This window comes from Brevibacillus sp. WF146, assembly GCF_001673705.2.
Classification (GTDB): domain Bacteria; phylum Bacillota; class Bacilli; order Brevibacillales; family Brevibacillaceae; genus Brevibacillus; species Brevibacillus thermoruber.
The window spans coordinates 2,210,881-2,326,223 of the sequence record NZ_CP109943.1 but is presented as its reverse complement, the minus strand read 5'-3'; the positions used below and the strand labels follow the sequence as shown (position 1 = coordinate 2,326,223).

At 59.2% G+C, this 115,343-nt stretch carries 113 protein-coding genes and 1 tRNA gene (2 of these 114 only partly in view); 22 read left to right on the top strand and 92 right to left on the bottom strand.

Annotated features, from left to right (window positions below; all coding sequences use genetic code 11):
* The 3 genes from A6764_RS11540 to A6764_RS11530 form a co-directional block, all read right to left on the bottom strand.
* Positions 1–477: the start of a PD40 domain-containing protein gene (locus tag A6764_RS11540; protein ID WP_065066465.1), read on the bottom strand. It extends 597 nt beyond the left edge of the window; 477 of the gene's 1,074 nt are visible here — the first part of the coding sequence; the start codon lies at positions 475–477; its stop codon lies off the left edge, out of view.
* Complete coding sequence (locus A6764_RS11535) at positions 474–1,037, bottom strand: RNA polymerase sigma factor (RefSeq protein ID WP_029099092.1); 564 nt, start codon at positions 1,035–1,037, stop codon at positions 474–476. The genes A6764_RS11540 and A6764_RS11535 overlap by 4 nt, the downstream gene beginning before the upstream one ends.
* 292 nt (positions 1,038–1,329) lie before the next feature.
* On the bottom strand, positions 1,330–2,478 hold the full coding sequence (locus A6764_RS11530) for a trans-sulfuration enzyme family protein (protein ID WP_255309602.1): 1,149 nt from the start codon (positions 2,476–2,478) through the stop codon (positions 1,330–1,332).
* Between the two features lie 143 nt (positions 2,479–2,621).
* On the opposite strand from A6764_RS11530, the gene A6764_RS11525 reads away from it, so the two are divergent.
* The 4 genes from A6764_RS11525 to A6764_RS11510 all read left to right on the top strand — a co-directional run bounded on the left by A6764_RS11525 (position 2,622) and on the right by A6764_RS11510 (position 5,639).
* On the top strand, positions 2,622–3,314 hold the full coding sequence (locus A6764_RS11525) for a peptidylprolyl isomerase (protein ID WP_029099090.1): 693 nt from the start codon (positions 2,622–2,624) through the stop codon (positions 3,312–3,314).
* Between the two features lie 235 nt (positions 3,315–3,549).
* Positions 3,550–4,176 carry a cell wall hydrolase gene (locus tag A6764_RS11520; protein ID WP_029099089.1) on the top strand — a complete coding sequence of 209 codons (627 nt, stop codon included), beginning with the start codon at positions 3,550–3,552 and terminating at the stop codon, positions 4,174–4,176.
* Between the two features lie 472 nt (positions 4,177–4,648).
* Complete coding sequence (locus A6764_RS11515) at positions 4,649–4,957, top strand: YfhH family protein (protein ID WP_029099088.1); 309 nt, start codon at positions 4,649–4,651, stop codon at positions 4,955–4,957.
* Positions 4,958–5,189: 232 nt separating this feature from the next.
* Positions 5,190–5,639: a DUF441 domain-containing protein gene (locus A6764_RS11510; RefSeq protein WP_035297457.1), complete on the top strand. Its 450-nt coding sequence runs from the start codon at positions 5,190–5,192 to the stop codon at positions 5,637–5,639.
* A 9-nt stretch (positions 5,640–5,648) separates the two neighbouring features.
* On the opposite strand, the gene A6764_RS11505 is transcribed toward A6764_RS11510, so the two are convergent.
* On the bottom strand, positions 5,649–5,969 hold the full coding sequence (locus A6764_RS11505) for an iron-sulfur cluster biosynthesis family protein (protein WP_035297455.1): 321 nt from the start codon (positions 5,967–5,969) through the stop codon (positions 5,649–5,651).
* A 103-nt stretch (positions 5,970–6,072) separates the two neighbouring features.
* On the opposite strand from A6764_RS11505, the gene A6764_RS11500 reads away from it, so the two are divergent.
* The 3 genes from A6764_RS11500 to A6764_RS11490 all read left to right on the top strand — a co-directional run bounded on the left by A6764_RS11500 (position 6,073) and on the right by A6764_RS11490 (position 8,300).
* A complete protein-coding gene (locus tag A6764_RS11500; protein ID WP_162836727.1) occupies positions 6,073–6,213 on the top strand; it encodes a hypothetical protein in 141 nt (46 codons plus the stop codon).
* Between the two features lie 75 nt (positions 6,214–6,288).
* On the top strand, positions 6,289–7,335 hold the full coding sequence (locus A6764_RS11495; protein WP_065066469.1) for a DUF2515 family protein: 1,047 nt from the start codon (positions 6,289–6,291) through the stop codon (positions 7,333–7,335).
* Between the two features lie 23 nt (positions 7,336–7,358).
* Complete coding sequence (locus tag A6764_RS11490) at positions 7,359–8,300, top strand: hypothetical protein (protein ID WP_176703220.1); 942 nt, start codon at positions 7,359–7,361, stop codon at positions 8,298–8,300.
* Here the strand turns inward: A6764_RS11490 and A6764_RS11485 are convergent.
* Positions 8,297–9,145: a DUF1444 family protein gene (locus A6764_RS11485; RefSeq protein WP_083989729.1), complete on the bottom strand. Its 849-nt coding sequence runs from the start codon at positions 9,143–9,145 to the stop codon at positions 8,297–8,299. The two genes, A6764_RS11490 and A6764_RS11485, sit on opposite strands and share 4 nt — an antisense overlap.
* Positions 9,146–9,171: 26 nt before the next feature.
* Entirely contained in the window at positions 9,172–10,284 is a 1,113-nt protein-coding gene (locus A6764_RS11480; RefSeq protein WP_065066471.1) for a DUF3900 domain-containing protein, read from the bottom strand.
* Positions 10,285–10,393: 109 nt separating this feature from the next.
* Here A6764_RS11480 and A6764_RS11475 point away from each other — a divergent pair, with 109 nt between their 5' ends.
* Positions 10,394–11,038, top strand: coding sequence for a serine/threonine protein kinase (locus A6764_RS11475; RefSeq protein ID WP_065066472.1), 645 nt, complete (start codon positions 10,394–10,396; stop codon positions 11,036–11,038).
* Between the two features lie 29 nt (positions 11,039–11,067).
* On the opposite strand, the gene A6764_RS11470 is transcribed toward A6764_RS11475, so the two are convergent.
* From A6764_RS11470 to A6764_RS11460, 3 genes are all read right to left on the bottom strand, one after another.
* Positions 11,068–11,223: a hypothetical protein gene (locus A6764_RS11470; RefSeq protein ID WP_162836726.1), complete on the bottom strand. Its 156-nt coding sequence runs from the start codon at positions 11,221–11,223 to the stop codon at positions 11,068–11,070.
* 38 nt (positions 11,224–11,261) lie between these two features.
* A complete protein-coding gene (locus tag A6764_RS11465) occupies positions 11,262–12,455 on the bottom strand; it encodes a DEAD/DEAH box helicase (RefSeq protein WP_065066473.1) in 1,194 nt (397 codons plus the stop codon).
* A gap of 146 nt (positions 12,456–12,601) precedes the next feature.
* Positions 12,602–12,745: a hypothetical protein gene (locus tag A6764_RS11460; RefSeq protein WP_162836725.1), complete on the bottom strand. Its 144-nt coding sequence runs from the start codon at positions 12,743–12,745 to the stop codon at positions 12,602–12,604.
* Positions 12,746–12,866: 121 nt separating this feature from the next.
* On the opposite strand from A6764_RS11460, the gene A6764_RS11455 reads away from it, so the two are divergent.
* Together A6764_RS11455 and A6764_RS11450 are read left to right on the top strand one after the other, a co-directional pair.
* Entirely contained in the window at positions 12,867–13,922 is a 1,056-nt protein-coding gene (locus A6764_RS11455; RefSeq protein WP_065066474.1) for a phosphodiester glycosidase family protein, read from the top strand.
* 24 nt (positions 13,923–13,946) lie between these two features.
* Complete coding sequence (locus A6764_RS11450) at positions 13,947–14,453, top strand: DUF6886 family protein (RefSeq protein WP_065066475.1); 507 nt, start codon at positions 13,947–13,949, stop codon at positions 14,451–14,453.
* Positions 14,454–14,529: 76 nt separating this feature from the next.
* Here the strand turns inward: A6764_RS11450 and A6764_RS11445 are convergent, their stop codons facing one another.
* Positions 14,530–16,101 (bottom strand): ABC-F family ATP-binding cassette domain-containing protein, encoded by a 1,572-nt coding sequence (locus A6764_RS11445; protein ID WP_065066476.1) that lies wholly within the window; start codon positions 16,099–16,101, stop codon positions 14,530–14,532.
* The gene (locus tag A6764_RS11440; RefSeq protein WP_065066477.1) at positions 16,098–16,985 is read right to left on the bottom strand and encodes a HEPN domain-containing protein; all 888 of its coding nucleotides are present in this window, start codon (positions 16,983–16,985) and stop codon (positions 16,098–16,100) included. Before A6764_RS11440 ends, A6764_RS11445 begins: the two co-directional genes overlap by 4 nt.
* A gap of 192 nt (positions 16,986–17,177) precedes the next feature.
* Between A6764_RS11440 and A6764_RS11435 the strand changes: the two genes are divergently transcribed.
* Both A6764_RS11435 and A6764_RS11430 read left to right on the top strand, forming a co-directional pair.
* Entirely contained in the window at positions 17,178–17,327 is a 150-nt protein-coding gene (locus tag A6764_RS11435; RefSeq protein ID WP_029099077.1) for a small acid-soluble spore protein P, read from the top strand.
* 98 nt (positions 17,328–17,425) lie between these two features.
* Entirely contained in the window at positions 17,426–18,169 is a 744-nt protein-coding gene (locus tag A6764_RS11430) for a DUF5937 family protein (RefSeq protein ID WP_065066478.1), read from the top strand.
* Here the strand turns inward: A6764_RS11430 and A6764_RS11425 are convergent.
* From A6764_RS11425 to pdhA, 5 genes are all read right to left on the bottom strand, one after another.
* Positions 18,166–18,327 carry an aspartyl-phosphate phosphatase Spo0E family protein gene (locus A6764_RS11425; RefSeq protein WP_029099075.1) on the bottom strand — a complete coding sequence of 54 codons (162 nt, stop codon included), beginning with the start codon at positions 18,325–18,327 and terminating at the stop codon, positions 18,166–18,168. The two genes, A6764_RS11430 and A6764_RS11425, sit on opposite strands and share 4 nt — an antisense overlap.
* 147 nt (positions 18,328–18,474) lie before the next feature.
* The gene (lpdA, locus tag A6764_RS11420) at positions 18,475–19,887 is read right to left on the bottom strand and encodes a dihydrolipoyl dehydrogenase (RefSeq protein ID WP_065066479.1); all 1,413 of its coding nucleotides are present in this window, start codon (positions 19,885–19,887) and stop codon (positions 18,475–18,477) included.
* A gap of 5 nt (positions 19,888–19,892) precedes the next feature.
* Entirely contained in the window at positions 19,893–21,272 is a 1,380-nt protein-coding gene (locus A6764_RS11415) for a dihydrolipoamide acetyltransferase family protein (RefSeq protein ID WP_065066480.1), read from the bottom strand.
* Between the two features lie 99 nt (positions 21,273–21,371).
* Complete coding sequence (locus tag A6764_RS11410) at positions 21,372–22,352, bottom strand: alpha-ketoacid dehydrogenase subunit beta (protein WP_065066481.1); 981 nt, start codon at positions 22,350–22,352, stop codon at positions 21,372–21,374.
* A gap of 3 nt (positions 22,353–22,355) precedes the next feature.
* Positions 22,356–23,441 (bottom strand): pyruvate dehydrogenase (acetyl-transferring) E1 component subunit alpha, encoded by a 1,086-nt coding sequence (pdhA, locus tag A6764_RS11405; RefSeq protein WP_029099071.1) that lies wholly within the window; start codon positions 23,439–23,441, stop codon positions 22,356–22,358.
* 307 nt (positions 23,442–23,748) lie between these two features.
* On the opposite strand from pdhA, the gene A6764_RS11400 reads away from it, so the two are divergent.
* The gene (locus A6764_RS11400) at positions 23,749–24,483 is read left to right on the top strand and encodes an alpha/beta hydrolase (protein WP_029099070.1); all 735 of its coding nucleotides are present in this window, start codon (positions 23,749–23,751) and stop codon (positions 24,481–24,483) included.
* A gap of 19 nt (positions 24,484–24,502) precedes the next feature.
* Here A6764_RS11400 and A6764_RS11395 read toward each other — a convergent pair whose 3' ends face one another.
* Complete coding sequence (locus A6764_RS11395; protein WP_029099069.1) at positions 24,503–24,697, bottom strand: hypothetical protein; 195 nt, start codon at positions 24,695–24,697, stop codon at positions 24,503–24,505.
* A 323-nt stretch (positions 24,698–25,020) separates the two neighbouring features.
* Between A6764_RS11395 and A6764_RS11390 the strand changes: the two genes are divergently transcribed.
* On the top strand, positions 25,021–26,454 hold the full coding sequence (locus A6764_RS11390; RefSeq protein ID WP_264622231.1) for an amino acid permease: 1,434 nt from the start codon (positions 25,021–25,023) through the stop codon (positions 26,452–26,454).
* 119 nt (positions 26,455–26,573) lie between these two features.
* Positions 26,574–27,724 (top strand): IS3 family transposase gene (locus tag A6764_RS11385; protein ID WP_413541954.1). Its coding sequence is split into 2 segments (ribosomal slippage): positions 26,574–26,835 and positions 26,835–27,724, totalling 1,152 coding nucleotides; the frame shifts between segments, so codons are not numbered across the junction.
* A gap of 173 nt (positions 27,725–27,897) precedes the next feature.
* On the opposite strand, the gene A6764_RS11380 is transcribed toward A6764_RS11385, so the two are convergent.
* Both A6764_RS11380 and ltaE read right to left on the bottom strand, forming a co-directional pair.
* Positions 27,898–27,990 (bottom strand) — tRNA-Ser (locus A6764_RS11380).
* A 115-nt stretch (positions 27,991–28,105) separates the two neighbouring features.
* Positions 28,106–29,128 carry a low-specificity L-threonine aldolase gene (gene ltaE, locus A6764_RS11375; protein ID WP_065066483.1) on the bottom strand — a complete coding sequence of 341 codons (1,023 nt, stop codon included), beginning with the start codon at positions 29,126–29,128 and terminating at the stop codon, positions 28,106–28,108.
* Positions 29,129–29,241: 113 nt separating this feature from the next.
* On the opposite strand from ltaE, the gene A6764_RS11370 reads away from it, so the two are divergent.
* A complete protein-coding gene (locus tag A6764_RS11370; RefSeq protein ID WP_029099067.1) occupies positions 29,242–29,544 on the top strand; it encodes a HesB/IscA family protein in 303 nt (100 codons plus the stop codon).
* A 71-nt stretch (positions 29,545–29,615) separates the two neighbouring features.
* Here the strand turns inward: A6764_RS11370 and A6764_RS11365 are convergent, their stop codons facing one another.
* The 4 genes from A6764_RS11365 to A6764_RS11350 form a co-directional block, all read right to left on the bottom strand.
* Positions 29,616–31,859 carry a HelD family protein gene (locus A6764_RS11365; RefSeq protein ID WP_065066492.1) on the bottom strand — a complete coding sequence of 748 codons (2,244 nt, stop codon included), beginning with the start codon at positions 31,857–31,859 and terminating at the stop codon, positions 29,616–29,618.
* A gap of 33 nt (positions 31,860–31,892) precedes the next feature.
* Positions 31,893–32,258, bottom strand: a complete 366-nt coding sequence (crcB, locus tag A6764_RS11360; RefSeq protein ID WP_065066484.1) for a fluoride efflux transporter CrcB — start codon at positions 32,256–32,258, stop codon at positions 31,893–31,895.
* Positions 32,259–32,348: 90 nt separating this feature from the next.
* Positions 32,349–32,546 carry a DUF896 domain-containing protein gene (locus A6764_RS11355; RefSeq protein ID WP_044898250.1) on the bottom strand — a complete coding sequence of 66 codons (198 nt, stop codon included), beginning with the start codon at positions 32,544–32,546 and terminating at the stop codon, positions 32,349–32,351.
* A 104-nt stretch (positions 32,547–32,650) separates the two neighbouring features.
* Complete coding sequence (locus A6764_RS11350) at positions 32,651–32,989, bottom strand: cell division suppressor protein YneA (protein WP_029099063.1); 339 nt, start codon at positions 32,987–32,989, stop codon at positions 32,651–32,653.
* Positions 32,990–33,146: 157 nt separating this feature from the next.
* Between A6764_RS11350 and lexA the strand changes: the two genes are divergently transcribed.
* Complete coding sequence (lexA, locus tag A6764_RS11345) at positions 33,147–33,770, top strand: transcriptional repressor LexA (protein WP_029099062.1); 624 nt, start codon at positions 33,147–33,149, stop codon at positions 33,768–33,770.
* A gap of 129 nt (positions 33,771–33,899) precedes the next feature.
* On the opposite strand, the gene A6764_RS11340 is transcribed toward lexA, so the two are convergent.
* Positions 33,900–34,388, bottom strand: coding sequence for a DUF456 domain-containing protein (locus A6764_RS11340; RefSeq protein ID WP_035297425.1), 489 nt, complete (start codon positions 34,386–34,388; stop codon positions 33,900–33,902).
* A gap of 208 nt (positions 34,389–34,596) precedes the next feature.
* Here A6764_RS11340 and A6764_RS11335 point away from each other — a divergent pair, with 208 nt between their 5' ends.
* On the top strand, positions 34,597–35,166 hold the full coding sequence (locus A6764_RS11335; RefSeq protein WP_065066485.1) for a DUF4269 domain-containing protein: 570 nt from the start codon (positions 34,597–34,599) through the stop codon (positions 35,164–35,166).
* 42 nt (positions 35,167–35,208) lie between these two features.
* Here the strand turns inward: A6764_RS11335 and glnA are convergent, their stop codons facing one another.
* The 15 genes from glnA to miaB all read right to left on the bottom strand — a co-directional run bounded on the left by glnA (position 35,209) and on the right by miaB (position 52,721).
* Positions 35,209–36,543, bottom strand: coding sequence for a type I glutamate--ammonia ligase (gene glnA, locus A6764_RS11330; protein ID WP_029099058.1), 1,335 nt, complete (start codon positions 36,541–36,543; stop codon positions 35,209–35,211).
* A 33-nt stretch (positions 36,544–36,576) separates the two neighbouring features.
* Positions 36,577–36,987, bottom strand: coding sequence for a MerR family transcriptional regulator (locus A6764_RS11325; RefSeq protein ID WP_044898247.1), 411 nt, complete (start codon positions 36,985–36,987; stop codon positions 36,577–36,579).
* A 201-nt stretch (positions 36,988–37,188) separates the two neighbouring features.
* Positions 37,189–38,466, bottom strand: coding sequence for a methionine gamma-lyase family protein (locus A6764_RS11320; protein WP_065066486.1), 1,278 nt, complete (start codon positions 38,464–38,466; stop codon positions 37,189–37,191).
* 8 nt (positions 38,467–38,474) lie between these two features.
* A complete protein-coding gene (gene hflX, locus A6764_RS11315) occupies positions 38,475–39,767 on the bottom strand; it encodes a GTPase HflX (protein WP_065066487.1) in 1,293 nt (430 codons plus the stop codon).
* 48 nt (positions 39,768–39,815) lie between these two features.
* A complete protein-coding gene (locus A6764_RS11310; RefSeq protein WP_029099054.1) occupies positions 39,816–40,772 on the bottom strand; it encodes an AAA family ATPase in 957 nt (318 codons plus the stop codon).
* 68 nt (positions 40,773–40,840) lie between these two features.
* Entirely contained in the window at positions 40,841–41,632 is a 792-nt protein-coding gene (locus A6764_RS11305) for a DUF4184 family protein (RefSeq protein ID WP_065066488.1), read from the bottom strand.
* Between the two features lie 156 nt (positions 41,633–41,788).
* Positions 41,789–42,031, bottom strand: a complete 243-nt coding sequence (hfq, locus tag A6764_RS11300; protein WP_029099053.1) for an RNA chaperone Hfq — start codon at positions 42,029–42,031, stop codon at positions 41,789–41,791.
* A 29-nt stretch (positions 42,032–42,060) separates the two neighbouring features.
* Complete coding sequence (gene miaA, locus A6764_RS11295) at positions 42,061–43,020, bottom strand: tRNA (adenosine(37)-N6)-dimethylallyltransferase MiaA (RefSeq protein WP_065066489.1); 960 nt, start codon at positions 43,018–43,020, stop codon at positions 42,061–42,063.
* Positions 43,017–43,802 (bottom strand): class I SAM-dependent methyltransferase, encoded by a 786-nt coding sequence (locus A6764_RS11290; RefSeq protein WP_065066490.1) that lies wholly within the window; start codon positions 43,800–43,802, stop codon positions 43,017–43,019. Before A6764_RS11290 ends, miaA begins: the two co-directional genes overlap by 4 nt.
* Positions 43,803–45,935 carry a DNA mismatch repair endonuclease MutL gene (gene mutL / locus A6764_RS11285; protein ID WP_065066491.1) on the bottom strand — a complete coding sequence of 711 codons (2,133 nt, stop codon included), beginning with the start codon at positions 45,933–45,935 and terminating at the stop codon, positions 43,803–43,805.
* 24 nt (positions 45,936–45,959) lie between these two features.
* Positions 45,960–48,539: a DNA mismatch repair protein MutS gene (mutS, locus tag A6764_RS11280; RefSeq protein WP_264622229.1), complete on the bottom strand. Its 2,580-nt coding sequence runs from the start codon at positions 48,537–48,539 to the stop codon at positions 45,960–45,962.
* A 117-nt stretch (positions 48,540–48,656) separates the two neighbouring features.
* Complete coding sequence (locus A6764_RS11275) at positions 48,657–49,949, bottom strand: putative amidoligase domain-containing protein (protein WP_065066494.1); 1,293 nt, start codon at positions 49,947–49,949, stop codon at positions 48,657–48,659.
* A gap of 118 nt (positions 49,950–50,067) precedes the next feature.
* Positions 50,068–50,628 (bottom strand): outer spore coat protein CotE, encoded by a 561-nt coding sequence (gene cotE, locus A6764_RS11270; protein ID WP_029099047.1) that lies wholly within the window; start codon positions 50,626–50,628, stop codon positions 50,068–50,070.
* A 130-nt stretch (positions 50,629–50,758) separates the two neighbouring features.
* Entirely contained in the window at positions 50,759–51,202 is a 444-nt protein-coding gene (locus A6764_RS11265) for a YlbF/YmcA family competence regulator (RefSeq protein WP_029099046.1), read from the bottom strand.
* Between the two features lie 7 nt (positions 51,203–51,209).
* Positions 51,210–52,721 (bottom strand): tRNA (N6-isopentenyl adenosine(37)-C2)-methylthiotransferase MiaB, encoded by a 1,512-nt coding sequence (gene miaB / locus A6764_RS11260; protein WP_029099045.1) that lies wholly within the window; start codon positions 52,719–52,721, stop codon positions 51,210–51,212.
* A 232-nt stretch (positions 52,722–52,953) separates the two neighbouring features.
* Here miaB and A6764_RS11255 point away from each other — a divergent pair, with 232 nt between their 5' ends.
* Positions 52,954–54,177, top strand: a complete 1,224-nt coding sequence (locus A6764_RS11255; RefSeq protein ID WP_065066495.1) for an S-layer homology domain-containing protein — start codon at positions 52,954–52,956, stop codon at positions 54,175–54,177.
* A 164-nt stretch (positions 54,178–54,341) separates the two neighbouring features.
* The gene (locus A6764_RS11250; RefSeq protein WP_029099044.1) at positions 54,342–55,184 is read left to right on the top strand and encodes a lipoate--protein ligase family protein; all 843 of its coding nucleotides are present in this window, start codon (positions 54,342–54,344) and stop codon (positions 55,182–55,184) included.
* Between the two features lie 63 nt (positions 55,185–55,247).
* Here A6764_RS11250 and A6764_RS11245 read toward each other — a convergent pair whose 3' ends face one another.
* On the bottom strand, positions 55,248–55,931 hold the full coding sequence (locus tag A6764_RS11245) for a hypothetical protein (RefSeq protein ID WP_264622228.1): 684 nt from the start codon (positions 55,929–55,931) through the stop codon (positions 55,248–55,250).
* A gap of 280 nt (positions 55,932–56,211) precedes the next feature.
* On the opposite strand from A6764_RS11245, the gene cbpB reads away from it, so the two are divergent.
* A complete protein-coding gene (gene cbpB / locus A6764_RS11240) occupies positions 56,212–56,682 on the top strand; it encodes a cyclic-di-AMP-binding protein CbpB (protein ID WP_065066497.1) in 471 nt (156 codons plus the stop codon).
* 46 nt (positions 56,683–56,728) lie between these two features.
* On the opposite strand, the gene A6764_RS11235 is transcribed toward cbpB, so the two are convergent.
* From A6764_RS11235 to A6764_RS11225, 3 genes are all read right to left on the bottom strand, one after another.
* On the bottom strand, positions 56,729–57,838 hold the full coding sequence (locus A6764_RS11235; protein WP_065066498.1) for a YheC/YheD family endospore coat-associated protein: 1,110 nt from the start codon (positions 57,836–57,838) through the stop codon (positions 56,729–56,731).
* 204 nt (positions 57,839–58,042) lie between these two features.
* Positions 58,043–58,606 (bottom strand): tRNA 5-(aminomethyl)-2-thiouridylate-methyltransferase MnmM, encoded by a 564-nt coding sequence (locus A6764_RS11230; protein ID WP_035289418.1) that lies wholly within the window; start codon positions 58,604–58,606, stop codon positions 58,043–58,045.
* A gap of 25 nt (positions 58,607–58,631) precedes the next feature.
* Positions 58,632–59,381, bottom strand: coding sequence for an MBL fold metallo-hydrolase (locus tag A6764_RS11225; protein ID WP_044898232.1), 750 nt, complete (start codon positions 59,379–59,381; stop codon positions 58,632–58,634).
* 52 nt (positions 59,382–59,433) lie between these two features.
* Here A6764_RS11225 and A6764_RS11220 point away from each other — a divergent pair, with 52 nt between their 5' ends.
* Positions 59,434–60,471 (top strand): YkvI family membrane protein, encoded by a 1,038-nt coding sequence (locus A6764_RS11220; protein WP_035297398.1) that lies wholly within the window; start codon positions 59,434–59,436, stop codon positions 60,469–60,471.
* A gap of 84 nt (positions 60,472–60,555) precedes the next feature.
* Here the strand turns inward: A6764_RS11220 and A6764_RS11215 are convergent, their stop codons facing one another.
* The 49 genes from A6764_RS11215 to A6764_RS10975 form a co-directional block, all read right to left on the bottom strand.
* Positions 60,556–61,422, bottom strand: a complete 867-nt coding sequence (locus tag A6764_RS11215; RefSeq protein ID WP_029099038.1) for a 2-oxoacid:ferredoxin oxidoreductase subunit beta — start codon at positions 61,420–61,422, stop codon at positions 60,556–60,558.
* Complete coding sequence (locus tag A6764_RS11210; protein WP_035297396.1) at positions 61,394–63,172, bottom strand: 2-oxoacid:acceptor oxidoreductase subunit alpha; 1,779 nt, start codon at positions 63,170–63,172, stop codon at positions 61,394–61,396. The genes A6764_RS11215 and A6764_RS11210 overlap by 29 nt, the downstream gene beginning before the upstream one ends.
* Before the next feature lie 194 nt (positions 63,173–63,366).
* Positions 63,367–64,308: a dipeptidase gene (locus tag A6764_RS11205; RefSeq protein ID WP_065066499.1), complete on the bottom strand. Its 942-nt coding sequence runs from the start codon at positions 64,306–64,308 to the stop codon at positions 63,367–63,369.
* 148 nt (positions 64,309–64,456) lie between these two features.
* Positions 64,457–64,717, bottom strand: a complete 261-nt coding sequence (gene spoVS, locus A6764_RS11200; RefSeq protein ID WP_003385776.1) for a stage V sporulation protein SpoVS — start codon at positions 64,715–64,717, stop codon at positions 64,457–64,459.
* 117 nt (positions 64,718–64,834) lie between these two features.
* On the bottom strand, positions 64,835–65,629 hold the full coding sequence (locus tag A6764_RS11195) for a TIGR00282 family metallophosphoesterase (RefSeq protein ID WP_029099035.1): 795 nt from the start codon (positions 65,627–65,629) through the stop codon (positions 64,835–64,837).
* A 176-nt stretch (positions 65,630–65,805) separates the two neighbouring features.
* A complete protein-coding gene (rny, locus tag A6764_RS11190) occupies positions 65,806–67,344 on the bottom strand; it encodes a ribonuclease Y (protein WP_029099034.1) in 1,539 nt (512 codons plus the stop codon).
* A 276-nt stretch (positions 67,345–67,620) separates the two neighbouring features.
* Complete coding sequence (locus A6764_RS11185; RefSeq protein WP_065066500.1) at positions 67,621–68,262, bottom strand: regulatory protein RecX; 642 nt, start codon at positions 68,260–68,262, stop codon at positions 67,621–67,623.
* Between the two features lie 108 nt (positions 68,263–68,370).
* Complete coding sequence (recA, locus tag A6764_RS11180) at positions 68,371–69,429, bottom strand: recombinase RecA (RefSeq protein WP_029099032.1); 1,059 nt, start codon at positions 69,427–69,429, stop codon at positions 68,371–68,373.
* Positions 69,430–69,589: 160 nt separating this feature from the next.
* On the bottom strand, positions 69,590–71,176 hold the full coding sequence (locus tag A6764_RS11175; RefSeq protein WP_029099031.1) for a DEAD/DEAH box helicase: 1,587 nt from the start codon (positions 71,174–71,176) through the stop codon (positions 69,590–69,592).
* A gap of 6 nt (positions 71,177–71,182) precedes the next feature.
* Positions 71,183–72,424, bottom strand: coding sequence for a competence/damage-inducible protein A (locus A6764_RS11170; RefSeq protein WP_264622227.1), 1,242 nt, complete (start codon positions 72,422–72,424; stop codon positions 71,183–71,185).
* Positions 72,425–72,567: 143 nt separating this feature from the next.
* Positions 72,568–73,143, bottom strand: coding sequence for a CDP-diacylglycerol--glycerol-3-phosphate 3-phosphatidyltransferase (gene pgsA / locus A6764_RS11165; protein WP_029099029.1), 576 nt, complete (start codon positions 73,141–73,143; stop codon positions 72,568–72,570).
* Complete coding sequence (gene rimO / locus A6764_RS11160) at positions 73,144–74,490, bottom strand: 30S ribosomal protein S12 methylthiotransferase RimO (RefSeq protein ID WP_065066501.1); 1,347 nt, start codon at positions 74,488–74,490, stop codon at positions 73,144–73,146.
* 112 nt (positions 74,491–74,602) lie between these two features.
* On the bottom strand, positions 74,603–75,508 hold the full coding sequence (locus tag A6764_RS11155; RefSeq protein WP_044898227.1) for a helix-turn-helix domain-containing protein: 906 nt from the start codon (positions 75,506–75,508) through the stop codon (positions 74,603–74,605).
* Positions 75,509–75,520: 12 nt separating this feature from the next.
* Positions 75,521–76,300 carry a DUF3388 domain-containing protein gene (locus A6764_RS11150; RefSeq protein ID WP_029099026.1) on the bottom strand — a complete coding sequence of 260 codons (780 nt, stop codon included), beginning with the start codon at positions 76,298–76,300 and terminating at the stop codon, positions 75,521–75,523.
* Between the two features lie 122 nt (positions 76,301–76,422).
* Positions 76,423–76,692, bottom strand: a complete 270-nt coding sequence (locus A6764_RS11145; RefSeq protein ID WP_029099025.1) for a DUF3243 domain-containing protein — start codon at positions 76,690–76,692, stop codon at positions 76,423–76,425.
* Between the two features lie 90 nt (positions 76,693–76,782).
* Positions 76,783–77,517, bottom strand: a complete 735-nt coding sequence (ymfI, locus tag A6764_RS11140) for an elongation factor P 5-aminopentanone reductase (RefSeq protein WP_065066502.1) — start codon at positions 77,515–77,517, stop codon at positions 76,783–76,785.
* Between the two features lie 9 nt (positions 77,518–77,526).
* Positions 77,527–78,819, bottom strand: a complete 1,293-nt coding sequence (gene yfmH / locus A6764_RS11135; protein WP_065066503.1) for an EF-P 5-aminopentanol modification-associated protein YfmH — start codon at positions 78,817–78,819, stop codon at positions 77,527–77,529.
* Position 78,820: 1 nt separating this feature from the next.
* Positions 78,821–80,116: an EF-P 5-aminopentanol modification-associated protein YfmF gene (gene yfmF, locus A6764_RS11130; protein ID WP_065066504.1), complete on the bottom strand. Its 1,296-nt coding sequence runs from the start codon at positions 80,114–80,116 to the stop codon at positions 78,821–78,823.
* Between the two features lie 193 nt (positions 80,117–80,309).
* A complete protein-coding gene (locus tag A6764_RS11125) occupies positions 80,310–80,465 on the bottom strand; it encodes a CpXC domain-containing protein (RefSeq protein ID WP_162836724.1) in 156 nt (51 codons plus the stop codon).
* Between the two features lie 239 nt (positions 80,466–80,704).
* Complete coding sequence (locus tag A6764_RS11120) at positions 80,705–81,664, bottom strand: ABC transporter permease (RefSeq protein ID WP_065066505.1); 960 nt, start codon at positions 81,662–81,664, stop codon at positions 80,705–80,707.
* The gene (locus tag A6764_RS11115) at positions 81,664–82,734 is read right to left on the bottom strand and encodes an ABC transporter permease (protein ID WP_065066506.1); all 1,071 of its coding nucleotides are present in this window, start codon (positions 82,732–82,734) and stop codon (positions 81,664–81,666) included. The genes A6764_RS11120 and A6764_RS11115 overlap by 1 nt, the downstream gene beginning before the upstream one ends.
* Positions 82,727–84,241 (bottom strand): ABC transporter ATP-binding protein, encoded by a 1,515-nt coding sequence (locus tag A6764_RS11110; protein WP_176703223.1) that lies wholly within the window; start codon positions 84,239–84,241, stop codon positions 82,727–82,729. Before A6764_RS11110 ends, A6764_RS11115 begins: the two co-directional genes overlap by 8 nt.
* Before the next feature lie 121 nt (positions 84,242–84,362).
* Positions 84,363–85,415, bottom strand: coding sequence for a BMP family lipoprotein (locus A6764_RS11105; protein WP_029099018.1), 1,053 nt, complete (start codon positions 85,413–85,415; stop codon positions 84,363–84,365).
* Positions 85,416–85,475: 60 nt separating this feature from the next.
* Positions 85,476–86,201, bottom strand: coding sequence for a GntR family transcriptional regulator (locus tag A6764_RS11100; RefSeq protein ID WP_044898221.1), 726 nt, complete (start codon positions 86,199–86,201; stop codon positions 85,476–85,478).
* 236 nt (positions 86,202–86,437) lie between these two features.
* A complete protein-coding gene (locus A6764_RS11095; protein WP_197058213.1) occupies positions 86,438–88,819 on the bottom strand; it encodes an FtsK/SpoIIIE family DNA translocase in 2,382 nt (793 codons plus the stop codon).
* Between the two features lie 106 nt (positions 88,820–88,925).
* On the bottom strand, positions 88,926–89,156 hold the full coding sequence (locus tag A6764_RS11090) for a YlzJ-like family protein (protein WP_029099015.1): 231 nt from the start codon (positions 89,154–89,156) through the stop codon (positions 88,926–88,928).
* Entirely contained in the window at positions 89,153–89,965 is an 813-nt protein-coding gene (locus A6764_RS11085; protein ID WP_065066509.1) for a ClpP family protease, read from the bottom strand. The genes A6764_RS11090 and A6764_RS11085 overlap by 4 nt, the downstream gene beginning before the upstream one ends.
* A 314-nt stretch (positions 89,966–90,279) precedes the next feature.
* Positions 90,280–91,956 (bottom strand): ribonuclease J, encoded by a 1,677-nt coding sequence (locus A6764_RS11080; protein ID WP_044898034.1) that lies wholly within the window; start codon positions 91,954–91,956, stop codon positions 90,280–90,282.
* 200 nt (positions 91,957–92,156) lie between these two features.
* Positions 92,157–93,023, bottom strand: a complete 867-nt coding sequence (dapA, locus tag A6764_RS11075; protein ID WP_065066522.1) for a 4-hydroxy-tetrahydrodipicolinate synthase — start codon at positions 93,021–93,023, stop codon at positions 92,157–92,159.
* Positions 93,024–93,075: 52 nt separating this feature from the next.
* On the bottom strand, positions 93,076–94,302 hold the full coding sequence (gene dapG / locus A6764_RS11070; protein ID WP_029099011.1) for an aspartate kinase: 1,227 nt from the start codon (positions 94,300–94,302) through the stop codon (positions 93,076–93,078).
* An 11-nt stretch (positions 94,303–94,313) separates the two neighbouring features.
* Positions 94,314–95,354, bottom strand: coding sequence for an aspartate-semialdehyde dehydrogenase (locus tag A6764_RS11065; RefSeq protein WP_029099010.1), 1,041 nt, complete (start codon positions 95,352–95,354; stop codon positions 94,314–94,316).
* A gap of 32 nt (positions 95,355–95,386) precedes the next feature.
* On the bottom strand, positions 95,387–95,986 hold the full coding sequence (locus A6764_RS11060; RefSeq protein ID WP_044898032.1) for a dipicolinate synthase subunit B: 600 nt from the start codon (positions 95,984–95,986) through the stop codon (positions 95,387–95,389).
* Entirely contained in the window at positions 95,979–96,881 is a 903-nt protein-coding gene (gene dpsA / locus A6764_RS11055) for a dipicolinate synthase subunit DpsA (protein ID WP_029099008.1), read from the bottom strand. Before dpsA ends, A6764_RS11060 begins: the two co-directional genes overlap by 8 nt.
* A 136-nt stretch (positions 96,882–97,017) precedes the next feature.
* Positions 97,018–97,278 (bottom strand): YlmC/YmxH family sporulation protein, encoded by a 261-nt coding sequence (locus tag A6764_RS11050; protein WP_029099007.1) that lies wholly within the window; start codon positions 97,276–97,278, stop codon positions 97,018–97,020.
* 131 nt (positions 97,279–97,409) lie between these two features.
* Positions 97,410–98,663, bottom strand: coding sequence for a M16 family metallopeptidase (locus A6764_RS11045; RefSeq protein ID WP_029099006.1), 1,254 nt, complete (start codon positions 98,661–98,663; stop codon positions 97,410–97,412).
* Positions 98,664–98,781: 118 nt separating this feature from the next.
* Positions 98,782–99,750: a polysaccharide deacetylase family protein gene (locus A6764_RS11040; protein ID WP_065066510.1), complete on the bottom strand. Its 969-nt coding sequence runs from the start codon at positions 99,748–99,750 to the stop codon at positions 98,782–98,784.
* Positions 99,751–99,883: 133 nt separating this feature from the next.
* Positions 99,884–101,923: a S9 family peptidase gene (locus A6764_RS11035; protein ID WP_065066523.1), complete on the bottom strand. Its 2,040-nt coding sequence runs from the start codon at positions 101,921–101,923 to the stop codon at positions 99,884–99,886.
* Between the two features lie 24 nt (positions 101,924–101,947).
* On the bottom strand, positions 101,948–103,759 hold the full coding sequence (locus A6764_RS11030) for a S9 family peptidase (protein WP_065066511.1): 1,812 nt from the start codon (positions 103,757–103,759) through the stop codon (positions 101,948–101,950).
* A 66-nt stretch (positions 103,760–103,825) separates the two neighbouring features.
* Positions 103,826–105,460, bottom strand: a complete 1,635-nt coding sequence (locus A6764_RS11025) for a peptide ABC transporter substrate-binding protein (RefSeq protein ID WP_065066512.1) — start codon at positions 105,458–105,460, stop codon at positions 103,826–103,828.
* A gap of 120 nt (positions 105,461–105,580) precedes the next feature.
* On the bottom strand, positions 105,581–106,021 hold the full coding sequence (locus tag A6764_RS11020) for an Lrp/AsnC family transcriptional regulator (protein ID WP_044898046.1): 441 nt from the start codon (positions 106,019–106,021) through the stop codon (positions 105,581–105,583).
* A gap of 265 nt (positions 106,022–106,286) precedes the next feature.
* On the bottom strand, positions 106,287–108,422 hold the full coding sequence (pnp, locus tag A6764_RS11015) for a polyribonucleotide nucleotidyltransferase (RefSeq protein ID WP_065066513.1): 2,136 nt from the start codon (positions 108,420–108,422) through the stop codon (positions 106,287–106,289).
* A 261-nt stretch (positions 108,423–108,683) separates the two neighbouring features.
* The gene (gene rpsO / locus A6764_RS11010) at positions 108,684–108,953 is read right to left on the bottom strand and encodes a 30S ribosomal protein S15 (protein ID WP_029098999.1); all 270 of its coding nucleotides are present in this window, start codon (positions 108,951–108,953) and stop codon (positions 108,684–108,686) included.
* Positions 108,954–109,087: 134 nt separating this feature from the next.
* Positions 109,088–110,029: a bifunctional riboflavin kinase/FAD synthetase gene (locus A6764_RS11005; protein ID WP_065066514.1), complete on the bottom strand. Its 942-nt coding sequence runs from the start codon at positions 110,027–110,029 to the stop codon at positions 109,088–109,090.
* A 2-nt stretch (positions 110,030–110,031) separates the two neighbouring features.
* Positions 110,032–110,961, bottom strand: a complete 930-nt coding sequence (gene truB, locus A6764_RS11000) for a tRNA pseudouridine(55) synthase TruB (protein ID WP_065066515.1) — start codon at positions 110,959–110,961, stop codon at positions 110,032–110,034.
* Entirely contained in the window at positions 110,954–111,949 is a 996-nt protein-coding gene (locus tag A6764_RS10995) for a DHH family phosphoesterase (RefSeq protein ID WP_065066516.1), read from the bottom strand. The genes truB and A6764_RS10995 overlap by 8 nt, the downstream gene beginning before the upstream one ends.
* Positions 111,942–112,313, bottom strand: a complete 372-nt coding sequence (gene rbfA, locus A6764_RS10990; protein WP_029098995.1) for a 30S ribosome-binding factor RbfA — start codon at positions 112,311–112,313, stop codon at positions 111,942–111,944. Before rbfA ends, A6764_RS10995 begins: the two co-directional genes overlap by 8 nt.
* 20 nt (positions 112,314–112,333) lie before the next feature.
* Complete coding sequence (locus tag A6764_RS10985; RefSeq protein WP_035297353.1) at positions 112,334–112,615, bottom strand: DUF503 domain-containing protein; 282 nt, start codon at positions 112,613–112,615, stop codon at positions 112,334–112,336.
* Positions 112,615–115,059: a translation initiation factor IF-2 gene (infB, locus tag A6764_RS10980; RefSeq protein WP_065066517.1), complete on the bottom strand. Its 2,445-nt coding sequence runs from the start codon at positions 115,057–115,059 to the stop codon at positions 112,615–112,617. The genes A6764_RS10985 and infB overlap by 1 nt, the downstream gene beginning before the upstream one ends.
* A 21-nt stretch (positions 115,060–115,080) precedes the next feature.
* Positions 115,081–115,343 carry the 3' portion of a YlxQ family RNA-binding protein gene (locus tag A6764_RS10975; protein WP_029098992.1) on the bottom strand. Its footprint extends 37 nt past the window's final position, so 263 of the gene's 300 nt are visible here — the last part of the coding sequence; its start codon lies beyond the right edge, outside the window; the stop codon is at positions 115,081–115,083.

Here is a 115,343-nt window from a genome sequence, read left to right as displayed (position 1 = left end):
GGACAGTGACGTGAAATCGCCGTGATCGACCGGCAGTGACACGTCCGCTTTGGCTGCCGGCTCGTCCAGATCAAACGTGCGGATGGTCGAACCGTCCGTCACGTACGCGATCCGCGAACCGCCGGCATCCAGATCGACCCGTTCGGGGTTGGCCGCTCCTTCCATGGCAAGCAGCGACGGCTGCCGAACCGTCAAGACACCATGCGGCCAGACGCCGTACCAGACGGCGATCGCAAGCAGGACGACTCCGCCCGTAAGGCTCCAGACGCGGCGGAGTTTGCCTGTTCGCGGTCCCAGCAGGCTTTGCTGCCGGTCCTTGTCCAGCTCCTTGATCCGCTGCAGAAGCTGTTTTTTCAGCTCCGCTTTCAGGTGGTAGTTCACCGGCACGGACCGGCGAAGCTGCTGCAGATGGGCCAGCAGTTGGGCTACGGAATGCTCTTCGGAACAGCCGGTGGGGATGCGCTTCTCGTCTCTCATTCGCCCTCTCCCCCTTCGTACATCTTCTGTAGCTGATGCAAAGCGCGATAGGAGATCATTTTTACGCTCGATTCCGTTTTGCCCAGCACTTCCGCCACCTGGCTGATTTTCAGATCGGCAAAATAACGCAGGGTCAAGACGTCACGCTGATCCTGCGTCAACTTCTCCAGCCGGTCTCGGAGCAGGCGAATCTCTTCGTTGGTCAGCGCCTGCCGTTCCGGCTGCCATGTATCGTCCGGTTCGCCGCCGAGCAGATTGTCCTGATCGACCGGAAACTCCCGGTTTTTCCGCATGAAATCGACGTACGTGTTGTGGGCGATGCGGAAGATCCAGGAAGCAAACGGACTGGTTCTGCTGTATTGGTCAAATTTTTCAAGCGCCTTTAAAAACACCGTCGTCGTCAAATCGTCGGCATCCCACGGATTCTGCACGCGGCAGCGCAAATAGCGGTTGACGCGGTCGAAGTACTCGTCGTACAACTCGGTAAAATCGCGGGATTCGTAATACTCAGCCGAAGAGTCTGACGACGGGCGCGCCGAACGCTTCATCGCCATTGCCATCGTGATTTCCTCCACCCCGCCGCATCCGCCGGCAGCCCCTCGCCGCTGTGAGAACGGCACGAGCGCACCCGACGCGGGCAGGCCTTCCCCTTTTCTGACGTGAAAGCAAGCGCCCCCTTCCCGGTCAGCGCTTGCGGATGCGGAAAAAAGCATCTGTAAAAGCGGCCGTTCCCGTGAACGGACCTCATTCAGATGCTTTTTAACTCCGAATAAGTATTACGTATGGAGGCGGAAAAAAGTCACAAGACTGGCAAAAAAATTTTTCGAGTTACGCAAGGCTGCGACTGTCGTCTCAGGACCGAAGCGCCCGGTCCAGTTCCGCGATGATGTCCTCCACCGCCTCAATGCCGACGGAGAGGCGAATCAGCCCCTGGGTAATCCCGGCTTCCCGCCGCTGTTCCTCCGTCAATGCGCGGTGTGAGGTGGTGACGGGATGGGACACGCTGGTCTCCACACCCGCCAGGGACGGGGCCAGTTTGATCCAGTCGAGGGCGCGGAAGAAGTCGTACACCTTTTCTTCGTCCGCCAGGCAGAACGAGATCATCGCCCCTTGCTTGCCGCGGTGAAAAAACGAAGTGGAATCCGGGTCCGGGTAATAGGTGCGCTTGACGGCGGAATGGTTCCGCAAGAACCGGGCCACTTCGCTCGCGTTGTCGCACTGCCGCTCCATGCGCAGGGCCAACGTCTTCAGCCCGCGGGCGGTCAGCCACGCTTCAAACGGGCTGAGGGACGCGCCGTAGTTGACCACGATTTCCGAGGCCCTGCCGACCAGGTCCCGCCGGCCGACCAGGACGCCCGCCGTGACGTCGCTGTGGCCGCCGATGTACTTCGTCGCGCTGTGCACCACCAGATCGGCCCCCAGTTGGATCGGCCGGACCAGGTACGGGGTGGCAAACGTGTTGTCCACCATGACGGCGAGGCCGTACTGTTTTGCTTCGCCGATCCAGTACGGCAGATCCGGCACCGACAGCAGCGGGTTGGTAATCGTCTCCATGAAAAGGAGCTTTGTCTGCGGCCGGACATGGGGCGCAAGCGAAGAACGCTGGCGCAGGTCAACGCACTCCAGTTCGATCCCGAACCGGGACAGTTCCTTGTGCAGAAGCGCATAGGTTCCGCCGTACAGTTCATGGGAGGCGAGCACGTGGTCCCCCGGGCCCAATACGGCGAGCAGGCCGGCCATGATCGCTCCCATGCCGGACGCGGCGCTGACGCCGGCCTCCGCCTGTTCCAGCCGGGCAACAGCCAGCGCCAGTTCCGCTTGATTCGGGTTGCCGTTGCGGGTGTACAGGTACTCTCCTTCCCCTGCGTAGTATCGTTCCACATCCTCCAGCCCGGAAAAGGCAAACACGGACGTTTGATAGATGGGGGTAGACTTGCTGGCCACCTGCCGAAGCGGCTTGTGGCCGATATGTACTGTTCTCGTCTCGAAGCGCTCGCCCACCAGAAATCCCTCCAGCGTCAACTTTTCTAACATTCTATCACGGGTTGGCCGTTCCGACCACCCTATTGGCGTTCTCCTGCATGTTTGTGCTATAATCCTGTGCGTCCTCTTATCAGGACAAGCAGGAAAGGAAGGTGCACAACATGAAACGACTGTTTACCACCCTCTTCGCATGTCTGACAGCAGCCGCATTGATTGCGGGATGTTCCGGCGGAAGCAGTGAAACGGCGCCCCCTCAACCGAAGCCGCCTGCCAAGGAAGTATCGAAGGAACCGGCGCAGCCGCCGGGGCCGACGGGCGAGAAAAAGTACGCCAAACCTCCGGCCATGCAGATTGACAAAAACAAGAAATACCAGGCGATCATCTCCACGACGATGGGCGACATCACGGTGGAGCTGTTTGCCAAAGACGCGCCTGTAACGGTGAACAATTTCGTCTTTTTGGCAAAGGACAAGTTTTATGACGGCTTGACGTTCCACCGCGTGATCAAGAATTTCATGATCCAGACAGGCGATCCGCTGGGCAACGGAACCGGCGGCCCGGGCTACAACTTTGAAGACGAGCTGAACAACGGCCACACCTACGAACCGGGCGTCGTCGCCATGGCCAACGCCGGTGCCAACACCAACGGCAGCCAGTTCTTTATCGGTTCCGGCGATGATGTGAAGAACCTGAAAAACTACCCGAACTTCACCATCTTCGGCAAGGTGGTCGCCGGCATGGACGTCGTGCAAAAAATCGCCGCCGTCAAGGTCAAAAACAACCCGCTTACGGGCGAAGCGAGCATGCCGGTCGAGCCGATCAAAATCAAAACCATCACCATTCAGGAAAAATAAGCGGAGCAAACGGCGCCAGTCTCTCGAGCGGCGCCGTTTTCTCTTGACCGGAACCCGTCTTCGCTCCGGTTCCGCCCGCTCATATTTACCCCATGCGCGCGGCGGTCCGGCTGCGCGGTCACGTAGGCATGGAATCCATTCCCTCTTGAACCGCTCCTGTTTCACCGATAGACTTGCAAATGACCCCGATTCGCTTCCGCGACCGCAAGCAAAGAGCGAAAGGAGTGGTGTCTTCGTGGTGAAACGAGAGGCGCGAACGCGCTTTTTCTTCTTTTCCGGCAGCTTTCTGCTGCTGCTGGTGTGCCTGCTGGTGACGCCGACAAGCGCAACGGCACCGCAGGCGAAAAAAACCGTGCCCGCCCAGAACGAGCCTCGACAGCAGGGGCCTGTGGCACGGGCGGCGGACGTTCCCCAAACCCTTGAACCCCGACAACAGGATCGGCGCCCCGCCATCCGGGCGAGCCGTGACGAGCGGCGCACGGCCGCCAGAGGCGGGCGCATCAGACTGACCGAGCGCGAGATGGAATTGCTGGCCCGGCTCGTTTACGCGGAAGGCCGGGGAGAACCCTACGAAGGCCAAGTGGCCATCGCGGCGGTCGTGTTGAATCGAGTGGAATCGCCCCAATTTCCCAACACGGTACGGGAGGTCATCTTTACACCCAACGCCTTTTCACCGGTAAAAGACGGCCATCTTTCGCAGAAGACGAACGACACGGCGCGCAAGGCCGTCCGGGACGCCGTTAACGGGATGGATCCATCCCGCGGGTCCCTCTACTTTTACAATCCGAAAACGGCGACGTCCGAGTGGATTCGAACGAGACCGCAAACGGTGCGGATCGCCAACCACGTTTTTGCGCGCTGATCGCAGGCGATGCCTGTTTTTGCATCACTTTTAACATAACTTTATTTTTTGTTTATCTTGAGTTTACTTTTTTCCTCTATCCTGTACCTGTAAGCACTTTTTCAACGCATTGAGAAAAGCTCCGATTCTTTTTTCGGCATGCATGTCTCGCCGTACGCATGAATAGGTCGTGAACCCATCTCGTCATGCTTACTGCGACGTACCTTGACCGTTTGGCGGCGCCGTTTGAAGTGAGAGCAAACGACTTCCGCCCGGCCAATCGGTTTTTTTCTCAATCGCCCCCAACCCTTGGGCACTCCTGCAGCGGGAGTGCCGTTTTTTTATGCGCCCCGGCCAACTGCGCTTGGTGGCGCTTCGGACATCCCCTGGCCGCCTTGCCTCCTCTGGCCGCACCCTGTCGGACCCCCGCTGCCGCATGGCCGATTCCCCTGTTTCCTGTTACAATGGAAGGGATGGAAAGGAGGGGGCCACCGTGCGCTTGTACAGTCAAATGACCCTTGCCGAACTGCAGGAAGAGATGGAACGGCTGCGCCTCGCGGCAGAAGAAAAGAAGCAGGCCGGTGACGAGTCGCAGTACGCCGTCCTGCAGCAAAAATTTTTCCTGGCCAAATCGTATTACATCGGAACCGGAGAGTTCCGCATCGGCGGTACCTATCGGGTCTTCGGCCACGACGAGCCGTTTACGATCGAATACTTTAACGGCGTGTTTGCCTGGGGCAAATTTCCCGGTTCGCCGGAGCCTACGGGCTTTCCCGTCGGCATGCTGGAGCCGTGGGTGTAGGCTGCGGCAGCAGAGGGGAACATCGCGGCCGTTGTCCTTGTCATTGGTACAAACACCAAAAAGCCGGCGCTTCTCTGCAGCCGGCTTTTTCACTGCACACCGTTTCAGAAGAGCAGCCCGTTCCTTCAACGGGTCTGCCCGGCGCGCGGTGTTCGTCTGTGAAAAAATCTTCCACACGCTGCCCCCACTTTGGATATAATAGGGGCAAAAAAGAAAGTGAGTCTGGCTCAATATGGATGTCATCAATCTTGTCCTGCTCGCGCTTCTGGCGCTGGGCATCATCGGCAACAATCCGGCCGTCTCCATCGCGGTGGCGATTTTGCTGCTCATCCGCCTGCTCCACCTGGAGCGGACGTTCCCCTTTTTGGAACAGTACGGCCTGCAGATCGGCATTGTCGTGTTAACCATCGGGGTGCTTTCGCCCCTGGCCAGCGGCAAGATCCGCCCCGACACGATTCTTTCCATCTTTACCCACTGGCAGTCCGTTCTCGCCGTCCTGATCGGCATTTTTGTCGCCTATCTGGGCGGGAAAGGGGCCGGCTTGATGACGCAAAATCCGCTGGTCGTCACCGGCATTTTGCTCGGCACGATCATCGGCGTCACCTTTTTCCGCGGCGTTCCGGTCGGACCGCTCATCGCGGCCGGCATGCTCGCCTTTCTCCTGCAATTTCTCCCCAAATGAGCGGCGGCGTCAGCCCCACCGCTCCTTGACCTGCAGGCCGTAGGCGAGAATTTCCTGCGGCGTCACCAGCCGAAAGCCCTGTTGCTCCCGGTAATCGATGACCAGTTCCTCCGCTCCGACATAGGTCTCGGTTTCCTTGTCCACCAACAGGGTCATCCCCTCTTCCTCCAGCACCCGATCGCCGCTCATCGGTTCGTCCCAAAACAGTCCGTATTCCACCGTCATGCCGCAGCCTCCCACCAGTTCCCCGTTGATTCGCAGCGCCTGCCGGCGTTCGTTGGCCAGCGCGGCGAGGACGGAGCGGGCCGCATCCGTCAAAGTCACTCGCATGCATGGTCCTCCATTTCTTGTCCGCCTTGTCCTTTTTGGATGCATCATCTCTCCCATCATAGCATACAATGGTTGAAAGGCAGCAAGGAAAGGACGATCAAACATGCGCATTTACGAACGAGACGGCATCTTCGTCGCAGAAGCGGAATACCAATCGGAACTGGTCATCATTTGCGGAAACACGTGGGAAGAAGCCCAGGAGAGGCTGCAGATGAGGCTTCTCGTTCTTGAAATGATTGGATGAAGCGAGAAGCGGGTCGCCAGAGACCTGCTTTTTTCACGCACAAGCCGAAAACCACTGCACAAGGAGCGCGACGCCATGTCTTCCCTCATCACGCACGACATGTCGCTGGTCGCCGACATCCGTCGGCGGACGGCGGCAGCCAACCGCAACAACGTGAGCCGCACGGCCGCCTACCTCGCATTTTACCGCGAGCACCCGGAAGTGCACTGGGCACTGCTTGCCCACCTGGTCTCCCGCAACGGCGGCTGGAGCATGACCGACCTTCGCGGCGAATGGCTCCCCCGCCTGATGGACGAGCAGGACATCCGCGCGTTTTTCTGGTTTTTGGAGCGAAGCAACTGGCTGATTTTTCACGACGCCTACGCCCAACTGCTGCTCTTCGCGGAGATGAAGCGGACCGGAACGGATTTGACCCCCCTCCTGCCCCGCCTCGGCGTCTCCCGCTTCATGCAGCCGGTGTGGCGCGAGTTTCTGGCGGAGCAGGACAGCGTACGGCTGACCCGCGCCCTGATCGTCAACGAACAGCAGTACATCGAACAGCGCGTGGTGCGCAAGCCGTTTGCCCGGGAGCAGGTTTTCGCCAATCTCGCGTTTTTGGCGCAATCCGTGCTCTCGCTCAACCAGGTGCTGCTTCCCTACAAGGCCCATCCCGCCGACCGGCGGCTCAGCGTTGTCGGCATCGCGGTGCACAACTTTCCCTCCGTCCGGCAGCGCATCTCCGTGGGCAAGACGCTGTACCGGCTCCTTTTCGCCGATGCCCGGCGGCACGAAGCGATTGTCAGGTGGGCGACCCGCATTCCGCATACGGGATCGCGCTCCGATTACTGGCCCCACCTGTTTTCGCCCAAACCTCACGGAGAAGCCGCGGAAAACGTCTACCGGCCGCGCATCGACGGCGCCGACCTGCAGCCGGGCCGCCCCAAGCTGTACAGCCCTGCGCTGAGCGCCGTCTGGCCGGATGTGGAGCATGCCCCGGCTGACGGCGTGGACTGGTACCGGGACGAGAAGTGGCAGGAGGCGTTGGAAGACGAGGAGGACTTGCCGACGCTGGACAGCGAGGCGTATCTGCGCTCGCTGCGCCTGGTCGAGGAAGGATTGGAGTGGATCACGGCGTTGACGTGACCCGATGTGGAGGTGTTGGAAGCGTGAATGCATTGGTGGAAAACCAGAAGGCTTATCTGCTGAGCTGCCAACTGCCCAGCGGCGCGTTTCGGCTGGCGCCCAGGCGCGACCAGATCAATCCGTACTTCACCAACCTGGCGCTCATCTCCCTGGTCCGGCTGGGCGAAGGGGAGGCGGTGCGAAAGCACGTGGATTGGTATCTTCACCACGTCAACGAACGCGGCTACGTCAACGACTACCGGCTGGACGGCGAGCGGGAGGTGGACACCGGCAATGCCGACAGCGAAGACAGCTACCACGCCACCCTGTTCAGCCTGCTTGTGGAGTGGCTGCAGCTCACCGGCGACACCGACTGGCTGCGGCAGCGGCGGGACGAGCTGGCCATACTGGTTCAGGCAGTGGGGCGGCTGCAGCAAAAGGACGGGCTGACCTGGGCGAAGCATTCGTATCGCGTCAAATATTTGATGGACAATTGTGAAGTGGCCGTTGGACTGGAAGATGCCGCCACCCTGTTCGCGGCATTGGGCGACGACGAGTTGTCGCGGGAAGCCAGATGCCGGGCGGAAGGCTGCCGCAGGGGAATCGCGGCGATGTACAGCCCGGCGCGGGCAGCCTACGCGATGTACGACCGCACCTATCCCGCCTGGCGCAAGTGGTACCCGGACGTGACCTCCCAGGCGTTTCCGATCGTGTACGGACTGGCCGGCCCCGATGCAGCCTATGGCCTGTACGAGCGCATCACGGCCGCCTTTCCCCACTACGACAGCTTTCAGACGGGCGACCTGTACCCCTGGATGGTCATGGGAGAATGCGCCAGACGGATGGGAGACGTGCGCAGGGTGGAGCGCATGCTGCAGACAGCGGCTGATCTGTACATACGAGGACCGCGCCGGCCCTACTGGCTCATTCACGAAACGGGCCGTTTTCTCGAGCTGATGCTGGCCGCCGGTTCATCCGCCGCCTAGTCACGCCTGTTTTTCTTCCGCCTGACGCGGGGCTGGGTACCGTGCTGCACCACCAGGAACGGCACCAATTCGCCCCGCTCCCAGAAAAAGGGGAGCGGAGAGATGGGCACGGGCCCTTTGGACGCGAAGTCATGCGCGAGCCGTGCCAGCAGTTGGGCGCCGGTCTCGCCGTGCAGATCGGCCACGATCAACACGTCCTGATGGGGAACAGCCACGCCGAGGGCATCCCCTGTCCTGCTGCGCTCCATCTCCTCCAGCATGGATGTGAGCAGCACGCGGCTGGCGGCGTACCCGTCGCGCGGACTGATGAAATGAATGCGGTTGGGTCCCACCTGCTCCGTCTTGATGGGAACGGGCAGTCCCTCCAGATTGGCCATCGCGCGGCGGTGCAGCATCTCCTCCGACCAGCCCGCTTCCGCCAATGCCTCCCGTTCAATCAGGGTATACCCCTCGCCGTGGTCTAAGGCGTACAGGATCGCCGTCTCCTCCGTATGCGAACGAAACACCCACCGGTCGGGGTTCTCCCGAAGCAGCGAGGCATGCCGCAGCACGGGATAAATCCGGCTTTCCCGTCCCGCCAAGGAACGGTCCGCCGTCTGCCCGCGAACGGCGGCGAGCACCCGGGAGACAAACGCGTAAAGAGCCGTCCGCCGCTCGTCCGGCTTCTCCTCCACGCGGCGATAGAGCGGTTCCAACGGGATGTCGGGCACGACGGGCGTGCCGTCCGCTCGCCGTTTGACCCGCAGGCCGTCCTCCTCCGCTTCGCAGTACAGCTCGTCCGGCAGTTCCCTGCCGATCAGTTCGACGACCCGCCGCTTCAGCGATTGGCGCACGGTGTTTGACATGAAGATTCCCCCTCTTTTGTCGTTTCTCACTCCCACGGCGGCCGGTCGTCCGGATCGGAGACGGTCGGAGCTGCCTCGCAGGAACGGCTGCGTTCCTCGATCTCGCTTACGATCTCGTGCAGACTCTTGGGCTTGGCGAATTCCACCGGCGAGACGCCCCGCTCAAACTGCAGCGCGTCTCCTTCCAGCAGCACCACGTACCGGCCGTTAGCCTTGGCGATGTGCAGGTTGATCCCGTAGTCGGCCAAAAGCGCCCGCACCTGCATGTGGTCCAGCTTGAATTTCAGCTCCGCTTCCGGCTGCCGTTCGGTAATGATCTGTGTAGCTTCCATCACCGTGTCGTGCTCCCATTTCTCGGCCAGCTCCCGCTTGGGGCTGGCGGCAATCAGTTCGATCTCCTCTTCCGCCCGCAGCCGCTCTTCCGTCGCCTCGGGGTAGACGTATTCGATGTGCTGGCGGGCCAGCGACAGCACTTCTTCGGAGACGAGCTGGGTCAGCGTTTGCGGATATTCGATGAAACGCATAAATTCTTCAAAGTACCGGGCGTGGGAAAATTGATGGATCTTCACGTGGTACGGATCGTTCATCCCCTGCTCGACCATGTGCGGGTACATCAGCGACTTCATGTTTTTCGCGCTGATCGCCATGTTGACGTTGGCGATCAGGCTGTGCTCGTCGGTGATGATGGCCGTTTTCTGTTCAAAGTCGCATTTGAGTATGAACACGTACCGATCGTCCAGCGGTTCCAGCCGTGTGCGGACGACCAGAAGAACCCCGCCCCGCACCTGGGAAGTGCGCAGATACGACTGAACCAGCTCCTGACAAGGCTCCCTGCTCTCCCCCGGCGTCTCCGCGGCCAAGAGCCGCTGCAGCAGCGCGTAATTGGGGTTGGACTCCAGCGGATGCCCCTCCTCCAGCACAAACCGGCCCAGCTTGGTCGGGCTGGCGTCGCTCTTCGGGTTCGGCTCCGCCTTGCGCTTGGCGATCCGGGCAAACTCCCCGTCCAAAAAGGGGCGCAGCTCGCTTTTCTGATATTCATCCCCGGACAAGAACCGGCTCATCCGGACGTGTTTGGCGCTTCCCTCTCCTTCCGGTTGTTCGATCAAAAAAAACGACAGCCAATCGATGACAAAATTCATCCGTTCCTCGCTCCTGTCCCATATCTGAACGACATGATTATAGCAAAGCCGGAAAAAACGGTCAGGCGTTTTTCCGAAAATGGTATCATGGAGACAGGAGGGACACTTCATGTGGAAACAGCTATGCGCATGGTGGAACCGCGCCGTGCGCGACAGACCGTACAAGCCCGGCGCTCTGGTCGGCGGCTACCGGATCGAAGAGGTGCTGGGCATGGGCAGCTACGGAATCGCCTACCGGGCCGTCCATATCCCGTCCGGCCGGGTTGTGGTGCTCAAACAGGTGAAGCCCAGTCTGCGCCGCTCCCCCAAAGGGGAAGCGATGCAGCACTACGAACAGCGGGTGCTGGCCGCCCTCTCCCATCCGCAGATGCCGCGCTGGCTGGAGTCGTTTCGGCACCGGAACGATTCGTTCCTGGTGATGACATACATCGCCGGGCCGACGCTGGAAGACCTGCTGTTCGAGGAGGGGGCCGCGCTCGGCGAGTTGGAGGCGGCCCGGTTGATACGGCAGGTGGAGCCGGCCAGCGACCTGTATGCCCTCGGCCATTTTTTCCTGTTTCTGCTTTACTCCGGGTACGAAGCAGACGAGAACCAGCCGGAGCGCAGTTGGGAAGAAGAGCTGTTGCTCTCACCGGAGATACGGGGGATGATCCGCCGCCTGCTGCAGATCGACCCGGCATACGGCAGCGTCGAGGAGTGGCTCGCCGATCTGAATGCGTACCTGAACGCGAAAAAAGAGCAGTCCAATCGATGATGTACACCGATTGCGCCTGCTCTTTTCGCTTACTCCCGAATCGGCTCCTCGTTGGCCGCTTCCATCTGCCGTTTCAGTTCCCCCGCTTCCCGGCGCAGCGTTTGTCGCTCGCTTTTGGAGAGGCGCTCGCCGCCGACGGGGCCGTTTACCAGCAGGTCTTCTTCATCCAATCGATCGTTGCGCATGGGAACCTCCTGTGGACATCAGTAGGGTGATTCTTCTCCTACTTTGTTCCAAAGCGTCCTTTCTTATGTACCCGGCCGCCGTTCTTCGGCCGGCGCAGATCGGCGGGATCGACCAGCGCGCCGTACGACATCGCTTTTTCCGCGATGGACAAACCGGTCTGCTTGGCAAACTTGCGGACGATAAACAATTCCTGCGGCGTGACAATGGAAAAGACCAGACCCGCCCGGCCCATCCGGCCGGTGCGGCCGCTTCGATGGATGTAGGTATCGACGTCGGAAGCGGGATCGTAATGAACGATGCATTCCACGCCCGGGATATCAAGGCCGCGAGCGGCCACGTCCGTAGTGATCAGGACGGGAAAAGCACCGTCGCGGAACTGCTGCAGGGTGTGGGCCCGCTCTTCCTTGCTGGCGTCGCGGTGCAGCAAACGGCACGGCAGGTGGTGATACGCGAGCTTGGCGGTGATCTCCTCCACCTTGTCGATCTGATTGACAAACACGATCGACGCGCGGGCGTTGACGAGACGCAGCAGCCGGCGCAGCGTGTCCGCCTTTTTGCGGGGATCGCTGACCAGGTACATGTGCGCCACACCTGCCGCGTTCTCCGGCGCCGCCGATCGGATCACGACCGGATCGGCAGCCAGCGCCGAGGCAAGCTGCACCACGCTTTCCGGCAAGGTCGCGGAGAAAAACAGCCGCTGCGTGTCCCGCAACGTCCGTTTCAACACTTCCTGAACCGGCCGCAAAAAGCCTTCGTCCAGAAGGCGGTCGGCTTCGTCCACCACCGCGGCCTTTACGGTGTGCACCTTTACTTTCCGCTGCTCGATCAGCTCCAGCAGACGTCCCGGTGTGGCGGCAATCAGCGCCGGCCGCTTTTTCAGCCGCTCCACCTGCCGCTTCACGTCGACGCCGCCGATAATCGGCACCACGGCTGCCCCTTTTTTCGCGAGCAGCGGCTCCGCCTCTCTGGCAATCTGCATCACCAATTCGTGAGTCGGAGCCAGAACCAGCACCTGCAGCTCCTTGCTGTCCGCTTCCACCCGGTCGATCAGCGGCAGCAGGTAGGCCAGCGTTTTCCCCGTTCCCGTCGGCGATTCCACCAGGGCGTTTCGGCCGCTTTGGACGACGGGGATCGCATCCTGCTGCACGGGCGTGGGCCGCTTCATATTCCGTTCTTCAAGCGCCTCCAACAGCGGTGCGCTCAGCTTGAAATCAGCAAACGTGGTACTCACAACAATCCTCCTGGCAAGACATGATCATGGGTAAGCTTACCACAAATGGCTGCCAAGTGAAACCGCCAAACGGAATGCCTCAACGCGCGGGTCCCGAACAAGCGTACATCCATCTGATCCATCCGGCAGGAAGCCGCCTCCTGCCGTCAGCGGTTGTTGGAATCGAGCCGGGTTTCCCGTTTTTCCATTTTGTCGTGCCGGTCTTTCTCGCTGTGCTGGTTGTGCGTCCCGGGCGGATGATCCATGTACGCTTCCACCTGTTTTTGAAATTCCTTGTCATATCCGCGCATGCGGCTCACCTCCTGCAGATAGTCTGTCCGCGAACGTTCCCGCTGTCCCCTGAAACTTTTTTCCCGTCCAATCGTCAAACTTATACGACAAATATAAACATGGATGTGGGGAAGAGCACTTATGACCACCTTGTCACGTACCTTGACGCAGAAGCGAAGGCAGCGGCGCAGCCGACGGTGGAGCTGGTTCAGGCGGTTGGCGGCTGCCTGCGCGTTCACGTTTGCCACCCTTGCCCTGGGCGGCTTCCTCTTTCTCTTCGGCACGGAGACGGGCGAAGAGCTGCGGGAATGGGCAGCCGGCACGCTGCTGACGACGCAGCACGACTACTGGGCGCCGTACACGTTTTTGCCCGACGACAAACTGGAAGAGCTGAAAAGACAGATTCGCAATCCCGTCGTCATCAACTCGGAAGCGGACACGGCGAAGCAGCCGGACGCCCGGCCGGTCGACGTCTCCGCGCCGGAAAAGCCGAGGGACCTGATCGAGATCGAGGAGATCGACGAAACGCGCGGCAGTTATTACTTCAAAGGCAAACTGATGTACATCAGCGATCCCAACCGCGTCCATCTGGTCGTCACCACGCGCAAAGACCGGGGCGATCTCCTCGACGAGTTCGCCAAGAAGTACAACGCCATTGGGATCGTCAACGCCAGCGGGTTTTCCGACCCGGACGGCTACGGCAGGGGAACCAAAGCGTACGGCGTGGTGATCAAGGACGGCAGGATCCTGCAGGGATACAACCCCAAGAGCGGGGAAACGGCCCTAGGCATCACCTATGACGGCAGGCTGGTGACCGGCAATTACTCCGCCCAGGAGTTGGTGAACATGGGCGTTCGGGATGCGATGAGTTTCCGGCCGCAGCTCATCGTCAACGGCAAAAACCTGTTTGCGGACAAGCCCGCCAAAAGCTGGGGGATTCAACCGCGCACCGCCGTCGGTCAAAAAGCGGACGGCACCATCGCGTTCCTGGTCATCGACGGACGGCAGCCCGGCCACTCCATCGGCGCCAGCATGAACGACGTGGCGGAAATCCTGGCATCTCGGGGCGTCGTCAACGCGATGGCGATGGACGGCGGTTCCAGTTCGATGATGCTGTACAACGGGGAAGCCATCACCAGGACGTCCTGCCCGTACGAACGCGGCCGCTATTTGCCCAATGCATGGGCCGTCTACTAACGAATATCGCCAAGGAGGGGAAACATGCTGTACCATTTCAGCGAGGATCCGACCATTGCCCGGTTTGACCCCCGCCCCCATCCGTCGCATCCCGCCCTGCCGCCGGCGGTCTGGGCCATCGACCGGGAGCGGGCGCCGATGTACTTCTTCCCGCGCGACTGTCCGCGCATTGCGTTCTACCGGCTCCCCGAGACCACGTCCGAAGACGCGGACCGTTTTCTCGGACACACCACGGCCCGAATGGTGATCGCCACCGAGAACGGCTGGTACGGACGGATCAGGCAGGCCAAGCTCTACGTCTACCACCTGCCGCCTGAGCCGTTCACTTGTTGGGAGCCGGGAGCCGGCTACTACATCGCCCACGAATCGATTGAACCGCTGAAGGTGGAGCCGATGGGCGACCTGATCGAGCGCCTGACCGCAGAAGACGTGGAGCTCAGACTAATGCCCTCGCTTTGGCCGCTGCACGATGCGCTGCTCGCCTCCTCGCTTCACTTTTCGATGATCCGGATGCGCAATGCATCCCGGTAGGCTCCGACGGCCTCGCTCAATCAAAAACAGGCAGCCCGCTCACCAAAGTGTCGGGCTGCCTGTTTGTTTGCCTTTCTTACCATTTTATCGCGGTCCTGGCCTGCACCTGGCTCCACTCTTCCACGTTCCACACCTGGGTCACCCAGTCTTCGTAAAAGTCCGGTTCGTGGCAGACCAGCAGCACGGTTCCCTTGAAGGCCTGCAAGGCGCGTTTCAGTTCGTCCTTGGCCGCCACGTCGAGGTGGTTGGTCGGCTCGTCAAAGACCAGCCAGTTGCTTTCCCGCTGGAGCAGCTTGCAGAGCCGTACCTTGGCCTGTTCACCCCCGGAGAGAGCCGTCATGGGGCGGTTGATGTGCTCGTTTTTCAAACCGCAGCGGGCCAGAGCACCCCGCACTTCATGGTTGTTGAGATGAGGGAACTCGTTCCACACCTCGTCCAAGGCGGTGACCGGCTTCGGCTTTACTTCCTGCTCGAAGTAGGCCGGCTGCAGGAAGTCACCCTGCTCCAGTTTGCCCCCGAGCGGCGGGATCAGGCCGAGCACCGTTTTCAGCAGGGTGGATTTCCCCACCCCGTTCATGCCGACGACCGCCACCTTTTCCCCTCGTTCCAGGGCGACCGTCAGCTTGGGCAGCAGCGGACGGGTGTAGCCGATCTCCAGTTCTTCCGCCGTGAAGACGAAGCGGCTGCTCGCCCGCGCTTCCTTGAAAACAAACGTCGGCTTGGCCGCCGTCTCCGGCTTCTCGATGCGCTCGATCTTGTCCAACTGCTTCTGCCTGCTCTTCGCCCGGCCGGAGGTGGAGGCGCGCGCCTTGTTGCGGGCGATGAAGTCCTCCATCTTCGCAATTTCCTCCTGCTGCTTCTCGTAGGCGTCCAGGTGCTGGCTGCGCTTCATCTCCGCCTGGGCGAGGAACGACTCGTAGTTGCCCGTGTAGCGGGTGAGCTTCGCAAACTCCAGGTGGTAAATCACGTTGACGACGTCGTTCATGAACCCGGTGTCGTGCGAGATCAGGATAAACGCGTAAGGATACGCTTTCAGGTAGCCTTTCAGCCAGGTGATGTGCTCATCGTCCAGATAGTTGGTCGGCTCGTCCAGAAGCAGCACGGTCGGCTGTTCCAGGAGCAGCTTCGCCAGGAGCACCTTGGTCCGCTGACCGCCGGACAGAGCGGCGACGTCCCGATCCAGACCAATCGCGGACAAACCCAGGGCGTTGGCGATTTCCTCCACTTTGGCGTCAATCAGGTAAAATCCGCTCGACTCCAGCCGATCCTGAATCTCGCCCATGCGCTCCAGCAGCTCTTCCAGCTCCTCCGGTGAAGCCTCCGCCATCCGCTCCCCGATCGCCACCAGTTCCGCCTCTTCCTGAAGCAGCGGCAAAAAGGCTTCCTTGAGCACGTCCCGAATGGTCTTGCCCGGTGTCAGCTTGGTATGCTGGTCGAGGTACCCGTAGCGGACCCTGGGCATCCACTCGATCCGTCCGGCGTCCGGAATCAATTGGCCGGTCAGCAGGGCCATCATCGTGGACTTCCCCGTTCCGTTCGCGCCTACCAGGCCCACCCGTTCTCCCGGCTGCAGCCGAAACGACACGTCGCGAAACAGCGTGCGTTCGGCGAAGCCGTGGCTCACATTTTCTACGATTAAAACGCTCATGATTTCCTCCTGTTTGTCGACTCCATTCGTACCTGTTCAAAAAAGGCGGGCTTGTACCGGCTGGCGTAACTCTCTCCGGCCATGATCAGCTCGTCCAGCCGCAGGCGCAGATCCTGCAGCGTGATGCCCTCCATCGCCGTGTTCAGAATAACCGCGCGCGCCATTTGACGCAGGCGGTTCACATCGTCTTCCAGCGCTTTGCCCAGCACCTTGCCGCTGTGGACGATCTCCGAGCGGTGGTTGTAGGACCGTTTCACAAACTGGGCCACCCGCTCCCGTTCGGCAAACGTGTCCCCGAAGTAATAGGCCATGCGCAGACGCAGCTTGTACGTGATCTCTCCCTTTTTGCCGTCGGGCACAAACAGCGACTCCAGCGCAATCCACAAGTCCAGCAGTTGGTCCTCCAGACTCTTTTTCTCCAGGGAGAGGGCGTAGCGGCGAACGGCGAGCTGAGGCAGGGCCGGCTTGTCCCAGATGAGGGACAGAAAGATTTCCTCGGTCCGCTCGTCAAAGCGAAACTTCTTCCCGTCAATGGAACGCTTCAGATAGGTGATCCCGAACACCGGCGGCTGGGCCGTGATGACGTACGGGATGGAGCAGATGCCGTCCAGCGTCGCCAGGTTCAGCTTTTGTTCGATTTCTTCGATCCAGGCCTGATCCTGCCTTACTTTCAAATCGGGGTACTCGGCGAACAAAAACAGGCTGTCCACCCCTACTTTGCGGTCAAACAGCAGACGGCTCTCGTCCATTTGATTTTTAAGAAAACGGGAGGCCAGCTTGTACAGTTTTTCCTCTCCCGACAACAGCACAAACGACTGGGGCAGATCAATGCGCACCGGTCTGGACGTCGTCGAGTTAAAGACCGGCGCAATCAGATACGGCATGGGCATGTCTCCTTTCCGGCTCTGGACAGGTGCGTCCGGCTGACGGGCAGTCCGGCTCCGACCCAAAGATTACATAATACTTATTATGTCATTCATTTGCTGTCTCCGACATGCTTCCTTCTAGAATACCAGCAATTCCTATGGTTCGTCATCCTTCGTTTCCGGCATGCTATACGGGAAGGAGATGATACCATGGAAAAGGATCGCGTGCGCGACGAAAATCCCCACCAAACGTACAACAACACCTACGAACCCATGGAACAGACCGGCGAGCCGCTGCCCGGCTCCAAACAGGTAAAGCAGGCGAATCACTCGCGCCAGGTCAAAACGAGGGAAGGCTGATCCGCTGCGCCTTCCTGTTTTTTACAACCAAATGATTGAATTGTCCCACAAGGATGAACTATGATGATTACAGTATCCTTGATGGAGGTCAACCAATCATGATTCTGATTCCGCTTTCGGGCCACAGCCCTCTTCCGCACAAAATCAGCTACAGTGTTTCTCCCTTGTACGAGTTGGCGGCAAGCCTCCACGCACTGGCTCAGGAAACGCCCGACCCGCGTCTGGCCGACTGGGCCGCAGACATACTGGCCGGCTTTCGTGCCGCCCGGATCCAATCAGACTGGGAATACTTTCGTCCGATGTTTACCCTCGCCATCCCCGACGCGTTCGATCCGCTGCAAACCAGAGGCGTGATGGCCGTTGACGATCAATACGACTACTTCTTCACGCTGTCCGAGGAAGCGTTTGCGAACAGCCTGCGGCCGATGCTGGACGCGTGGGAGAAAACCGGTGAGGATGTTCCGCTCGCGGCCGACCTGCAGGAGGACCCCGCGTTTGTCAAAGGGCGCTTCAACCTGTTTATCTCCACGTACTGGCAGCTTTTTTTCGCCCCGCAGTGGGAGGCGTTGGCGCCCCGGTTTGTACGGGAGGCGGAACGGATCCATCTGTCGCTGCGCTCGCTGGATGAGATCACGGCCTATTTGCGGACGATCGCTCCCCGCTTCCGCTACGATGCCGAGCAGGAGCAGCTCGTCTGGGAAAACGGCGCTCCCGACGCTCAACATGTTCAGCAGTTGGTCCTCTACCCCAGCCATTTTTACAACGGCGCTGCGTCCCTCGCCAAAAAAGGGGCCAGCGCTCACCTGCTCTATCATTTCGAACAATGCAAAACGCCCTGTTAAGGGCGTTTTGCGTATTGCAGCATGTGCGCAACGATTAACCGATCCAGTTGTTGACTCATCTTTACAATCTCAGGGTCGTTAAAATTGTAACCGGCATCCTTGGCTGCGCGTTCCAGTTGCTGCCGCAGATCATCAATCATCTTCTGCGTAATGTTCATGCTGCCAGACCCCCACCCGACTCGATCAACCACTATTTTACATTATTTGATAATGCGTGGAAAGAGGAGAATGTCCGCGGGAGCGGTCGCGCCAAAAAAAGGAAGCCCTGCATCCGCTGGAGATGCAGGGCTTTCGCTTTCGTGCGTTTACTTGTTCAGCACGTGAATCGGATGGCCCAGGGCCAGTTCCGCAGCTTCCATCGTCACTTCGCCCAGGGTCGGGTGAGCGTGAATGGTGAGCTCGATGTCTTCCAGCGTCGCTCCCATCTCGATGGCGAGGCCGATTTCGGCGATGATGTTGGACGCTTCCGGTCCGACAATCTGGGCGCCCAGCACCAGATTGGTGCCTTTTTCGGCGATCAGTTTCACGAAGCCTTCACCGGCATTGACAGACAGCGCGCGGCCGTTCGCGGCAAACGGGAAGCGGCCCGCCACGTAGTCGATGCCCTGTTCCTTGGCTTCTCTTTCGCTGATCCCGACGCTGGCGATCTCCGGATCGGAGAAGACGACAGCGGGGATGGCCTTGTAGTCCACTTCAGACGGACGGCCGGCAATCGCTTCCGCAGCCACTTTGCCTTCGTAGGAAGCCTTGTGGGCCAGAGCCGGACCGGCGACGATGTCCCCGATCGCGTAGACGTTGGGGATATTGGTGCGGCCCTGTTTGTCCACCACGATGTAGCCGCGGTCGGTCAGGTTCATGCCGATATCGCGTACGCCCAGTTCGTCCGTGTTGGGACGGCGGCCGACGGTTACCAGCACGTATTCTGCATCAAACTGCTTCTGCTCCCCTTTTACTTCCGCTGTGACGATCACGCCGTCTTCTTTTTCCTCCATGCCTTGAGCGAGCGCTTTGACATTGATGTCCACGCCCAGCTTTTTCAGCTTGCGTTCTACCAGGCGGGTCATCTCCGGCTCGAATCCCGGCAGGATCTGGTCAGAGCCTTCCAAAATGGTTACCTTGGTACCAAACTTGGCAAAGACAGTACCCAGCTCAATCCCGATGTAGCCCCCGCCGATCACGACCAGGCTCTTCGGAATTTCCGTCAGGGACAGGGCTTCCGTCGAGGAGAGCACGCGCTTGCCAAACGGGAACGCCGGCAGTTCGATCGGACGGGAACCCGTGGCGATGATGCAGTGGTTAAAGCGGTAGCGGTTCACGTCGTAGCCGTGGAAGACCCGCACTTCGTTTTCGCTGACAAACAGCGCTTCGCCGGGGATTACCTGAATCTTGTTGCCCTTGAACAGCGAGGCGACGCCGCCGGTCAACTGCTTGACGATGCCGTTTTTCCACTCTTGGACTTTGGCGAAGTCCACTTTTACGTTTTCCATGGTGATGCCCATGTTCGCCGTGTGCTGGGCCTGCTCATACGTGTGAGCCGCGTGAATCATCGCTTTGGACGGAATGCAGCCGACGTTGAGGCACACGCCGCCCAGGTCGGCTTTCTCCACCACGGCGACGGATTTGCCCAGTTGGGCAGCGCGAATGGCCGCCACATAGCCGCCGGGACCGGCGCCGATGACGAGAACGTCCACTTCTGTGGTAAATTCACCTACTACCATCGTTCTTATCCCTCCATGACGAGCAGCGTCGGGTTTTCCAGGAGCTGCTTCACGTAGTTGACGAAACGCTGCGCCGGTTCGCCGTCAATCAGGCGGTGGTCAAAGCTGAGCGACAGGGACAGCACTTGGCCGACCACGATTTCGCCGTTTTTCACTACCGGTTTTTCGCTGATGCGGCCTACGCCGAGAATGGCGACTTCCGGGTAGTTGATGATCGGCGTGAAGAACATGCCGCCCGCGGAACCGATGTTGGTGATGCTGAAGGTGGAGCCTTTCAGCTCGTCTGCCGTCGCCTTGCGTTCGCGCGCCTTCTTCGCCAGTTCGCCGATCTCGCCGGCGATTTCAAAGATGGATTTGCGGTCTGCCGCTTTGACAACCGGCACCACCAGACCGTCATCGGTGGAAGTGGCAATGCCGATGTTATAGTACTTTTTGTAGACGATCTCTTGTTTTTCGTCGTCGATGGAGGCGTTCAGTTCCGGGAACTTTTTCAGTCCGGCCACGACCGCCTTGACGATGAACGGCAGATAGGTCAGCTTTACGCCGCGCTCTTCCGCCAGCGGTTTTGCTTCCTTGCGCATTGCCACCAGGTCGGTGACGTCCACTTCGTCGAAAATGGTAACGTGCGGAGCCGTGTACGCCGATTTGACCATCGCTTTGGCAATGGCTTTACGGATGCCTTTGAGCGGAACGCGCTCCTCCACTTCGCCCGCTTGTGCGGTGTAGTGTACGGTCGGTGCCGCAGCCGCCTGCTGTACGCCGGTCGGCGCTTGCGCTGCAGGTGCAGCCGCTTCGGCCTGTGCTTGGGCAGCTTGAGCTTGTGCCGGTGCTGCCGCGCCGCCTGCGAGGAAGCGGTCTACGTCTTCGCGCGTGATGCGGCCCAATTTGCCGGTACCCGGCACCAGCGCGAGCTGAACGCCTTTTTCACGCGCGTATTTGCGCACGGACGGAGTCGCCAGCACGTGCTTGCGGTCTACAGGTGCCGCTGTTGCCGTCGCCTGCGCCAGCGGCGTGTCCAGCGGCTGGTTGGCGTTGGCGCTCACTTGGGAGCCGATGTCGCAGCCCGGCTCCATTTTGTCTTCTTTCCCCGTCTCAGCAGCCGGGGCTTCTCCATAACCGTGATCCGGCAGGTTGGGCAGTTCGCCTTCCACCTCAAATTCGATCAGCGGATCGCCGACGACGGAAACGGTGCCCTCGGTCACTTTCAGTTCCAGCACTTTTCCTTTCACCGGAGACGGCACTTCCACGACCGCCTTGTCATTTTGCACTTCCATGATCACTTGGTCTTCTTCAACGGTATCCCCCGGCTTCACGTGCCATTTGACGATTTCGCCTTCATGGATGCCCTCGCCAAGCTCCGGGAGTCTGAATGTAAAACGACTCACGTTATCTCCTCCTTAAATAAACGCTCCGACGTAATGGCGCACAGATGTGCCTAAAGAAGGCGGAAAGCTGATCTTTCCGCCACATGTGCAGTTCAATCGTTAAAAGTCGAGAACTTGCGTCAGGCCGTCCACGACGCGTTTTACATCAGGCAGCCAGATGTCTTCTGCCTGCGCGAACGGGTACACCGTATCCGGGGCAGCCACGCGAAGCACCGGCGCTTCCAGGTGCAGGATGGCGCGTTCGTTGATTTGAGCGATGATTTCGGCAGCCACGCCGGAGGTTTTTTGCGCTTCCTGCACGACGATGGCCCGGTTGGTCTTCTTCACGGATTCCACAATGGTGTCGATGTCGATCGGATTGATGGTGCGCAGGTCGATCACTTCCACTTTCGCGCCGCGCGCCTTCTCGATCTCTTCCGCCGCTTTCAGGCTGGTATGAACCATGGCGCCATAGGTGATGATGGTAACGTCGCTGCCTTCCTTCACCACGTTGGCCTTGCCCAGCGGGATGGTGTACTCGCCCTCCGGCACCTCCTGACGGAAAGAGCGGTACAGTTTCATGTGCTCCAGGAACACGACCGGGTCGTTGTCGCGGATCGCGGAGATCAACAGCCCTTTTGCATCGTACGGGTTGGACGGGATGACCACTTTCACGCCGGGCGTCTGCAGAATCAGGCCTTCCAGCGAGTCAGCGTGCAGCTCCGGAGTTTTCACGCCGCCGCCAAACGGGGAGCGGAACGTCACCGGGCTGTGGTAGCGCCCGCCAGAACGGTAGCGCATCCGGGAAGCCTGGGACGCGATCGCGTCAAAGGTTTCAAACACAAAGCCAAAGAACTGGATTTCCGCAACCGGACGGAAGCCGTTGACGGCCAGACCCACGGCCAGACCGCCGATACCGGACTCCGCCAGCGGCGTGTCAAACACGCGATGTTCGCCGAACTCGGCTTGCAGACCTTCCGTCGCGCGGAAGACCCCACCGTTTTTCCCCACGTCTTCCCCGAAGACGAGAACGGTTTCGTCGCGCTTCAATTCACAGCGCAATGCATCCGTGATGGCTTGAATCATAGTCATTTGTGCCATGGCTTACTTCGACTCCTTCGCCAGATATTCTGCCTTTTGCTCTTCCAGCGCCGGCGGCAGTGTTTCAAACATGACGTCGATCAGTTCGCTCACTTTCATCTTCGGCGTTTCGTCCGCTTTCTTGATGGCGTCGGCAACCGCCTGCTTCGCTTCTTCAATGACTGCTTCTTCGTCTTTTTCGCTCCACAGCCCTTTGCTTTCCAGGAACTTGCGGAAGCGGATCAGCGGGTCTTTTTGCTCCCATTCGTTTTGCTCTTCGCCGGTGCGGTAACGGGTCGGGTCGTCGCCGGCCATGGTGTGCGGACCGTAGCGGTAGGTGAGCGCCTCGATCAGGGTAGCGCCCTCCCCGTTGATACCGCGCTGTTTCGCTTCCTGCACCACGTGGTACACGGCCAGAACGTCCATGCCGTCTACACGCGCGCTGGCGATGCCGGCCGCTTTCGCTTTGATCGCGATGTTCTCGGCTGCGGTTTGTTTCTCAAACGGAACGGAGATGGCGTAGCCGTTGTTTTGCGAGAAGAAGATCACCGGCAGTTTGTAGACGCCGGCAAAGTTCATGCCTTCGTAGAAGTCGCCCTGGGAGGTGGCGCCGTCACCGAAGTAGGTGATGGCCACGCGCTTTTCGCCGCGCAGCTTGTAGCCCATGGCGACGCCGGCAGCCTGGGTACATTGGGCCGCGATGATGATCTGCGGCATCAGCACATTGACGCCTTCCGGAATGCGGCCGCCCTCAATGTGGCCGCGGGAGTACAGGAACGCCTTGTGCAGCGGGTAGCCGTGCCACACCATTTGCGGGATGTCGCGGTAGCTCGGCAGGATGAAGTCTTCTTTGGACAGTGCCGCTTCCGAACCGATCATGGACGCTTCCTGACCGGCCACCGGAGCGTAGAAGCCGAGACGGCCCTGACGGTTGAGGCTGATGGCGCGCTGGTCCCACACGCGGGTAAAGACCATTTTGCGCATCAGTTCGCGCAGTTCATCGTCGGAGAGCTTGGGCATCAGGTCAGGACGAACAACCGTACCGTCCGGAGCAAGGATTTGCAGCGGGGTGTTGTTGCCTGTTTGTTCAACAGCAGTGTTTACACTCATCACTTTCACCTCGTCACTGGTATCGTGGAAAATTAGACAGCCCTCGCTGGCAGCGGCGGAACCGGAGCCGCGCTCGTGCAGAGAGGGAAAACTGCCTAAAAAACAATGAGGAAATTTCACTTGTGCTGAAAGTGCTTACAAACACGTTCGCACACCCTGTTATATCTCAGTTCAAATATCTGTTCAACGTGTTATAGTATTGATATTACAGGGTTTATTTCCTTGCTGTTATCATTTACTATAAAATCTGTATCAGTTTTTTTCAAGGCTAAGTTGGGAAATTCCTGCACTTGGGAGGCGGATCGCCATGTCCGACTATGTAAAACGTACCATTGTCAAAGAAGAAGTGCCCAGTCTTCACGTGGACACTCCCCGTTCCGTCAAGGTGTACCTTCCGCCCGGATACAACGAACTGCTCTCGTATCCGGTCGTCTACTGCCAGGACGGCAACGATTTTTTTACCATGGGCCGGATTGCCACCATCGCCAACCAACTGATTCTGGATGAAGGGGTGGAACCGTTTCTCATCGTCGGCGTTTCCGTGGAACGAAGCAAACGGACGAGTGAATACTCCCCCGTCGGTTCGCGCCATGACGGATACAAACGCTTCTTTACAGACGAACTGCTCCCCTACATCGAGGAGCGTTATCCGGTGCGCCGCGATCCGAAATCCCGCGTCTTGGCGGGCGACTCGCTGGGGGGAACGGTCTCCCTGCACATCGCGCTGGACCGTCCCGATCTGTTTACACGCGTGCTGTCCCTCTCCGGCGCCTTTTTCCAGCCGACCCTGGATCGGATCGCACAGGAATCCACCCTCTCCTGGCTGGACATCTGGATGGTGGTCGGTCTGGAGGAAACGGCTGTGGAGACGCATATCGGCACGTTTGATTTCGTGGAGTGGAACCGCGCCGCCCGGCAGGCGCTCACGGACAAACAGGCTGCCGTCTCTTACCGCGAAAAGCCGGGCAGTCACGTATGGGGGCTGTGGCAAAAGGAACTGCCGGACGGTCTGCGCCACTTTTTTCCCGCCCTGCCGCTGTGAAAACCCGCGTCACGGGCCCTCAATACAATCCGTTGATCTCCCGAATCTCCGCGTACGGGTAGTAGCTGCCATCCGTCAGGTATACTCCCTGATGGGTGGCCTTTTCAATCTCGCCCGCCACCTGTCTGGCGTCGCTCAGCACAATGTTGACGATCCTGCTTTCGTCCCGCTGCATCTGATGCTGCACCAACTGGCGCTGTTTGGCGGAAATCATCGGCATCCCTCTTTCTTTTCCCTATTGTTGGATACCTATAGTATTGCTCGCTTCGGGCGATTTACTCCCCGAACGCGGCCGCCCTGCTCCCTCACGATTCCCTGTTGACGGATATATTCAACACTGTTATACTTTTTAACGTTCATTTTACTTTACTCAATTAAATAATTAAACAAGTAAAATGGTAAAACCTTATGTGGAAGCGGGCGCGGCACTGTTCTGCGGCGTGCCTCCCCGCTTGTCCGGTTGTGTTCGGCCGGAACCCCGCCTTTACGGATGGGCTGACATCAAGGTATGACTTCATGACATGTGGAGGGATTCCAATGAGTTCGCAAAAATGGGGCTTCTGGCTGCTGACCGCCTTCGTGGTGGGAAACATGGTCGGATCCGGCATTTTCATGCTGCCCAATACGCTGGTGCAAGCGTCCAGTCCGCTGGCTGTGCTGCTCGCCTGGCTGCTGACCGGGTTTGGCGTGCTGATGATCGCGCTCGTCTTTGGCAACCTGTCCGTCCGCCGGCCCGATTTGACCGCCGGCCCGCAGAGCTACGCCCGCGCCATGTTTGATAATCCGCGCGCCGGAAAGATCGCCGGTTTCAGCATGGTCTGGGGGTACTGGGTGGCAAACTGGGCGGGCAATGTCGCCGTCATCACCACGTTTGCCGGGTATCTGTCCGCGTTTTTTCCGATCATGCAGGACAAAACCGTCCTGTTCTCGCTCTTTTCCTTTCAGGTGGAAAAAGGAAAGCTCACGACGTTTCTCGTCTGCACCGCGCTGCTGTGGGGCTTCCACACCTTGTTGGTGCGGGGGCTGAACGGCGCAGGCAAGCTGAACTTCCTGTCTACGGCCACCAAGGTGCTGGGATTTGTGCTGTTTATCGGCGTCTGCCTGTTTGCCTTCAATGCGGCCAACATGGGCGATTTCTACACCCCGATCACGGATGACCAGGGCGTGATTCACGGGCTGCCCAGCCAGGTGAACATGGCGATGCTGGCTACGCTGTGGGCCTTCATCGGGATTGAGTCGGCTGTCGTCCTCTCCGGACGTGCCCGCTCCCAACGCGACGTGCGGTCGGCCACGATCGCCGGGCTGCTGATTTCGCTCGTCCTGTACATGGGCATCACGTTCCTGACGATGGGGGTCCTGCCGCTCGAACAACTGCGAGAGTCGGACAAGCCGCTGGTGGACGCCTTGTCCCAAGTGATCGGCAGCACCGGCGGGACGGTCATGGCCGTGCTGGCCATCGTTTCGCTCATCGGCAGCACCATCGGTTGGCTCCTGATCGGGTCGGAGCCGCCGTTTCAAGCGGCCCGCGCCGGCATGTTCCCCGCTTCGTTCGCCAAGGTAAACGCCAGCGGAAGTCCGGTTCGCTCGCTGACCGTTACGAACCTCATGTCGCAGTTGTTCATTTTTTCGACGATTTCCGGCACGATTGCCGAAGCGTACCACTTTGTCATCACGGTGGCGACGCTGGCCATCCTCCTGCCCTACCTGGCTTCCGCCGTGTTCCAGCTCAAGCTGGTGGCTGTCGGCGAGACGTATGAACGGCAGCCGGGCGCCCGCCTCTTTGACGGCGTGGTGGCCGTGCTGGCTGCGCTGTTCTCGCTCTGGGTGATCAAGACGGGGACGGCCGACATGAAAACGCTGCTGTTCGGACTGGCTCTCTACGCGGTCGGGCTACTGCTCTATCCGGTGATGACGCCGCGACAGACGGCGGCAGCCGCCCCTTCGCCGCAGGCAGACTCCGAACGCAATTAAATGTAAATAAAAAAAGGAAAAGGCATGTCCATGCGGTGGTATTATCCCCTCAAGGTAGACAGTAAAAAAAGAGTTCATGATATCATGGACTCATTACTGTTGACCGGAGGGGATTTTTCATGCCACCAAAGAAGGGACAGGTCTTTACTCGTTATAGCGAGGATACGAAGAAAGAGGCTCTTCGCTTGCGTTTGGAAGAGCAGTGGAGCTATCAGGAGATAAGAGAAAAGCTGGGAATTAAAAGTGATGCACAGATCATCAGTTGGGTACGTAAGCACCAGAGCGGAGAATCGTTTGAGGATTATCGTGGGCGTTGGAATAAGAAACACTTCAGTAGCCTTGAAGAGGAAAACGCCTATTTGAAAGCGCAGGTCGAATACCTAAAAAAGCTCAATCCGAATCTGCATGGGGAGGGAAGTTGGATCAGCAAGCCCGGTTTAGGACCATCGAAAAAATGAATCACAAGTATCCCATCATCATGCTGTGCAAGATTGCCGAAGTATCGCGGTCGGGTTATTACAAATGGAAAGCTGCCCGGGAATCTCGTAAAACCCGTATCGAGCAGGATACGAATGTAAAAGAGCACATCCTTGCTATTCATCGACTGCGACCTTATTTCGGCTACAAACGTATGCGTACGGCTTTACACAAAGAAGGGGTTTTGGTTAACCACAAAAAGGTGCGTAGGCTGATGCGTGAGCTGGGAATTCGTTCAGTTATCCGCAAGAAACGGCCATTTGCAGGTCGCAAACCATCCGTAGTCTTTCCGAATGTCCTCAACCGTGAATTTACAGCAGAAACCATTTTGAAGAAATTTGTGACTGACATTACCTATATTCGAATTGGTCATGATTTTGTCTATTTGTCGGTTATTTTAGACCTTTGTAACAAGGAAGTCGTAGCATGGGAGCTATCCGCGCGTAACGATCTCCAGCTCGTATTGGACACCGTAAAGCAACTGAACGCCAAAAACGCTATTCTCCATTCCGACCAAGGATTTCAATACACAACCAAATCGTACAGGGATCTACTCGAGGAGAAAGAACTTATGGGAAGCCATTCAAGACGCGGGAATTGCTTTGACAACGCATGTATCGAGTCGTTCTTTTCCCATCTGAAAACGGAAAAGCTTTACCTGGCGAAGCCAGATAGTGAAGCTGCGGCACGTAAATGTGTTGCTGAATATATCGACTACTATAACAATGAACGCTTCCAGAAAAAACTCGGCGACCTCTCCCCGGTTGAATATCGAGAAGCGATCGCCGCTTAGGTGATTCCTCTTTTTTTACTGTCTACTTGACGGGGCTATGACCACGGGGCATGCCTTTTTCTTTCCGGAATCGTCCATCGTCTCCATTTCCCAGCCGACGTCATGGACCACGAACAACGTGGAACATGCAAAAAACGCCTCCCGCTTCCGGGAGACGTGTAGCTCTCTTGTGATGGCGGATGGGGTGGGATTTGAACCCACGAGACGGCTCAACACCGCCTACACGATTTCCAATCGTGCTCCTTCGGCCACTCGGACACCCATCCATTTTTCGTGACGAGTGATAGTATACACCGTTTTTTTCGGCAAATCAATAGGGAAAATCGGCTCCAGACGAAAAAAACGTGCAGCGCGATGGACGCATGCTGCACGTTTCTGCCGTTACGCCGTCAAGACCGATTCGATGATCTCCAGCGTCTTGAGGATGTCTTGGTCGCCGATATGGCGGTGGGTGGTGAAGCGGACCACGTATTCGTCAAAATCGACGGCCCGCACGCCCCGTTCATCGAGGCGGGCCAAAAACTGCCCGGCGGTCAGTCCGGCCGATTCCGTGCGGACCAGGACGATGTTGGTCTCCACCGGCTCCACGTGCAGGCCGAGCTTGCGCAGCCCATCCGCCAGCATGCGTGCCCGGGCGTGGTCCTCCTGGAGCCGCTCCGTCATTTCCGTCAACGCGAGTATCCCGGGCGCGGCGAGGTAGCCCGCCTGCCGCAGGCCGCCGCCCAGCTTTTTGCGCCACCAGCGGGCCTCTTCGATGAATGCCCGATCGCCGGCCAGAATGGAACCGACGGGGGCGCTCAGTCCCTTGGACAAACAGACGGTGACTGAGTCGGTATGGCGGGTAAACTCCGTCACATCCCGTCTCAACGCAACGGCTGCGTTGAACAGGCGGGCTCCGTCGAGGTGAACGGCTGCCCCGTGTCGTTTGGCTGTTTCGTACACGGCCTCCATCTGTTCCGGCGCAACCACGGCGCCGCCAGCCCGGTTGTGCGTATTTTCCATGCACACCAGCCTGGTTCGCGGAAAGTGAATGTCGGCACCGCGGATGGCACGGGCCACGTCGGCCGCCTGCAGCGCGCCGCGAACCCCCGCCAGCGTCCGCGTCTGCACGCCGGCCAGCGCCGCAACCGCTCCCCCTTCGTAGTAAAAGATGTGGGAATTGGCCTCCATAATCACTTCGTCCCCGCTGACGCAGTGGGTCAGCACCGCCACCTGGTTTCCCTGGGTGCCGCTGGTGACGAACAGCGCCGCTTCCTTCCCCAGTCGTTCTGCGGCGATGCTCTCCAGCCTGTTGACGGTCGGGTCCTCCCCGTACACGTCGTCTCCCACTTCCGCCTCCGCCATCGCGCGAATCATCGCTTCCGTCGGTTTGGTCACCGTGTCGCTTCGCAAATCAATGGTCATGCAGATTCCTCTCCTCTCTTCCTTCCATTTTAACACTTTGCGCATTGCACATCGATTTTCCTGTTTGGTAAGATGGAGAGGACACTTTTTTAATAGTAAGGAGACTGCCCCGCATGAATGTAAAAATCACCCGCAACGCCGCGAAGCAACTGAAAGCCGTGCTGGACCAGGAAGAAGACAAGGAGCTGAAACTGCGCGTCTACGTCACGCATAAGCACAGCGACCACGCCCACTACGGCCTGGCGCTGGACAAGCCCGGTGCCGACGACGCGGTCGTCTCCACCGACAAGGAGATCGACGTGATCGTCAGCAAGGACGAGCCTCTGCTGGACGGCGTGGTCATTGACTACCTGTACCTGCCGGAAGAAGGCTACGTCATCACCAATCCGTCCAAAGGCAATCACGGGGATCACTGATTCCAATGAAAAAGCTCTCTGCGCGACATCCTTCGCAGAGAGCTTCTTTCTTTTTTTGAACAAAGCGTCCTCTATGATCTTCCGTACAACAACTCGTCGGGAACATCCCGCAGCAGCGGGGTCATCCGCCCCGCTTCGTGCAGCATCAACAGCCGGTGAACGGGACGGGTCATCGCCACGTACAGCAGCTTGGCGTCCCACTCGCTGTCCGTGTATCGCTCCACATCCAGCAGGATCACCGCGTCAAACTGCAGCCCTTTGGTCAAATACGCCGGCATGACCGTCACGCCGCCGGGGAACCGGCTGTCTTTGGAGCCGAGCAGGACCAGCTCGCTGATCGCGCCGCGCAGCGCCTTGTACGCCTGTTTGCTCTCTTCGGCCGTCCTGGCGACGATGGCGACGGTCTGAAAGCCTTCTTCCTGCAGCTCCCGGACGAGCCGCGCCGTTTGTTCCCACTTTTCGGCCGGAGCCGCGTACGACAGCATCTTCGGCTTTTCCCCGTGCCGCAGCACCGGCTTGGCCATCACCGACTCGGGCAGGCGAATCCTGCGCAGCACCTCGTTGGCGCAGCGCATGATCTCAATCGTGGAACGATAGCTTTGCGCCAGCGTGTAGTACGCGGCGGCAGGCTGGCCGAAGACGCCGCCCGTCAATTCGTCCCACGACTGCAGGCCCCGGTAGGCGTGGATGCCCTGCGCGATGTCGCCCACCACGGTCAAGGACTGGCGCTTCGTCACCAGGGCGATCACGGCGATCTCCAAGGCGCTGAGATCCTGCGCCTCGTCCACCACCGTATGGTCGAACTGCTCCGCCTGTTCGAGCCCGTCCACCAGATGGCGCAGGTACAACAGCGGCGCCACGTCTTCCGGCTCGATCCGCTCTTCGGCAAACAGCACCGCCGACGATCGGCAGACGTCCGCAATCACGCTATCCTCCACGTCATCCGGCGCCAGGCGTCTGAGCAGCGTCTCATCCGTGATCAGCTTCCGGTACGCCGCAAAGACATCCACCTGCGGGAAGGACGACAAGTACTTCTCCAGGATCTGTTCCATCATCCGCTCAAACTTTGTCAGTCCCTGTTTGTCCAGATCGATCCGCATCGTTCGCAGATGGGCAAACAGTTGTTTGTTCATCTCCTGCTTCAGATGCTTGCGCAGCGCCTCGAGACGCTTTCGATAGGGCAGGTGGCCGAATGAGCCGGTAAACAGTTCCCGGATCGTCTCCCCGCTGATGGAAAAGACCTGTTGGGTCCGGCTGTAGACAAAGCTCAGCTTTTTAAAAGGGATGTCCGTCTCCGCCAGGTAGCGCAGATAGCTGTCCAAGGCGGCCTTGCAGGCGAGTGAGCCTTTGAACCGCAGGCGGTTTTGCGTCATCTCCCGTTCCCGCCGGTCCTGTCCTTCCTCGAAAAACAGGCGCAGCAGCTTCTGCGGGTCGGTGATGCGCCAGCCTTTGGGCAGAAGCGGCTTGACCAGCTTGGCCGCCCAGTCCAGAAACGTGGCCTGCTGGACGTCATCCACACCCAGTTCCGGAAGCACGTCCGATATGTAAGTGAGAAACAGGCGGTTCGGCGCAAACACCATGAATTTTTTCGACATCATCGAGTCCTGGTAGTTGTAAATCAGGTAGGAGAGGCGGTGCAGCGCGATAGTGGTCTTCCCGCTCCCGGCCACCCCTTGGACGACGATGGGACGGTCTTTGTCCGCCCGAATGATGTCGTTTTGTTCGGCCTGGATGGTCGCCACGATGTCCTTCAGCCGGCTGTCGTTTGTCTGGTTCAGATTGGCGGCGAGAAACTCATCGATAAACCCTTCCTGGAGAAATTCGTCGGGATGGCCCATTTCCCGGTGGATCGTCTCCTTGACCGCCCCGTCGTAGATTCCGGTAATCTTCCCCTTTTCGATGGCAAAGTTCCGCTTCAGGCGAACTTCTCCGCGGACGATGCCCTTGTCGGTCCGGTAGAAGGCGTCCTTGCTCTCGCCGCTGTAGTAGAGGCCGGCAATCGGAGCGCGCCAGTCCACGACCAGCGCATCAAACGTATCGCTCCGGACGATCCCGCGCTTGCCGATATAGACGATGTCCAGCTCGTACGTCTCGTCCTTGAGAAAGTCCACCCGGCCGAAGTACGGTTTGTCCTTCCCTTGGTCTTCCAGATACCGCAGTTCCTTGGCCTTTTTGTAAGCGACCACCTGCTTCACGTAGTCGTCGGTCACTTCCCGAACTTCTTCGCGCAGCATCTCGATCTCCCGTTCGATGGCGGACACCGTTTCATCCAGCCGTTTTTGTTCCCGTTCGTAATCCGGATGCCGAATCGTCACGTCCATCCTCCTTTCGCTTCGAACGCGGCTGGCTCAGCCCACATGCCGGCCCAGCCAGACCCCGGCTCCGCAGGCCAACAGGCCAATGCCTGCGCTGAGCAGCACATACGCCAATCCGCGTCCGATGTTCCCGTCTCCGAAAAAGGTGACCACCTCCAGAGAAAAGGTGGAAAAGGTCGTAAAGCCGCCCAACAGCCCGGTGGTGAAGAGCAGGTACAGCTCCGGTGAGAGAAACCCCCGCTCCTTTCCCCAGGCGTATAAGAGCCCGATGCAAAACGAACCCACAACGTTGGCCGCCCACGTACCTGCCGGCCAGCCCGGCTGGTTCATCACCAAGCCCAATCCGTACCGCATGATTGATCCCACGGCGCCGCCCACTGCGACAACCAGCCACGACATGCGCATTCCTCCCTGTTCGGCCCATATCGTCGTAGAAAAAGACATCCAAGCGTCATGCGTGGATGCCTTCCTGTGCCAGTACACGTTATCTTAATGTTTGGGACCGTTGTCTTCAAGATCTTCCACATAGCGGATCGATTCCAGGTTGGCCCGCAGGGACGCCTTGACAGCATCGATGTACTTGCGCCGCAGCGCCTGCTGCTCCTGTTTTTCTTCGTCGGTCAGGCCCTCTTCGCGGGATTTCTTGGCCAACTCGTTGATCCGTTTGATTTCCGCGTCGGTTACCACAGCCTCTCCCCCTACTCTCGGTAATGCCGCTCTATTATAACACATCGGCGGCACAACGCAAACGAAAGGAAAACTTGGGCCTGCTCCGCTGCCTGCGCTGCCGTCTACTCTCCGACGGGAACAGCCAGGCGCTGTCCGGGGTAAATGTTGGAGTTGTCCAGCCGGTTCATCTTTTTGATCGCGTACACCAGTTCACGCACTTCCATGCCGGCTTCGTCCTGGTACTGGACGGCAATTTTCCACAAGCTGTCCCCCGGCTGAACCGTCACTTCCTTCACGGGAACGACCGACGCCGACTCGGATGCGAACACAAGTTCTGTCAAGAAGTAAAAAAAGAGAGAGAATACCACGAAAAACACCAATGCTTGACCGCGTGTCACACCGATGCGGCTGCGGCGCTCCGGTTTTTTGGCAAAGCGGTTGTGTGCGGAAATTGCATGCATGATACCATCCCCCTGCAAACATACGTTCTATCGTCTTGTTCTCATCATAATGCGAACATGTGTTTTGTGTCAAGTTGAAATCGAACTTATGTTTGTCGAACGCAAGATCCCATGGTATAATATAGAAAACATGTTCGAGAAAACAGGGGTGTGGTCCATGTCCAAGCTATCCAATAGACAACAAGCCATTATCGACTTCATTCGCAAGGAAGTCCGCGACAAGGGGTATCCTCCGTCCGTTCGGGAAATCGGCGAGGCCGTCGGGCTGGCCTCCAGCTCCACCGTCCACGGTCACCTGGCCCGGCTGGAAAAGAAGGGGCTGATCCGGCGCGATCCCACCAAGCCGCGCGCGATTGAGCTGTTGACCGATGGCGACCGCTACCAGGAGGACTTCGAAGAATCCGTCGTTCGTGTGCCCGTCATCGGGAAGGTAACGGCAGGGCAGCCGATTACGGCGGTGGAACACGTCGAGGATTACTTTCCCCTGCCGGAGCACATCGTCACCTCGGACAAGGTGTACATGCTCCGCGTGTCGGGCGACAGCATGATCGAGGCGGGCATCCTCGACGGCGACTACGTCATCGTGCGCCAGCAAAACGTGGCCAACAACGGCGACATCGTCGTGGCCATGACCGATGAGGACGAAGCCACCGTCAAGCGCTTCTTCAAGGAAAAAAACCACTTCCGCCTGCAGCCGGAAAACTCCACGATGGAACCGATCATTCTGGACTCGGTCACGATTCTGGGGAAAGTGATCGGGGTGTACCGGTTGATTCACTAGCAAAAGGAGGAGCCCGTATCTTTCCCGACCGTAGGCGAAAGATACGGGCTCCTTTCTGTGTATCGTCGCGGTCAGACCGGAACGATCCGGGGCAGGGGTTGCATCCCGCTGCCCATTCGATTCACGGGCCTACAAGGCGGCGATGAAGAACCAAATGATCATCACGATTTGCAGGACGACCTTGACGACCGCGCTGCCGAGAAATCCGACAAGCGATCCCACGCCCGCCTTAACCGCCCGCTCGAGCGGTTGGTTGGAGACGAACAGCTCCACCAGCACCACAAACAGGAACGGCAGGATCAGCATCCCGAACGGCGGAAACAGGAAAATCCCGAGAAAAATGCCGACCGCCGCGGCAATCGACGACCACTTGGAACCGCCGTACCGCTTCACGAAGTACATATTGGTCAGCAAATCGGCTCCGTACAGCAGCACGCTCAGCACCGCCATCCCCCACCAGAACGACGCCGGCAGCCCGGCTCCCGGTTCGGCGAGGACAAAGTGGTACAGCAGGAACCCTGCCCACAGCAATATCGTATCCGGCAAAACCGGCAGAAAAATACCGGCGATGCTTGCGACAAACAACGCCACGATGACGATCCACAGCAGTATCTCCATCGGGTACACTCCTTTCTGTAAGGATATACGGATCAGGGCGCCATCCGTTGCATCATTCTTTTCATCCTTGTCCACATTGTTGCCTGATCAGCCCCGTCCGAACCCCGGCGGTACGGGCGGACGGCGCTGACAGAATCCAATTACGACGGCCGGGGGCATGACCGCGTCCTGTTTGTCAAAACGCTTCCCCCGCAGGAGGAAGACTGAGGTGAACAACTGGCACGACCTCACGTATCTGCAAGCGGGAACCCCCCGACAGCGCGCCGCCTGGGAGGCCATCCACCGCTTGGGCATCATGGAGCGGCTTCAGGCATACCAGCCGGTGCTGGCGGGAACGATTCCGCTGGACATCGACGTGGCGGACAGCGATCTGGACGTGATCTGCTGCGCGAGCGATTTGGACGCATTCGATCGCTTCGTTCGCGATGCGTTTGGCCGGCAGGACGGCTTTTCCCAGCAACGCTGTGACGTCAACGGCGTGCCGTCCAGCGTCACTTCCTTTTGGCACGGCGGATTTGCGTTCGAACTGTTCGCCCAGCCCGTACCCGCCGATCGGCAAAACGCCTACCGCCACATGGTGATGGAGGCCCGCCTGCTGGCCCTCTCCGGCGAACAGGCCAGAGAGGGTATCCGGGAGCTGAAGCGGAACGGAATGAAAACGGAGCCTGCGTTCGCCCGCTATTTCGGCATTCCCGGCGACGATCCCTATCAAGCCCTGCTGGAGTGGGAACGGTTCAGCGACGCGGAGCTGGCGGAACTCATACAAAAAAGAACCTGATGACGTCATCCGTCACCAGGTTCTTTTTTCGTTGTATGCCGATCAATAGGTGGTCATGTACTGTTCGCGCTCCCAATCGTGGACGCGGGTGCGGAACATATCCCATTCGATTTCTTTCGCCTCGATGAAGTGGATCAGGGCATGCTCGCCCAGCGCTTCGCAGATGACCGGATCGGCCTTCAGGCACTCGATCGCTTCCTTCAAGGTAGCCGGCAGGCTTTCGATGCCGGCAGCTTCGCGCTCTTCCTCGGTCATCACGTAGATGTTGCGATCCACCGCTGCGGGCAGCTCCATTTTGTTCTTGATGCCGTTCAGCCCTGCTTTCAGCATGACGGCGAGGGCCAGGTACGGGTTGGCAGCCGGGTCCGGGTTGCGCACTTCGATCCGCGTGCTCAAACCGCGGGAAGCCGGGATGCGTACCAGCGGCGAACGGTTTTTCGCCGACCAGGCCACGTAGCACGGCGCTTCATAGCCGGGCACCAGACGCTTGTAGGAGTTCACCAGCGGATTGGTGATGGCCGCAAATCCGCGGGCATGGTGCAGGATGCCGGCCAGGTAGTGTTTGGCCGTCTGGCTCAGGCCCAGCGGGTCGGATTCGTCGTAGAACGCATTTTCGCTGCCGCGGAAGAGAGATTGGTGAGCGTGCATGCCGGAACCGTTTACGCCAAACAGCGGCTTGGGCATGAACGTCGCGTGCAGACCGTGCTGACGGGCAATGGTCTTGACCACCAGTTTGAAGGTGACGATTTGGTCAGCCGCCTGCAGCGCGTCGGCGTACTTGAAGTCAATCTCGTGCTGGCCGGGCGCTACCTCATGGTGGGACGCTTCAATTTCGAAGCCCATTTTTTCCAGGGTGAGGACGATGTCGCGGCGACAGTTTTCGCCGAGGTCGAGCGGCGCGAAGTCAAAGTACCCGCCCTGGTCGTTCAGATCGAGCGTCGGCTCCCCTTTCTCGTCAATCTTGAACAGGAAGAACTCCGGTTCCGGACCGACGTTGAAAGCGGTGAAGCCCATCTCTTGCGCTTCCTTCAGCGCACGCTTCAGGATGTAGCGCGGATCCCCTTCAAACGGGGTGCCGTCCGGCATGTAGACGTCGCAGATCAGACGGGCCACTTTGCCGTGCTCGGTGCCCCACGGGAAGACTACCCATGTATCCAGGTCCGGCACAAGGTACATGTCGGATTCCTCGATGCGCACGAAGCCCTCGATGGACGAACCGTCGAACATCATTTTGTTGTCCAGCGCCTTGGGCAGTTGGGAGAGCGGAATCTCCACGTTTTTGATGACCCCCATCAGGTCGGTAAACTGCAGGCGGATGTACCTGACATCCTCCTCTTGGGCCAGACGCATAATGTCTTCCTTGGTGTACTTGCTCACGATCTCTCCTCCTATCGCTTACGTTGTCTTGTATTAGTGGAAGAAGCGGGAAAGCTCTCCACGTATCAACGCATTCTCGCCGTGGCGAGCAGCGTTGTTGAACAAAATTTGCTGCTTCAGAAGCTGATGCAGTTCCTTTTCGGACATTTCCTTCCGCTTGACCTCGGACGTGGCGGTGATCTCCGTTTTTTCCGGGGCGGGCTGCTGAAGCTGCAGCACCTGCTTGATGCCGGCGATGTTGAGTCCTTTTTCGATCAGCGCCTTGATTTCCAGCAAGCGATCGACGTCGTTAAAGGAGAAGAGTCGCTGCTTCCCTTCCGTTCGTGCCGGCTGGATCAGTCCGTTTTGCTCGTAATAACGGATCTGCCGCGCGGTCAGATCGGTCAGCTTCATGACGATCCCGATCGGGAAGAGAGCCATGTTCCGACGAATGTCATCACTCATGACGTGTCCCTCCTCTTCTCTTCGCAAATTCCTTGGTTGTATTGTAAGGCTTTTCAAGAATCCTGTCAATGGATGTGAGAAAAGATTACACAAAATGATGCATGTACAAGCCAGCAAAAGCGAAAAGACGGGAAGCGTCTCTCGCGACGCTTCCCGCTTTTTGGGCACCCGTTTTTTGGGTAATCGGTTCGTTTACGCGGTCTACGCGGTCGGAAGTTCCAGCAGCCCTTTTTCCAACAGGAGGTCCAGCGCGGTCAGGATGCCGACCTTGACGTGGGAGTAGGTCAAGCCGCCCTGCACGAAGCCCAGGTACGGCGGACGGATCGGACCGTCGGCGGAAAACTCGATGCTCGCCCCCTGGATGAATGTACCGGCCGCCATGATGACCGGATCGGCGTAGCCGGGCATTTCACTCGGATAGGGGGTGACGTGGGAATCGACCGGCGCTGCCTTCTGGATTCCCTGGCAAAACGCGATCAGGCGCTCCGCCGAGCCGAATTCAACTGATTGAATCAGGTCGGTGCGCGGCTCGTGCCACAGCGGGTTGGTCCGGAAGCCCAGCCGCTCCAACAGCGCGGAGGAGAAGATCGCCCCTTTGAGCGCTTCGCCCACCACGTGGGGAGCGAGGAAAAAGCCCTGGTACATTTCCAGCAGGGAGTACAGCGACGCCCCTCCTTCCGCGCCGATGCCGGGCGCGGCCATCCGGTAGGACGCGAGCTTCACCAGGTCCTTTCTGCCGACGATGTATCCGCCGGTCTTGACCAGGCCGCCGCCCGGGTTTTTGATCAGCGAACCGGCCATGATGTCCGCGCCCACCTGCAGCGGCTCCCGCTCCTCGGTAAATTCGCCGTAGCAGTTGTCCACGAAGACGATCAGTTCCGGATTCCGCTCTTTGACAAAGCGGATCATCTCTTCCAGTTTGGCGATGGTAAACGACGGGCGGTCAGCGTATCCACGCGACCGCTGAATGCCGATCACCCTCGTCTTCGGGGTGATCGCCTCGGCCACCGCGGGGAAGTCAATCTCGCCCTCCGGCGTCAGCGGCACGTAACGGTACCCGATGCCGTAATCCTTCAGTGAGCCCTGCCCCTCGCCGCGCACGCCCACCACTTCTTCCAGCGTGTCGTACGGCTTGCCGGTGATGTACAGCAGTTCGTCGCCGGGGCGGAGCAGGCCGAACAGGCAGATCGCGATGGCGTGCGTGCCGGAGATGATGTGCGGCCGAACCAGTGCCGCCTCCCCGCCAAACACGTCCGCGTAAATCGCCTCCAGCGTCGAACGGCCCGCGTCGTCGTAGCCGTACCCCGTCGACGGGGCAAAGTGAAACTCGTTTACTTCATGCTTCTGAAAAGAACGGAGCACCTTCAACTGATTGTAGTCGACCAGGGCGGCAATCTCCTGATGCCGCCCGGCAATCATCGCTTCCACTTCCTGCACGATCGGGCGCAGCCGTTCTCCATGGGTGAATAATGAAAACATCGTCGTTCCTACCAACTCTCTTCTGCAATCTCTGGCTTGTCCAGGAGGAATGGGACGACTTTCCCGTAGATGGGATGGTCCCGGTTGATGCGTACGGTAATCAGATAAGCGGCATCCGCTTCGTCAAACGCCTGCTCCATCTCGACGCCTTCGCGGTGCAGCAGCGACACGATGTCCCCGCGCTCCACCGGCACTTTCAGCGTGATCCGGTCGAAGGAAGCGTAGACGTACGATTCGATGCGCTCCAACAGCCGCTTCAGGTCGTCGTCCCGCAGCGCGGAGATGAGAATGGCATCGTCCACCGGCGGCAGGTACGTGCCCTCGCGGATCAAATCCGCCTTGTTGAACACCACGAGCTGCGGGATGTCGTCCGCCTTCAGCTCGCGCAGGATGCGCTCCACCACTTCCATGTGGATTTCCAGGTCGGGATGGTGGCTGTCCACCACGTGCAGGATCAGATCGGCTTCCTGGACGCCTTCCAGCGTGGAGCGGAAAGCCGCCACCAGCGTTGTCGGCAAATCCTGGATAAACCCGACGGTATCGGTGAGAAGCACGTCCATGCCGCTTGGCAGGGAAAGCTGCCGCGTCGTCGGGTCGAGGGTGGCAAACAGTTTGTCTTCCTGCAGGGTGTCCGCGGAGGTCAGCCGGTTTAACAGGGTGGATTTGCCGGCGTTGGTGTAGCCGACCAGCGCAATTTGATAGACGCTGTTTTTCTTGCGCCGCTCCCGGTGAAGCTGGCGGGTGCGCACGATGTCGGCCAACTGCTGTTTCAGCTCGCTGATTCGCCGCCTGATGTGACGGCGGTCGCTCTCCAGCTTGGTCTCCCCGGGCCCCCGCGTGCCGATCCCGCCGCCCAGGCGGGAGAGCTGCCTGCCCTGTCCCGCCAGGCGCGGCAGCAGGTAATTGTACTGGGCCAGTTCCACCTGGATCTTGCCCTCCCGGGACTGCGCCCGTCCGGCGAAGATGTCCAGGATCAACTGGGTGCGGTCGATCACCTTGCAGTCGAACGCCGTGTCCAGGTTGCGGGTCTGGCTGGGCGACAGCTCGTCGTTGAAGATGACCAGATCCACGTCCAGCTCCCGGGCGCGGTGGGCGATCTCCTGAATCTTGCCGCTGCCCAGATACCAGGCGGGATCGATGCGCTCGCGGTTTTGCGTGACCACGTCGAGCACTTCGACGCCGGCCGTCCGCGCCAGCTCGTGCAGCTCCTCCATCGAGAGACGTGCCCGCTCCGCATCGCGATTATCCAAAAAACAGCCGACCAGGATGGCTGTTTCGACACGTTTGATCACATCGTCCACGAATTCACGTCCTTTCCCACCCTATCATACCACAATTCGTCCGGGATGTTAGGAAGCGGACCAGACAAAATCCTCCGGCTGCAGCGTCATCACGTCATCGCGCGTCGGTTCCGGCACGGCCAAGAGCCGCACTGCCTGTTTGCGGATGGCCTGTTCAATGGCATTTCGAACGTAGCGGGCATTGCTGAAATTGACTTCAAACACGTCGTGGCGCTTGCGCATCAGATGCTGTCGCAACTTTTCCTTGGCGGAGGGGGACAGCCGGTATTCCTTTCCCTCCACCATCGACTCGGCAATGCTGATCAGTTCGTCTACCGTGTAGTCGGCAAACCGCAGTTGAATGGGAAAGCGGGAAGGCAAACCGGGATTCAGCTCCAGAAACGCGTCCATTTCATCGGTATAGCCGGCCAGAATGCAGACAAAATCGTTGCCGTGGTCCTCCAGCGCTTTTGTCAGACAATCGATCGCTTCCTTGCCAAAATCCTTTTCTCCGCCGCGCGCCAGGGAGTACGCTTCGTCGATGAACAGAATGCCGCCGAGCGCCTTTTTGATGAGGTCGCGCGTCTTTTGCGCGGTATGGCCGATAAATTCGCCGACCAGATCGGCCCGCTCCACCTCGATCAGGTGTCCCTTGCTCAAAATGCCCATTTCGCGAAAGAGTTTGCCAAACAATCGGGCGACCGTCGTCTTTCCGGTGCCCGGATTTCCTTTGAACACCATGTGGTATACCTGCTTCTCCAGCTTCAGGTTGTGCTTTTCCCGCTCCTTGTTCAACCTGAGCAGCGCGTGGATCTCGTACATCAGCTTTTTGGCTTCACGCAAACCGATCAGCCGCTCCAGCTCGTCGAAGGCAGCGGCCACATTGCCGGGGGCGGTGGTACGTACCGTGTCGGCCAGCGTTTCCGGACGTTTGACCTTTTCCGGCCGGCGAAACACCACCTGGATGCGGTGCGGAGCCTTGTCTGCCATCGAATCAGCCGGCGGTTGATTGCCCGACGGTTTCACCAGCGATCACCTGCCTCATGGTCATACCTTAGTATACTCATGGGGCTGGCAAACCTGCCCATTTTTTTCTACAGGGCCGGGTACCTGTTGTGGGCACCTGCCGGACCAAACCGGTCGAACAGCCACGACATGACGAGCAGACCGGCCATGCAGCCGGACAGAAACGGCACGATGCCGCCCAGCAGACGCGCCATCGGCCATGCGCCGCCAGCGCTCCATCCCCACGCGGCGCCCGCGAGCAGGCCGCAGCCTCCCACGCCCAGCCAATACAGCCATTTTGTCCGGGCCGGAAGACTTCTCCCGCCGCCACCTGCAGCCGCTCCCCGACGCGCCGCCAGCCAGAGTGTCAGCACAATCAGCGACAAGCCGGTGAGCGTACTGCCGTGCTGCAGCATCTTGTAGACGGGAACGTCCAAGCCCATCCACGGCACCGGGACCCGCTGTTGAAGAAGCGGAAGGCGGCTGACCATGAACGCCCCCTGATGGGTAAACGCGTCCCAGACGATATGGGTGAGGCTGCCGATCACCGCCGAATCGGAAAAGACCAGCCCATCACGCAGCGAGCCGATGCCCCAGGGCTTGGCCGCAGCGTACCCCAATCCCCGGTCAAACGGGGCGGGCAGGCAGGCGACCAGGGGGCGCTTGGCGATTCGGTGAAAGAGAACGGCCAGCAGCAAAGCGACGGGCAGATCAAACACAATCAGGCCAAGCAGGGAATGGCTGACTGTGCTGTACGGCCTCAGCCGGAAAAAGTATTCAAAATCGGGAGCCATGCTGCCGAAGACCAGCGCGGTAAAGGACAGCCAGCGAACGCGCCAAAAGGGCAAAACGATCGCCGGGTGGGCGAACGTGAACGGCAAGGACCTCACTCTCCATAATATATGTTATGTAAACAAATAGACTGATTCGACCAGTCTCCTGCTTTTGCTTTTTTTCCGCGTGCCGGAACCCACAAATCCTGTCCCCGACAGTGAAAAAGCCCGGATGGCTAAGATCCCGGCTTCGTTGGTGTGACGCTATGCTTGCTGATTGTTTTCTTGGGACATGAGCGACACGGGACGCTGCGGCGTAAACGTGGAAATGGCATGCTTGTAAACAAGCTGCTGTTTTCCTTCGCTGTCGATCACGATGGTAAAGTTGTCAAACGCTTTGATGTAGCCGCGCAGTTGAAAACCGTTTACCAGGTAGATGGTGACAGCGATGTTCTCCTTCCGCAAGTGGTTCAGGAACGTATCTTGAATGTTGATCGACTGTTTCATGTTCATTACCCCCTAAAAGGACTTGTATGTTATATATTCGGCAATCGATGAAACTTTCCTGCCAATATCTGCTTGATTGTTTGCACGATCTTCGGGCGCTCGGCGGGATCGGTCAGATCGAACCACTGCACCTCCGACATGCGCCGAAACCAGGACATCTGGCGCTTGGCAAAATGGCGGGTCCGCTGCTTGATGTCGTTGACCGCCTTCTCCAGCGTAATCTCTCCGTACAAATACGGAATCAGTTCCTTGTAGCCCAGGCCCTGCATCGACGTAAGCGCCGAGCCGTAGCCTTGATCCAACAGACGGCGCACCTCTTCCACCAGACCGGCTTCCAGCATCTTGTCCACGCGCTGGTTGATGCGCTCGTACAGCACTTGCCGATCCATCGTCAATCCGATCATCAGCAAATCGTACGGGGAATGCTCGGCCCGATGTTGAAAATCGGACATTTTGGTGCCGGTCAATTCATAGATTTCCAAGGCGCGAATCACCCGTTTCACATCGTTGGGGTGAAGCCGTTCCGCTGTCAGCGGATCGATCGCGGCGAGCCGCCGGTGAAGCGCCTCCACTCCCTCCGTCTCGGCCAGGCGCTGCAGCCTGCTGCGCAGCTCCGGATCCTGCTCCGCCTGGGCGAATCGAAAGCGATGGGTGACCGACTCGATGTAGAGACCGGTGCCGCCGACGATAAACGGCAGCTTCCCGCGCGCGTTGATCTCGGTGATCAGCCGGGTCGCCGCTTCCTGAAACAGCGCCACGGAGTACTCTTCATCCGGATCGATGATGTCGATCAGGTGGTGCGGCACGCGCGCCCGCTCTTCCGGCGTCGCCTTGGCCGTCCCGATATCCATGCCGCGGTAGACCTGCATGGAATCGCCGGAAATGATCTCGCCGTCAAACTGTTCGGCCAGCTCGAGGCTCAACTCCGTCTTGCCCACGGCGGTCGGGCCGACGATCACGACCAGTTTTTCTTTTGGTGGCAAAGTCACTCCCCTCCATCTGTCTCTTTATAGCTGTACACGACCTGGTGGCCGCGCGTGCGAAACGGGGTAAACCCGAACCGCTCGTACAGCCGTCCCGCCTTGCCTTCCTTCAGGACGACGCGCCGTTTGGCAACTCTGAGCGCCTCCTCCACCGCCTCTGCGTCCAGCGGAGCCATGTTGGCGTGCTCGCGGATGCCGGCAATCCCGGTGGAGTCGTGCACCGTCCGCACAAACATCGGGTCGAAGTAGACCACGTCAAACGAGCGGTCCGGCAGGCCTTTCAGGATGTCGAGATGGTGCCCGTGCCGCACTTCGATCCGGCCCATGGCCTCGCGCAGCGCCTCCGAGTCGGTCGGATAGTGACGCAACCCGTCTGCGACCAGAATCGCGATGCGCTTTTCCGACTCGATCCCGACGACCCGGCCGGTTCGGCCGACAGCGTGGGCAAAAACGATCGCGTCGGCGCCGAGGCCGAGCGTGGCGTCCAGCACGCGGTCTCCTGGGTGAATTTGGCAAGCGGCAAGCATAGTATCAGTATCACCGCGCTCCAGGCGCTTTATACGAAAGGCGGCCGTGTTCGGATGAAAAAAGAACGGTTTCTTCCCTTCCGCTTCCAGGCGGGCCCCTTTGGCGGTGACGATCAGCACTTCCGCCTCTCCGTAGCGCCGGCGCAGCTCCTCAATCGAACTGCCGCCCCGCTCGACGACCGGCAGTCCAAACTGCGCAGCCAGTTCGGCCGCGTGGCGGCGCGTCTCCTCGCTGGGTTCCAGTCCGGTGGTAATCAGCATCTACATCACCCGTTTGAACATTTTCTCCAGATCGTAGCTGGAGAAGTGGATGACGATCGGCCGCCCGTGCGGACACGTAAACGGACTGGTCGTTTCGCGGAGCTGGTTCAGCAGGCTTTCCATCTCCGCATGGGTCAGATAGCGGTTGGCCTTGATCGCCGCCTTGCAGGACATCATGATCGCGGCCTTCTCGCGCATCGCCCGTATGTCCACCTGAGCCGCCTCGCCCGTCTCCAGCACAAACTGGATCAGCTCTTCGATCACTTCCAGCTCGCTTCCCTCCGGAAACCAGTGAGGATGGGCCCGCACGATGAACGTGCGGCCGCCAAACGACTCGATGTCAAGGCCAAACGATCGCAGCAGGGGCAGCTTTTTCTCCAGCTTCACCGCTTCCTGGGCCGTGCACTCCACGGTGTGGGGGAAGAGCAGCATCTGGCTGGCGACGCTCTCCTGCTTCAGTTTTTCCATGAAGTACTCGTAGAAAATCCGCTCCTGCGCGGCGTGCTGGTCAATCAGATACATGCCGTCGTCGTTCTGCGCCACGATGTAGGTGCCGTGTACCTGCCCGACCGGAAAGAGCAGCGGCACGGCCGATGTATCGCCTCCGGGCTCTGCTGTGGCCCGTTCCGTCTCGGGAGCGTAGAGAGGCTCGGCAGCAGGCGGCTCTGTCCCCAGGCCTGCTTCCGTCACCGGCGCAGGTTCTGCCGGTGCAAGGGGCGCCGCTTGCCGATCGGCCGCCGGAGTTTCCAGCCCGCCGGCTGCCCCGGACGGCGCGTTTCCCTCTCTATGAGACGTGCCAAAGGCCTCCGAAGTTGCGGTCATTCCGCCCGCTGCCTGATTTTCCTGCAGCGAAACGGCCGCGGACCGCTCCTGCGAAAGGCCCGCGTACTCCACGGCGGTTTCCTTTACGACGGAGACGTCAGTGGGCGCGGTCCCGCCTGGATGCGGGGATGGCTCTTGTGACGGGGCCTCCTGTCTTGCCAGCCACTCCCGCAAACGCGGACTGGCCTGAAGATCAACGGCGCGGGGGATGCCCGGGCTGCTCACCGCTCCCGGTTTGGGGAGCTGGAGGTCAAACTGCGGCTGCACCACCTGCTCCACCACTTTCGCCCTGCGCTCGGCCGCCATCGGCCGGACAATCTCCAGCCCCTGGCGCAGCGTCTCCCGGACGGAGCGTTCGATGGCGCCTACCAGCTCGTCTTCCTTGCTGAAACGAACCTCCAGCTTGGCGGGATGGACGTTGACGTCGACGAGCGACGGGTCCATCTCGATCTGCAGCGTGACGATCGGATAGCGGCCGACCGGCAGCAGCGTGTGATAGCCGCGCAGGATGGCGTTGTTCAGGCCAAAGTGGCGGACGTACCGGCCGTTGACCAGCGTGGACAGGTAGGAGCGGTTGGCCCGCGTCACTTCCGTTTTGGAGACGAAGCCCGACCAGCGGAAGTCCAGTGTCTCCCCGCTGATCGGCAGCAGCAGCTTGGCCACCTGCACGCCGTAAATCGCCGCCATCACGTGCAGCAGCTTGCCGTCGCCGGAGGTCTGCAGGAGCACTTTGCCGTTGTGCGTCAGGGTAAAGGCGATGGACGGATACGTCAGCGCCAGCCGGTTGACGTAGTCGGAAATATGGCCGATTTCGGTGGCGATCGACTTCATGTACTTCAGCCGGGCCGGCGTGTTGTAAAACAGGTCGCGCACGCGAATGTCCGTCCCTTTGACCGCGGCGGCGTCGGCTACCTCCGTAATGGTTCCGCCCTCAATCGTCAGGCGCGTCCCCACCTGGCTGCTGGAGGGGCTGCTCGTCAGCTCCATCCGGGAGACAGCCGCGATGCTGGGCAGGGCCTCGCCGCGAAACCCCAGGGTGCGAATCCGGAACAGGTCGCGCGTCGTGCGAATCTTGCTGGTCGCGTGCCGTTCAAAGGCCAGTTGGCAGTCTTCCCGGTCCATGCCGTGGCCGTTGTCCACCACGCGGATGAGCTGCAGCCCGCCTTCTTCCACGTGCACCTCGACCGCGCTTGCCCCGGCGTCCACCGCGTTTTCCACCAGTTCTTTCACGACCGAAGCCGGCCTCTCCACCACTTCGCCGGCGGCGATCATGTTGGCGAGATGCTCGTCCAGCACTTGAATGTGTCCCATCGGTCTCCTCCTTGGATCGGCCCGTTACGTTTTTTTCAGGCGCTGTTTCCACTCATACAGCTTCAGCATGGCTTCCATCGGCGTCATCTGGTTCAAATCCAGCTCACGCAGCTCCGCCGTCACCGCTTCTTCCTCCGCCGACAGGCGGAACGCAGGCTCTTCCTGCCCCGCGGCCGCAGGAGCCGCCCACAGCGCGTCCAAGGTCATCTGCACGTCCTGCGCCGATGCGGCGGCGGCTCCCGCCTCCAGTCCGGCGAGAATCTCCCGCGCCCGCTCAATCACCCGGCCGGGCATCTCTGCCAGTTCAGCCACGTGGATGCCGTAGCTTTTGTCCGCCCGTCCCGGCTCGATTTTGTGCAGGAACAAGAGCTTGCCGTCACGCTCTTCGCAGCGGGCGTGCACATTGACCACGCCGGGCAGCGACTCTTCCAGGCCGGTCAGCTCGTGATAGTGCGTGGAAAAGAGCGTCTTGGCCCCGATCTTTTCCCGGATGTACTCGATCACCGCCTGCGCCAGCGCCATCCCGTCGTAGGTGGACGTGCCGCGGCCGATCTCGTCCAGCAGGATCAGGCTTTGCGCCGTCGCTTTCTGCAGGGCGTGCTTGGTCTCCAGCATTTCCACCATGAAGGTGCTGTGTCCGCCGACCAGGTCGTCGGCCGCCCCGATCCGGGTAAAAATCTGGTCCACCAGCGACAATTTCGCCGCTTTCGCCGGAACAAAGCAGCCGATCTGCGCCATGATGACGATCAGCGCGATCTGGCGCATGTAGGTGCTCTTCCCGGCCATGTTCGGGCCGGTGATGAGCAGGATCTGCCGGTCCGACTGGTTCATCTCCACGTCGTTGGCGACGTACTTTTCCCGATCCAGCACCGCTTCCACGACCGGGTGGCGCCCTTCGCGGATGATGCACTCGCCGGTCGTGACAAGTTCGGGCCGCACGTAGCCGCGCTCATCGCTGACGGTGGCAAACGCCTGCAGCACGTCCACGGCGGCAATGCGTTCGGCCAGCCCCTGCAGGCGGGGAATGTGGTTGGCCACTTCGCTGCGGATCGCGGTAAACAACTGGTACTCCAGCTCCACCATCTTTTCTTCCGCTTCCAGGATGAGCGCCTCTTTTTCCTTCAGCTCCGGGGTGATGAACCGCTCGGCGTTGGCCAGCGTCTGCTTGCGCTCGTAGCGGCCGGCCGGCACGTTTGCCAGGTTGGCGCGGGACACCTCGATGTAGTAGCCGAACACCTTGTTGAAGCCTACCTTCAGCGAGCGGATGCCGGTCGCTTCCCGCTCCGCCTGTTCCAGTTGGGCAATCCAGTTCTTGCCTTCGCGGCTTGCCGTGTGCAGCTTGTCCAGGTACTCGTCATATCCGGGTCGGATCAAACCGCCTTCGCGCACGGAAACCGGCGGGTCGTCAACCAGCGCCGACCGCAGAAAGGCGGCGATGTCGGCACACTCGTCCATCCCTTCGGCCAGCTCGGCCAGCACCGGGGAACCGGCGTTCAGCAGAAGCTGCCGCAGTTCGGGCACCGCCTCCAGCGACAGGCGAAGCTGCACCAGGTCGCGGGCGTTGGCGTTGCCGTACGAGACGCGTCCCGCCAAACGCTCCAAATCGTAGACACGATCCAGGCAGGCGCGGACGTCGGAGCGCAAGAGCATATCCCCTTTCAAATGGTCCACGGCGTCCAGCCGCGCTTCCAGTTCGCTCTTGTTCAAAAGCGGCCGCTCGATCCAGCGGCGCAGGAGGCGTCCGCCCATGGCCGTCTCCGTACGGTCCAAAAGCCACAGCAGAGAGCCTTTTTTGGTCTTGTCCCGAATGGTTTCGGTCAGCTCCAGGTTGCGCCGGGAAAAGCTGTCCATCTGCAGGTACTGTTTGGCGTCATAGCGCTTGATCAGCCGCATGTGGGTCAGGCTGCGCTTCTGCGTGGAACCGATGTAGTGCAGGAGCGCGTTAACGGCGAGGCGCATCGCCAGATCCAGCTCGCGCGCCTGATCCTGATACTGCCGGTCGACGGCAAACGCGTCCACCGCCCCGGCTTCTATGTACGTGACGGAAATGTCGGGCTTCAGGTCCTGCGGCAGACCGCACACCACCAGTTCCTTCGGCCGGTACTGCATCGCCTCGTCCAGCGCGGCTCCCGCCTTGCCGAACAGCGAGGTGACGTACATCTCGCCCGTGCTCATGTCGCAGGCGGCGACGCCCATCCGGCCGTCCGCCTCGGCGATCGCCGCCATGTAGTTGTTCTCCTTGTCCGTCAGCCATTTCCCCTCCATCATGGTTCCCGGGGTAATGACGCGGGTCACTTCGCGGCGGACGACGCCTTTCGCCTCTTTCGGGTCTTCCACCTGTTCGCAGACGGCCACCTTGTAGCCTTTTTTCAAAAGCTCGGCGATATAGGCGTCGGCCGAGTGATGCGGTACGCCGCACATCGGGATGCGCTCGTCCCCGCCGCCGTCCCGCCCGGTCAGCGTGATTTCCAGCTCACGCGAGGCGGTGATGGCATCGTCGAAAAACAGTTCGTAAAAATCGCCTAAACGAAAAAATAAGAAAGTATCCGGGTACTCTCGCTTGATCGCCAGATACTGTTGAATCATCGGAGTGTATTGAGCCATGTTTTCGATCTCCTAGCCTGCAATCTCGCCTGTACATTATAGCATGTCCGGCCGGGGAAGTTGAACCTCTTCCCCGCAGATCGGATGCGATTCATATTCAGGACGGTGCGGTGCCGCTCAGCCGATTCCCCAGGCTTTGCGCAGATCCTGCCCGGCCGGCCACGTTTCGCCTGCGAGCAGATAGGAAAAGTAGCGGTCGAGCGGGTCCCGGGAGTCGCGGTAGGCGGAGAGGCGGGAGAGCTCTTCCCACAGGGCTTTCACATACGGAACCAGCGTCTGTTTGTCGCCGCGGTAATACGCCCTGATTAGCGACAGATCCAGATGGGGCCGGGCCGTCAACTGCCCGTGACAGGCGGCCACCAGCCGGGCGAGGTGCAGAATGCCCCGCGTCACATCCGGATGAACCAGCCAACTGGGCAGGGTGCGGTACTCAAACCCGCCGTGCTCCTTTTCCCGGATGTCGCCGAGGAATCCGTAACGGGGGCGCCGCTTCCGGCAGCCGGGGTCTTCCACCAGCACCAGCGGCAGGGCGAGATAGGCGTCCAGCTTGCGCAGCAGGGAAAAGTCGGAGACCACGCCGCTGATGTGGATGTGCCCGCCGACGGGATAGCCGTCGAACGGCATGCCGCCCGCCAGCCACTCGACCGTCTTGTCCGCGATCTTTCGGCGGGCGAGCAGCAGCGCCTGCCGGATGTGGGCGAACAGTTCATCCGGGTCTTCGGACGGGTCCGGACGCAGTTCGGCCAACGGATGCTGGTGCATCGCCAGCTCTTCCCGATACCGGGTGGAATCGCACCCGACCACCCCGCCTTTGCCCATGTAGTCGGAGGCCAGAACCATCGTGCCGTCCGCTCCCCGCAGGGCAAACTCCGGGTCCGCTCCCAGCATCAGCCTGTCAGCGCTGCGCCCGTCCCTCTGGGCCAGCCACCAGTCCCGCGCCTCCCGCATAAATCGATCGGCCATCCGGGCGGGCCAATACGGCGATACCCGCACCACTTTGACCCGATGGGGCGAGGCGGCGGTCAGCAGCACCTGGCCGCACTCCAGCCCCGCGGCGTAAAGGGCGCGCACCGCCAGCCTGACGGCCACCTGCGCTTCCGGATCATCCGGCAGCGGCGCCACCGGCTCGAAGTGCTGCTCGCCCGACGGCTGGGACAGCCAATGCGCCTGTTCCGGACTTTTTTCCAGATACAAGATATGGAACTGATACAGTTGGACGCGATAGGTCCGCGTTCCCGGCTCCGGACGGGCTCCTGCCGTCGCAATGCCGCTCATTTTGAGCAGATTTTTGGCCTGGCCGCGCTGCGACAGACGGTCAATGGCCGCCTTGGCATTGGCCGGCATCACTTCGGCGGCGTATCGCCCGCCTTTCCCGGATGGCCTGCCGTTTTCGCGTACGTGGATAAACATCGCCGTCACCCCCGCTCTGCTGCTATAGCCTATGTGTCCCGGGGAAAAAAAGTGAGGCGGGATGGCTGCCCGCCTCTCTTCCCGAGGAAAAGAAAAAAGAGGAGATGTGCCTCTCCTCTTAATCCAATTCGTCGAGTAATGTGGCCGAATCAAAGTCGTCATACTCGTCGCTGCTGTCTTCGTAGTCACCGAGCAGGTGGAAGTCCTTGTCATCGCAGCTGTTGCAGACGACCACGCACACTTTTGTTTCGCCAATGATCTCGACGGCAAATTCGCTTTCCACTTTCACCGTGACAGTACCACCGCCGCTCAGTTCGGCTTTGACGCACTTCGGCTGTTCCACGGCCCGGGCGACGATTTCCAGGTCGCCGCGGCAATGTTTGTCGAAGAACGTAAGCGGAACGAGTACGGAGAACTTGACGGTTTCCCGCGTGACTTCGGTTTGCGTGTTATTGGCAAACGAGTACCACAGGTTGACGTCGTACGTACCAGTCACTTCAACCGCGTCCCCAGCCATCTCCGCCTGGAAGTTCGTGTTTATCATCCAGCATCCGAGGACCGTCGAAGGAGTGTGCGACGGTATGATGGTGTGGGTCGTTTGGGAGAATTTATGACCTTTACCGCAGACGGCTTTTGCGATGAGTTCCCGGCACTGCAGGTCTTTGTCTATACCCGACATTTCGTTACCTCCTCCATACAACGTTTCTGTACATTTGTATGCAGGGCATTCGACTAGGGTGCAAACACCCACTGCCATTTTGGGGAGGCTTGTCGGGAACTGATCGCGCGCCGTTTTTTTTTTGAAACGGTTACGAACAGCAGCCGTCGTGACGGGATTTTGCCGGTCCGCCGCCTGTTTCGCCGGTCAGCGGATTGCCGCCGGTGTCCAGGATGATGCGTTCGGACACCGTGTTGGTGATCACGTTGGTGACCATCTGCAAAAGATCGTTCACATCCACCTGAGACTGCTTGAATTCGGTCACGATCGGGATGGCGTCCAGTTCCTCGTGAAGCTGGTTATACTCCGCTTCCACTTTTTTCGCCAGCTCCGGCTTGTTCATCGATTCAAACATGACCATCTGCTTCTGTTTCTTCTTTAATTCCGCGATCAGCTCCTGAACGCGTTCATTGTTCTTGATCTGCTGCTCCGCCCGCTTGTAAAAATCCACTTCCTTGGTGCGGGCAATCATCACTGCCAGTTCGCGGGCCTTTTCCAGAATCTCGTTTTGCGTGTACAGGCTTGTTTGTTCCATCGCTCGATTACACCTCGACTTTTGTCACGATCTCTCCGTGCAGGGTCCACGTCTTCACGTCCGTGATCCGTACGTGAGCGAACTGACCGATCAGCGATTTGTCGCCGACGAAGTGCACCAGCTTGTTCGACCGGGTGCGGCCGGCCAGCACTTCGGGGTTGTTTTTCGATTCGCCTTCCACCAGCACCTCGACGACCTGGTCCTGCAGCTTCTGATTCTGCTCCAAGCTGATCTTCGCCATCAGCTCGTTCAGGCGGTAGAGGCGCTCCTTCTTTACCTCCATCGGCACGTTGTCTTCCATGACGGCAGCCGGCGTGCCCTCCCGCGGCGAATAAATGAAGGTATAGGCGGAGTCGTAGCGGACCTCTTCCACGAGGGAGAGCGTTTCTTCAAACTGTTCGTCCGTCTCGCCGGGGAAGCCGACGATAATGTCCGTGGAAAGCACTACGTTCGGAATTGCCGCTTTAATTTTACGCACCAGCTCCAGGTAGTGTTCACGCGTGTATTTGCGGGCCATCCGCTTCAGCACTTCGCTGGAACCGGACTGCACGGGCAGGTGGATGTGTTCCACCAGGTTGCCCCCTTTGGCCAGGACTTCGATCAGACGGTCGTCAAAGTCGCGCGGGTGGCTGGTGGTAAAGCGGATGCGCGGAATGTCGATCTTGCGGATCTCGTCCAACAGGTCGCCGAAGCCAAAGTGGATGTCCTGGAAATCCTTGCCATACGCGTTGACGTTCTGGCCGAGCAGGGTGACTTCCTTGAAGCCTTGGCGGGCCAGTTCGCGCACCTCGGCGATCACGTCTTCCGGACGGCGGCTGCGCTCCTTGCCGCGCGTGTACGGCACGATGCAGTACGTACAGAACTTGTCGCAGCCGTACATGATGTTGACCCATCCCTTGATGCTGCCTTCGCGGATCTTCGGCATGTTCTCGATGATGTCGCCCTCTTTGGACCACACCTCGATCACCATTTCCTTGCTGAACATGGCATCGCGCAGCAGAACCGGCAGGCGGTGAATGTTGTGCGTACCAAAGATGAGATCCACGTGCGGGAAGCTTTTCAGGATCTTGTTGACCACGCTTTCCTCCTGCGACATGCAGCCGCAGACGCCGAGGATCAGGTTGGGGTTGTTGTTTTTCACCCGCTTCATGTTGCCCAGTTCGCCAAACACCTTGTCTTCGGCGTTTTCACGGATCGCACAGGTGTTGAACAGCACCACGTCCGCTTCTTCCGCTTCTTCCGCCGGGCTGTAGCCCATCTGCTGGAGAATCCCGGCGATTGTCTCGGAGTCGTGTTCATTCATTTGACAGCCATAGGTGCGGACGTAGTAGCGTTTGCCTTTCCCGATTCCCTTCATGTCATCCGGGATGGCGAAGTCGTAATGCACCTGTACCTCTTCCTTGCCGCGCTTTTTCGCGTCCTTCAAGGAAGGGGGCTGGAAGTACTTGGCGTAGTCTGCTGTCGTTTTCGGGGACTTGGCGGATTTTAAGTCCGTAGTCGCCTCGGTTCTCGTTGTCATCTGTCTATCACCTCAGTAAGCGTTATATTCTGGTTTACCATCAACACATTATAGCATAGAACATTTTATTGTAACGAATAAAAAAGGAACTTCCAGTGAATCTTTCTGGAAAACCATTTCCCTAAGACTTTTTTCACATTTTTCCGAATCAGGCCCGTCCGCTTGCAACATTGACGCCCCGTCCGCCGTCTGAATAGCAGCAAAACGATCCTACCGCGAACAGGAGGTTCCCATGAAACGAGTCCTATCCTTTTTTCTGGCGGTTCTGATGATTCTGACTCTCGTGCCGTTTGTTCAGGCGGCACCCTCGTTCTCCGATGTGCCCCGCAGCCATTGGGCCTACAAGGAAATCACCGAGATGGCGGCCAAAGGAATCATCAAGGGATACGAGGACGGCAAATTCCGTCCCAACAATCAGGTAACGCGCGCTGAATTTGCCAAGATCATGATTGCCGCGGCCGGCGTGGACATTCGTACGAACAAGGCAAGCCAGACGTTTGTGGATGTGCCCAAGTCGCACTGGGCGTTCCCTTACGTGGAACATGCCAAACTGTACCTGACGGGCTACAAGTCCGGCACCCGCTACTACTACAAGCCTGACCAGTACGCCGTCCGGGAAGACATCGCCGTGGCGCTGGTTCGCCTGCTCGGTTACGACCGCACGAACAAGGCGGACCTGGATGTGTTGAAGCGTTTCCGCGACGATGAGCGAATTTCCCCCAATCTCCGCCCGTACATCGCCATCGCGATCCAGACCGATCTGATGAAGGGCTACAACAACGAGTTCCGTCCGCAAGATCCGATCACCCGCGCCGAAGCCGCCTCGCTCCTGTACCGCGCGCTGCTGGACCGGGACGACGACGAGACCAAAGTGGTCTTCCCCACCCCGGATAAACCGGAGCTGCCGCGCAGTGTAAGCGACAGCTTCTCCGATGCCGAACTGAAAAACTGGGACACCGGCAAAGCGGTCGGTACCTGGGGAGTCGTCAACAAGCAGGTGACCGCCATTTCCACCGACAGCAACCTGGATCACTATTTCCTGCCGCTGCTCTGGGATGAAGACAAAAACACGAACCGCTACGAATTGACCGTCGACGTCAACGTGAGCGGCTCGGAAGGGCTGGGCGGCGTGTACTTCAACGGCAAGGACGGCAAAGCCCATGTCGTCTTCGTCAAAAAGGACCGCGTCACGCTCGCCCGCGTGGAAGACGCCAAGGACGACGATCTCGACGTAATCGCGTCCGGTTCCTACAAGCTGAAGGCGAGCAACCGGCTGAAAGTGGTCGTCAATGGCGACAGCGTTTCCATCTACATGAACGACCAGTTCCTCTTCGGTCAGCAAAAAGTGAAGCCGGAGGGCACCAAGCTGGGGCTGTATCTGCAAAGAAACGCGACCAAAGACGCGCCGCGCAGCATCACCTATCTGGATAACTTCTCCTTTAAAGCACAGCCCTAACGAAACAGACACCGCTTCCGTCGGCAGGACGGCCGGATAACGGCCCCCTGACGGGAAGCGGTCTTTTTTCTTTCCCGGCAAACATGCCGCGGGGCGGATCACTAGAAATGAACAAGGTTCAGTTGTATAATGGTAGCGATTCTTGACCGGGGAAGGAGTTTTTTATGACATTTTCCGTTACTCAGCCGTTCCGTTGGATGGATTCCGGTGTCTATCGGGACAGTCCGCTGGAGCCGCTGATCCGCGACGAAGCGCTGGCCGCCGGCATGAACCGGGAAGACGCCCAACCCGTCATCCATCTCTGGGTGTACGACAAAGCGCTTTACCTGGGGCGCCGCGACGCCAAGCTGCCGCGGCTGGAACAGGCGCTGCGCCGGTTTGGTCAGGAGGGCTTCGGCTGCGTCCTGCGCTCGTCCGGAGGAGCCTGTGTGCCGCTGGACGCGGGCGTGCTCAACCTCGCCTGTCTGCTGCCCGACACGTCGATTGCGATCGACGCTTTTTTCCGATTTGTCGCCCAGATGCTGCACGTGGGATTGCGCGAGTACGGCGACATGCAGTTTGGCGAGGTGACCGGTTCCTACTGCGCGGGCGAATACGACTTCTCGATTCGCGGCAAAAAAATCGGCGGCATGGCGCAACGGCGCACCCGCTTCGGGTCCATCCTGCAGTTGTGCATCAACGTCGAGGAACAGCCGCGCGGCGCGTGGATGGAACGCTTTTACGCGGAAGCCGGCCTCGTCGACATGGACAAACACCGTCCGATTCCCTTCATCGACGGGAGCACCGTGGGCAGCATCGCCGGTTTGACCGGCCGCGCCGTTACCGTCCCAGACGTCAAGGAACGCCTGCTGGCCGCCATCCGCAGGGAGTGGCCGATCAGCCCCGCCCCGTTTGCCGTGCCGGAATCACTGATGGACGAATCCCAGCACCATCTCGCCGAGCGGTTGGGGTTGTTCGCGTTCACGGCTGATGAACTGATTCGGCCCGACTGGCGTTTGCCCGGCTGATCACCCTTCATGCTTTACACAGCGAAAAAAGCGCCTCACGAGGAGAGGCGCTTTCGATTGGCGTCACTTTTCGAAACGGTGTGTCCGCTCATTGTAGCGCAAGAGTTCGTAGGAGCTTTTTTCCATCCGGGAGAGGCCGGTTTGGTCAAGCGTGCGCTCCAGACGAAAATAGATCATCGTGTGGCGCATGGGGTCAATCTGAACGGTTCCGTCCAGCAGTTCCGTCGTCTCTCCCTGTTTATGCCGGTGGGCCATGCCGCTCCACACTTCCCGATAGCCGGACGCCGTTTTCCGCAGGACGTACAGCACGCGCTCCTGACCGCCGCTCGCCGGTTTCACCGTCGTCACCACCAGGTATCCGCCGCCGGCGTACTGGAGACTGAAGAGGGGCTCCGCCTTGCTGTAGGCGGCCCGATAGCCTCCCTCCCCGCTGGCGTACACGACGAACAAGCCTTTCTCACCGTCCAGCGTGACAGAACCGGCCAGATCGACGGGGAGAGAAGCCGGCTGGTCCTGTGTATCCGGCGGCAGCGTCATGACATGCACTCGTTCCGGCATCACGCGGGAGCGGAGCGAGGCGTCCAGCCGTTCGCGCATGTCCTCCACCATCCACGCGGGCACAGCCGACGCGCCCGATGCCTGCTCCGAGTGGCCGGCCGGCTTGATCAGCAGCCGGCCGGCCAACAGCCCAAGTCCGGCCGAAACCAGCATCATCAAGGCGACCGCTCCCCAGATGGGTTTACGCATGGGTATCCAACTCCTTGCATACAAAAGGGGTCCACTGGTAATACGATGGAACCAGGCAAAAGGTTACACGTCCATCCAGCAAACGCCCCGTGTAAGGCACGCGTCCATCGTTCATACTACGAACAGGGACGACTTGTTCCCCACCTCGATCGATTGCCCGGCATTCCGCCGGGCTTTTTTTCGTGCGGGGCTACCGTACGCTCCACCCATACGGTATCATAGAAGTGAACCACGGGCGGTACTGCCGTGCCGTCAGAGACGAAAAAAGGTGGTGGATTGTTTGAAGCAGGATGGGCAATTGCTGCACACCAAAATCAACGAACTGGTCATCGCTTCGACCAAGGTGGCCCACGTGCAGTTGGGCAACTCACTGGAACACGCGCTGCTAGTGCTTACCAAAACCGGATATTCCGCCATACCCGTACTGGACCACTCCTACCGGCTGCACGGCCAGATCAGCACCACAATGATCGTCAACAAGATATTGGGACTCGAACGATTTGAATACGAAAAGCTGTCCGACCATACAGTCGATGAAGTCATGAACACCAAAGTCCCCCGCATGAAAGAGTCGGATGCGTTTCTCAAGGCGTTGGAGATGTCCATCAATCATCCGTTTATCTGCATCGAGGACGAAAACGGCATCTTCCAGGGCATCCTGACCCGCAGGTCGATCCTCGCGGTCCTCTACCGCCACTTCCGCAACCTCCCCTACCCCGCAGCGGAAAACCAATCCACCGACCGTACATAAAAAGAAAAGCGGATGATTTCCGCCTCTGCGCATGAAAAAAGCAGACCTAGCCCACTCCGGCCCAGGTCTGCTTGCTTTGCGGACGTGTCCGCCTGCCCCTCCCCTTCTCGGCAAGCAGGGAGCGGGCGTATTCCATCGGATGGCGGTAGGTCTGCTTGAACATGGCCAGCTCTCCCGCTTTGTAAAACGAATACCGCTGATCCCGCACGTTTACCTCAATCAGGTACGGGTGGCCCTGCCTGTCGATGCCCATGTCCATTCCCAGATCGGCCAGCGACGGAAAGTGGTGTTGATACTGTCTGGCAATCTCGACAGCCGCCTGTTTAATCCGCTCGACCACCTCTTTCTGCTGCTCGGCGGTGAACAGCGGCTCCAGGGCCTGCGACAAGGGGACGGCACGTCCGCCGCGAGCCAGATTGCTCAATTTGTTTGCCCGGTTGGCCACTTTGGCCACCAGTCCGCTTACCGTCCACTCCCGTTCTCCGTTCTTCTGCACCGACACGCGGATGTCAAACGTCTTGCCTTGGTAGCAGGCAAGCGGCACCCCCTGCTGAACCAAAAACCGCCTGTTTCCCACCCACCTGGCCGCTTCCGCCATCAGCCTCTTGCGGGAGAAGGTTCTCTTCCGTCTGGAAGCGATGAACCTGTAGGCGTCTCCGTGCCGTTCAATGCGGACAACGCCAATCCCCACCGAACCGATCGCCGGTTTGACGTACACCGTCCGGTACCGGTCCAAAAAGGTCTGGAACTTCTCTGGCGTGAACGGAACCGTATGCGGCAAATAGGCGCGGATGGCCGGATTTTTCCACAGCATCTGGTGCACCTTCCATTTGTCCCTCACCACCAGACCGTTAAACACGGTGCGCGTCCTGCTCAGCCGGCGGATCGTGGCCCGGGCCCGGCCGTCTCCGGTCAGCACGCGGTTGTGGATCACACTCGGCACCTTTACCAGCCGGGGAACCAATCGGCTTCCGTTCCAAAAGTGGCCCAGCACCATCTGTCCGCCGGACCGCACATGGCGCGGATGAAAAAAGACCGGCTCCATTCCCAGTTCCTTTCCAATCTCCACGTAATAGGGAAGACGTTCGTAAGACTTGTCGCCTCTGATGCCGCTCTGCATGACAGCCCAATCCAACATGATGCCAACTCGGTCCACGGTTATCCCCCTTGCTGCCATTCCTCATCCTATTGATATGAGTCACACGCGGCAAGCGCGTGCCTATTTTTGCTCATCTGCGGCACAACACAGGGGAATGGAGCCGGTGGGGCGCACCCGTCCGACAGCCGGGCGACACGATTTTTCGCGCGTCGTCACCGCTGTCGCATTCTGCGCTTGCCCGGGAAACGCAATGACGCGCTTCTAGGTAACCGGCCGCCGCTCAATCGCCAGCAGGAACGGCGCCTGGTTCTGCTGGTTGATGTACTGGTACTTCAACACCAGATAATCCAACTGACTGAGCGTCTGGCAGTACGCCTCCACCGCCTCTTTTTCCACCTGGCCGGCAGGGTGGCCCCAGTAAATCATCACGGTCATGATCCCGCCCGGCCGCAGGATCTTTAGCCCCGCTTCAATCGCCCGGACCGTGCTGGCCGCCTGCGTCGTGATTTCCTTGTCACCGCCGGGCAGGTACCCGAGGTTGAACATGATCGCCCCCGCGGAAACATCCAGGTTGGCCATCTCCTCGTGGCTGGCCAGTTGAAGCTGAACCCGCTGCAGCACTCCTTCCCGCTCCAGGCGCTGCCGGGTCTTTTCCATGGCGAGCGGCTGAATGTCGTAGGCGATGACTCTCCCCGTTTCCCCGACCAGTTGGGCGAGGAACAGGGTGTCGTTGCCGTTTCCCATCGTCGCGTCGATGACCGTCTCTCCCTCGCCGACGCGTTCGCGAATCAATTTTCGTGCTACCTCCAATACATTGGGGAACAACGCCAATCACTCCTCTCGTCTTGCATTAGAGCCGGATTTGCAGGCCGAACCGGGCGATGTGACACGTCCCCGTCCGGTACGCATCCGCTTCCGCCCGCACTTCCTCCTCCGTGTATGCAGGAAACAGATGGGTAATCAACAGCGACCGGCAGGCCAGCGTTTCCGCCACCTGCGCCGCCTGCCTGACGGAGAGGTGACCGTTGGGCTGCGCCGGCTTGTTACGCTCCAGGAAAGTTCCCTCGCAAATAAACAGATCGGCCTGCCGGGCAAACGGATCCCACGGCGTCTCCGGTCCGCTGTCGGCCCCGTATACCAGCGTTTTTCCTCCTGCTTCCAGCCGCATGGCATAGCAGGGGTCCCCATTTCCGTGGTCCGTGCGCAGAAAGCTGATCCGCACGTCCCCCACCGTCACATGCGAACTCTCGTCTACGGGAACCAGGCGGGTCGCTTCCCGGTAGGTGAGCCCTGCCGCTTTTTCCGCCGGCTGTCCCGGCGCGTAGATCGGCAGCGGCTGATCGGGCGAGCGCTCGCCAGACAGTTGATGGACCATCAATCCGTACTGCAGAACCCCGACATCGGCCACATGATCGTGATGAAAATGGGACACCAGGAGCGCATCCAGCTTGTAAATCGGGAGCATCTCTCCCAACTTGGCCAGCACGCCGCTGCCGCAGTCGAGCAGCAGGGTGGCGTGATCGGTTTGCACCAGATACCCGGGAGTGGCGCCGCCGGGACCCGGATACGGCGACTGAAAGCCCAACACGGTAACCAGCATATTCACATCGCTTCCTTTCATAGGATGAACTAAGTGGGACAGGAGGTTTGACATGCAGCAATCATGGAAAGCCGCACTGCAAATCGCCTTTACGTATATCGGTACGGTGGTGGGTGCCGGTTTTGCCTCGGGAAAAGAGATCGTCGAATTTTTTGTCCGGTACGGCACGCAGGGATTCATCGGCATTTTGCTCGCCTCGCTGCTGTTCGTGTGGGCGGGGGTGCGCATCATGGTGGTGGCCTACCGGATTCAGGCCGACTCGTATCAGGACGTGAGCACCTACTTGTTCGGACGGCCCATCGGCACCTTGTTCAACACACTCCTGCTTACCGTCCTGTTCGGCACCACGTCCGTCATGCTGGCCGCCACGGGAGCGATCTTCTGGGAATCGTTCCGCCTGTCGCCGCAGGTGGGCATCTGGCTCAGCATGCTGATGATCTTTCTCGTGGCGCGAAAAGGATTGTTTGCCATTCACTCGGTCAACAGTCTCTTCGTTCCCCTGCTGATCGGCTTCACCTTTCTCGTGTTTCTGTACACGCAGCCGTGGAACGACAGCGGCCCGCAGGTGGAGAGCATCCGTCCGTGGGTCTGGCTCAGCTCTCCTCTCTACTATGTTGCCTTAAACGTGTCGCTGACACAAGCGGTGTTGGTGCCGATCGGCAGGCAGAGCGAGAGCGAACGACCGCTGATTTGGGGAGGCATTTTGGGAGGAACAGGCATCGGCGTCCTCTTGCTGTTGGCGTACGCCTCCCTGTCGGTGGGAATGCCGGGAATCGGCGAAGCGGACATGCCGATGATCGCCCTCCTGCAGAGCGTGGGCAAGGGGATTCCCTTTCTCTTTTCCCTGCTGGTGTACGCCGAGATTTTTTCGACGCTGGCCGCCAATGTCTTCGGCTTGTCGGAACAGTTGAAAAAGGCGACCCGCCTGCGAAGACCGGTGGTGGTGTTCGGCATCCTGCTCGTCTGCTACGCCGTCAGTTTCATCGGATTCGGGCCGCTTTTGCGCTTCCTCTATCCGCTGTTCGGCCAGCTTGTCGTGCTGTTTTTGTTCATGCTGTTTATCCGCCAGGTGTGGAACCGCTCCATCTGAACGCGGCCGGGCCGCGCATGGACAACATCCCCGACAAAAAAACCTCTCCGCGCGGGAGAGGTTTTTCGCTTTCGTTTGTGCTGCTTACGCAAATTCCGCAACCAGTTTGGCGAAGTCTTCGTCGGAGATGCGGAGGTCTTGGTTGGCCAGCGCTTCTTCCTTGAAGCCCGGTACCAGCTGCTCGTAAGATTTTTGTTCGGTGTTTTGGTAGATCAGACCGGTGATCAGGCCTTTGTACTGCATGGAGTAGGACATGGCCTTGATGCGGTCATGCGGATCGTACCCTTCGATGGTTTCCACCGGTACGATGTTTTCCTTGAACCAGTCGTAGGTGTTCACCTTGTTGTAGGTGACACACGGGCTGAACACGTTGATCAGGGAGAAGCCTTTGTGCTTGATCCCCATCTCGATCAGTTCGGTCAAGCCTTTCAGGTCGCTGGAGAAGGATTGGGCAACAAACGTCGCGCCCACGGACAGCGCCAGCTCAACCGGCGAGATCGCCGACTCGATGGAACCGGCCGGTGTGGACTTGGTCACAAAACCGGTCGCGGAACGCGGAGAGGTTTGCCCTTTGGTCAGACCGTAGATTTGGTTGTCCATCACGATGTAGGTGATGTCCATGTTGCGGCGAATGGCGTGAACCGTGTGGCCCATCCCGATGGCGAAACCGTCGCCGTCACCGCCGGCGGCAATGACCGTCAGTTCGCGGTTTGCCATTTTCAGCCCTTGCGCGATCGGCAGGGCGCGGCCGTGTACGCCGTGGAATCCGTAGCAGTTAATGTAGCCGGAAATACGACCGGAGCATCCAATACCCGAAACGACCGCCAGTTGTTCCGGTTCCAGGCCTACGTTGGCAGCGGCGCGTTGAATGGCCGCCTGTACGGAGAAGTCACCACAGCCCGGGCACCAGTTCGGCTTTACGTTATTGCGAAACTCTTTCATAGTCGCCATGTTTAATCAGCCCCTTAACTTCGGTATAGATTTCCTTCGGCAAGAACGGGTTTCCGTCGTATTTCAGCACGGATTTGATTTTTTCTGCGTGTCCAACGTGCAGTTTGATCAGGTTGGCCACCTGCGCCTGCGCGTTGTGTTCCACCACGATTACTTGTTTTGCTTTTTCCACGTACGGCTTCAGCAGTTCGGCCGGGAACGGATGGATCAGGCGGATTTGTGCGTGGTTCACTTTTACGCCTTCTTGTTCCAGACGACCTTTCGCTTCCTGGATCGTGCCGATGGTGGAGTTGATACCCACGATCAGCACATCGGCTTCTTCATGAGGAGCGTCGAAGGTGATCGGGTTTTTGAAGGATTTCAGCACGCCGTCCAGCTTGCGCATCCGTTTATCCATTTGCTGCACGCGGTTTGCGGCGTTTTCGGACGGACGACCGGTTTGATCGTGCTCGACCCCTGTCACGTGGTGCAGGCCGTATTTTTGACCCGGCAGCACGCGCGGAGAAACGCCGTCTTCGGTCACTTCGTAGCGCTTGAACAAGTCGTTTTGCTCTTTCGGCGGCAGTTCTTGTCCAGCCAGCAGCTTGCCGCGGCGGATTTCCACCTTGCTGTAGTCAAACGGCGTTACCGTCTGTTTGCCCAGCGACAGTGTCAGGTCGGTCAACACGATAACCGGCAGTTGGAATTCTTCCGCGATATTGAACGCCTCGGCGGTGTCGTAGAAGCACTCTTCCACCGTGCTCGGCGCGATAACCACTTTCGGAATATCGCCATGCGTACCGTAGATCATGGCGTTGACGTCGGATTGCTCCTGTTTGGTCGGCATACCGGTCGACGGACCGCCGCGTTGGGTGTCCACGATGACAACCGGTGTTTCAGTGATACCGGCAAGACCGATTGCTTCCATCATCAGGGACAGACCCGGGCCGGCGGAAGCGGTCATGGCGCGCACGCCGCCGTAGTTGGCGCCGATCGCCATGGTGATGGCCGCGATTTCGTCTTCGGTCTGGATAACGGTACCGCCAAACTTCGGCAGTTTTTTGATGAGATATTCCATAATCTCGGAAGCCGGGGTGATCGGGTAAGCCGGCATGAAACGACAACCCGCTGCCAGTGCGCCAAGTGCGATCGCATCGTTGCCGATCATGAAGAGCTGCTTTTGACCGTCAGCCTTCTCCAGTTGGAATTCAGGGAGTTGTCCACCCGTCAGTTCGTTGACGTAGTCAAATCCGCGGCGAATGGCTTCCATGTTCTTTTCCACCACTTTTTCGCCTTTGCGGAGGAACATGTCTTCAACAATGTTGCGGAAGCTTTCCACCGGAATGCCGAGGATTGCGGCAGACGCACCAATGGACACCATGTTCTTCATCAGGGACGTTCCCAGCTCGTCGGCAATTTCCGTCAGCGGAACCGTCAAAAAGCGAACCGCTTTCAAACCTTCCGGCAGTTTCGGATTGAATTTCGCGTCCGCGATGATGATGCCGCCTTCGCGCAGTTCGTGCGCGTTGAAGTCGATCGTCTCCTGGTCGAACGCGACGAGGATGTCCAAATCGTCGGAAATGGCGCGCATCGGTTTGGTGCTCACACGAATCTTGTTGTTGGTGTGTCCACCCTTAATCCGGGAAGAGAAGTGGCGATAGCTGTACAGATGGTATCCCATCCGGTTCATCGCCATCGAGAAGATTTCACCGGTACTCTCGATACCCTCCCCTTGCTGTCCTCCAACTTTCCAGGAAAGTTGACTAATCATTCAGATTCCACCCCTTCAGTGACTGTGAGAAAAAGCTGCCCCACCTTACCCGACAGGTTCCGATAAGATGTGACAAAATTGTGCATAGACTGTACCAATTGTAGTCCGAGCTATGCAAAAATGCAAGTGCTTTTACTCAAATTAGTATTGATCTGAATAAAACGATGAACTTGGTACATTAATGTTCTCGCTTATTATTGTAGCACGTTTCGGAAAACACGCAACCAGTTTTCACGCACAAATTTCTTTACATCCGCCTCTTTGTAGCGCTTCAGGAGCGCCTCCACCAGGTTGTGGTAGTCTCCTGCCCGGGTCAGGTCGCCAAACGTCTCGGTAATACCGTCAAAGTCGGAGCCAAACCCGACATGATCCACACCGCCCAAGGCGCAGACGTGATCCAGGTGGCGCAGCAGGTCGTCAATCCAGACCGTCCGCTTTTCCGCCGTGACGAAAAAGTCGACGAACGTCAGTCCCATCACGCCGCCGTTGGCAATCAGCGCCTTGATCTGGTCGTCGGTCAGGTTGCGCGGATGGTCGCACAGCCGTCTGACGTTGGAATGGGAAGCGATCACCGGCGCCTTGGACAGTTCCAGCGTGTCCCAGAAGCCGGGCTCGGCCACGTGCGACACGTCGATGATCATGCCCAGCCGGTTCATCTCTTCGACGACCTTGCGTCCGAACAAGGTCAGGCCCCCCGGATGCGGCTCATGGCATCCGGACGCAACCACATTGCTGTGGTTCCACGTCAGCGTCATCCCCCGCAGCCCCAGACGGTGCCAGGTCCTTAGCTGCACGAGGCTTTCCTCCAGGGCATGCGCGCCTTCTACAAACAGAATAGCCCCTTTTTCTTCCTTTAATACGCACGCATCCAAATCGGCGCGGCTGAGAATCGCGCGAATCTTGCCGCTGGCCACGCGTTCGTGAAACAGGTCCAGCATCTCCAGCACGGCCTGAAAACGGCGGCCGTAGGGAACATGGCTGGGAACGTAGCAGGCCATCACCTGGATGTCCACGTTTCCCTTCACCATTTCGGGATAACTTACCTGCAGCCGTTCGTCTTCGCGGTAAAAGTCGAGTTCCGGCTGCTGCCACAGCTTGGACAATACGTCGCAGTGCGCATCAAAAATCTTGAACATCCGTTTCTCCCCGTTTCTGTTTTCTGGAATCGAAGGGCCCATGACGGAGGGCACCGGCAGGCGCTCTCGATTTTTGTCCCTTCACAAACGAAAAAAACCTGTTCATTCAACGAACAAACAGGCCGGTCAAGTCGTATTCCACATCGATTTATCTGGGTTCTACGATAAGCTTGATCGCTGTGCGCTCTTCTCCATCAATCACGATGTCGGTAAAGGCTGGAATGCAAATCAGGTCAACTCCACTCGGCGCTACGAATCCTCGTGCGATAGCTACTGCCTTCACAGCTTGGTTAAGCGCCCCAGCGCCGATGGCTTGGATCTCGGCGGCGCCGCGTTCGCGCAGAACACCGGCAAGGGCACCAGCAACGGAGTTGGGGTTAGACTTTGCTGAAACTTTTAATACTTCCATCCTTTTGAACCTCCCGTCTGATAGGATACCTGTCATTATTAGAATGATATTCGCATAACCCCGAAAAATTCCTGCTTATGCGCAGCAAAGATTCGAAAAATTCAAATCTCGTTCTTATTATTCCATAAACGGGTGGTCGTCGTCAATTCTGATTCGCTCCAGTTTTTTCGCGTGGCCGGTCGCCTTGTCCAACGTGATCAGCACGGCATTCAACTGGGCCGGTTCTCCCGCCACTTCGAAGCGAACGGGCAGTTGGGTGAGAAACTTGCGGATGACCGCTTCCCGTTCCATCCCGAGGATGCCGTTCATCGGACCGCACATGCCTACGTCGCACAAGAAGCCGGTGCCTTGGGGAAGGACGCGCTCATCGGCGGTCTGCACATGCGTGTGTGTCCCCACCACCGCGCTGACGCGGCCGTCCAGATACCAGGCGAGCGCCTGCTTCTCGGAGGTGGCTTCGGCGTGGAAGTCGACAAATATGTATTTGGTCCGCTTGCGTGCCTGTTCCACCAGTTTGTCGGCCGTCTGGAACGGACACTCCAGCGGCGGCAAAAAGGAACGGCCCTGCAGGTTGATCACGGCCAGTTCGCCTTCGGGCTGTTTGATGTATGTAATCCCTTGTCCCGGAGCACCTGCGGGAAAGTTGGCGGGGCGGATCAGACGGGGTTCGCTGTCGATAAACTCATAGATTTCCTTGTTGTCCCAGGCATGGTTGCCGAGGGTGATCGCCTGAACGCCGCCTTCAAACAGCTCCTTGGCAATCTTCTCGGTAATGCCCCTGCCGTGGGCGGCATTCTCCCCGTTGGCGACCAGAAAGGTCGGCTGGTATTTTCGCTTGAGCAGCGGCAGATACGCCTTCACGATGTCCCGCCCGGGCGCACCCATGATGTCGCCGATAAACAGCAGTTTCATTGGCTTTTCACCTCTCCTCTAGTATACACGACCGGATGACCGAAGAAAAACTTGAATAGAGGGCTCCCGGCAAAGCTGATCCTGGTCGGGAAGCGGTTCGGTCCAAAACAGCACGGTACGCTTCCAACCGTTCCCCTTTCTTTCGCATCAAAAAAGTAAAGTGGCCGTAAGCCACTTTACTTTGCATACTCGACTGCCCGCGTTTCACGGATTACGGTCACCTTGATGTGACCCGGATAGTCAAGTTCGTTTTCGATTCGTTTGGTAATGTCGCGTGCCAGACGCGCCGCTTCCGCATCGTCGATCTTCTCAGGCTGCACCATCACGCGGATTTCGCGGCCGGCCTGAATCGCGTACGATTTTTCCACGCCGTCGAACGACTCGGAGATCTCCTCCAGCTTTTCCAGCCGCTTGATGTACGTCTCCAGCGTTTCACGGCGGGCTCCCGGCCGGGCGGCAGAGAGCGCGTCAGCCGCTCCCACCAGCATCGCGATGACGGATGTCGGCTCGGTATCCCCGTGGTGGGACGCGATGCTGTTGATGACAACGGGATGCTCGTTGTATTTCTTCGCCAGTTCCACGCCGATCTCCACGTGGGAACCTTCCACTTCGTGGTCGATGGCCTTGCCGATGTCGTGAAGCAGACCGGCCCGTTTTGCCAGTTTGACGTCTTCTCTCAGTTCGGCTGCCATCAGTCCGGCCAGGTGGGCCACTTCCATCGAGTGCTTCAGGACGTTTTGTCCGTAGCTGGTCCGGTAGCGCAGACGGCCGAGAATCTTGATCAAATCCGGATGCAGGCCGTGAACACCGGTTTCAAACGTCGCCTGCTCGCCGTATTCGCGGATGCGCTCATCCACTTCCCGACGCGCTTTTTCCACCATCTCCTCGATGCGGGCGGGGTGGATGCGTCCGTCGGCAACAAGCTTGTCCAGAGCGGTTTTGGCGATCTCCCGACGAATCGGATCGAAGCCTGACAGAATGACCGCTTCCGGCGTGTCGTCGATGATCAAGTCGATGCCGGTCAGCGTTTCCAGCGCGCGGATGTTGCGTCCTTCGCGTCCGATGATGCGGCCTTTCATCTCATCGTTCGGCAGCGTAACCACGGAAACGGTGGTCTCCGCCACATGGTCGGCCGCGCACCGCTGGATGGCGGTGGTGATGATCTCGCGTGCCCGCTTGTCCGCCTCTTCCTTGGCTTGCGTCTCGATCTCCTTGATCATGACCGCCATTTCGTGGCGAACGGTGTTCTCCACATCGGTCAGGATGATGTTCTTGGCTTCTTCCTGGGTCAGTCCGGAGATGCGTTCCAGCTCGGCCACTTGTTCTTTATATAAGTGCTCTACCTTGCTTTGCAGTTCCGCGATGGTTCTGTCGCGCTCGGCCAGTTCGTCCTCCTTGCGCTCCAGTTGTTCCATCTTGCGGTCCAACGCCTCTTCCTTCTGCAGGATGCGGCGTTCCTGGCGCTGAATTTCGTTGCGGCGTTCGCGCAGTTCGGTTTCCGCCTCGGAGCGCAGTTTGAATACCTCGTCCTTGGCTTCCAGCACCTTTTCCTTTTTGACGGCTTCGGCGTCCCGTTTGGCTTCTTCGACGATCTGCCGCGCCGCTTCTTCGGCGCTGGAGATCTTCGCCTCCGCAATGGATTTGCGCGTGAAGTAGCCGGCACCATAACCGACAATCAGCACGGCGAATAGCACGATCAGTACAATCGGATCCATAATGGCCATAGGCTCTTTTGTTTCACCTCCTTGTGGTAAGACATCTCCCCGCTTTCCAAACATTCGTTTTTCATGGCGTGTCGCTGTTGTTTCGCTCCGGTATAGTTAAAAAACAAGACCGATTTTACTCGGTCCGCTGAATCCGCACAGGTTCGTACGGGTGTTCAGTTGTTACACTGGCAACGAGCGATCAAATCAGCGAAAAGGTATGATGCACCAAGTAAATACAAATCTATTTTATTATTTGTGAACAAGAATTGTCAAGAACTGCAAATGCTATGACCCGCCGTCCTCACGCAGTTCGCGGCGAATCTGCTGCACGATTGAGCCGGAGAACCCCTTGCGCGCCAGCATCGCCAGCAGCTTTCGCTCCTCGTCCGGTTCCGGCGGCCCTTGCCGGTGCCGCCGCTTCTTTTCCACCAACCTGCGGGCCGCTTCCAGCTCATCCTCGTATGAAACGGCGCGAACGGCCGCATCCGCCGTGTCGCTGTCAATTCCCCGCTGCTGCAGTTCCATCCGCATCATGTACGGGCTGCGCGGCTTGAGCCGCAGCCGTTCGTCCACCCACTGCCGGGCAAACCGCTCATCGTCCAGATAGCCCTGTTCTTCCATGCGGCGGCAGATTTCATCCGTCACGTCCGCCGCATACCCTTTCTCCCGAAGATAGGAAGCGACCTGCTTCTTCGTCCGCGGTCGGATGCCCAGATAGCGGAGTGCCAACAGGTAGGCCTTGTGCTCTTCTTCGGCGAGCAGGACCTCCCGGCAGAACGCCTCGTCCAGCTCCGTACCCTTCAAAAGCTGATACTTGACGAGAATGTCTTCGTGGACGGAAAAGACGATTTCATCGCCGATTTGAATGTGATAGCGATGCTGGTTTTTCGCGTCGCGGTGAACGGCGGTAATCCGGCCGCTTTTCATCGCGCCTCTCCCCCCTTTACGGCGAACCCCGCCCGGCTCGCAGCACGTCTGCGCCGGGCGGGGGTTCGAACATCAAACAGCCTGTCAGGGCGACAGGCTGTCAAGCGATTACTCGAAATCAAATACCGGTTCCTCATCCTGCTCCGGATCGTTGACCGGCTCCATGCTCGGGATGGAGTTGGGATTGAGGCTGAAATACTCGCGCACTTTGGCTTCAATTTGCGCCGCCACTTCCGGGTTTTCCTTGAGGAAGAGTTTGGCGTTCTCCCGTCCTTGGCCCAGACGCTCATCGTTGAAGGAGTACCATGCCCCGCTCTTCTGGATCACATCGATCTCCGCGCCGATGTCGAGGATGCTGCCCTCCTTGGAAATGCCTTCGCCGTACATGATGTCCACTTCGGCGGTTTTGAACGGCGGCGCCACCTTGTTTTTCACGACCTTGATCTTGGTCTTGCTGCCGATCACGTCGTTGCCCACCTTGATCGCTTCCGCCTTGCGCACGTCCAGGCGAATGCTCGCGTAGAACTTGAGCGCGCGTCCGCCCGGCGTCGTCTCCGGATTGCCGAACATGACGCCCACTTTCTCGCGGAGCTGGTTGATGAAGATGGCGATGGTCTTCGATTTGTTGATGGCCCCGGACAGTTTGCGCAGCGCCTGCGACATGAGGCGGGCCTGCAGCCCCACGTGGGAGTCGCCCATTTCGCCTTCAATCTCTGCTTTCGGCACGAGCGCGGCTACGGAGTCCACGACGATGATGTCAACGGCACCGGAACGCACCAGCGCCTCGGCGATTTCCAGCGCCTGCTCGCCCGTGTCAGGCTGGGAGAGCAGCAGCTCATCGATGTTTACGCCCAGTTTTGCCGCGTAGACCGGGTCCAACGCGTGCTCTGCGTCGATAAACGCGGCTTGTCCGCCCTGGCGCTGCACTTCGGCGATGGCGTGAAGGGCAACCGTCGTTTTACCGGAGGATTCCGGTCCGTAGATTTCGATGATCCGGCCGCGCGGGAATCCGCCCACACCCAGGGCGATGTCGAGGGCGAGCGCTCCGCTGGAGACGGTGGAAACCTGAACGTTGGCCATGTCCCCCAGCTTCATGATGGATCCTTTCCCGAACTGTTTTTCTATTTGACGCAATGCACTTTCCAAAGCAGCGCGACGATCTGACAAATGGTACACTCCCTTTCAACTCGTAACTGATTTGCTTGTCTTCATCATACATCGAGACAGAAGCGTTTGCCAAGTATTTTTTGCGAACAAATATTCGCATGATGAAAAGAGGCCGTCCGCCCCGAAAACGGAACGTGACGGCCTTTGTCGGCTGTCGGTATCAGGAACGCTTGGCGCGCGGCTTTGCCGGCTCCAGGTTGATCCGTCTGCCGTTGATGCGCGTTTGGCGAAGCGATTCGTAGACGAACGGCGCCACTTCTTCCGGAACCTCCACGAAGGTGAAGTTCTCGAAGATGTCGATGCGGCCGACCGCCTTTCCGGGGATTCCGACGGACTCGGAAATCTCCCGCACCAGATCCTGCGGGCGTACGTTGACATTGCGGCCCACGTTGAGGAAGAAGCGCACCATCCCCTTGGCGGCGCCGGTCTCCCCGAAGTTGTAGACCTCAGTCTCCTCCGACTCGCCGATCTCGGTGTGGAACGCGAGGTGCAGCGCCGCAGCGGCGATCTTCTCCGCCGGGTACTGTCCGATGAGCGAGTTGGCCACCTTCACGTACATGTCGGCCACGCCATCGCTCTCCAGCAGGTTGACCAGTTGTTCCCGCAGCTGCTCCTGCTTGCGTTCCGCCACTTCCTCCAGGGAGGGCACGTTGCGGCAGATCAGTTGGGCTTTGGTCTGTTTCTGGATGAACATCATCTGGCGCATCTCGCGCGGCGTCACCAGCGTCATGGCAATGCCCTTGCGGCCGGCGCGGCCCGTACGGCCGATCCGGTGCACGTAGCTTTCGGAATCCTGCGGGATGTCGTAGTTGATGACGTGGGAAACGTTGCCGACGTCAATGCCGCGCGCCGCCACGTCGGTCGCGATCAGCAGCTCGATGGAGCCCTCGCGGAAGGCGTTCATCACCTTGTCGCGCTGCGCCTGGGACAGGTCGCCGTGCAAGCCGTCGGCCAGGTAACCGCGCGCCTGCAGCACTTCGGTCAGTTCGTCCACGCCCCGTTTGGTGCGGCAGAAGATGATCCCCAGCTCGACGTCTTCGCTGTCCAGGATGCGGCAGAGGCTTTCCACCTTGTTGCGTTCAAACACCTTGTAGTAGACCTGCTCGATCAGCGGAGCGGTCACTTCTTCGCGGCTGACGGCGATCGTCTGCGGCTGTTTCATGTAGCGGGTCGCCAGGCGCTTGATTTCCGGCGGCATGGTCGCGGAGAACAGCAGGGTCTGACGGTCTTCCGGGAGGTGGTTGATAATGGTTTCAATGTCGTCGATGAACCCCATATCCAGCATTTCGTCCGCTTCGTCCAGCACCAGCGTGTGCACGTGCTCCAGCTTCAGCGTTTTGCGGCGCAGGTGGTCAAGCACGCGGCCGGGCGTCCCCACCACGACCTGGACGCCCTGGCGGAGCGCACGGATCTGGTGCCCGATGGACTGTCCGCCGTAGATCGGCAGCGTGCGGACTTTTTTATACTTGGAGATGCGCAAGAGCTCGCCCGCCACCTGGATGGCCAGCTCGCGGGTGGGCGTCAGGACGATCGCCTGCACGCGGTTGCCCGGCGTCACTTTTTCAATCAGCGGAATGCCGAATGCGGCGGTTTTCCCCGTACCCGTTTGCGCCTGACCGATCAGGTCTCCGCCCTCCAGCACTTTCGGGATGCAGGCAGCCTGGATCGGGCTCGGCTCTTCGAAGCCCATGTCGTAAATGGCTTGCAGAATGGATTTATGTAAAGGAAAATCAGAAAAAATCGTCATGTGTTGTCACCTTTCTTTTAGTCGTTGCAGCGCGTAAAACAGCGCAAATTTGGCCGCCCGGCCGACGATGGCCTGTCGTCGTCCGGCGAGGCGAAGCTCCTTGACCAGCGTGGGCAGCCCTTCCACGGCGACGCCGACGTAGACCAATCCCACCGGTTTGCCTTCAGAGGAATCAGGGCCGGCCACCCCCGTCACGGAGATGCCGACGTCCGCGCCGAGCGTCGTCCTGACGTTTTCGGCAAGCAGCCGGGCCGTCGTCTCGCTGATGGCCCCTTCCCCTGCCAGGACTTCCTCCGGCACGTTGAGCAGCTGCCGCTTCGCCTCGTTGGTATAGCACACCACTCCGCCGCGCATGACGGCGGAACTGCCGGGTACGGATGTAATGAGGGAGGCGGCCGTTCCCCCGGTGCAGCTCTCCGCGCAGGCGATCGTCGCGCCCCTGCGCTTCAGTTCGTCCACCAGCACCTCGTGCAGCGACGTCTCTCCCGTCACGTAGATGTACTCGCCCAACCGCTCGCGAATCTCCCTCTCCACGGGCTGAATCAGCCGCTCCGCATCGTCCACGTTCGCCGCCCTGGCCGTGATCCGCAGCGTCACTTCAAACTCCTTGGCGTACGGGGCGATCGTCGGGTTGTCCTGCCGTTCGATCAGGTCGAGCAGCCGTTCCTCCAGCGCCGATTCGCCAATGCCGTAGAAGCGCAGCACGCGCGAGTGAAACACCTGCTGCTCCGGCTTCAGCCCAATCAGATACGGCATCACGTATTTCTCCACCATCGGGTACAGTTCGCTGGGCGGCCCCGGCAGCAGCACGTAGGTGCGTCCGTCGCGCTGCGCCGCCATGCCGGGCGCCATGCCGTGATCGTTCGGGAAGACGCGGCTGCCCGCCAGCACCAGCGCCTGCTTGCGGTTGTTCTCCGTCATCGTGATGCCCCGCTGGCGAAAAAACGACTCGATCCGCTCCATCGCCGCCTGATCGGTGGTCAACCCGACGCCCAGGTGCTCCGCCACGGTTTCTTTCGTCAAGTCGTCCTGGGTCGGTCCCAGTCCGCCGGTGAACACGATCAGATCGGACCGGGCCGACGCCTGGCGGATCACGCTTGCCAGCCGTTCGGCATTATCCCCCACCACCGTGTGGAAATAGACGCCAACGCCGATTTCCGCCAGCTTCTGGGAGAGATACTGGGCGTTCGTATTGGCGATCTGCCCAAGCAAAAGTTCCGTTCCCACCGCGATAATCTCCGCTCTCATGCCCCTCATCCACTCTCTTTGGAAATAAAGTAACGCTGCCCGTCGAAGCCCATCCGGCGAAGCTTTTCCTGCCGCATCGTCAGGCCGTCCCCGAACGGTTTTCCTGTCTGATACGGTAAGAAAAGAAGACCAATACCCGTTTCTTACGAGTATTGGATGACGTTGCGATTCTTGGCGAAGTAGTCATACCCGGAGTACAGGGTAATCACCACCATTGCCCATATCGCCGCTTCATCAAAGGGAATGCCGAAAATCTCAAACGGAAAATTGTTCACCATCACCGCCGTAATGGCCACGATCTGCACCCATGTTTTTAGTTTGCCCAATGCGCTGGCGGCAATTACCTGCCCTTCCGCCGCTGCCACCAGTCTCAGACCGGTCACGGCAAACTCGCGGCTGATGATGACGATGGCGATCCACGCTTCCAGCCGGTGCATTTCCACCAGCGAAATCAGCGCCGCGGAAATCAGCAGCTTATCCGCCAACGGATCGAGGAACTTCCCCAAGTTGGTCACGATTTTGCGTTTGCGGGCGATATAGCCGTCCAGACCGTCGGTACTGGCCGCCAGGATGAACACCAATGCCGCAATCAGTTCGTTGTACGTCATCGACACGCTGCCGATGGTAAACGTCCCGATGTTGTAACGCACCAGCAGAAAAAACATGACTACCGGCACCAGGAAGATCCTGGCGAGGGTGATGCGGTTGGCGAGATTCACCTAGACTACCTCCCCGGCCAAGTCGTATTCGTAGGAGTGCGTAATCTTCACCTTCACGATTTTGCCCAGTTCGCCCTTGTATCCCGTGACGAACACCTCGCCGTCAATCTCCGGAGCGTCGTACTGGGTGCGGCCGACGTAGATGTCATTGCGCCCTTCGTACCGCTCGATGAGCACGTCCAGCACCTGTCCGACAAAGCGGCCGTTTCGCTCGGCGGCGATTTCCCGCTGAATCTCCATCAGGATGTTGGCCCGTTTTTCCTTGGTCTCCTCGTCGACGTGGTTCGGCAGACGGGTCGCCGGCGTATCGTCTTCGTTCGAATAGGTGAAGACGCCCAGCCGGTCAAACTTCACATCCTTCACAAATTCGCACAGGCGCTGGAAGTCCTCTTCCGTCTCGCCGGGGAAGCCGACGATCAGGGACGTTCGCAGGGCGACGTCCGGAACGCGGGCGCGAATCTTCGCCACCAGTTCGCGGGCATCACGCTGGCGGCCGGGGCGGCGCATCTTTTTCAGGATATGATCCTCGGAGTGCTGCAGCGGCATATCAACGTATTTGCACACTTTGGAATTGGTCGCAAACACCTCGATCAGCTCGTCTGTAAAGAAACCGGGGTACGCATAGTGCAGTCTGATCCACTGAATCCCGTCCACTTCGGCCAACCGGTTCAGCAGCTCGGGCAGCATGTGCTTGCCGTCGTAAATGTCGGTGCCGTAGTTGGTGGAATCCTGCGCGATCAGGCTGATCTCCACAATCCCCTGCTCCGCGAGATGCTTTGCCTCCTCCACGATCGATTCGATGGTCCGGCTGCGAAATCCTCCGCGCATCAGCGGAATGCTGCAGAACGTACAGGCGTTGTCGCAGCCCTCCGCAATCTTGATGTAGGCGGAATAGGTCCCTGCCTTCACTTTCCGTTTGACCACTTCCTCGTAAGTGAAGACGGGATTGCCGACATAGGCGGGCCGCTTGCCCGCGAGCGATTCAGCAATAATGTCCGTAATCGACATAAAATCGCCTGTTCCGACAATGCCGTCCACTTCCGGGATCTCTTTTAGAATATCCTCTTTGTACCGTTGCGTGAGACAGCCTGCCACGACAAGCGATTTCAGCTTGCCGGATTCCTTCAGCTCCGCCATGTCGAGTATCTTGTTGACCGATTCTTCCTTGGCGGCGTCGATGAATCCGCAGGTATTGACGATGACGACCGTTGCTTCTTCGGGGTTATCGACCAGTTCGTAGCCTTTTTCATCTATCAGATGGGCCATCATGTCCGAATCGACCAGATTCTTTTCACAGCCCAGCGTAACGATCGCTACTTTTTCACGTGAGCCTACCTTCTCTGTCATCTGTTTTCCTCCAATTGGTCACACCTGCCCAGATTACACCTATTCAGTATAATATAAGCCGCAACGGAGTGTCAAAAGTGAAGAAAGTACGAAAGGCAAGCATGACGCTTGCCTATTGGGTAACGGATGGTGCCATCGTAACGACGACGTTGGACGGCATGTATTTCATGTTGGACGTGTCTACACGCGCGCCGTTGACCGTCATCTCCACGACCGTCGGCTTGCCCAGACGGATGTACGCTGTCTTGCCCAGTTCGACGACGACTTCCTCGTCTTTCTTCAACGTGCCCTCTTTGACGTATTTCTTGCCCTTCGCCTCGGACACCCCGTACCAGCATTTATCGTTGACGACTTTGAGTTTGACCGTGATCTTGTCACCGCCGCTCAGCGTGTACTTGTACAGGGACCCCTGCTGCGACTCGAACGTGACCGTCGCCTGCTGCTCGCCGCTCGGAACCTCCGGGACGGCCGCGGTCGAATCGGGAGCCGGTTCCGTAACGGTGGCGGGAGGTCTGGGCGTTTGGGTCTGCGGCGATGGGGTTGGCGTCGGCGTGCCGCTCTGGCCCGGATTGACGATTTCCGCGCCCGACGACAGATTCCCCCCCGGCACCGCCGGCTGGGTGTTCATCCCGCTGTTGACGACAGCGATGTAGATCACCCCGATGATCAGCGCGATAAACAGCACCAGCAAGGTCTTGGTCAGCCATCTGCCGGCCTGCAGCGGGTTGTTGGCGGACGCCACCCGGCGGCGGCGCAGCCGTTCCACTTGTTCCTGCGGAGGTTGGGCAGGCAGATCCGCCTGGAAGTGACTCATGATGTGGTTCGGATCAAGACCGACGGCTTCCGCGTAGCTCTTGACGAAAGCCCGTGCGTAAAAGTGGCCAGGGAGTACGTGAAAATGGCCCCTTTCAATGGCTTCCAAATATCGCCGCTGGATCTTGGTGATCCGTTGGATGTCGTCGAGCGTGATCCCTTTTTCTTCGCGGGCCCTTTGTAGTACTTGACCTAGCTCAGACACAGCTTACCCTCCTTAATTCATGTCGAAATGGTCGAAGCCGCGGTTGTTGATCAACTCGTATGTAATCTCTTCGTCCGGATGCTGACGCAGTTCGATGATGTAGTGAAAATCTGACAGTTCGTACTCCGACTCGCGGACGAAAATATCGGGATGTTCGATGATCTTGGCGGCCGGGAAGTTCATGATTTCCCTCAGCAGCGCGTGATGTTTCTCCGTGGAGCGCAGCGTCGACACAATTCCATCTATTAAATATACATGATCGGTCGTCATCTCATCAACGGCAAGGGAGCTGCGCACGGTCTGCCGCAGCAGCGTGGAGGAGATGAACGTCCAGCGCTTGTTGGCCGACACGCTGGCCGCGATCATCGACTCGGTTTTGCCGACGCGCGGCATGCCGCGGATGCCGATCAACTGGTGGCCCTCCCGCTTCAAAATCTCCGCCATGAAGTCGACCAAGAGCCCCAGCTCGTCGCGCACGAACCGGAACGTTTTTTTGTCCTCGCTGTCGCGCTCGATGTAGCGCCCGTGGCGAACCGCCAGTCTGTCCAGCATTGTCGGCGGCCGCAGCCTCGTTATGGTTATATTGTCCATTTTTAGCACAACGTTGCGCAGTACCTCTATTTTTTCGTCGTCATCCGTCAGCAGCAGCATGCCGCGTCGCATGTTGTCGACACCGTTGATCGTCACGATATTGATGTTGAGCATCCCCAAGATGGAGGCGACATCCCCCAGCAGACCGGGCCGGTTTTTGGAGATTTCGTATTCCATGTACCACTCTTTTTTCGCTTCCATGCCCCTATCCTCTCCGACAGCCAATTTTCTCTTCGTATGTAGTATATCACGTTCCGAACGATCGACAATCAGAGATTCGGACGGAAAAGAAAAATCCCCGTGGAAAGGGGATTTCAGTGCAGTTAGCTGCCTTGGTTGGGGCCGGCGTCGTTCTCCACCAGCTTGACCATCATGGATGCCAGCGCGCGCTGCTGCTCTTCGTCGCCGGCGTCCCACAACTGCTTCAGCAGGCGCTCCTGATCGTTTTTCGGGTCCACCTGGCCGGCCAGGTAATGGCCGATCTGATACGCCACATTTTGAATGGTGTCGCTTTCCATGCCAGCCTGTTTGGCCTGCTCTACGCGCTCGCCGAGAAATTGCTTCCAGTCGCGGAAATTGTCGAGAACCGACATGTACTATTCCCTCCTTCTGTACGTTACGGACAGGTTTGTGCCCGTATATTGGTAGAATGCCATCATCAGGAGGGAATTATGCATGCCGTCTCAGGCGTACCAGCCACCGTTGGGACTGATGATCTGACCGGTCAGGTAGCTCGCCTCTGCCGTCAGCAAAAAGCGGACGACCGCAGCCACCTCTTCCGGCGTGCCCAGACGGCCCGCTGGGATCTCCGCAGCGATCATCTCCAGCTCCTCGGGAGAAAACCGCTCCATCATGCCGCCCTGAATCGCTCCCGGCGCCACCGCGTTTACGGTGATGCCGTTGGGGGCAAGCTCTTTGGCCAGTGCTTTGGTAAAGGCGTTGACGGCCCCCTTGGTGAGCGAGTAGAGCACTTCGCAGGAGCCGCCCGTCAGGCCCCAGACGGAGGAGATGTTGACAATCCGGCCGTACCGCTCCCGAAGCATCGCACCCAACGCCGCCTGCGTCACGAAATAGGCGGAGCGGACGTTGAGCGCCACCAGCTCGTCAAACATTTCGGGCGACACATCGGCAAAAAGACCGACGTGATCCGCCGACGCGTTGTTGACGAGCAGCAGCGGGGCAACGGGCATGGCCTGAAACATGGCGGTGATCTGCCCCACGTCGCGCAGGTCAGCCTGCAGGGCATACGCGGGGACGCCCCGCGCCCGGCATTCGTTCAGCACCGGCTCCAGCTTGTCGTAGGATTGATGGTAATGCAGGTAAAGCGGGACGCCCGACGCGGCCAACGCCAGGCTGATGGCGCGGCCGATCTCGCCGGACGCCCCTGTCACCAACGCCCAAGGCGTCTGTGGGTTCATGTGCGTTCACTACTCCTGCGGCGAAGCGGAACGAACGATCGAGATGGACATTTGTTCCGGCAGAAAGTGCTCCCTCAAGCGTTCCTCCACGTCTTCGCGGGTGATCGACTCCAGCGCCGGCACCACGGAGAAGAGGTCGCTGCCGTTGAATTTGTAGCTGGTAAACTGGTTGGCGATAAACTCCACGGAATTGAGCGAGCGCAAAAACTGGCCGATTTTTTTCCGCTTGGCGCGTTCAAAATCGTCCTCCGCGATGCCCGACTGCTTCAACGCCGCGATTCCCTGCTTGACTTCTTCGGCCAAGCGGTCGGGATCGGGAGTGTCGGCGCCGATAATGGAGTAGCCGTAGTCCTGTTCGCCGCTGTAGTCGACGTCGAAATTCTCCGTGATCAGCCCGCTGTCGTACCATTTCTGATAGAGGGCGGAGCTGGTGCCAAACGCGATGTCCAACAACAGTTTAGTGGCAAGCTCCCGTTTTAACAAGGCCTCTCCGGACAAACCGCTTTGTTTTTCCTTGAAGCCGATCATGCATTTGGGCATCCCCACGGGCAGATGATGTTCGATGCGCTGCTTGGCCACTTCCGCCGGCTCTTCCGGAAAGATGCGTTCGATCTTCGGCGCGGGCGGGAACTCCTTGGCGGCCTGATTGTTCCGGATCAAGCCCATGACTGCTTCCGGCTCAAACGACCCCACCACCAACAGCAGCATGTTGGCCGGATGGTAAAACGTTTCGTAGCACTGGTACAGCATCTCCTTGGTGATCTTGGAGATGGAGTCAATCGTGCCGGCGATCTCGATGTTGATCGGATACCGCTGATACATGGCTTTCAGGAGATTCATGTACACTTTCCAGTCCGGGTTGTCGTCGTACATGGTGATTTCCTGGCCGATGATGCCTTTTTCCTTTTCCACGCTGGCGTCGGAAAAGTACGGTTCCTGCACGTAATCTAAGAGCAGATTCAGGTTGGCCTCCAGCTTGTCGGTGCAGGAAAACAGGTACGCCGTGCGGTTGAAGCTGGTGAAGGCGTTGCAGGAGGCGCCGTTCTTGCTGAACTCGTGCATGACATCCCGGTCTTTTTTCTCAAACATCTTATGTTCCAGAAAATGAGCGATCCCGTCCGGCACGTGCACCTCTTCCCCGCTGCGGGTGCGAAAATGGCTGTCGACGGAGCCGTACCGCGTGGTAAAAACGGCGTACGTCTTGCTGAATCCCTGCTTGGGCACCAGGTACACCTGCAGGCCGTTCGGCAGTTTCTCGTGATAGACGGTTTCGTTCACCTGTTCAAACACGGTGGTATGCATGTTACACATCCCCCTTTTTGTCCCGCAAGAGATAGATGGTATCGATCGCGACGCGTTCAGCCACGCGTTTAATGTCGTCCACCGTCACGCCGTTGATCTCGTTCAGCAGTTCGTTCAACTGCCGTTTCCGCCCGCTGAGCACGCCGTTGTAGGCAAAGTCGATCATCATCCGGGCGCTGTCCAGGAGTTCGCGGAACTGGTTGGTCAGCGTGGCTTTTGTCTGCTCCAGTTCTCCGGCGGTGATGCTTCCCTGCCGCATCAGCTCCAACTGTTCCTTGATGATGTCGACAGCCCGCCGGTAGTTGTTTACGTCGATGCCGGACATCATCATCAGGATGCCTTTGTGGCTCTCCAGCCGGGAGACGGCGTAGTAAGCCAGACTCGCCTTTTCGCGGACGTTGACAAACAGCTTGGAATGGGGAAAGCCGCCCAGCACGCCGTTGTAAACCAGGAGCGCCGGGTAATCGTCGTCCTTGTAGGAAATCTGCGTACGGCAGCCGATGTTCAGTTTCGCCTGGCTGACGTCGAGCCGCTCGATGACTTCCCGCGCCTGGGTCACTTGTTTGGTGGCGTTGGTCGGCGGGAACGTTATCACCTCCGCCCGATCCGGGGTCACATGGGTGCTGATCGCCTCCTCCACTTCGGCCCGCTGCACGTCCCCGACCACGAAGATGTCGATCGGATTGCGCGACGTGATCTCGCGGAAATAGCGGTACAGCTCCGCCCCCGTAATGGACGGCAGATCCTCGGTCCGCCCCTGGGCGAGCAGGGCGAACGGCTCCCCTTTGCACATCTCCGCCGTCACCCGCTGGTTGGCGTACTTCATCTTGTCGTCAATCAGGCTGTCGATCCGCTTGCGCAGCGTCTCTTTTTCCTGGGCGACGTACTTTTCGGCAAACGCTTCCCCTTCCAGATAGGGGCGGGTCAGCACGTCGCCGACGAAGCGAATCGCCTGGTCCAAGAGGGACGTCTCTTGCGAAAGGTACTTCTCGTTCGGCACTTCCATGTAGATCTGGAGGATCTGCCGCTCTCCCTTTTTCACCACGTCCACGTCGAAAATCGCTCCGTAGAGATAGTCCAGATGTTCGCGAAGCTGCTTGGTGTCGGGGAATCGGGCGGTTGCCCGCTTCATTACCATGGCCAGGAGCGCGGTCTTGGTCACGTGCGCTTCAGACAGTTCCTGTTCGATCATGGTCACGATGGTCGTGGTCTTGAATTTGGCAGTCGGCAGGATATGTACATGGATTCCGTTGACTGAGGAGGTGTGAAACGCAATCTCATTTCGCTGCTCGCTCATATCCCATTCTCCCTTCTCCGTCGGCTTGATCTCTTCTATTGTAACCAATTGGCAGGCCGTTCAGCAAAGCAGACGAGAAAAGGCGGGACCGTACCGTCTCCGCCTTTTCACCGTGAAAATGATCTCTTCTGTTACTGTATGCACCCCGGCCGATGCCTACCACTGCAAAAGAACGGGTCCCGCTCCCGTTTCGCTACAGATCGGTGTCATCCCACTCGCTGAGATCGTCGGGGTCCGCATTGCTTTCGACAAAGCGGCCGCAGTCGGGCTCCAGGCAGAGCATCCCGTCCAGTTGGCTGTCGTGAAACGGCAGGCCGTGGGTGCCGCCGCAGTAGGGGCAGGTCCACATCAGACGTCCTCCTTTATGAAGAATTGCTTCCTCCGTGTAGTGTGCCCCAATCTCTCCCGGGATTACGCGGACGCATTTGCTGATCGTTCGCGTTCCAACAAAAAAGCGCCCGGAAGCCCGGGCAGGAGACGATCGCCATTTGCAGCGAGCGGCGGACCGCTCCTCTCCCCCTGCGCGGTTTGGCGAGAGCACGACCGCAGAGGGAGAGCGCCAGGTTCCAGACGCATGATCGAGTTTTATTAGCGGGAGCCGGTCTCGTACGGCTTGCCCAATGCAGCGGGGGCGTTCGAACGGCCGACCACGCCCGCCAGGACCAGGATGGTCAAAATGTACGGAAGCATGTAGATGAATCCGGTCGGAACGTATTGGGTCAGACCGAAGATCTGCACCAGCGACTTGATCGCCTGCGCCACCCCGAAGAACAGCGCCGCGCCCATCGCGCCGGCCGGATGCCACTTCCCGAAAATCAACGCAGCCAGCGCGATGAATCCTTGGCCGGACACCGTGTTGTGGGAGAAGTTGCTGGTCGTGGTCAGGGCGATCGTCGCGCCGCCCATCGCTGCCAGGGCGCCGCTGATCATGACCGCGGTGTAGCGCATGCGCTTGACATTGATGCCGACGGTGTCCGCGGCGCGCGGATGCTCACCGACCGCCCGCAGCCGCAGACCGAACGGCGTTTTGAACAGCACGTACCAGGAGAGAGCCACCAACGCGAATGCGATAAAGCTGGTCGGATACCCTTCGAACAGCGCGTGTCCCACATACGGGATGTCGGCCAGCAGCGGAATGTGCCATTTGCCGAACACGTGGGAGAGCGTCGTGGTTTGGCCCGCACCGTGGAAGATGATCTTGGTCAGGTAGACGGACAACCCTGCGGCCAGGAAGTTCAGCGCAACGCCGCTGACCACCTGGTCGGCTTTGAACGTAATCGAAGCCACCGCGTGCGGCAGGGCAAAGATCGCGCCGGCCACGATCGCGGCGGCAAAGCCCACCCACGGCGCGCCGCTGCCGAACGCGTCCTGCGCAAAGAAGGTGACCACGGCACCGGTAAACGCCCCGATGATCATCATCCCTTCCAGCGCGATGTTGACGACCCCGGAACGCTCCGAGTACATGCCGCCCAGCGCGGCAAAAATCAAGGCAGTGGAAAACACGATGGTATCGTGAACCAGGTTGCTGAGGATCATGCCCCAATCCATCAGTTTCCACCCTCCTTTTTCTTCAGAATAGGCTTCAGGAAGACTTTCACGATGCCGTGAGCAGCCACGAAGAAGATGACGGACGCGATCACGACGCGAATCAGCTCAACCGGAACGCCGGCGCCAAACTTCATGCCGGCTGCGCCGAACGTCAGCATGCCGAACAGAATCGCTGCCAGGACGACGCCCAACGGGTTGTTGCCGCCGATCAGGGCGACGGCGATTCCGTCAAAGCCGTACCCCGGCATGGCCGCCATGACAGCCTGGTAGTGAAACACGCCCAGGATCTCGCATGCGCCGCCGATGCCGGCGAACATCCCGCCGATAAACATGGCGTTGACCACGTTGCGGTTGACGTTCATTCCGGCGTACTCGGACGCGTGCGGGTTCAGGCCGACCGCGCGCAGTTCGAAACCGGTCTTGGTCTTCCACAGGACGACGTAGAAAAAGACGGCGGCGAGCACGGCCAGCAGCGTCCCCCAGTGCAGCCGGGCGCTGTCAAACATCTGTGACAGCCAGCCGATCGTGATGGAGGCGGAATCCTTGATCATCTCGGAACGCTGCTGTCCCGCCGGCACGAAGAAAGCGTTCAGAATGTAGTTGGCGAAGTAGAGGGCAATCCAGTTCAGCATGATGGTCGTGATGACCTCGTTGACGCCCCGGGCCGCTTTCAGGTAGCCGGCGATGGCTCCCCACAGGCCCCCTGCCAGCGCACCGGCCAGCACGGCGAGCGGCGCGTGAATGTACGCCGGGAGATCCAGGGAAATGCCCACCGCCGTAGAGGCGATCATCCCCATGATGAACTGCCCCTCCGCCCCGATGTTGAACAGGCCGGTGCGGAAAGCAAACGCCACGGACAGGCCCGTAAAGATCAGCGGCGTGATCTGGCGGATCGTCTCACCGAAGTTGTACGAACTGCCGAATACCTTTTCCACAAGGGACGCGTACGCCTTGATCGGGTTGAATCCCCCCGCGAGCATGGCGACGGCTCCGGTCAATAATCCAAGAATGATAGCTGCTGCCGGGACGAGGAACGATTCCTTGGTAAAAACAGCAATCACTCTATTCATCGCTTCCTCCTCCTTGCATCCGTTTTCCGCCGGACATCATCAAGCCCAGTTCTTGTTCGGTCGTCGACTTGGCGTCGACAATGCCGACAATCTGTCCCTCGTAAATGACCGCAATCCGGTCGGATACGTTGATTACCTCGTCCAGTTCGAGCGAAATCAGCAGCACGGCCTTGCCCTTGTCGCGCTGCTCCACGAGCCGTTTGTGGATAAACTCGATGGCCCCCACGTCCAACCCACGCGTCGGCTGCGCCGCGATCAAAAGATCCGGGTCCTTGTCCACTTCGCGGGCGATGATTGCCTTCTGCTGGTTGCCGCCGGAAAGCGCTCGTGCCTTGGTGTGGATGCTCGGCGTGCGGACGTCGAACTCCTCGATCAGTCTGGATGCGTGCTTGTCAATCGCCGCGTAGTCCAGGAAGCCGTTTTTGTTGAACCGCGGGTGGAAGTACGTCTCCAGCACCATGTTTTCGCTCATGGTAAAGTCGAGCACCAGCCCGCGCTTGTGCCGGTCTTCCGGAATGTGGGACAGGCCCGCTTCCGAGATTTCCCGCGGCAGCCGGTTGGTAATGTCCTGGCCCTTCAAGAGGATCCGTCCGCCGGAAGCCTTGCGCAGTCCGGTCAGCACCTCGATCAGTTCGCTTTGGCCGTTGCCGTCCACGCCGGCGATGCCGAGGATCTCCCCGGCGCGCACTTCAAACGAGATGCCGTTCAGCGCGTTGACGCCGCGGTTGCCCATGGCGGTGACGTTCTCGACGGAGAGGATGACCTCTTTCGGCTGCGGCGGCTGCTTGTCCACTTTGAACGTAACCTCGCGCCCCACCATCTTGGCGGCCAACTCGTCCGGGTTGGTATCCTTGACGGCGACCGAATCGATCACCTTGCCCCGGCGAATGATCGTGACCGCGTCGCAGACGGCCATGATCTCCTTCAACTTGTGGGTGATCAGGATGATCGTCTTGCCCTCTTTTACCAGATTGTGCATGATCTCGATCAGTTCCTGAATCTCCTGCGGGGTCAGGACGGCGGTCGGCTCGTCAAAAATGAGGATGTCCGCCCCGCGGTAAAGCGTTTTCAAAATCTCCACCCGCTGCTGCATGCCTACGGAAATATCGGCAATTTTGGCAGTGGGATCCACTTTCAGCCCGTACTTGCGGGAAAGCTCCTCCACTTCCTTGACCGCTCGGCGAATATCTATCTGCAACCCGTTTTTCGGTTCGTTTCCTAACACAATGTTTTCAGTGACCGTAAAGGTTTCCACAAGCATGAAATGTTGGTGCACCATGCCGATGCCCAGTTCGTTCGCGACGTTGGGACTCGTGATGTGTACCGGTTTCCCGTTGATGAGGATTTCTCCCTCATCCGGTTGATACAAGCCAAACAAGATGTTCATCAACGTGGACTTCCCCGCGCCGTTCTCCCCCAGGAGGGCGTGGATTTCGCCTTTTTTCACGACCAGGTTGATGTTGTCGTTTGCGACGATGCCGGGAAAGCGCTTGGTAATCCCGCGCATTTCAACAACTGTCTGTACCGAATTCAACCATGTTCCCCCCGTTTTTGTGGGTCTTAGTTTGAAGGTAAAGAACAAGGCTAGTTGCTCGAACTAGCCTTGTCCGTGTGCAGCCTGCTGTGGGTTACTGTTGAGGTGTTTCAGGAACCTTGATCTCGCCGTTTACGATTTTTTGCTTGTACTCGTCAACCAGCTTCAGCACGTCTGCCGGCACGTTCTTGTTGGAGGTGTCGGCCAGGCCTACGCCGTTTTCCTTCAGACCAAGCCATACGATGCCGCCTTTGAATTTGCCGTCGATGACGTCTTTGGACACGCGGTATACGGCTTCGTCCACACGCTTCACCATGGAGGTGAGGGTGATGTCGTCGCCGAAGGTCAGGGACTGGTCCTTGTCCACGCCGATTACCCAAACCTGTTGGCCTTTGGCCTTGCGAGCCTTGGCTTCGTTGAACACGCCGTCGCCGGTGGCGCCGGACGCGTGGAAGATGATGTCGACGCCCTGGTCGTACATTTGCGACGCGGTGGATTTGCCCTGGTCCGGTTTGTCGAACGCGGCGGTGTACACCTTCACGACCTGAACGCTCGGATCGACGGCCTTCACGCCTGCTTCGAAACCGGCTTCAAAGCGCTTGATCACCGGAATTTCCATCCCGCCGACAAAGCCGACCTTTTTCGTTTTGCTCATTTTCGCGGCGACCACGCCAACCAGGAAGGAACCTTCATGCTCTTTGAACAGGACGGATTCCACGTTCGGCGCGTCCACTTCGGCGTCAATGATCGCCAGTTTGGCGTCCGGGTTTTCGGAAGCCACTTTTTTCACGTGGTCGCCCATCAGGAAGCCGATCCCCCAGGTCAGATCCCATTTGTCCTTGACGAACTGGGTCAGGTTCGGGATGTAGTCGGCGTCACTGGTGGACTGGAGGTAGTTTACGTTTTCCTGCGGGAGGTTGAGGTCTTTTTGCAGTTTTTGCAGACCTTCCCACGCGCTCTGGTTGAAGGAGTTGTCGTTCACACCGCCCACGTCGGTCACCATGCCGATTCTCGCGTTCGGCGCAGCCGCCTGGCCTTCCCCTTGGTTGGCCGCTCCTTGCTGTCCTTCTGTTTTTCCGCCGCACCCAGCCAGGACAAGCGAAAGGCTGAGAGCTGCCACGGAGAGGACGGAAAGTACCTTTTTCATGCCGGAATACCCCCTGTTTTTAAATGGAATGAAATTGTTGTGCGAGGTTTCCCCCGCTTGTTAGAGCCGTCTGCGCACGACGTGAAAGTGAATCTTGTCCGCCCGGAAATAATTGTGGGAATATAGCACGGGCCGTTCACTCTCGTCGTAGTGAATCTGTTTCAGCAGGAGCAGCGTCGCGTTTTTGTCGCACCGCAGCAGATTGGAAACCTTTTCAGAGTAGCCCAGCGGTTCGATGTGAGCCACTGCATACGCGATGCGCAGGCCCGTTTTGCTCTCCAGCCAGTTGAAGATGGACTCGCCCTCTGCCGTGTAGCCTCCGGGCACCAGGTGGGCCGGGATGCGGTCAAAGCAGTAGACGACCGGGTCGCCGTCCGCCGTGCGAATGCGCTCCACCATGAGCACGCCTTCGCCCGGATTGAGGGACAGCCGTTTGCGCTCTTCCTCGCCAGGCTCGCCGAACGCGGTGCGGAGAATGATCGTCCCCGCCTTGTACCCCTGCCGCTCAATCGCGTCCGTCACACTAAAGAGTTCCCCAATCCCGCCGGAAAAAACAGGCCGGGAATTGATAAACGTGCCGACTCCGTGACGACGGATCACGATTTTCTCTTCTTCGAGAAGGCGAAGCGCTTCCCGCAGCGTCGCCCGACTCACACCCAACTGTTTTGACAGCTCGGCTTCGGAAGGGAGACGATCGCCGGGTTTTAGCTCCCCGGAATCAATATCGCTCTTGATCTTGTCCATGACCAAGAGGCTCAGCGACCGGAAATTCCCCTTGATGCTCATCCACCTTCACTCCTGCTTACCCTTCAGCCATCCCAACAGGTAGGACGTCAGACCTCTGATTCACACGCAACGATAACAACAATTTCCTTGAATCCCGTAAAAATTGTACCGTAGGGGCAGGTATCATGCAATATAAATTTTCAGAAGTCTCCTGCCAGTTTTTGCGTTTTCAGGCAGCGACTGAACGACCGCTCATCCTAAGCTCCAATCCGGCAGATGAAAAAGAAACGCCCGGCTCAGGAGATGCTGCTCTCCTGGGCCGGACGCGGTATGCGCACTTCGCGGGGCTTGCTGCCCTCATACGGGCCGACGACCCCCTGCGCTTCCATCATGTCGATCAGCCGGGCCGCCCGCGTATAGCCGATCCGAAGCCTGCGCTGCAGCAGGGATGCGGATGCGGTCTGCGCCTCGACGACAATCTGCACAGCCTGATCGTACAGCTCGTCGTCCACAACGGCCTGCTGCTCGTCCGCCACCTCGTCCGGGATCATCTCTTCCTGGTAGCGGACTTCCTGCTGTTCCTTGACAAAGCGGACGACGTCCTCCACTTCCTTGTCGGAGACGAACGCCCCCTGCACGCGAATCGGCTTGGAAGCCCCCATCGGCAGGTAGAGCATGTCCCCGCGGCCGAGTAGTTTTTCCGCCCCGCCCATGTCCAGGATGGTGCGGGAGTCGGCCATGGACGAAACGCCAAAGGCAATCCGCGACGGGATGTTCGCCTTGATCACGCCGGTGATGACGTCCACGGACGGACGCTGCGTGGCGATAATCAGGTGAATGCCGGCCGCACGGGCCATCTGAGCCAGGCGGCAGATGGCGTCTTCCACTTCTCCCGGCGCCACCATCATCAGGTCCGCCAGCTCGTCGACGATGACCACGATGTACGGCAGCGGGCTTCCCTCCGCCTGCTGGTTGTACATCTCGATGTTGCGGCTGCCCGTTTTGGCGAACAGATTGTAGCGCCGCTCCATCTCCGCAACCACTTTCTTCAGCGCGACGGACGCGCGGCGGGGGTCGGTCACCACCGGTGCGAGCAGGTGGGGAATCCCGTTGTACACATTCAGCTCGACCATCTTCGGATCAACCATCATCAGCTTCACTTCATCCGGCTTCGCCCGGAACAGGATGCTCATGATCAATCCGTTGATGCAGACCGATTTGCCGCTGCCGGTCGCGCCTGCCACCAGCAGGTGGGGCATTTTCGCCAGGTCGGCCACGATCGGCTCGCCCGAGATGTCCCGGCCGAGCGCCACCGTCAGCTTGCCGGGCGCCTCCTGGTACTGCGGCGATTCCAGCACCTCGCGAAGCGAAACCACCGCCACTTCGGCATTGGGCACCTCGATGCCGATCGCCGACTTGCCCGGAATCGGCGCCTCGATGCGAATATCCTTGGCCGCCAGCGCCAGCGCCAAATCGTCGGTCAGGCTGACGATCCGGCTCACTTTCACGCCGGTCGCGGGCTGCACTTCGTAGCGGGTAACGGCCGGTCCCCGGTGCACTTCCGAAACGATCGCGCTGACGCCGAAGCTTTTCAGCGTCTGCACCAGCTTGGCCGCGTTGGACGTGTGGTCCACGTCCTTGCCCGGCGTATAGCCTTTGGGCCGGGCCAACATCTGCAAGTTGGGAAGCACATAGGGGACAGCCGGCTGCACCTCCGCGTTTTCCAGCGTGCCGAAAATCTCTTCGTCGCCTTCCAGCGAGAACGTAATCTCCCGCGCCGCTTGCGGACGGACAGGCGGCGCCGCCGATTCGGGGGATTCCTGTTCGTGTTCGCTCGCCACCCGCTCGGTGAAGTCGCGGATCAGCGGGGCGACGGGCAGCGCTTCCTCTCCGTCCGCCGACGGTCCCGCCGCCTCCGGGGAATCGGCAGCCTCCGCCGCAGGATCGGCTGCTCCGTCCTGCCGGGCAGCGGCCCCCGCCTCTTTGGCGCTCCGCTCTTCGCGGGCCTTCCGCTTTTCCTTCTCCTGCTTGCGCTTCTCGCTTTCTTCCTGCAAAAGCTGGACCGAATCTTTCACCGAGTCCTTCAACTTGCCGTATAGCTGCGCCGTCTTGTTGCGCATGAAGATCACGATGTCCACGTACGAAAGGTTAAACAGGAACATGATGCCGGCCAAAAACAGCAGGGCGATGATCAGGCCGGTCCCGGTCAATCCCACCAGGCTGTTGCACAGGACAAAAAAGAGCGCTCCAGCCATGCCGCCGCCGACGCCGGTGGTGGACACCTTCTGGCTGTGGTCCAGCCACAGCCGGTCCCACGTGACGCGGACGATGCTCTGTTCGGCGAATTTGCCGTCTGCCGTAACCTGCTTGTACAGCATCAGATGGTCCCACGTCAAAATCGCCAAGAAGATAAACAGGATGCCCAGCACCCGGTAGGTGAGCCGCGGCGGTTTGCGGGTAAACATCATGTGGATGGCCATTCCGATCAGAAGCAGCGGGATGACAAAGTCCCACGAGCCCGCCACGAACCGGAACAAAAAGGCAAGCACATTTTTCCCGAGCCAGCCGCTCTCCAACAGGCCGATCAGGCTGAGCACGATCACGACCAGGCCCAACAGCTCCACTTTGACGACCGAGGCCCATGCCGCTTGTGACTGTCTTCTCTCTTTTCTACTCAATGGCACGCCTCCTTTTGTCCTGCATAAAAAGGCAGCCGTCCGCTGTTCGGCTGCTGTTCGTTCATGTCTAGTATAACACAGGAAATTCATAGAAATACAGGACTTCTTAGGCGTGCCAATCGGGGCGAAAGCGAACCGTCTCGCCGGGAGCCAGGCGCGGATTGAGGTAATCCTGGGGGTTGGGGCTGATCAGCCGCACGATCCGGCCCTCGTAGGGCCCTGTCGGTTCTACTACCATGGTGGCCTCGCCCAGCGGCAGTTCGCGCAGTTCCCGCTTTTCCACCTGCTCCATGTTGGCGAACACCACTTCCATCGGAACGACCGAGTAGAAAATCACTGCAGCACCTTCTCTCCGCTGCGCGCCTTTTCAATCAGCTCATTCAGTTTTTTCAGCGCTTTGCCCAATCCGCCCACTTCGTCAATCAGCCCGTATTTGACCGCATCGGCGCCGATCACGTTGGTCCCGATGTCGCGGGTCAGCTCGCCGGTGCGCAGCATCAGCTCGCGAAACTTCTCTTCCGAAATCTTGGAGTGGCGGGCGATAAAACTGACCACCCGGTCCTGCATTTTATCCAGGTATTCGAACGTTTGCGGCACGCCGATCACCAATCCGGTCAGGCGGATGGGGTGAATCGTCATCGTCGCGGTTTCGGCGATAAACGAGTAGTCGCCCGCGACGGCAATCGGCACGCCGATGCTGTGTCCGCCGCCCAGCACCAGGGTGACGACGGGTTTGGAGAGGGATGAGACCATCTCCGCGATCGCCAGTCCTGCTTCCACATCGCCGCCCACGGTGTTGAGGATCACCAGCACTCCTTCCACCTTGCTGTTTTGCTCGGCCGCCACCAGCTGCGGAATGATGTGCTCATACTTGGTGGTCTTGTTTTGCGGCGGCAGTTGGATATGCCCCTCCACCTGCCCGATAATCGTCAAGCAGTAGATGTTGCTCTCCAACTGCGGGACATTGGTTTGCCCGAGCTGGGTAATCGAATCGAGCACCTTCTTTTTCTGATCCTCGGTTCCCGGCGCTTCCGCCGGAGGCGCCGTAGCCGGCTGCGGCTGCTCCGCCGGTGTCGGCTGGGGGACGTCCTGACTTCCCGAAAAAGGCGGTCGGTTCAGGTAATCGGTTATTCGTCGGTTTGGCATGAACCATCCTCCTCGCTTTCCTCCGTTAGTATGGATTGAGCGAGGGAAAATGATACACTTCTGGAAATGCGGCAGAAAAGGCAGGCAAACAAACGTATGACGGCGGTTTTGGCCTGTCGGGACTGTACATGTACCCCATTGAATGAACGGCCGGATGGTCAGGATACGTGGTAACACGGGACCTTTGATTTTTCCTGGACTTTTTCGTACGAACGGTTGTCAAAATGGTGTCAAAGCCCTCGTTGTCGGGCAACAAAAACAAAAGGAACCCTTGATCAATCAAGGGTTCCATGAATATTTCTCGACGTGCAGCATTACACTTCCATGATGATGGGCAGAATCATCGGACGGCGGCGCGTCTGATCGTACAGGAAGCGCCCCAGTGCTTCTTTGACGTTGTTTTTCAGGGAAGACCACTCGTTCACGTTTTCTTCCATGCATTTGACAAGTGTTTGGGTCACTATGCGATTCGCCTCGTCCAGCAGTTCTTCGGATTCACGCACATAGACGAATCCGCGGGAGATGATGTCAGGACCAGACAGGATCGTGCCATTTTGTTTGCTGAGTGTAACGACAACTACCAGAATGCCATCTTGAGAGAGCAGTTTGCGGTCTCTCAGTACGATATTGCCGACGTCGCCGACGCCGAGACCGTCAATCAGCACGTTGCCGGCGTGTACTTTCGGACCGTATCGGGCTTTGCCGCCGGAGATCTCCACCGTGTCGCCGTTGTCCAGCAGGAAGATGTTCTCCCGCGGAACGCCCACTTGTTCCGCCAGAATGCCGTGCATCCGCAGCATGCGGTATTCGCCGTGAATGGGGATAAAGTACTTGGGTTTCATCAGGTTGAGCATCAGCCGCAGTTCTTCCTGGCTGCCGTGACCGGAAACGTGGACGGTGCCGCTGGGTCCGTGACCGCCGTAAATCACCTCTGCGCCAATGCGGTACAACTGGTCGATCGTGCGCGCCACGTATTTTTCGTTGCCCGGGATGGGCGTCGCGGCAATCACGACCGTATCCCCTGGAAGGATGTCAATTTTCCGATGGGCGGATCGGGCCATCCGGGTGAGCGCGGACATCGGCTCCCCTTGACTTCCAGTGGAGAGAATGACAACTTGTTCGGCTGGAAGCTTGTTTACTTCATCCGTCTCGACAAACAAGCCCTCGGGCACATTCAGGTAACCCAGGTCCATGCTGATGTTGATGACGTTTTGCATGCTCCGGCCGACAACCGTAATCTTGCGGTTGAACTGAAGCGCCGCATCCACCACCTGCTGAATGCGGTGGACGTTGGACGCAAAGGTGGACACGATGATGCGTCCCCTCGCCTTGCTAAAGACATCCTTGATCGCCATGCCGACTGCACGTTCCGAACCGGTAAATCCCGGCCGTTCGGCATTGGTACTGTCAGACAAGAGACACAGGACTCCCCGGTCGCCGATCATCGCCATCTTTGCCAGATCCGCCTGTTGATTGTTGACCGGCGTCTGGTCAAACTTGAAGTCCCCGGTGTGCACGATGTACCCTTCCGGCGTCTCCAGGCAAACCCCGACGCTGTCCGGGATGCTGTGGTTGACGCGGAAAAACGTCGCTTTCATCTTGCCGAGAACAATCTCCGAGTCGCTGTTGATCAAAACCCGCTTGGTATCCGCCAAGATACCCGCTTCCTTCAGCTTGGCTTCAATCAGGCCCAGAGTAAGTTTAGTGGCGTAAACGGGCACATTGAGGTGTTTGAGCACATAGCTGAGACCGCCGATGTGATCTTCGTGTCCGTGCGTGATAATGATGCCGCGAACCTTGTCACGATGTTCCTCCAGGTACGTGATGTCCGGAATGACCATGTCAATTCCCAGCATTTCCTCTTCCGGGAATTTTAATCCGGCGTCGATGACCACGATGTCGTCATCGCACTGCACCACGTACATGTTCTTCCCAATTTCGCCAACTCCGCCCAGGGCGAAAATGAGAACAGAGTGTTTCGATTTTGCCAAAACGTGTAACCTCCTATATTTAGTTGTCCATTACACTCAAAAAAACCGCCCCAAATCACTTAGTATCATTATAACCGAACGCAAAAGCGGAACACAAGAAAAAAGAACCAAAAGATTGTACCCGTGTCACGACGCAAAAAAAGCTGCCCGTCCGGCGCTTTCTCCGCCTTCGGGACAGCTTTTTGGCTGCAGCCGCCAGTTTATTGCAGCAGCGAATGCACAAACGCTTTTTCCTCGTCGTTGAGCTCCACCAGCGGCAGGCGAACGCCGCCCACCGGCACGCCCAGCTTCTCCAGTGCCGCCTTCGTCGGACCTGGGCTCGGGTATTTGAACAGCCCTTCGAACACGGGCAGCAGCTTGCGGTGAAGGGCCGCCGCCTTGGCGTTGTCGCCTCCGAAGAAGGCCGCCATCATCTCCACCATCTCGCTGCCCACGACGTGGCTGGCCACGCTGACCACACCGACGCCGCCTACGGACAGAATCGGCAGCGTCAGCGCGTCATCCCCGCTGTACAGTTCAAATCCCTCGGGCGCCTCCTCGACAATCCGGGCGATTTGCGACAGGTTGCCGGACGCTTCCTTGATGCACACCACATTGGGAAGCTGCGCCAACCGCACGGTGGTTTCGGCGGCCATGTTGACGCCGGTGCGGCCGGGCACGTTGTACAGCATCACCGGCAGGTTGGTAGCTTCAGCCAGCGCCTTGAAGTGCCGGTACAAGCCTTCCTGCGACGGACGGCTGTAGTAAGGTGCCACCAGCATCACGGCGTCCACGCCGATCTTTTCCACTTCCTGCGTGAATTCGATGCTGGCGGCCGTATCGTTGCTCCCCGTCCCGGCGATGATGTGGCATTTTCCTTTCGCGTACGCCACGACATGCCGGAACAAGTCCAGTTTTTCGGAACGGGTCAGGGTCGGCGATTCACCGGTCGTCCCGCTGACCACCAGCGCTTCCGTACCGGTCGACAGCAGATGGTCAATCAGTCGTTCCGTTTTCTCGTAGTCGATTTGCAATTGTTCCGTAAACGGGGTCACCATGGCGGTAACCAGTCGGCCAAAACGTGCCACGTCCTCCAACTCCTCCTCGATTGTTCCCCCATCTGCCGTGCGGCAAATGGTGCTACATGTGTCCGATGTGCAGCTTGAACTGTTTGTGCAGGGCGCGAACCGCCCGCACCATGTCCGTTTCGTGCACCAGTACCCAGATGGTCGTATGCGAGTCGGCCGACTGCAAGATCTGGATGTCTTCCTGCGTCAGCGCCTCCACAATCTGCGCCATTACACCGGGAACGCCGGCAATTCCCGCCCCGATGACGGAGACTTTGGCGCAGTGCGGCAAAATCTGCGGTTCGTATCCCATGTCGTTCAAAATCCGCGCAGCTTTTTCGCTCATCTCGTCGTGGACGGTGTACGCCACGCCCAGCGGATTCACGTTGATAAAGTCCACGCTGATGTTGTGATGGGCCATCGCCTTGAACACCTGCAGTTGGGTGTCGTACGTTCCGTCCTTGTTCGCCACCTTGATCTGCGTGATGTTCGGCACGTGCGCGATGCCCATCACCAGACGGTCGTGTACAGTATAACCCATCTTGTCAATTTCCAGCATGGTGGTCACCAGCGTGCCGGGGTCGTCTGAAAACGTGGAGCGCACCCGAATCGGCACGTTGGCCTGCATCGCGATCTCCACCGCGCGGGGATGGATCACTTTTGCCCCCAGGTGGGCCATGTTGCAAATTTCCGTATACGTCACCGTGCTGAGCGGCTGCGCTTCCTCGACAATGCGCGGATCAGCCGTCATGATGCCGTTCACGTCCGTAAAAATGTCCACCCTTTCGGCGCGGAGGGCGACACCGAGCGCAGTCGCCGTCGTGTCGCTGCCGCCCCGTCCCAGCGTGGTGATCTCCCAATCGGCCGTGCGCCCCTGAAAACCGGGGACGATGACCACGTACCCCGCTTCCAGTTCCTTGAGGATGCGGCCCGGATCGATCGATTCGATCTGGGCGTTGGTAAACTCGTCGGTCGTGACGATGTTTGCCTGCCCGCCCGTCAGGATGGTGGACTTGATGCCGCGGGCGTTCAACATGCTGCACATCACGGTGGCGGAGATGATTTCTCCGGTGTGCATGAGCAGGTCCGTCTCCCTGCTGGGCAGACGGTTGCCGTTGTTGCGAATCAACTGCAGGAGCGTGTCGGTCGCATACGGGTCGCCTTTGCGGCCCATCGCAGACACGACGACGACGAGGGCATAGCCTTCGTCGAGCGCTCGTTCCATATGCGTAATGGCCCTCATTCGGCACTCTTCCGTCGTCAGGGAAGAACCGCCGAACTTCTGGACGAGAATTTTCACAAACCTCTCCCCTATGCTCGTGCTTTGATGAGTTCTTCAGCGATTTGTACCGTATTCCAAGCCGCACCTTTGAGCAAGTTGTCGGAAACGATCCACATGTGCAGTCCGCGGGGATGATGCAGGTCGCGTCTTACCCGACCGACAAACACGTCCAGCTTGCCGGCCGCATCCGTCGCCAGCGGATAACGCTGCTCTTCCGGCTGATCAACCAGCACGACGCCAGGCGCCTGTTCCAAGAGAGACTTCACTTCGACCAGGTCGTAGTCCTGTTTCAGCTCCACGTAGACGGCTTCGCTGTGGCCGTAGACGACCGGGATGCGCACGCACGTGGCGGAAACCTGTACGCTGTCGTCACCGAGAATCTTCTTGGTCTCGTTGACCATTTTCATCTCTTCGTACGTGAAGCCGTTGTCCGTGAACACGTCGATCTGCGGAATGGCGTTAAAGGCGATCGGGTGATGCACCGGCAGCTTGCCGACAGGCAGCACCTTGCACTCCGGCTGCTTGCCGTCCAGAACGTCGCGGGTCTGCGTCAACAGCTCCTGAATGGCGGACGCCCCCGCACCGGATACAGCCTGATACGTGGAGACGATGATGCGATCTATTCCATACCGATCATACAAGGGTTTCAAAGCGGCTACCATCTGAATCGTCGAGCAGTTCGGATTGGCAATGATCCCCTTGTGCTTGAGCGCGGCCTCCATGTTCACTTCCGGCACGACGAGGGGGACGTCCGGGTCCATCCGGAACGCGCTGGTGTTGTCAATCACCACGGCACCGTGACGCACGGCGTGATGAGCCAGCTCCTTGCTGACCGCCCCACCGGCGCTGAACAAGGCAAAATCCACTCCGGCAAAGCTGTCCGGCGTCGCCTCTTCCACGACGATTTCCTGTCCCTTGAAGGGGACGGTCTTGCCGGCGGAACGTCCGGAAGCGAGCAGCTTCAGCTGCTTGACCGGAAAATCGCGCTCTTCGAGAATCTTGATCATCTGCTGCCCGACTGCGCCGGTCGCGCCGACCACAGCGACGTTGTAGGTCAGTTGGTTCGCCATCTTTTACTCTCCTCCAAATCGCATTTCAGCTATTACGAATAGTTGTATCTTTCTATTAACAAGGGTTGCAACTGTCGGCCTTCCAAAGCAGCTTCACACGTCTCCAAGATCAAATCCATGCGGGCGACAAGCGAATTGGGCTTTTTGTCCGGCGCATCCTGTCCAAACGGAACAAAGTAAATGTTTTTGGCCGCAAGCAGCTTGGCGATGTTGGCTGCGTTCAAGCCGAGGCCGTCATTGGTGGAAATGGCGATGACGACCGGCCGCAAGTTGCGCATCGTCGCCTTGGCTGCCATCAACACCGGGCTGTCGGTGATCGCGTTGGCCAGACGGCTGGTCGTGCTTCCCGTGCAGGGGGCGATCACCATCACGTCCAGCAGCTTCGACGGCCCCAGCGGCTCCGCCTCCGGAATCGAGGTGATCAGCGTTTCCCCCGTAATTTCCACAAGCTTGCGCTGCCAGCTTTCCGAAGTGCCGAAGCGCGTGTCCGTCGTCAGGATCGTCTGCGTGACAATCGGGACGACTCTCGCGCCTGCGTCCACCAGCCGTTTGATCTGCGGCATCGTCTCGTCAAACGTGCAGTGGGAACCGGACAAACCGAAACCAATGGTCTTTCCCTGCAGTTTACTCATGATGACTCCCCCTGGTGATCGTTTGCTCCGCAATCAGACGAGACAGCGTTTGGGCCATGATCTTTCCGGCGGTTTTCGGTGCGACGATTCCAGGCAATCCGGGAGCGAGAAGCGCCTTGATGCCTCGTCTTTCGGCATAGCGAAAATCAGTGCCCCCCGGCTTCGACGCCAGGTCCAGGATAAACGCCGTTTGCGGCATCTGGGCAATCACTTCCGCTGTGAGGACGAGCTGTGGAACGGTGTTGAAAATATAATCGGCATTGCTCACCTGCTGCTTCAATTCGCTGAAATGAAAGGGGGTAAGCCCCATTTCAAAAATGCGCGCCAAGTGTTCCTGACGCCTTGCCCCCACCTTCACGCGGGCTCCCAGCGCATGCAGAGCCCGCGCCATGGACATGCCTGTCCGCCCCAGTCCGAGTACAATGGCCTGTGACCCGTGAATCGTAATGTCCGTATGTTGAATCGCCATCATCAACGCTCCCTCCACCGTCGGGATGGAGTTGTAGATGGCGACGTCATCACGATCTAAGAGTTCCACCAGTGAAATCTGCTGGGCAGCCAACAGATTCCTCAGATAGGGCTTCGCCATGCCGGTGTACACGACGCAGTGCTTTTGCAGGCTGGCTGCGTGCTCCTCCAAAAGCTGCAGCGGCTTGGAGCAGAAGATGCTCTCCACGTAGCCGTCGTCATCAGTACCGACCACGGGAAGGATGAGGGCGTCCACGTCTCGCAACACATCGCATGTTAATGGTCTCTTCGTTGCCCCGGTGAAGATGCTTTCCAGGTTGTCAAAGCCAATCAACGTGACGCTGGCATCCAGTTGTATGCACCGCTTGATGACTTCCAACTGGCGGGCGTCGCCGCCGATAAAGGCAACATGTATGCCCGTTAGCATGCTGCGTTCCCCTTTCCACACATTTTACTGCAATCGATTCGAAACGCAAAGGTTTTTCCGTGTGAAAAAGATGACGGAAATCGTTGCGGTCTACCCCCATCCTATTCGCCGTTTATGGGTTCGGTGACACCCGCCCCTACTTTTCGGAGGCTTGCGGCTCCCTCTTGTCCACGTGGATGATCACCATGTCGGGACCGATTTTGACAATCGCCTCCCAGGGGATCACGATGTCCTCGCGCCGTTTCCCCAAGCCGAAAAAGCTGCCTCCCGGGATGATGATCGAACGGATCTGTCCCGTCTCCGTATTGATCTCCAGATCCGCGTCGCCGATCACGCCCATCCGTTCCCCGTTGTCCAGTCCGATGATCTCCTTGCCGCCCAACTCGCTCAAACGCATGCCGTTTCCCCCTTTGTTCGAACCGCCGCGCGCCTTCACTGGCGGATCTTTCCCGTGTTTGGGCAACAGCCCGTCATCACCATGCTTATACGAAAAAATCCGGCCTATGCCGGATTTTTCGTCTGCCCTTCTTACAGGAGAATATCGCTTTTCACATTGGCCGGGAACCCGTCCAGCGGGCTGACCATCGCCAGCGCCAGTTTGGAGCGGAACAGCTCGCGTGCCACAGCGTGGACCGACTCGTGGGAGACGCGGTCGATCTTGGCGAGGATCTCGTCCAGGCTCAGGTGGCGCCCCAGCAGCAGCTCGTTTTTGCCCAGCCGGCTCATGCGGCTGTTGGTGCTTTCCAGGCTGAGCATCAGGCTTCCCTTCAACTGCTCCTTGCCCTTGTTCAGTTCCTTGTCGGTAATGCCGTTCTCGGCAACGTCCCGCAGAACGTGGGCGACGATGTCAAAGACTTGCCCGACCTGCTCCGGCGCCGTCCCGGTGTAGATCGTGAAGGTTCCCGTCTCTTTGTACGAAGAGTGGTACGAGTAGACGGAGTAGGCGAGCCCGCGTTCTTCGCGGATTTCCTGGAACAGCCGGGAACTCATGCTGCCGCCGAGCACGTTGTTGAGCAGAATCAGCGAGTAGATCTCCTCGTGTCCGACCGGATAGCCGGGCAGCGAAATGCAGAGGTGCGCCTGCTCCGTGGCCTTGTGCTGGGCAATCGCGTTGGCCGCAAAGACCGGCTGGGCCACGTCAAACGCAGGGGCCTGGCGCTGAAACGCGGAGAAGCGCCGTTTGATTTCTTCGATCAGGGATTCGTCAAAATTGCCCGCCACCGTCACCACAGTATTGGCCGGCAGGTAGCGCCGTTCAATGTAGTTGATCAAATCGTCCCGCTTGAGCGCCCGCAGCACCTCTTCCGTGCCGAGAATGGAAGACCCCAGCGGATGGTCGGCGAAGCTGGCGCGGGCGATCAGATCGTGCACCAGATCGTCCGGGGTATCCTCGTACATGCTGATCTCTTCGATCACCACGTTTTTTTCCTTCTCCAACTCCTCCTCGTCAAATACGGAGTGAAAGTACATGTCCGCCAGAACGTCAAGCGCAATCGGGGCATGCTGGTCCAGCACCCGCGCGTAGTAGCAGGTGTACTCCTTGGAGGTGAAGGCATTCACATTGCCGCCAATCTCGTCAAATGTTTCGGCAATTTCCTTCGCGGAGCGGGATGTGGTCCCCTTGAAAAACATGTGCTCCAGAAAATGGGAAATCCCGTTGTCCTGTTTTGTCTCGTATTTGGAACCGGTCCCCACCCAGATGCCCAGTGCAACGGAACGCACGGAAGGAATCTTCTCCGTCACGATCCGCAGACCGTTTTCACATGTATGCCGTTGTATCACAGAAATCCTCCTCGGTTGTCTATCTGTCTCTATCCGCTTCGGGACTTTCTTGTAAACACGTCTAACTATAGCAAAATTCCCTTGACTCCACAATAAATGATCGCATCGTCCTGCACTTTCAGGGCAGGCGCCGGCTGGAAATCACCTCGGAAACGGTGGCGGGAACCAGCCCCTTTTGCTTGGCCATCCGGATCAACGCATCCAGCCCTGCCGCCGTGGGCGCGGTCGGATGCATCAGGACCAGTACCCCGTTGCCCATTTTGGGCTCGATCCGCCGAATCAGCACGTCAGCCGACGGCTTTTGCCAGTCAATCGTGTCGGCCGTCCAGAGTATGGTCGTCATCTGAAAGTCGTGGCGGGCGATGTCGACGACCGCTTGATTGAACGCGCCGGAGGGAGGGGCAAACAACACGGGTGTTACCCCCAGTGTATGGCGGATCACCTCCTGCGTGCGGCCGATTTCCTGGCGGATCCGCTCCCGGCCCAGCCGGCTCATGTCGGGGTGGGAATATGCGTGGTTGCCGATCTCATGGCCGCGGGCGGCAATCTTTTTCGCCCATTCCGGGTAGCGTTTGACCCACGAGCCATCCAGGAAAAACGTGGTCTTCACGCCGTGTTTGTCCAGCGTGTCCAGGATCGTATCGAGATACTCGTTGCCCCAGGCGACGTTGATCATAAAGGAAATGGCCGGCTTTTTTTCGTTCCCCCGATAAACCGGGTGCGCGCCCAACTGTTCCAGCGAGACCGCCGGAGGGATCTCCTTGTATACCAGCGACTCCGGCCCCGGCGTGCGTGACAGCTTCATGTTGGCCAGGGACGCCTCGATGTCCACGACGCGCCCGTTGTAACCGGGAATCGCTTTCCAGATGGAGTCGATCCGGGCATTGACCGGTGCCTCTTCCCGTCCCTGTTTCCACTGATCGATCAGGGCGCGCAGCCGCTCGTCTTCCCCTAGGGGAAGCGCAACCTGCACAGTCTGGTGCTTGACCGCGTCAACGTACTGGTCGATCGGGCCGTAGCTGAGCACAAAGGACAGGAGGACAGCACCCCCTCCCGCAAACCACAAGCGTTTCGTCTTTTGACCCATGAGGGTTGCCCCCTCCCTTCTCCTACCGTACAACCTCTCTCTTTGTCCAGTGTATGAGTCGAGGGAAAGAGTTAGACGAAAAAAGAACATCCCCTTGAAACAGGGGATGCCCATGACATGGACGGGAAACGCATCAGCCTTTGGCGTATTCGTTTCTCCTCTCCTCCGCGCCAGCCTTTACATACTGGTCGAACCAATCGGCGATGAGGCGCAGCCGCTCCACCCGCAGCACCGGATCGCCGCTGCGGGACAGCTCGTGATTCGCGTCGGGGAAGCGGACCAATCTCACCGGCGCCTTGTCTTGGTGCTTGAGAGCGGCGTAGAACTGCTCCGCCTGTTCGATCGGACAGCGGTAATCCCGCTCCCCGTGCAGAATGAGCAGCGGCGTCTCCACCTGTGCCGCATGGCGCAGCGGCGAGTGCTGCCAGAGCTTGTCCGGGTTGTCGTACAGGTTTGCGCCAATCTCGTCGGCGGCAAAAAAGTAGCCGATGTCGCTCACGCCGTAAAAGCTGAGCCAGTTGGAAATCGAGCGCTGGGTGACAGCCGCCCGGAAGCGGTTGGTCTGGCCGACGATCCAATTCGTCATGAAACCGCCGTAGCTGCCCCCGGTCACCCCCATCCGGCTCTCGTCAATGAAGGCGAACGTTTTCACGGCGTAGTCCACCGCGTTCATCAGGTCGCGGTAGTCTTTGCCGCCGTAATCGCCGCGGCAGGCGTCGACAAACCGCTGGCCGTAGCCGTGGCTGCCGCGCGGATTGGTAAACAGGACGGCATAGCCGCGGGATGCCAGCATCTGCATTTCGTGGAAAAACGTATACCCGTACATCATGTGGGGGCCGCCGTGAATTTCCAGGATGAGCGGATACGTTTCCCCCTCCCGCCAGCCGACCGGCTTCATGATCCAGCCGTGAATCTGCCACCCGTCTTCCGCCTCAAAGGCGAGCGGTTCGGGGCGGGACAGGACGACCTCGTCGAGCAGCGCCTGATTGACCCGGGTCAGACGTCGTTCGACGCCGGTTGTCAGGCTGAGCCGGTACAGATCGCCCGGATTCAGCGGATCGCTTGCGGCGAGAACAGCCGTCTTCCGCTCCCGATCCATGGTGACGGCATAGACGTGCCGCTCCCCTCCCGCGACTGGCGACACGCTGCCGTCCAGACCGGCATGGTACACGCCGGTGCTGCCCCGGTCGCTGGCGAGGAAGTACACCCCTGTGCCGTCCGGCGTCCACAGGACGGGGCGGTCTGCGTGGTCGGACCGCATGTCGCCGATCGCGACGTCGCCCACGTGAACATCCCAGTCCCGGGTGACGCAGGTCATGCCGCCGGAGACGAGATCAATCGTCCAGATTCTCTTCAGCGTGGCGCCGGCGTACTCCTTTTCATGTCCGATACAGGCGATCCGGCTGCCGTCGGGTGACCAGCTCGGCACGGAAAACACCCCGGTGCCGTTCGTCAGCCTGCGCCACTCGTCCGTTCGGATGGAGACGACGTACACGTCCGCGATCAGCGTCCGGTCGGGATCGTCGGTACGATTGGCCGTAAACGCGATCATGGTTCCATCCGGAGACCAGGCGCCGCCGTCGTGATCATAGGGGCCCTCCGTTATTTGGCGGACTTCTCCGGTAATCAGGTCAAGGACGGCCAGGTGGCGGTATTTCCCGTCGAAAAATCCGCTCTCATCCGATTTGTATTTGAGGCGATCGATGACCATCGGCCTCTTGACGCGGCGGTCGTCACCCGCCGAAGCGGACGCCTCCCGATCGGTTGAAGGCGGAGCCTCTTCGTCCGCCCGCTCGTCGACGGACAGGCGCGTGGAAAACAGGATGCGCGTCCCGTCCGGCGACCAGACCGGCTGTCTCGCCCCGTGCCTGCAGGTTGTCAACTGCCTCGGTTCCCCGCCTTCCGCGGACAATAACCAGATTTGCGGCTGGCCGCTCCGGTTGGAGACAAACGCCAGCGACCTGCCGTCCGGCGACCAGCGCGGCGCGGTGTCAAGCACGCTGCCGTACGTCCACTGGACGGGCGCGTCCTGCTCGATCCCCTGGACGAACAGATGGGACCGGTACTGCCGCGATTCGTCGATGCTTTTGACCACATAGGCAACCTTGGTTCCGTCCGGCGAGAGCTGCGGATCTTCGAGAAACGCGATCCGGTACAAATCTTCCGCTGTCATGCCGCGGTTTTTCCTCACGGGAAATCACCCTTCCTTTGCGTTAATCCATGCTTGTCGCAGGTGCTGGCCAAAGAACTGCGCGATGCGCCGATTCATCGTCATGTGGTTTTCCAGCTTTTCCGTCTGATGTCCCTCGTCCTCAAATACGACCAGTTCCACGTGCTGTTGACGGCTCTTCATGTCCGCGACCAACTGCTCCGCCTCGCTCACGGGCACGCGGGTGTCGTTTCGGCCGTGAAAGACGAGGAGCGGCACCCGTATCTTGTGAGCGTGGCGCAGCGGCGCGATCTCCGCGAAGAAATCGGCGTGATCGCTCAGGCTGCCGTACTCGGCCTCGCGCAGCTTCCGGCGCCATGGTCCGGTGTTGGCAAGGAAGCTGCGGAAGTCCGAGATGCCGACGATATCGACGCCCGCGGCCCACAAGTCGGGATAGCGGGTCAAGGCGGCCAGCACCATAAATCCGCCGTAACTGCGCCCCATGATGCCGATCCTGGTCGGATCGACGGCGGGGAGGGCGGCGAGATCCCTGACCAGCCAGGCCAGGTCCGCGACCGCATCCATTCGCTTGCGGCCGTCGTCCAGTTGGACGTATTCCCTGCCATACCCCATGCTCCCGCGGACATTGGGGGCCACGACGATAAAGCCTTTACTGGCGAGATACTGAAAAACCGGATGAAACTCGGCGCGAATCTGGCTCTCCGGCCCGCCGTGGACGTAGACGACGACCGGCCGCCCGCGGGAATCGGCTTCGTCTCCGTAAAAGAAATACGGCACGTCCAGACCGTCAAACGAGCGATAGGTGCGAATCTTCGGTTCTTTCCACAAATGCTCGATCTGCTCCGCTCTTCCGAAAAAGGTCAGCCTGCACAGTTCCTGCCGCGAAACGGTGTAACGCCACACGTCGCCGGGGAGCGTGGGACTTTTGAGACAAAAGATCAGTGTGTCTGGATCAAGCCAGGAGAGGGAATCGACCACGCCTGCGGGGAGCCCCTCCACCCGCTGAAACGACTTCTCCGTCACGCTGTACAGGCACAGGGCGAAGATCCCCCCTTCGTTCACCGTGAACGCCAGATGCTGTTCGTCGACGGACGGCATTGCCTCCACGATGTCCCAGCGGGGAACGTGGACGAGCGTCTCCATCGCGCCGTCCGCCAGTGAGAAGCGGCACAGCGCCATCGTGTTCCTCCCCTGATCGGTCACGAGCCACCCGCCCCGCCCGTCTTTTGCAAGCCGGGCCGACCGATACCGCGCCGGCCGATCATCCCCGCACAGACGGCGTGCCGTCTGCCGCTTCAGGTCGATCAGGTACAGGCGGTTGTCAATGTTGGTCTCCTGCAGGCTGACCAGCAGGTTGTCGCCATCCGGGTGCCAGCTGATCGGCTCCAATCGCCCGTCGCACGTGTAGACCCGCTCGATGTTCTTCGTCTCCACGTCCTGCACAAAGAGGTCGAAGCAGCCCGGATCACGCCGGTTGCTGGACCAGGCCACCCGTTTTCCGCACGGCGACCAGCCGCCCACGCAGTGAAAATGATCCGGCGAAACGGCCAGCTCTTCGACGGAAGCGTCGTCGTTGTTCAGAAGGTACAACTGCTGTTTTTCGTTCCCCCTGCAGTCCATGCCGACCACTGTATAGGTGCCGGATGGCGAGTGGCTCACCTCCATCACCCGGTCGGGCAGGTTGATCGCCATGTCCGCGCCCGCTTCCGTCCACGTCCACAGTTGGGGAATTCCCGTCCGTTTGGAGAGGAAGGTAAACGACCGCCGCCCGGGGACGGCCTGCGGCTGATACGCGGAGTCCACCCGCAAAAAGGCGAGCAGCTTTTCCGTTGGCTCCATGGCCTCTGCTCCTTTCGCTCCGATATTGGCAAGGCTGGGGGCGTGGCCGCCGTTTTCGCCCGCGCTTCACTGCCCGCGGGTCGCCCACCGCGCGATCGGATACCCGTTCGGCGGGAAATAGAGTCCGTGGATATCCGGTTTCACGAGGTAATTCTGCATGTAAAAGTAGACCGGGATGAACGGCATCTCGTCCATCAGAATGTCTTCCGCGCTGTGCAGCAAGTCGTTTCGCTTTTGCGGGTCCTGTTCGACCTTGGCCGCGGCCATCAAGCTGTCGTACTCTGTGTTGACCCAGCCCGTCCGGTTGTTGGGGCTGTCTCCCAGGTAATAATCCAGGCTGAACGACGGGTCCACGACAGCGGGCAGCCAGCCCATCCGCGCCATCTGGTAGTTCTTTTGCTTGGTCGTGTCGAGGTATACCTTCCACTCCTGGTTCTGCAGCTTCAGTTCGACGCCCAGGTTCTTGCTGATCATTTCCTGTACCGCTTGGGCGATCTTCTTGTGATTTTCGGCCGTATTGTACATCAGCGTCGTCTCCGGGAAGGACGTCCATCCCTCTTCTTTCATCCCTTCTTCCAGCAAGCGCTTCGCTTCCTGCGGATCGTACGCAAAATATGCGGGCTTTTCTTTGCGGAAGTCGCTTCCCGTCGCGGTGACCACTCCATCGGGCACCATCGCATACGCCGGCGTTTCCCCGCCCATGCTCACGCTCTCGGTGATCAGCTTGCGGTCCAGCGCCATGGCAAACGCCTTGCGGATCTTTTTGTTGGTAAACGGCGGCTGTTCGACGTTAAACATGTACATGTACGTCCCAAAATTGGGCTTGTTGACGAAATCCGGATTGTTCTTTTCCTTTTCGATCACCTCGGTCGGCAGGTCCTGAATCACATCCAGCTCGCCGCTCTTGTACATTTGATAGTACGTGGTGGCTTCGTTCACCATTTTCCAGCTCACCTTGGGCATGCTGACGTCGGCCTTGTTCCAGTAGTGTTCGTTTTTCTCAATCGTGACGGAGGAATCGTGATTCCACTCGGTCAAGGCATAGGCGCCGTTGGACACGTACGTCTTGGCATCTCCGGCCCAGTTCGGGTTGGCCTCCGCCACTTTTTTGTTGATCGGCGCGTAGTAACGGGTCGCCAACAGTTTCGGGAAATAGCTGATCGGCGCCACCAGATCGATCTGCAGCGTCTTGTCATCCAGCGCCTTGACTCCTACCTCCTCCGCTTTGCCCGTTCCCTTGTTAAACGCTTCCGCCCCTTTTATGTAGTAAAGCTGGAAGGCGGTCGTGGAACCGAACGCAGGGTCGAGATGCGTCAGGAACGAATAGACAAAGTCTTCCGCCGTGACCGGGTCGCCGTTCGACCATTTGGCCTCGTCGCGCAGGGTAAACGTGTACCGTTTCCCATTCTCCGTTATTTGTACGTCTTTCGCGGCCGCCAATACCGGCTCACCGTTTTGGTTCGTCCAGTACAATCCCTCAAACAACTGGTCGATGATCCAGAACGACGTGGTGTCCGTCGACTTCAGCGGATTCAGGTCGGGCGGTTCGGACTTGGCGTTGAAGACGATTTCCTGTTGGTTCCCTTCGCCGGACTTGTTCGCCTGTGCCAGATCCGCGGCTCCGGAGCCCCCTCCCGTGCATCCTGACAGCGCCGGCAGCGCGAGGACGAGCGCCAGGCCGAGTGTCGCGAGCTTTTTCATGGGTATCTCTCCCCTCTCCCTACGAGTTGACCGGTTTGCATGGATAACCGGAATCCGACCTTCCCCGCCATCCGCGGCTTTCGCGCGCGGACGGCCGAGACGCCGCAGTGCTTGTCCCCTTTACATGTAGGAGAACGTGTTCTTGTACACCTCCAGTTGAACGATCAGGTTGACCTTGGCAATCTCCTCGATGCTGCCCAACTTGTGTTTGACAAAATCAGTCAGCTCTTCGTGATGGCGCACATGCACCTGAATCAGCAGTTGGTAGTCCCCGGACGTCAGCGTGACGTAGCGGACTTCTCGACATCGGCTGATCTGTTCCATCACGTTTTGCAGATGCCGGTGCTCCACCCGCAGTTGGATGATGGCTCCGATCTTGAGCCCGAGGGAGATGGGATTGACCACGCCCACGACGCTTATCATGTCGTTTTCCTTCAAATTGTTGTACCTCGCGCGAACGGTTTTTTCCGTGACGCCCAACTGTCCCGCCATCTCGGAGAACGGCATTCGACCGTCTCTCGACAGCAGTTGGATGATCCCCAGGTCCAGTTCGTCAAGCATGTGGCTCACCACTCTGCACGCCCCTATCTGCAAACATCTGGTTGCTACCGTTTCCGGTATTCGCTTCGTCCGGCAAAACGCGAATGAGTAGTTGATGGTGATTTCAGTACCGGATTCGGTAATATGCTGACAGAATAAATGAATATTGCGAGTTGTACAACAATTTTATGTCGACAAATTCCGCCCCCTGTTGGAGGGACGGAGAAAAAGAAAAAGCTTCCGTACGCGAAGATACCTTCGAGTGACGAAGCCTTTTGCTTGAAAGTTATTCTGCTTTGGCCGCCGCGCGCTGTGCCGCCTGTTCCTTCAGCACGGCCTTGCGGGACAGGTTGATCCGGCCCTGATCGTCAATTTCCGTAACCTTGACGAGCACCTTGTCGCCGATGGAGACGACATCTTCGGTTTTGGCGACCCGCTCTTCCGCCAGTTGGGAGATGTGGCAGAGCCCTTCCTTGCCGGCGAAGAGTTCGATGAACGCCCCGTATTTTTCCACGCGCTTCACGGTGCCCAGATAGGTCTGGCCAACGGTTACCTCGCGCACCAGGTCCTCGATGATCTGTTTCGCGCGCAGGTTGGCTTCCTGGTCAACCGAGGCGATGTAGATGCGGCCGTCTTGTTCGATGTCGATTTTGACGCCCGTTTCGTCGATGATCTTGTTGATGACGCGTCCTTGGGGACCGATCACCTCGCGGATCTTGTCCGGATTGATCTGCATCGTAATAATTTTCGGCGCGTACGGAGAAAGCTGCGGCCGCGGTGCGGAGATCGTCTCCATCATGTGCTTCAGGATCACGAGCCGTCCTTCGCGCGCCTGTTCCAGCGCCTGCTGCAGGATCTCCCGGTTGATGCCGGAAATCTTGATGTCCATCTGGATGGCGGTAACCCCTTTTTCGGTGCCGGCCACTTTGAAGTCCATGTCGCCAAGGTGGTCTTCCATGCCCTGGATGTCGGTCAGGATGGAGAAGGTCTTGCCGTCCTTGCCCATGATCAGCCCCATCGCGATACCGGCAACCGGCGCCTTGATCGGCACGCCCGCATCCATCAGAGCCAGTACGCTGGCGCAAATGGACGCCTGGGAGGTGGAACCGTTTGATTCGATGACCTCGGAGACAAGCCGGATGGTATACGGGAACTCGCTCTCGGACGGGATGATCGGTTCGATGGCCCTCTCGCCAAGCGCCCCGTGTCCGATTTCGCGGCGTCCCGGTGCCCGCAGCGGCCGCGCTTCCCCTACGCTGTACGGCGGGAAGTTGTAGTGGTGCATGAAGCGTTTGGACTCTTCCAGACCCAAGCCGTCCAGAATCTGCACATCACCCAGCGCGCCGAGCGTGCATACGCTGAGGGCTTGCGTTTGGCCCCGCGTGAACAGCCCGGAACCGTGCGTGCGCGCCAGCAGGCCCACTTCGCTGGACAGCGGGCGGATTTCGTTGAGAGCCCGTCCGTCCGGCCGGATTTTCTCCTCCGTGATCAGGCGGCGCACTTCTTCCTTGACGATGTTGTGCAGCACCTCGTTGATCATCGATTCCTGTTCCGGATACGTCTCCGGATTGAGCTCGGCGAAATGCTGACGCGTTTCCTCCTTGATCGCGTCGATAGCGTCGTAGCGCGCCTGCTTCTCCTCGATGCGGATCGCTTCCTTCAACCGGGCTTCAGCATAGCTGCGGACGGCCTGGTCGATTACCGGGTCCACTTCATGCAGCACGACTTCCATTTTTTCCTTGCCGATCTCGGCGACGATCTGATCCTGGAATTTGACCAGTTCCTTGATGACCTCGTGGCCGGTCATGATCGCTTCCAGCATCACTTCTTCCGGCACCTGGTCGGCTCCCGCCTCCACCATGTTGATGGCGTCGCGCGTTCCGGCCACGACCAGGTGAATGTCGCTCTTTTCCATCTGTTCGACGGTCGGGTTGATCACGAACTGGCCGTCGACGCGCCCGACGATCACGCCGGCAATGGGGCCGTTAAAGGGAATTTCCGAGACGCACAGCGCAGCCGACGTACCGATCATGGCGGCGATCTCCGGCGAGCAGTCCTGGTCGACGGACAGCACCGTGTTTACCACCTGGACTTCGTTGCGGAACCCCTCGGGAAACAGCGGACGGATCGGACGGTCAATCAGGCGGCTGGCCAAAATCGCCTTTTCGCTGGGACGTCCCTCCCGCTTGATAAAGCCTCCCGGAATTTTCCCGACCGCGTACAGCCGCTCCTCGTAGTTGACGGTCAGCGGGAAAAAGTCGATCGGCTTTGCTTCCTTGGACACCGTCACGGCGGAGAGAATCGCCGTATCGCCGTACCGAACCAGAACCGAACCTTGCGCCTGCTTGGCCATCTTGCCGAATTCCAGCGTCAGTTTGCGGCCTGCCAGGTCAAAGTCGTATGTACGGTATTGTTGCTCCATGTTGCTAGCAGTCCTCCTTCACGACTTAGTACACGTACACAATCTTTTTTCTACCTATATGTATTATTTCCTGCCTGTTTGAAAATTAAATGGCACGCTGTGGCAGATGCAAGGAGAAAAGAATTGATTTCTGCCTGAGCCCGCCCGGCGCAGCAGCTTTCCCGAGAGGAGGCTTGTCTCCCGGTCTTCGGCCACCCCGCCGGCGGAAAGAGGCGCAGACAGCAGAAAAAGCGGGATGAACCCGCTTTCCAACTGATGTCATTAGCGACGCAGACCGAGACGGTCAATCAGTACGCGATAACGCTGAATGTCCGTTTCTTTCAGGTAGTTCAACAGATTGCGGCGCTGACCAACCATCTTCAGCAGACCACGACGGCTGTGGTGGTCTTTCTTGTGCGTGCGCAGATGCTCGTTCAGGTTGTTGATGTTCTCGGTCAGGATAGCGATCTGAACTTCCGGAGAACCGGTGTCGTTCTCATGCGTACGGAACTCTTGAATCAGTTGAGCTTTGCGTTCTTGAGACAGTGCCATCATGACTCACCTCCCTCTTGTCTATCCCCGTCAGCCGAGTCTGCCGCCGGTGAGTGTCGGACAGCCAAGCTGCGGTTATCTGTACAACGTTTTGAATTATAGCATACCGCTTATGGAAAAGCAAAGAAAAAGATTTACACGTTCGCCTCGGCAAACTTCCGCTTGGCGTATTCCACGTCTTCCCGGATTTGCGCGATCAGCGCGTCCACGCCGGAGAATTTTTGCTCGTCGCGGATGAAGAACAGAAACTCCACTTCCACTTCTTTTCCGTACAGGTTTCCCTGGAAGTCAAAAATGTGCACTTCCAGCGACTTCTCCTTCTTCTCCAGCTCAAACGTCGGCTTGATGCCCACGTTCATCACGCCGCGGTAGCTTTGGCCGTCCACGCTGAAGCGGACGCCGTACACCCCGTTTTTCCCGATCAGATACGGCCGGGACACGCGCACGTTGGCCGTGGGGAAGCCGATCGTGCGGCCGCGCTTGTCGCCGTGGACGACCACTCCCCTGATCTTGTACGGCCGTCCGAGCAGAAGGCGGGTCTGCTCCACGTCGCCATGGTGGAGGTACTCGCGGATAATCGTGCTGCTCACTTTTTCGCCCAGCCGGTTGACCGGCCCGATGATGTCGACGCCGTACCGTCCCTCGCTCGCCGCCAGCAGAGTTTGCGCCGTACCCATGCCGCGGTAGCCAAACGTGTAGTCGAACCCGACGACCACGTGGCGGCAGTTGAGCGGCAGCAGGCATTCGGCGATGAAGTCCTCCGGGTAGACGGCCGCGAAGGCGATGTCAAAACGGATGACGTAGGTCAGATCTACGCCCATCTTCTCCAGTTGTTCCAGCTTGTCCGCCAGCGGGGTGAGATACTGGCTGTACCCGGTCTGCCCCAGCACCTCGCGCGGATGGGGATCGAAGGTCATGACCGCGCTTTTCCATCCGTTCGCCTTGGCCGTGTCGATCGCTTTTTGAATCACGCGCCGATGGCCGATATGTACGCCGTCAAAATACCCCAGGGCGATGGCGCACGGGTCCGGCTGCAAATCCCGCGGCAGTGGATACGTCAAGGATATCGTTTTCACGCTTACACCTCGGTGGGAAAGACTTTTTCAGCCTTGGCAAAAAGACCTTTGGGGCCGCGGCAGACGCGGTGAATGCCCAGCAGCTGTTCCCCCGCGAACAGGCAGATCAGGCTGCCCTCTTCCGCCTTCACGCCGGGGAGGGCGGTGGAGAGACCGTTCAGCACCGCTTTTGTCCGCTCGGGCGGCACCTGGTACCTCGGCAGAAACGAGACCGCTTGCGACAAGGGGACCAGCCAGGGGGACAGCTCCTCTCCGCGCGCGCCCTTTTCTTCCAGCAGCTCCAGCGCCACGGCGTCCGACTCCGAAAACGGGCCGCTTTTGACGCGCCTCAACTGCTTCATATGGGCAGGATACCCCAGAGCGCGTCCCAGGTCAACACACAAGGTGCGCACATAGGTGCCTTTGGAACACGTGCAGGAAAAGAACACGTCCACGGCGTCGCCGTCCGGACGGATGTCGTGCAGGTCCAGCTCGTAGATCGTCACCCTGCGTGCAGGGCGCTCCACCACTTCGCCCTCTCTGGCCAGTTGGTACAGCCGTTTGCCGTTTACCTTGACGGCGGAGTACATCGGGGGGACCTGCTCGATCTCGCCCAGAAACTGGCGGAACACGCCGTTCAGCCGCTCCGGCGTGATGGCTGCGGAGTCGACCGGCAGGTGTTCCACCAGTTCCCCGGCCGCGTCCTCGGTCGTGGTGGAGGAACCGAGGCGCATCACCACGTCGTAGCGCTTCGGGAGGTCCTGCAGGTATTCGACCAGGCGGGTGGCGTGTCCCAGACAGACGGGCAGCACGCCGGTCACGTCCGGGTCCAGGGTGCCGGCATGGCCCACCTTTTTCGTGCGAAACAGGCGGCGGATGCGGGCCACACAGTCGTGAGAGGTCATTCCGGCCGGCTTGTCCAGCACCACGACGCCATGCCACTTGCTACTCATCCGCGCTCACTCCCAACGCCTGCCCCAGGGCGTTCCACACCCGTTCCTGCGCTTCCGCCAGCGTCCCGCGAAGCGTGCAGCCCGCCGCTTTGGCGTGGCCGCCGCCTCCCAGTTCCTTGGCGATCTGCGACACGTCCACGCGGCTGCGGGCCCGCAGGCTCACCTTCACCGCCCCCGGCTCCGCTTCCACAAACGACACGCCCACTTCCACACCTTCGATGTTGCGGCAGTAATTCACCAGTCCGCCGGCATCCTCCCGATCTGCTCCCACATCCTCCAAATCCTGCAGGCTGACGGAAACGGATGCCACCTGGCCGCGATGGGACACGCGCAGCGACTGCAGCGCCCGCCGGAGCAGCTTGACGTGGGACAGCGTGATGACTTCGAGGCACCGCTCCGCCACGTCGCCCGGATTGACGCCGTACCGCAGCAGGCGGGCGGCGATTTCCATGACGTGCGGCGACGTGTTGGAGTAGCGGAAGCCGCCCGTGTCGGTCAATAGTCCCGTGTAGATGCAGAGCGCGAAGTCTTCCGTGATCGGCAGCCCGGCCGCTTCGCTCAGGTCGAACAGAATCTCCGCGGTGGCGGCCGCGTCGGTACGGATGACGTTTACCGCACCGAAGGCGTCGTTGGTGGGATGGTGGTCGATATTGAGCAGGACGGCGTCGGGGGCAAACAGATGACGCACGTCGCCCATCCGCGACGCGTCGGCGCAATCGACCGCGATCACCGCGGAAAAGGTCTCATCGGGCGAAGCTTGCGAAAGATTGCAAATCCGCTCAAAACGGGGCAAAAATGAAAATTTGTCCGGCGTGCCGCCCTCGTTGGCGAGCAGGTACGATTTTCCCAACTGTTCCAGCATCGCGGCCACCGCCAGTGTCGAACCGGTCGCATCCCCGTCCGGGTTGACATGGGAGAGAATCAGGAAGCGGTCGTGTTCCCGCATGAACCGGGCCGCTTCCTCCAAGGCACGGCGATAATCACTCATCCTGTTTGTCTCCTTTGGCACCTTCTGTGGAGATTTCGCGGAGAATTGATTCGATCCGGTTCCCGTAATCGATCGATTCGTCCAGCTTAAATACGAAATCGGGCACGTGGCGCAGCTTTACGCGCCGGCCGATCTCCGTGCGCAGGTAGCCCTTTGCCTTTTGCAGCCCGGCCAGGGACGCCTTGCGCTGTTCGTCGTCGCCGAAAATGCTGACGAACACCTTGGCCAACTGGAGATCGCTGGTCACTTCCACATCCGTTACCGTGACAAAGCCGATGCGCGGGTCCTTGAGGCCGCGCTGCAGGAGGAGGCTCAGCTCTTTCTTGATCTCCTCGCCCACCCGGCTCATCCTCGTCTTGTTCATGTCTGTCACCTCCGCTGGCGTTAGTCGTAGTATTCCGTATCGGCGCGGATCAACTCCACGCCGGGATGGTTTTCCACCAGACGGACAGCCGCCTGGATTTGTTCCTGCAAAAACGACCATTCATTAGCAACGGCAGCGATACCCAGTACGGCACGCTGCCACTGCTCCTGACAGGCCACCTCCGCCGCGGAGACGTTGAAGCGGCTCCGCAGCTTGCCGAGAATGCTCTTGACGATGGCCCGTTTCTCTTTTAGGTTGCGGCAGGCGGGCAGAAACAGTTCAATCCGCGCCCCCGCCAGCATTACTGCTTCACTTCCTCCATGATGAAGGCTTCGATCACGTCGCCCACCTTGATGTCCTGGAAGCGCTCCAGGGTCAAGCCGCACTCGTAGCCGCTCATCACTTCGCGGACGTCATCCTTGAAGCGCTTGAGCGTATCCAGCTTGCCTTCGTAGATGACCACGCCCTCGCGAATCAACCGGGCGCCGGCATCGCGGGTCAGCTTGCCTTCGGTGACGTAGCAGCCGGCGATGTTGCCCACTTTGGAAACCTTGAAGACCTCGCGGATTTCCGCCTGGCCGATGATGGTCTCCTTGTAGACCGGATCCAGCATGCCTTTCAGCGCCTGCTCGATCTCGTCGATCACGTTGTAGATGACGCGGTGCAGGCGAATGTCGATCTTCTCCTGTTCCGCCATGTTGCGGGCGTTTGGCTCAGGACGCACGTTGAAGCCGATCACGATCGCGTTGGACGCGTTGGCCAGCGTGATGTCGGACTCGGTAATCGCCCCTACGCCGGTGTGAATGATTTTGACGCGCGTGCCGTTCACATTGATCTTCTCGAGCGCGCCGCGAAGGGCTTCCACGGAACCCTGCACATCCGCCTTCACGATCAGGTTGAGCTCTTTCACGTCGCCCTCCTGAATGTGCTGGAACAGATCGTCCAGGGACACGCGCGTGTTGGCGCGCCGTTCCGATTCGCGCTGCTTGGCCGCGCGCGCTTCGCCGATGGCGCGGGCCTTTTTCTCGTCTTCGAAGACCATGAACTGGTCGCCCGCCTGCGGCACGTCATTCAGACCGGTGATCTCCACCGGCGTGGACGGTCCCGCTTCTTTCAGACGGCGTCCCTTGTCGTTTACCATCGCGCGGACGCGGCCGTAGGTGCTGCCGACGACGATCGGATCCCCTACTTTAAGCGTACCGTGCTGCACCAGGACAGTTGCCACCGGTCCGCGTCCCTTGTCCAGCTCCGCCTCGACGACGGTACCGCGGGCGCGCTTGTTCGGGTTGGCTTTCAGCTCCTGCACCTCGGCAACGAGCAGGATGTACTCCAGCAGCTCCTCGAGGCCGATACGCTGTTTCGCGGAGATCGGGCAGAAAATGGTGTCGCCGCCCCACTCTTCGGCCACCAGTCCGTACTCGGTCAGTTCCTGCTTGATCCGGTCGACGTTTGCCTCCGGCTTGTCGACTTTGTTGACGGCGACGATGATCGGCACATTGGCCGCCTTCGCGTGGTTGATCGCCTCCACGGTTTGCGGCATGACGCCGTCGTCCGCGGCTACGACGAGAATCGTGATGTCGGTGATTTGGGCGCCGCGGGCACGCATCGTGGTGAACGCCGCGTGGCCGGGAGTGTCCAGGAAGGTGATCTTCTTCCCTTTGACTTCCACCTGGTACGCGCCGATGTGCTGGGTGATGCCGCCTGCTTCACCCGCTACGACGTTGGTGGAGCGGATGGCGTCCAACAGGGTGGTCTTCCCGTGGTCGACGTGACCCATGATGGTGACGACCGGCGGACGTTCCACCAGATCGGCCGGGTTATCCACCTCTTCGATCGTCTCGAAATTGGTTTCGTCGATGACGATCTTCTCTTCCACCTCGACGTTGTACTCGGAGCAGATCAGCTCGATGGCGTCGCGGTCGAGATCCTGGTTAATCGTGGCCATGATGCCCAAATTAAACAACTTTTTGATGATTTCCGCCGGTTCCCTGCGCAGTTTTTTCGCCAGTTCGGCGACGGTAAGGGACTCGGTGAAGGTAATTTTGGACGGCGGTTCCGGCATCGGGCGCTGCTGCTGTTCGCGATGACCCTGACGGCGGTTGTCCTGCCGTTTGCTGCCGCCCTTGAACGGCTGGTTCTTTTTGTTCTCGTCGAATGTCTTCTTGCCGCCCGGTCCTTTTTTGATCTTTTCCCGCTTCTCCAGGGAAACCTTGGGCGGGATTTTTACCTTGTCCTCGAAATCGTCGCCTGCGCGTGGATCGTCGTGTTCATTGACCGTCGGCTCTTGTTGGGTAACCTGCTGCTTGCGATCAAACGGTTTTGCGGATTGGCTTTTCATATCGCTCGGTTTTCTCTCCTGATTCTTCCCCTGATTTTTGCCTTGATGCGGACGCTGCTGGTCGGAACGCTGGCCGCCGCCCTGACGGCTGCCGCCGCGATCAGACGGACGTTCGTTGCGGCGCTGCTGCTGTTGCTGCTGCGGCTTTTGCTGCCCTTTCGACTCCTCCGTCCGCTTCTTGTCGCCCTGCTGTCTGGGCTTCGCTTCCGCCTGTCCGGCGGACCGCTGCTGTTCCGGCTTGCCGCCGGCCCGCAGCTTGGCAAGGTGATCCTCAATTTTTTTGATCGTCGCTTCGTCCATGATACTCATATGATTTGCCACTTCTATGTTCAACCGCTTTAGCAAATTGAGGATTTCCTTGCTGCTCATGTTGTGCTGTTTGGCGTATTCATACACTCGAGTCTTCAAGTGATCTTCACCCCTTCTGAATTAGGTGAGCAGGCGCAGCATGCTGTCCGCCAGCTTCCCGTCCGTAACCGCGACGGTGACACGCCCGTCCTTGCCGATAGCGTGCCCCAGCGCGTACCGGTCGCCGGCCGTCACGCACGGAACGCCGTAATAGGCGCACTTGTCGCGTACCTTCTTGGCCGTGTTGGCGGAGGCGTCGGCCGCGAGCAGCACCAGCTTGGCCTGACCGGTCCGCACTGCCTGCACGACCAGCTCCTCGCCGGCAATCACCTTGCGTGCACGCA

Coding starts and splice junctions, on each gene's coding strand:
- A6764_RS11475 (WP_065066472.1), top strand. CDS start 10,394: ATGTGGAAACAGCTATGCGCATGGTGGAACCGCGCCGTGCGCGACAGA.
- A6764_RS11195 (WP_029099035.1), bottom strand. CDS start 65,629: ATGAAACTGCTGTTTATCGGCGACATCATGGGTGCGCCCGGGCGGGAC.
- A6764_RS11460 (WP_162836725.1), bottom strand. CDS start 12,745: ATGCGCGGATATGACAAGGAATTTCAAAAACAGGTGGAAGCGTACATG.
- A6764_RS11145 (WP_029099025.1), bottom strand. CDS start 76,692: ATGTCGGTTCTCGACAATTTCCGCGACTGGAAGCAATTTCTCGGCGAG.
- A6764_RS11065 (WP_029099010.1), bottom strand. CDS start 95,354: ATGGCGAACCAACTGACCTACAACGTCGCTGTGGTCGGCGCGACCGGC.
- yfmH (WP_065066503.1), bottom strand. CDS start 78,819: ATGCATACCACCGTGTTTGAACAGGTGAACGAAACCGTCTATCACGAG.
- A6764_RS11020 (WP_044898046.1), bottom strand. CDS start 106,021: ATGCTTGACGAACTGGACCTGGGGATCATCCAACTGCTGTCGAGAGAC.
- rbfA (WP_029098995.1), bottom strand. CDS start 112,313: ATGAACAAGACGAGGATGAGCCGGGTGGGCGAGGAGATCAAGAAAGAG.
- lexA (WP_029099062.1), top strand. CDS start 33,147: ATGTCCAAGCTATCCAATAGACAACAAGCCATTATCGACTTCATTCGC.
- A6764_RS11500 (WP_162836727.1), top strand. CDS start 6,073: ATGCGCATTTACGAACGAGACGGCATCTTCGTCGCAGAAGCGGAATAC.
- A6764_RS11410 (WP_065066481.1), bottom strand. CDS start 22,352: ATGGCACAAATGACTATGATTCAAGCCATCACGGATGCATTGCGCTGT.
- A6764_RS11450 (WP_065066475.1), top strand. CDS start 13,947: ATGCTGTACCATTTCAGCGAGGATCCGACCATTGCCCGGTTTGACCCC.
- A6764_RS11370 (WP_029099067.1), top strand. CDS start 29,242: ATGAATGTAAAAATCACCCGCAACGCCGCGAAGCAACTGAAAGCCGTG.
- A6764_RS11250 (WP_029099044.1), top strand. CDS start 54,342: ATGACATTTTCCGTTACTCAGCCGTTCCGTTGGATGGATTCCGGTGTC.
- A6764_RS11245 (WP_264622228.1), bottom strand. CDS start 55,931: ATGCGTAAACCCATCTGGGGAGCGGTCGCCTTGATGATGCTGGTTTCG.
- crcB (WP_065066484.1), bottom strand. CDS start 32,258: ATGTCGTGGCTGGTTGTCGCAGTGGGCGGCGCCGTGGGATCAATCATG.
- A6764_RS11455 (WP_065066474.1), top strand. CDS start 12,867: ATGACCACCTTGTCACGTACCTTGACGCAGAAGCGAAGGCAGCGGCGC.
- A6764_RS10985 (WP_035297353.1), bottom strand. CDS start 112,615: ATGCTGGCGGGGGCGCGGATTGAACTGTTTCTGCCCGCCTGCCGCAAC.
- A6764_RS11060 (WP_044898032.1), bottom strand. CDS start 95,986: ATGAGTAAACTGCAGGGAAAGACCATTGGTTTCGGTTTGTCCGGTTCC.
- A6764_RS11115 (WP_065066506.1), bottom strand. CDS start 82,734: ATGAATAGAGTGATTGCTGTTTTTACCAAGGAATCGTTCCTCGTCCCG.
- A6764_RS11215 (WP_029099038.1), bottom strand. CDS start 61,422: ATGGCGACTATGAAAGAGTTTCGCAATAACGTAAAGCCGAACTGGTGC.
- A6764_RS11050 (WP_029099007.1), bottom strand. CDS start 97,278: ATGCGTTTGAGCGAGTTGGGCGGCAAGGAGATCATCGGACTGGACAAC.
- A6764_RS11040 (WP_065066510.1), bottom strand. CDS start 99,750: ATGGGTCAAAAGACGAAACGCTTGTGGTTTGCGGGAGGGGGTGCTGTC.
- spoVS (WP_003385776.1), bottom strand. CDS start 64,717: ATGGAAGTATTAAAAGTTTCAGCAAAGTCTAACCCCAACTCCGTTGCT.
- ymfI (WP_065066502.1), bottom strand. CDS start 77,517: ATGAACCCACAGACGCCTTGGGCGTTGGTGACAGGGGCGTCCGGCGAG.
- A6764_RS11085 (WP_065066509.1), bottom strand. CDS start 89,965: ATGCCAAACCGACGAATAACCGATTACCTGAACCGACCGCCTTTTTCG.
- A6764_RS11510 (WP_035297457.1), top strand. CDS start 5,190: ATGGATGTCATCAATCTTGTCCTGCTCGCGCTTCTGGCGCTGGGCATC.
- A6764_RS11470 (WP_162836726.1), bottom strand. CDS start 11,223: ATGCGCAACGATCGATTGGATGAAGAAGACCTGCTGGTAAACGGCCCC.
- A6764_RS10995 (WP_065066516.1), bottom strand. CDS start 111,949: ATGAGTGATTATCGCCGTGCCTTGGAGGAAGCGGCCCGGTTCATGCGG.
- hfq (WP_029099053.1), bottom strand. CDS start 42,031: ATGAAACAGTCGATCAACATTCAAGATACGTTCCTGAACCACTTGCGG.
- A6764_RS11495 (WP_065066469.1), top strand. CDS start 6,289: ATGTCTTCCCTCATCACGCACGACATGTCGCTGGTCGCCGACATCCGT.
- A6764_RS11030 (WP_065066511.1), bottom strand. CDS start 103,759: ATGGAGCCAACGGAAAAGCTGCTCGCCTTTTTGCGGGTGGACTCCGCG.
- A6764_RS11100 (WP_044898221.1), bottom strand. CDS start 86,201: ATGAGCATCAAGGGGAATTTCCGGTCGCTGAGCCTCTTGGTCATGGAC.
- A6764_RS11505 (WP_035297455.1), bottom strand. CDS start 5,969: ATGCGAGTGACTTTGACGGATGCGGCCCGCTCCGTCCTCGCCGCGCTG.
- mutS (WP_264622229.1), bottom strand. CDS start 48,539: ATGGCTCAATACACTCCGATGATTCAACAGTATCTGGCGATCAAGCGA.
- A6764_RS11225 (WP_044898232.1), bottom strand. CDS start 59,381: ATGCTGGTTACCGTGTTGGGCTTTCAGTCGCCGTATCCGGGTCCCGGC.
- A6764_RS11220 (WP_035297398.1), top strand. CDS start 59,434: ATGCAGCAATCATGGAAAGCCGCACTGCAAATCGCCTTTACGTATATC.
- A6764_RS11120 (WP_065066505.1), bottom strand. CDS start 81,664: ATGGATTGGGGCATGATCCTCAGCAACCTGGTTCACGATACCATCGTG.
- A6764_RS11445 (WP_065066476.1), bottom strand. CDS start 16,101: ATGAGCGTTTTAATCGTAGAAAATGTGAGCCACGGCTTCGCCGAACGC.
- A6764_RS11395 (WP_029099069.1), bottom strand. CDS start 24,697: ATGATTTCCGCCAAACAGCGCCAGTTGGTGCAGCATCAGATGCAGCGG.
- A6764_RS11290 (WP_065066490.1), bottom strand. CDS start 43,802: ATGCTGATTACCACCGGACTGGAACCCAGCGAGGAGACGCGCCGCCAC.
- lpdA (WP_065066479.1), bottom strand. CDS start 19,887: ATGGTAGTAGGTGAATTTACCACAGAAGTGGACGTTCTCGTCATCGGC.
- A6764_RS11150 (WP_029099026.1), bottom strand. CDS start 76,300: ATGGAAGCGAAAAAAGAGTGGTACATGGAATACGAAATCTCCAAAAAC.
- A6764_RS11390 (WP_264622231.1), top strand. CDS start 25,021: ATGAGTTCGCAAAAATGGGGCTTCTGGCTGCTGACCGCCTTCGTGGTG.
- A6764_RS11275 (WP_065066494.1), bottom strand. CDS start 49,949: ATGTTTATCCACGTACGCGAAAACGGCAGGCCATCCGGGAAAGGCGGG.
- A6764_RS11425 (WP_029099075.1), bottom strand. CDS start 18,327: ATGAACATTACGCAGAAGATGATTGATGATCTGCGGCAGCAACTGGAA.
- cotE (WP_029099047.1), bottom strand. CDS start 50,628: ATGTCGGGTATAGACAAAGACCTGCAGTGCCGGGAACTCATCGCAAAA.
- rny (WP_029099034.1), bottom strand. CDS start 67,344: ATGGATCCGATTGTACTGATCGTGCTATTCGCCGTGCTGATTGTCGGT.
- A6764_RS11105 (WP_029099018.1), bottom strand. CDS start 85,415: ATGAAAAAGGTACTTTCCGTCCTCTCCGTGGCAGCTCTCAGCCTTTCG.
- A6764_RS11435 (WP_029099077.1), top strand. CDS start 17,178: ATGGAAAAGGATCGCGTGCGCGACGAAAATCCCCACCAAACGTACAAC.
- A6764_RS11325 (WP_044898247.1), bottom strand. CDS start 36,987: ATGAGTGATGACATTCGTCGGAACATGGCTCTCTTCCCGATCGGGATC.
- A6764_RS11320 (WP_065066486.1), bottom strand. CDS start 38,466: ATGTTTTCATTATTCACCCATGGAGAACGGCTGCGCCCGATCGTGCAG.
- A6764_RS11025 (WP_065066512.1), bottom strand. CDS start 105,460: ATGAAAAAGCTCGCGACACTCGGCCTGGCGCTCGTCCTCGCGCTGCCG.
- A6764_RS11210 (WP_035297396.1), bottom strand. CDS start 63,172: ATGATTAGTCAACTTTCCTGGAAAGTTGGAGGACAGCAAGGGGAGGGT.
- A6764_RS11485 (WP_083989729.1), bottom strand. CDS start 9,145: ATGTCAAACACCGTGCGCCAATCGCTGAAGCGGCGGGTCGTCGAACTG.
- A6764_RS11170 (WP_264622227.1), bottom strand. CDS start 72,424: ATGAGAGCGGAGATTATCGCGGTGGGAACGGAACTTTTGCTTGGGCAG.
- A6764_RS11265 (WP_029099046.1), bottom strand. CDS start 51,202: ATGGAACAAACAAGCCTGTACACGCAAAACGAGATTCTGGAAAAGGCC.
- A6764_RS11525 (WP_029099090.1), top strand. CDS start 2,622: ATGAAACGACTGTTTACCACCCTCTTCGCATGTCTGACAGCAGCCGCA.
- A6764_RS11430 (WP_065066478.1), top strand. CDS start 17,426: ATGATTCTGATTCCGCTTTCGGGCCACAGCCCTCTTCCGCACAAAATC.
- A6764_RS11205 (WP_065066499.1), bottom strand. CDS start 64,308: ATGTTCAAGATTTTTGATGCGCACTGCGACGTATTGTCCAAGCTGTGG.
- yfmF (WP_065066504.1), bottom strand. CDS start 80,116: ATGAGCGAGCAGCGAAATGAGATTGCGTTTCACACCTCCTCAGTCAAC.
- A6764_RS11255 (WP_065066495.1), top strand. CDS start 52,954: ATGAAACGAGTCCTATCCTTTTTTCTGGCGGTTCTGATGATTCTGACT.
- A6764_RS11480 (WP_065066471.1), bottom strand. CDS start 10,284: ATGAATTTTGTCATCGATTGGCTGTCGTTTTTTTTGATCGAACAACCG.
- pnp (WP_065066513.1), bottom strand. CDS start 108,422: ATGGAGCAACAATACCGTACATACGACTTTGACCTGGCAGGCCGCAAA.
- A6764_RS11535 (WP_029099092.1), bottom strand. CDS start 1,037: ATGGCAATGGCGATGAAGCGTTCGGCGCGCCCGTCGTCAGACTCTTCG.
- mutL (WP_065066491.1), bottom strand. CDS start 45,935: ATGGGACACATTCAAGTGCTGGACGAGCATCTCGCCAACATGATCGCC.
- A6764_RS11440 (WP_065066477.1), bottom strand. CDS start 16,985: ATGCCGTATCTGATTGCGCCGGTCTTTAACTCGACGACGTCCAGACCG.
- A6764_RS11350 (WP_029099063.1), bottom strand. CDS start 32,989: ATGCATGCAATTTCCGCACACAACCGCTTTGCCAAAAAACCGGAGCGC.
- A6764_RS11400 (WP_029099070.1), top strand. CDS start 23,749: ATGTCCGACTATGTAAAACGTACCATTGTCAAAGAAGAAGTGCCCAGT.
- truB (WP_065066515.1), bottom strand. CDS start 110,961: ATGAGTAGCAAGTGGCATGGCGTCGTGGTGCTGGACAAGCCGGCCGGA.
- A6764_RS11035 (WP_065066523.1), bottom strand. CDS start 101,923: ATGACAGCGGAAGATTTGTACCGGATCGCGTTTCTCGAAGATCCGCAG.
- A6764_RS11175 (WP_029099031.1), bottom strand. CDS start 71,176: ATGACGATTTTTTCTGATTTTCCTTTACATAAATCCATTCTGCAAGCC.
- A6764_RS11125 (WP_162836724.1), bottom strand. CDS start 80,465: ATGTGGACCTGCCCCTACTGCGGCGGCACCCACGGCCTGCCGTTTCAC.
- ltaE (WP_065066483.1), bottom strand. CDS start 29,128: ATGACCATTGATTTGCGAAGCGACACGGTGACCAAACCGACGGAAGCG.
- rimO (WP_065066501.1), bottom strand. CDS start 74,490: ATGACAGAGAAGGTAGGCTCACGTGAAAAAGTAGCGATCGTTACGCTG.
- A6764_RS11340 (WP_035297425.1), bottom strand. CDS start 34,388: ATGGAGATACTGCTGTGGATCGTCATCGTGGCGTTGTTTGTCGCAAGC.
- miaB (WP_029099045.1), bottom strand. CDS start 52,721: ATGACAACGAGAACCGAGGCGACTACGGACTTAAAATCCGCCAAGTCC.
- A6764_RS11185 (WP_065066500.1), bottom strand. CDS start 68,262: ATGAAAAGCGGCCGGATTACCGCCGTTCACCGCGACGCGAAAAACCAG.
- rpsO (WP_029098999.1), bottom strand. CDS start 108,953: ATGGCACTGTCTCAAGAACGCAAAGCTCAACTGATTCAAGAGTTCCGT.
- A6764_RS11110 (WP_176703223.1), bottom strand. CDS start 84,241: ATGCGCGGGATTACCAAGCGCTTTCCCGGCATCGTCGCAAACGACAAC.
- pdhA (WP_029099071.1), bottom strand. CDS start 23,441: ATGAGTGTAAACACTGCTGTTGAACAAACAGGCAACAACACCCCGCTG.
- dpsA (WP_029099008.1), bottom strand. CDS start 96,881: ATGCTAACGGGCATACATGTTGCCTTTATCGGCGGCGACGCCCGCCAG.